Annotated in this window: 101 protein-coding genes (2 of these 101 only partly in view); 53 read left to right on the forward strand and 48 right to left on the reverse strand. The window is 67.6% G+C overall.

All coding sequences use genetic code 11. The features are described from left to right. The 5 genes from QM701_RS21005 to QM701_RS21025 form a co-directional block, all read left to right on the forward strand. Positions 1-2289: the 3' portion of a pilus assembly protein gene (locus QM701_RS21005; protein ID WP_415168941.1), read on the forward strand. 1479 nt of this gene lie to the left of the window's left edge; 2289 of the gene's 3768 nt are visible here — the last part of the coding sequence; its start codon lies beyond the left edge, outside the window; it ends in the stop codon at positions 2287-2289. Positions 2290-2309: 20 nt separating this feature from the next. Beyond that, complete coding sequence (locus QM701_RS21010; protein ID WP_415168942.1) at positions 2310-2765, forward strand: type IV pilin protein; 456 nt, start codon at positions 2310-2312, stop codon at positions 2763-2765. An 8-nt stretch (positions 2766-2773) separates the two neighbouring features. Continuing rightward, on the forward strand, positions 2774-3364 hold the full coding sequence (locus QM701_RS21015; RefSeq protein ID WP_415168943.1) for a GspH/FimT family pseudopilin: 591 nt from the start codon (positions 2774-2776) through the stop codon (positions 3362-3364). A 98-nt stretch (positions 3365-3462) separates the two neighbouring features. Next, entirely contained in the window at positions 3463-3867 is a 405-nt protein-coding gene (locus QM701_RS21020) for a type IV pilus modification PilV family protein (protein ID WP_415168944.1), read from the forward strand. Between the two features lie 16 nt (positions 3868-3883). Continuing rightward, positions 3884-5077 (forward strand): PilW family protein, encoded by a 1194-nt coding sequence (locus QM701_RS21025; protein ID WP_415168945.1) that lies wholly within the window; start codon positions 3884-3886, stop codon positions 5075-5077. A gap of 669 nt (positions 5078-5746) precedes the next feature. On the opposite strand, the gene QM701_RS21030 is transcribed toward QM701_RS21025, so the two are convergent. Further along, on the reverse strand, positions 5747-6349 hold the full coding sequence (locus tag QM701_RS21030) for a LysE/ArgO family amino acid transporter (RefSeq protein WP_415168946.1): 603 nt from the start codon (positions 6347-6349) through the stop codon (positions 5747-5749). A gap of 102 nt (positions 6350-6451) precedes the next feature. Between QM701_RS21030 and QM701_RS21035 the strand changes: the two genes are divergently transcribed. The 3 genes from QM701_RS21035 (at position 6452) to QM701_RS21045 (ending at position 8426) form a co-directional block, all read left to right on the forward strand. Then, entirely contained in the window at positions 6452-7357 is a 906-nt protein-coding gene (locus QM701_RS21035) for a LysR family transcriptional regulator ArgP (RefSeq protein ID WP_415168947.1), read from the forward strand. A 69-nt stretch (positions 7358-7426) separates the two neighbouring features. Beyond that, positions 7427-7933, forward strand: coding sequence for a DUF1993 domain-containing protein (locus QM701_RS21040; protein ID WP_415168948.1), 507 nt, complete (start codon positions 7427-7429; stop codon positions 7931-7933). Positions 7934-8072: 139 nt separating this feature from the next. Next, the gene (locus tag QM701_RS21045; RefSeq protein WP_415168949.1) at positions 8073-8426 is read left to right on the forward strand and encodes a hypothetical protein; all 354 of its coding nucleotides are present in this window, start codon (positions 8073-8075) and stop codon (positions 8424-8426) included. A gap of 101 nt (positions 8427-8527) precedes the next feature. Here the strand turns inward: QM701_RS21045 and QM701_RS21050 are convergent, their stop codons facing one another. The 5 genes from QM701_RS21050 to iolE form a co-directional block, all read right to left on the reverse strand. Further along, positions 8528-9517: a sugar ABC transporter substrate-binding protein gene (locus QM701_RS21050; RefSeq protein ID WP_415168950.1), complete on the reverse strand. Its 990-nt coding sequence runs from the start codon at positions 9515-9517 to the stop codon at positions 8528-8530. 32 nt (positions 9518-9549) lie between these two features. Next, on the reverse strand, positions 9550-10548 hold the full coding sequence (locus tag QM701_RS21055) for a Gfo/Idh/MocA family protein (RefSeq protein WP_415168951.1): 999 nt from the start codon (positions 10546-10548) through the stop codon (positions 9550-9552). A 25-nt stretch (positions 10549-10573) separates the two neighbouring features. Further along, complete coding sequence (locus QM701_RS21060; RefSeq protein ID WP_415168952.1) at positions 10574-11608, reverse strand: ABC transporter permease; 1035 nt, start codon at positions 11606-11608, stop codon at positions 10574-10576. Beyond that, the gene (locus tag QM701_RS21065; protein ID WP_415168953.1) at positions 11583-13121 is read right to left on the reverse strand and encodes a sugar ABC transporter ATP-binding protein; all 1539 of its coding nucleotides are present in this window, start codon (positions 13119-13121) and stop codon (positions 11583-11585) included. The genes QM701_RS21060 and QM701_RS21065 overlap by 26 nt, the downstream gene beginning before the upstream one ends. A 63-nt stretch (positions 13122-13184) precedes the next feature. Next, positions 13185-14081 carry a myo-inosose-2 dehydratase gene (gene iolE / locus QM701_RS21070; protein WP_415168954.1) on the reverse strand — a complete coding sequence of 299 codons (897 nt, stop codon included), beginning with the start codon at positions 14079-14081 and terminating at the stop codon, positions 13185-13187. Between the two features lie 461 nt (positions 14082-14542). On the opposite strand from iolE, the gene QM701_RS21075 reads away from it, so the two are divergent. From QM701_RS21075 to QM701_RS21110, 8 genes are all read left to right on the forward strand, one after another. Beyond that, a complete protein-coding gene (locus tag QM701_RS21075) occupies positions 14543-15433 on the forward strand; it encodes an ABC transporter substrate-binding protein (protein WP_415168955.1) in 891 nt (296 codons plus the stop codon). Positions 15434-15531: 98 nt separating this feature from the next. Continuing rightward, positions 15532-16635 (forward strand): ABC transporter ATP-binding protein, encoded by a 1104-nt coding sequence (locus tag QM701_RS21080; RefSeq protein ID WP_415168956.1) that lies wholly within the window; start codon positions 15532-15534, stop codon positions 16633-16635. After that, the gene (locus QM701_RS21085) at positions 16632-18287 is read left to right on the forward strand and encodes an ABC transporter permease (protein ID WP_415168957.1); all 1656 of its coding nucleotides are present in this window, start codon (positions 16632-16634) and stop codon (positions 18285-18287) included. The genes QM701_RS21080 and QM701_RS21085 overlap by 4 nt, the downstream gene beginning before the upstream one ends. Before the next feature lie 17 nt (positions 18288-18304). Further along, complete coding sequence (locus QM701_RS21090) at positions 18305-19135, forward strand: HAD family hydrolase (RefSeq protein ID WP_415168958.1); 831 nt, start codon at positions 18305-18307, stop codon at positions 19133-19135. Positions 19136-19304: 169 nt separating this feature from the next. Next, a complete protein-coding gene (locus QM701_RS21095; RefSeq protein WP_415168959.1) occupies positions 19305-20345 on the forward strand; it encodes an ABC transporter substrate-binding protein in 1041 nt (346 codons plus the stop codon). 17 nt (positions 20346-20362) lie between these two features. Further along, positions 20363-22576, forward strand: coding sequence for an ABC transporter permease (locus tag QM701_RS21100; protein WP_415168960.1), 2214 nt, complete (start codon positions 20363-20365; stop codon positions 22574-22576). Between the two features lie 55 nt (positions 22577-22631). Next, entirely contained in the window at positions 22632-23729 is a 1098-nt protein-coding gene (locus QM701_RS21105) for an ABC transporter ATP-binding protein (protein ID WP_415168961.1), read from the forward strand. Positions 23730-23912: 183 nt separating this feature from the next. Continuing rightward, on the forward strand, positions 23913-24788 hold the full coding sequence (locus QM701_RS21110) for a LysR family transcriptional regulator (RefSeq protein WP_415168962.1): 876 nt from the start codon (positions 23913-23915) through the stop codon (positions 24786-24788). Positions 24789-24804: 16 nt separating this feature from the next. Here the strand turns inward: QM701_RS21110 and QM701_RS21115 are convergent, their stop codons facing one another. The 6 genes from QM701_RS21115 to QM701_RS21140 all read right to left on the reverse strand — a co-directional run bounded on the left by QM701_RS21115 (position 24805) and on the right by QM701_RS21140 (position 31381). Next, positions 24805-27237 carry a putative bifunctional diguanylate cyclase/phosphodiesterase gene (locus QM701_RS21115; RefSeq protein ID WP_415168963.1) on the reverse strand — a complete coding sequence of 811 codons (2433 nt, stop codon included), beginning with the start codon at positions 27235-27237 and terminating at the stop codon, positions 24805-24807. Positions 27238-27261: 24 nt separating this feature from the next. Beyond that, positions 27262-27705, reverse strand: a complete 444-nt coding sequence (locus QM701_RS21120) for a hypothetical protein (RefSeq protein WP_415168964.1) — start codon at positions 27703-27705, stop codon at positions 27262-27264. Between the two features lie 4 nt (positions 27706-27709). Next, the gene (locus tag QM701_RS21125) at positions 27710-28969 is read right to left on the reverse strand and encodes a hypothetical protein (protein ID WP_415168965.1); all 1260 of its coding nucleotides are present in this window, start codon (positions 28967-28969) and stop codon (positions 27710-27712) included. A 275-nt stretch (positions 28970-29244) separates the two neighbouring features. Next, positions 29245-30321, reverse strand: coding sequence for a molybdenum ABC transporter ATP-binding protein (modC, locus tag QM701_RS21130; protein WP_415168966.1), 1077 nt, complete (start codon positions 30319-30321; stop codon positions 29245-29247). Continuing rightward, positions 30318-30986 (reverse strand): molybdate ABC transporter permease subunit, encoded by a 669-nt coding sequence (gene modB, locus QM701_RS21135; RefSeq protein WP_415168967.1) that lies wholly within the window; start codon positions 30984-30986, stop codon positions 30318-30320. Before modB ends, modC begins: the two co-directional genes overlap by 4 nt. Positions 30987-31051: 65 nt before the next feature. Continuing rightward, entirely contained in the window at positions 31052-31381 is a 330-nt protein-coding gene (locus QM701_RS21140; RefSeq protein ID WP_415168968.1) for a hypothetical protein, read from the reverse strand. A 216-nt stretch (positions 31382-31597) separates the two neighbouring features. Here QM701_RS21140 and QM701_RS21145 point away from each other — a divergent pair, with 216 nt between their 5' ends. Then, positions 31598-31792, forward strand: a complete 195-nt coding sequence (locus QM701_RS21145) for a hypothetical protein (RefSeq protein ID WP_415168969.1) — start codon at positions 31598-31600, stop codon at positions 31790-31792. Between the two features lie 88 nt (positions 31793-31880). On the opposite strand, the gene QM701_RS21150 is transcribed toward QM701_RS21145, so the two are convergent. The 4 genes from QM701_RS21150 to QM701_RS21165 are packed head-to-tail and all read right to left on the reverse strand — an operon-like array spanning position 31881 to position 35552. After that, positions 31881-33008, reverse strand: a complete 1128-nt coding sequence (locus tag QM701_RS21150) for a sodium ion-translocating decarboxylase subunit beta (RefSeq protein ID WP_415168158.1) — start codon at positions 33006-33008, stop codon at positions 31881-31883. 3 nt (positions 33009-33011) lie between these two features. Then, on the reverse strand, positions 33012-33512 hold the full coding sequence (locus QM701_RS21155; RefSeq protein WP_415168970.1) for a biotin/lipoyl-containing protein: 501 nt from the start codon (positions 33510-33512) through the stop codon (positions 33012-33014). 14 nt (positions 33513-33526) lie between these two features. Beyond that, the gene (locus QM701_RS21160) at positions 33527-33937 is read right to left on the reverse strand and encodes an OadG family transporter subunit (protein WP_415168156.1); all 411 of its coding nucleotides are present in this window, start codon (positions 33935-33937) and stop codon (positions 33527-33529) included. A gap of 55 nt (positions 33938-33992) precedes the next feature. Further along, positions 33993-35552: an acyl-CoA carboxylase subunit beta gene (locus tag QM701_RS21165; RefSeq protein ID WP_415168971.1), complete on the reverse strand. Its 1560-nt coding sequence runs from the start codon at positions 35550-35552 to the stop codon at positions 33993-33995. A gap of 359 nt (positions 35553-35911) precedes the next feature. On the opposite strand from QM701_RS21165, the gene QM701_RS21170 reads away from it, so the two are divergent. From QM701_RS21170 to QM701_RS21220, 11 genes are all read left to right on the forward strand, one after another. Beyond that, positions 35912-36322 carry a DUF423 domain-containing protein gene (locus tag QM701_RS21170; RefSeq protein ID WP_415168972.1) on the forward strand — a complete coding sequence of 137 codons (411 nt, stop codon included), beginning with the start codon at positions 35912-35914 and terminating at the stop codon, positions 36320-36322. Positions 36323-36359: 37 nt separating this feature from the next. Further along, on the forward strand, positions 36360-39743 hold the full coding sequence (locus QM701_RS21175) for a DUF748 domain-containing protein (protein WP_415168973.1): 3384 nt from the start codon (positions 36360-36362) through the stop codon (positions 39741-39743). A 7-nt stretch (positions 39744-39750) separates the two neighbouring features. Continuing rightward, on the forward strand, positions 39751-41127 hold the full coding sequence (gene rmuC, locus QM701_RS21180; protein WP_415168974.1) for a DNA recombination protein RmuC: 1377 nt from the start codon (positions 39751-39753) through the stop codon (positions 41125-41127). A 24-nt stretch (positions 41128-41151) separates the two neighbouring features. Then, on the forward strand, positions 41152-41799 hold the full coding sequence (locus tag QM701_RS21185) for a response regulator transcription factor (RefSeq protein ID WP_415168975.1): 648 nt from the start codon (positions 41152-41154) through the stop codon (positions 41797-41799). 59 nt (positions 41800-41858) lie between these two features. Beyond that, the gene (locus QM701_RS21190; RefSeq protein WP_415168976.1) at positions 41859-45053 is read left to right on the forward strand and encodes a response regulator; all 3195 of its coding nucleotides are present in this window, start codon (positions 41859-41861) and stop codon (positions 45051-45053) included. A gap of 172 nt (positions 45054-45225) precedes the next feature. Continuing rightward, positions 45226-46239: a TRAP transporter substrate-binding protein gene (locus tag QM701_RS21195; RefSeq protein ID WP_415168977.1), complete on the forward strand. Its 1014-nt coding sequence runs from the start codon at positions 45226-45228 to the stop codon at positions 46237-46239. A 173-nt stretch (positions 46240-46412) separates the two neighbouring features. Further along, on the forward strand, positions 46413-46961 hold the full coding sequence (locus QM701_RS21200) for a TRAP transporter small permease (RefSeq protein WP_415168978.1): 549 nt from the start codon (positions 46413-46415) through the stop codon (positions 46959-46961). Between the two features lie 16 nt (positions 46962-46977). Then, the gene (locus QM701_RS21205) at positions 46978-48255 is read left to right on the forward strand and encodes a TRAP transporter large permease subunit (protein WP_415168979.1); all 1278 of its coding nucleotides are present in this window, start codon (positions 46978-46980) and stop codon (positions 48253-48255) included. 31 nt (positions 48256-48286) lie between these two features. Continuing rightward, positions 48287-49285: a TRAP transporter substrate-binding protein gene (locus QM701_RS21210; RefSeq protein ID WP_415168980.1), complete on the forward strand. Its 999-nt coding sequence runs from the start codon at positions 48287-48289 to the stop codon at positions 49283-49285. 193 nt (positions 49286-49478) lie between these two features. After that, positions 49479-50951, forward strand: a complete 1473-nt coding sequence (gnd, locus tag QM701_RS21215) for a decarboxylating NADP(+)-dependent phosphogluconate dehydrogenase (RefSeq protein WP_415168981.1) — start codon at positions 49479-49481, stop codon at positions 50949-50951. A gap of 75 nt (positions 50952-51026) precedes the next feature. After that, positions 51027-51992, forward strand: a complete 966-nt coding sequence (locus QM701_RS21220; RefSeq protein ID WP_415168982.1) for a phosphoglycerate dehydrogenase — start codon at positions 51027-51029, stop codon at positions 51990-51992. A gap of 15 nt (positions 51993-52007) precedes the next feature. On the opposite strand, the gene nhaR is transcribed toward QM701_RS21220, so the two are convergent. Both nhaR and QM701_RS21230 read right to left on the reverse strand, forming a co-directional pair. Next, positions 52008-52928 carry a transcriptional activator NhaR gene (gene nhaR, locus QM701_RS21225; protein WP_415168983.1) on the reverse strand — a complete coding sequence of 307 codons (921 nt, stop codon included), beginning with the start codon at positions 52926-52928 and terminating at the stop codon, positions 52008-52010. A gap of 622 nt (positions 52929-53550) precedes the next feature. Next, the gene (locus tag QM701_RS21230) at positions 53551-54345 is read right to left on the reverse strand and encodes an outer membrane protein assembly factor BamD (RefSeq protein ID WP_415168984.1); all 795 of its coding nucleotides are present in this window, start codon (positions 54343-54345) and stop codon (positions 53551-53553) included. A 103-nt stretch (positions 54346-54448) separates the two neighbouring features. On the opposite strand from QM701_RS21230, the gene rluD reads away from it, so the two are divergent. Both rluD and pgeF read left to right on the forward strand, forming a co-directional pair. Beyond that, positions 54449-55462, forward strand: coding sequence for a 23S rRNA pseudouridine(1911/1915/1917) synthase RluD (rluD, locus tag QM701_RS21235; RefSeq protein ID WP_415168985.1), 1014 nt, complete (start codon positions 54449-54451; stop codon positions 55460-55462). After that, positions 55446-56207, forward strand: coding sequence for a peptidoglycan editing factor PgeF (gene pgeF, locus QM701_RS21240; RefSeq protein ID WP_415168986.1), 762 nt, complete (start codon positions 55446-55448; stop codon positions 56205-56207). The genes rluD and pgeF overlap by 17 nt, the downstream gene beginning before the upstream one ends. On the opposite strand, the gene QM701_RS21245 is transcribed toward pgeF, so the two are convergent. Further along, entirely contained in the window at positions 56194-56997 is an 804-nt protein-coding gene (locus QM701_RS21245; RefSeq protein WP_415168987.1) for a helix-turn-helix transcriptional regulator, read from the reverse strand. The two genes, pgeF and QM701_RS21245, sit on opposite strands and share 14 nt — an antisense overlap. Positions 56998-57130: 133 nt before the next feature. On the opposite strand from QM701_RS21245, the gene leuC reads away from it, so the two are divergent. Together leuC and leuD are read left to right on the forward strand one after the other, a co-directional pair. Then, on the forward strand, positions 57131-58549 hold the full coding sequence (gene leuC / locus QM701_RS21250; protein ID WP_415168988.1) for a 3-isopropylmalate dehydratase large subunit: 1419 nt from the start codon (positions 57131-57133) through the stop codon (positions 58547-58549). Between the two features lie 14 nt (positions 58550-58563). After that, complete coding sequence (gene leuD, locus QM701_RS21255) at positions 58564-59205, forward strand: 3-isopropylmalate dehydratase small subunit (protein WP_415168989.1); 642 nt, start codon at positions 58564-58566, stop codon at positions 59203-59205. 101 nt (positions 59206-59306) lie between these two features. Here leuD and QM701_RS21260 read toward each other — a convergent pair whose 3' ends face one another. The 7 genes from QM701_RS21260 to QM701_RS21290 form a co-directional block, all read right to left on the reverse strand. Beyond that, positions 59307-60353: a VWA domain-containing protein gene (locus tag QM701_RS21260; RefSeq protein ID WP_415168990.1), complete on the reverse strand. Its 1047-nt coding sequence runs from the start codon at positions 60351-60353 to the stop codon at positions 59307-59309. Beyond that, positions 60350-61318, reverse strand: coding sequence for a DUF58 domain-containing protein (locus QM701_RS21265; RefSeq protein WP_415168991.1), 969 nt, complete (start codon positions 61316-61318; stop codon positions 60350-60352). The genes QM701_RS21260 and QM701_RS21265 overlap by 4 nt, the downstream gene beginning before the upstream one ends. After that, positions 61302-62270, reverse strand: coding sequence for an AAA family ATPase (locus QM701_RS21270; protein ID WP_415169445.1), 969 nt, complete (start codon positions 62268-62270; stop codon positions 61302-61304). The genes QM701_RS21265 and QM701_RS21270 overlap by 17 nt, the downstream gene beginning before the upstream one ends. A gap of 63 nt (positions 62271-62333) precedes the next feature. Next, positions 62334-63308 (reverse strand): S1C family serine protease, encoded by a 975-nt coding sequence (locus tag QM701_RS21275; RefSeq protein WP_415168992.1) that lies wholly within the window; start codon positions 63306-63308, stop codon positions 62334-62336. Between the two features lie 207 nt (positions 63309-63515). After that, complete coding sequence (locus QM701_RS21280) at positions 63516-64340, reverse strand: THxN family PEP-CTERM protein (protein ID WP_415168993.1); 825 nt, start codon at positions 64338-64340, stop codon at positions 63516-63518. A gap of 132 nt (positions 64341-64472) precedes the next feature. Continuing rightward, positions 64473-65267, reverse strand: a complete 795-nt coding sequence (locus tag QM701_RS21285; protein ID WP_415168994.1) for a zinc-dependent peptidase — start codon at positions 65265-65267, stop codon at positions 64473-64475. Positions 65268-65274: 7 nt separating this feature from the next. Beyond that, positions 65275-66168 (reverse strand): DMT family transporter, encoded by an 894-nt coding sequence (locus QM701_RS21290; protein ID WP_415168995.1) that lies wholly within the window; start codon positions 66166-66168, stop codon positions 65275-65277. A gap of 78 nt (positions 66169-66246) precedes the next feature. Here QM701_RS21290 and QM701_RS21295 point away from each other — a divergent pair, with 78 nt between their 5' ends. Continuing rightward, positions 66247-68475, forward strand: a complete 2229-nt coding sequence (locus QM701_RS21295) for a RelA/SpoT family protein (protein ID WP_415168996.1) — start codon at positions 66247-66249, stop codon at positions 68473-68475. Between the two features lie 19 nt (positions 68476-68494). Here the strand turns inward: QM701_RS21295 and ppgK are convergent, their stop codons facing one another. Next, complete coding sequence (gene ppgK, locus QM701_RS21300; protein ID WP_415168997.1) at positions 68495-69247, reverse strand: polyphosphate--glucose phosphotransferase; 753 nt, start codon at positions 69245-69247, stop codon at positions 68495-68497. A gap of 95 nt (positions 69248-69342) precedes the next feature. On the opposite strand from ppgK, the gene QM701_RS21305 reads away from it, so the two are divergent. Next, positions 69343-69909, forward strand: coding sequence for a flavin reductase family protein (locus QM701_RS21305; RefSeq protein ID WP_415168998.1), 567 nt, complete (start codon positions 69343-69345; stop codon positions 69907-69909). Positions 69910-70025: 116 nt separating this feature from the next. On the opposite strand, the gene hutW is transcribed toward QM701_RS21305, so the two are convergent. The 3 genes from hutW to hutX are packed head-to-tail and all read right to left on the reverse strand — an operon-like array spanning position 70026 to position 72566. Next, positions 70026-71381, reverse strand: coding sequence for a heme anaerobic degradation radical SAM methyltransferase ChuW/HutW (gene hutW, locus QM701_RS21310; protein ID WP_415168999.1), 1356 nt, complete (start codon positions 71379-71381; stop codon positions 70026-70028). A 1-nt stretch (position 71382) separates the two neighbouring features. Then, positions 71383-72033, reverse strand: a complete 651-nt coding sequence (locus tag QM701_RS21315) for an NAD(P)-dependent oxidoreductase (protein WP_415169000.1) — start codon at positions 72031-72033, stop codon at positions 71383-71385. Beyond that, positions 72033-72566 carry a heme utilization cystosolic carrier protein HutX gene (hutX, locus tag QM701_RS21320; protein WP_415169001.1) on the reverse strand — a complete coding sequence of 178 codons (534 nt, stop codon included), beginning with the start codon at positions 72564-72566 and terminating at the stop codon, positions 72033-72035. Before hutX ends, QM701_RS21315 begins: the two co-directional genes overlap by 1 nt. Before the next feature lie 242 nt (positions 72567-72808). Here hutX and QM701_RS21325 point away from each other — a divergent pair, with 242 nt between their 5' ends. The 6 genes from QM701_RS21325 to QM701_RS21350 are packed head-to-tail and all read left to right on the forward strand — an operon-like array spanning position 72809 to position 79865. Then, positions 72809-73630: an energy transducer TonB gene (locus QM701_RS21325; RefSeq protein ID WP_415169002.1), complete on the forward strand. Its 822-nt coding sequence runs from the start codon at positions 72809-72811 to the stop codon at positions 73628-73630. A 36-nt stretch (positions 73631-73666) separates the two neighbouring features. Further along, the gene (locus QM701_RS21330) at positions 73667-74422 is read left to right on the forward strand and encodes a MotA/TolQ/ExbB proton channel family protein (RefSeq protein ID WP_415169003.1); all 756 of its coding nucleotides are present in this window, start codon (positions 73667-73669) and stop codon (positions 74420-74422) included. A 2-nt stretch (positions 74423-74424) separates the two neighbouring features. Beyond that, positions 74425-74841, forward strand: coding sequence for an ExbD/TolR family protein (locus QM701_RS21335; protein ID WP_415169004.1), 417 nt, complete (start codon positions 74425-74427; stop codon positions 74839-74841). Positions 74842-74890: 49 nt separating this feature from the next. Beyond that, on the forward strand, positions 74891-77161 hold the full coding sequence (locus QM701_RS21340) for a TonB-dependent hemoglobin/transferrin/lactoferrin family receptor (protein ID WP_415169005.1): 2271 nt from the start codon (positions 74891-74893) through the stop codon (positions 77159-77161). A 35-nt stretch (positions 77162-77196) separates the two neighbouring features. Beyond that, positions 77197-78090: a ChaN family lipoprotein gene (locus QM701_RS21345; RefSeq protein WP_415169006.1), complete on the forward strand. Its 894-nt coding sequence runs from the start codon at positions 77197-77199 to the stop codon at positions 78088-78090. After that, the gene (locus QM701_RS21350; protein ID WP_415169007.1) at positions 78087-79865 is read left to right on the forward strand and encodes an ABC transporter ATP-binding protein/permease; all 1779 of its coding nucleotides are present in this window, start codon (positions 78087-78089) and stop codon (positions 79863-79865) included. Before QM701_RS21345 ends, QM701_RS21350 begins: the two co-directional genes overlap by 4 nt. 21 nt (positions 79866-79886) lie before the next feature. On the opposite strand, the gene QM701_RS21355 is transcribed toward QM701_RS21350, so the two are convergent. Continuing rightward, positions 79887-80783, reverse strand: coding sequence for a fructosamine kinase family protein (locus tag QM701_RS21355; protein ID WP_415169008.1), 897 nt, complete (start codon positions 80781-80783; stop codon positions 79887-79889). Positions 80784-80868: 85 nt separating this feature from the next. On the opposite strand from QM701_RS21355, the gene QM701_RS21360 reads away from it, so the two are divergent. Further along, on the forward strand, positions 80869-83451 hold the full coding sequence (locus tag QM701_RS21360; protein WP_415169009.1) for an ABC transporter substrate-binding protein: 2583 nt from the start codon (positions 80869-80871) through the stop codon (positions 83449-83451). Between the two features lie 27 nt (positions 83452-83478). On the opposite strand, the gene ppk1 is transcribed toward QM701_RS21360, so the two are convergent. Further along, on the reverse strand, positions 83479-85584 hold the full coding sequence (gene ppk1, locus QM701_RS21365) for a polyphosphate kinase 1 (RefSeq protein WP_415169010.1): 2106 nt from the start codon (positions 85582-85584) through the stop codon (positions 83479-83481). A gap of 194 nt (positions 85585-85778) precedes the next feature. Between ppk1 and ppx the strand changes: the two genes are divergently transcribed. From ppx to QM701_RS21390, 5 genes are all read left to right on the forward strand, one after another. Then, a complete protein-coding gene (gene ppx, locus QM701_RS21370) occupies positions 85779-87287 on the forward strand; it encodes an exopolyphosphatase (protein WP_415169011.1) in 1509 nt (502 codons plus the stop codon). Positions 87288-87291: 4 nt separating this feature from the next. Next, on the forward strand, positions 87292-88410 hold the full coding sequence (locus QM701_RS21375; RefSeq protein ID WP_415169012.1) for an ABC transporter permease: 1119 nt from the start codon (positions 87292-87294) through the stop codon (positions 88408-88410). 4 nt (positions 88411-88414) lie between these two features. After that, positions 88415-89200 carry an ABC transporter ATP-binding protein gene (locus QM701_RS21380; protein WP_415169013.1) on the forward strand — a complete coding sequence of 262 codons (786 nt, stop codon included), beginning with the start codon at positions 88415-88417 and terminating at the stop codon, positions 89198-89200. A 9-nt stretch (positions 89201-89209) separates the two neighbouring features. After that, positions 89210-90148, forward strand: coding sequence for an MlaD family protein (locus tag QM701_RS21385; protein ID WP_415169014.1), 939 nt, complete (start codon positions 89210-89212; stop codon positions 90146-90148). Positions 90149-90325: 177 nt separating this feature from the next. After that, positions 90326-90781 carry a hypothetical protein gene (locus tag QM701_RS21390; protein WP_415169015.1) on the forward strand — a complete coding sequence of 152 codons (456 nt, stop codon included), beginning with the start codon at positions 90326-90328 and terminating at the stop codon, positions 90779-90781. A gap of 44 nt (positions 90782-90825) precedes the next feature. On the opposite strand, the gene QM701_RS21395 is transcribed toward QM701_RS21390, so the two are convergent. The 4 genes from QM701_RS21395 to QM701_RS21410 all read right to left on the reverse strand — a co-directional run bounded on the left by QM701_RS21395 (position 90826) and on the right by QM701_RS21410 (position 94943). Next, complete coding sequence (locus tag QM701_RS21395; protein ID WP_415169016.1) at positions 90826-92322, reverse strand: tripartite tricarboxylate transporter permease; 1497 nt, start codon at positions 92320-92322, stop codon at positions 90826-90828. Between the two features lie 29 nt (positions 92323-92351). Continuing rightward, on the reverse strand, positions 92352-92876 hold the full coding sequence (locus QM701_RS21400; protein WP_415169017.1) for a tripartite tricarboxylate transporter TctB family protein: 525 nt from the start codon (positions 92874-92876) through the stop codon (positions 92352-92354). Positions 92877-92940: 64 nt separating this feature from the next. Further along, positions 92941-93906: a Bug family tripartite tricarboxylate transporter substrate binding protein gene (locus QM701_RS21405; RefSeq protein ID WP_415169018.1), complete on the reverse strand. Its 966-nt coding sequence runs from the start codon at positions 93904-93906 to the stop codon at positions 92941-92943. A 233-nt stretch (positions 93907-94139) separates the two neighbouring features. Beyond that, positions 94140-94943 carry an IclR family transcriptional regulator gene (locus QM701_RS21410; protein ID WP_415169019.1) on the reverse strand — a complete coding sequence of 268 codons (804 nt, stop codon included), beginning with the start codon at positions 94941-94943 and terminating at the stop codon, positions 94140-94142. Between the two features lie 212 nt (positions 94944-95155). On the opposite strand from QM701_RS21410, the gene QM701_RS21415 reads away from it, so the two are divergent. Continuing rightward, positions 95156-95932 carry an SDR family NAD(P)-dependent oxidoreductase gene (locus QM701_RS21415; protein ID WP_415169020.1) on the forward strand — a complete coding sequence of 259 codons (777 nt, stop codon included), beginning with the start codon at positions 95156-95158 and terminating at the stop codon, positions 95930-95932. 189 nt (positions 95933-96121) lie between these two features. On the opposite strand, the gene QM701_RS21420 is transcribed toward QM701_RS21415, so the two are convergent. Beyond that, entirely contained in the window at positions 96122-96370 is a 249-nt protein-coding gene (locus QM701_RS21420) for a hypothetical protein (protein ID WP_415169021.1), read from the reverse strand. 8 nt (positions 96371-96378) lie between these two features. Here QM701_RS21420 and QM701_RS21425 point away from each other — a divergent pair, with 8 nt between their 5' ends. Then, the gene (locus QM701_RS21425) at positions 96379-96738 is read left to right on the forward strand and encodes a YbaN family protein (RefSeq protein WP_415169022.1); all 360 of its coding nucleotides are present in this window, start codon (positions 96379-96381) and stop codon (positions 96736-96738) included. Between the two features lie 21 nt (positions 96739-96759). On the opposite strand, the gene QM701_RS21430 is transcribed toward QM701_RS21425, so the two are convergent. From QM701_RS21430 to ycaO, 6 genes are all read right to left on the reverse strand, one after another. Next, on the reverse strand, positions 96760-98025 hold the full coding sequence (locus tag QM701_RS21430) for an NnrS family protein (protein ID WP_415169023.1): 1266 nt from the start codon (positions 98023-98025) through the stop codon (positions 96760-96762). Then, the gene (locus QM701_RS21435; RefSeq protein WP_415169024.1) at positions 98022-98717 is read right to left on the reverse strand and encodes an ABC transporter ATP-binding protein; all 696 of its coding nucleotides are present in this window, start codon (positions 98715-98717) and stop codon (positions 98022-98024) included. The genes QM701_RS21430 and QM701_RS21435 overlap by 4 nt, the downstream gene beginning before the upstream one ends. Positions 98718-98755: 38 nt before the next feature. After that, positions 98756-99580 (reverse strand): ABC transporter permease, encoded by an 825-nt coding sequence (locus QM701_RS21440; protein WP_415169025.1) that lies wholly within the window; start codon positions 99578-99580, stop codon positions 98756-98758. Then, the gene (locus tag QM701_RS21445; RefSeq protein WP_415169026.1) at positions 99577-100581 is read right to left on the reverse strand and encodes an ABC transporter substrate-binding protein; all 1005 of its coding nucleotides are present in this window, start codon (positions 100579-100581) and stop codon (positions 99577-99579) included. Before QM701_RS21445 ends, QM701_RS21440 begins: the two co-directional genes overlap by 4 nt. Next, positions 100581-102644 carry a TonB-dependent receptor gene (locus QM701_RS21450; protein WP_415169446.1) on the reverse strand — a complete coding sequence of 688 codons (2064 nt, stop codon included), beginning with the start codon at positions 102642-102644 and terminating at the stop codon, positions 100581-100583. The genes QM701_RS21445 and QM701_RS21450 overlap by 1 nt, the downstream gene beginning before the upstream one ends. A gap of 271 nt (positions 102645-102915) precedes the next feature. Continuing rightward, positions 102916-104658 (reverse strand): 30S ribosomal protein S12 methylthiotransferase accessory factor YcaO, encoded by a 1743-nt coding sequence (gene ycaO, locus QM701_RS21455; protein WP_415169027.1) that lies wholly within the window; start codon positions 104656-104658, stop codon positions 102916-102918. A gap of 236 nt (positions 104659-104894) precedes the next feature. Between ycaO and QM701_RS21460 the strand changes: the two genes are divergently transcribed. The 4 genes from QM701_RS21460 to QM701_RS21475 are packed head-to-tail and all read left to right on the forward strand — an operon-like array spanning position 104895 to position 109778. Then, complete coding sequence (locus QM701_RS21460) at positions 104895-106196, forward strand: hypothetical protein (protein WP_415169028.1); 1302 nt, start codon at positions 104895-104897, stop codon at positions 106194-106196. Between the two features lie 14 nt (positions 106197-106210). Beyond that, positions 106211-106648 (forward strand): hypothetical protein, encoded by a 438-nt coding sequence (locus QM701_RS21465; RefSeq protein WP_415169029.1) that lies wholly within the window; start codon positions 106211-106213, stop codon positions 106646-106648. A gap of 55 nt (positions 106649-106703) precedes the next feature. Beyond that, positions 106704-108434, forward strand: a complete 1731-nt coding sequence (locus tag QM701_RS21470; protein WP_415169030.1) for an ABC transporter permease — start codon at positions 106704-106706, stop codon at positions 108432-108434. A 12-nt stretch (positions 108435-108446) separates the two neighbouring features. Further along, on the forward strand, positions 108447-109778 hold the full coding sequence (locus QM701_RS21475) for a nitrate/sulfonate/bicarbonate ABC transporter ATP-binding protein (protein ID WP_415169031.1): 1332 nt from the start codon (positions 108447-108449) through the stop codon (positions 109776-109778). 10 nt (positions 109779-109788) lie between these two features. Here QM701_RS21475 and QM701_RS21480 read toward each other — a convergent pair whose 3' ends face one another. The 3 genes from QM701_RS21480 to QM701_RS21490 are packed head-to-tail and all read right to left on the reverse strand — an operon-like array spanning position 109789 to position 112002. After that, positions 109789-110667 carry a DMT family transporter gene (locus QM701_RS21480; RefSeq protein WP_415169032.1) on the reverse strand — a complete coding sequence of 293 codons (879 nt, stop codon included), beginning with the start codon at positions 110665-110667 and terminating at the stop codon, positions 109789-109791. A gap of 37 nt (positions 110668-110704) precedes the next feature. Further along, positions 110705-111562 carry an SPFH domain-containing protein gene (locus QM701_RS21485; protein WP_415169033.1) on the reverse strand — a complete coding sequence of 286 codons (858 nt, stop codon included), beginning with the start codon at positions 111560-111562 and terminating at the stop codon, positions 110705-110707. Beyond that, positions 111559-112002, reverse strand: a complete 444-nt coding sequence (locus QM701_RS21490) for an NfeD family protein (RefSeq protein ID WP_415169034.1) — start codon at positions 112000-112002, stop codon at positions 111559-111561. The genes QM701_RS21485 and QM701_RS21490 overlap by 4 nt, the downstream gene beginning before the upstream one ends. Positions 112003-112121: 119 nt before the next feature. On the opposite strand from QM701_RS21490, the gene QM701_RS21495 reads away from it, so the two are divergent. Continuing rightward, complete coding sequence (locus QM701_RS21495; RefSeq protein ID WP_415169035.1) at positions 112122-113156, forward strand: AAA family ATPase; 1035 nt, start codon at positions 112122-112124, stop codon at positions 113154-113156. 79 nt (positions 113157-113235) lie between these two features. Here QM701_RS21495 and QM701_RS21500 read toward each other — a convergent pair whose 3' ends face one another. Together QM701_RS21500 and QM701_RS21505 are read right to left on the reverse strand one after the other, a co-directional pair. Then, positions 113236-113679, reverse strand: a complete 444-nt coding sequence (locus QM701_RS21500) for a universal stress protein (RefSeq protein WP_415169036.1) — start codon at positions 113677-113679, stop codon at positions 113236-113238. A 175-nt stretch (positions 113680-113854) separates the two neighbouring features. Further along, positions 113855-114004: the 3' end of a universal stress protein gene (locus QM701_RS21505; RefSeq protein WP_415169037.1), read on the reverse strand. The gene runs 303 nt beyond the window's last position; 150 of the gene's 453 nt are visible here — the last part of the coding sequence; its start codon lies beyond the right edge, outside the window; its stop codon occupies positions 113855-113857.

The raw sequence follows: 114004 nt of genomic DNA on the forward strand, positions 1-114004 counted from the left end.
CTCGGCCTCGGGGCGTACGGGCGCATGATCTACTCCGCCTCGTACGAGAGTGATACCGCGGGCGACTATTTCAACGTCTACAAGGGCACGGTCAATTCCGCGGACGGCTCGCCCTGTTCATGGGTATCCTCCGGCGGCACCTGCAACTGGCCCACGCCCGCGTCCAACGCGGAAGAGAACATCGACGATCTGTGGCATGCCGCGGTCAACGGCAGGGGCACCTACTACAGCGCCACCGATCCGGGCGCGCTGTCCAAGGGGCTGTCGGGCGCGCTGTCCGGCGTGAGCGCCCGCGTCGGTTCCGCGGCGTCCGCCACGACCAGCAATCCGAATGTCACGACCGGCGACGACTACGTGTTCAGCACCACCTTCGTCAGCCAGTCCTGGTACGGCGAACTCGTCCGCCAGACCATCGATCTCTCCACCGGGACCGTCGCCACCATCAAATCGGACCCCTGCACATCCTCGGAGTGCGACTGGTCGGCGAAATGGCTGCTGGACGCCAGGACCGCCGCGGCCACCGATTCGCGCACGATCTACACCTACGATCCGGCGAACGCCTACGGGAGCAACAGGCTCAAGTCCTTCGCCTGGGGCAACCTGACCAGCGCGGAACAGGCCCACTTCGGCACTTCGGCGGTCTCCTCGCTCAGCCAGTACGCGGACCTGTCGACAGCCAACAAGACGGCCGCCGCCGGCGAGAACCTGGTCAATTACCTGCGCGGCCGGCGCGGCTACGAAGGCACGCTGTACCGCGCGCGCGACCACATCCTCGGCGACATCGTCTCGTCCGAGACCGTGTACGTGAAAAAGCCGCAGTTCAGCTACACCGACTCGGGCTATGGCGATTTCAAGTCGAACAACGCCTCGCGCACGGCGATGGTCTACGTCGGCGCCAACGACGGCATGCTGCACGCCTTCAATGCCTCGACCGGGCAGGAGGCGTGGGCCTACATTCCGTCCCTGGTGCTGCCCAATCTCCACAAGCTGGCGGACACGAACTACGCGAACAACCACGCTTTCTTCGTCGATGGGACCGTCGTCATCGGCGACGTCTGCGTTTCCGGTTGCACCGGTTCCTCGCCCGAGTGGCGTACCATCCTGGTCGGCGGGCTCAACGGCGGCGGCCGCGGCTATTACGCGCTGGACGTTACCGATCCGGCGTCCCCGAAGGCGCTCTGGGAGTTCACCCACGATACGGGCAAGGGCGAGGGCTATACGACCGACGCCGACCTCGGCTACAGCTACGGCAACCCGATCATCACCAAGAACGGCGACGGCACCTGGGTCGTGCTGCTGGCGTCGGGATACAACAACGTCAATCCCGGGACCGGCGGCGGCTACCTGTTCGTCCTGCAGGCCTATACCGGGGCGATGCTGTCCGCCGTGTCGGGGACGACCTCGGCCGGCAAGCTGGCGACCGGGGCCGGCAGCACCTCGACGGTCAGCGGCGCCTGCAGCACGGCGCCGTGCCCGAGCGGCCTCACCCGGATCAACGCCTGGGCCGACGACACGTCGACCGACAACACCGCGCTGCGCGTCTATGGCGGCGACCTGTTCGGCAACCTGTGGCGCTTCGACATCAACGATAGCCTCGGCGCTGCCGGATATGACGCACAGCATCTGGCGACCCTGGCCGATGCTTCCGGCAACCGCCAGCCGGTCATGGCCAAGCCCGAGCTGGGGCTGGTGGACAATCTTTATGCGGGCGTTTTCGTCGGCACCGGCAAATACCTCGGGACGACCGACGTCACCGACACTTCGACGCAGAGTTTCTACGCCATCAAGGACACCCTCGCCACCGACGACTGGGGCGTAGTGCGCGGACGCACGGATATCGTCAAGCAGACGGTGAGTTCGGGAACGGATTCCTCCGGCGCGTCGATCCGCACGGTGACCAAGAATGCGGTCGATTGGGCGTCGAACATCGGCTGGTTCCTGGATCTGCCGGACAGCGGGGAGCGGGCGAACACCGATCCGACGCTGGCACTCGGCACCCTGGTGTTCACGACCAACATTCCCAACTCGAGCGCCTGCACCATCGGCGGCGAGAGCTGGATCTACTACCTCGACTACACCAGCGGATCGTACGTCGGCGAGACGACTTACGTCGGCCAGAAACTGGGCAACGAACTGTCCACGCGCGCCGAACTGGTCATTCTGCCTTCAGGCAGCGTCGTATCGCTGACGCGCCTGTCCGGCGGTTCGACGGTGACCTCCTCGGTGCCGGTCTCGTCGGGGTCCGGCAGCGTACGCCGGATTCTCTGGCGCGAACTGATCAACGATTGAAGATACGGTCGGGAGCGACGATGAAAACCGCATGGCATTCGGGGCCGCCGCGCGCGGATGAAAAAGGATTCACCCTGATCGAGGTAATGATCGTGGTGGCCATCATCGCCATCCTGGCCGCCGTCGCGCTCCCGAGCTACGGGCGCTACGTGGCGCGCGGCAAGCTCGTGGAGGCGTTCTCCGAACTGTCCGCGTACCGCGTGCGCATGGAGCAATGGTTCCAGGACAGCCGCACCTACCTGGATTCCGACGGGACGGCATGCGGCGCGACCGCCGCGAGCGGCAAGTATTTTGCCTACGCCTGCGTCGCCACGGCGTCGACCTTCACCTTGACCGCGACGGGCAGCGATACGTCGCTGAGCGGGCTGGTGTTCACCGTCGACCAGGACAACGTGCACAAGACGGTCAGCGTTCCCGCGGGCTGGAGCCTGCCATCCGGAAACTGCTGGGTGAACGCCCAGTCGGGCAGTTGCTAGGACGGCCGATGAAGCCGCGCGGATTCACCCTGGTCGAGATCGCCGTGACGCTGACCGTCCTGGCGGTCCTGCTGACGCTGGCGGTGCCCGGCTTCGGCCAGTGGCTGCGCAACCAGCGCGTGCGCGCAGGCGCCGAATCGATCCTGGCCGGGCTGCAGCTGGCCAAGGCGGAGGCGATCAAGCGCAACACGACGGTACGTTTTTCGATGGTCAGCAGCCTGGCCTCCGGATGCGCGCTGATCGCCACGTCGAGCGACGTCGGCCAGTGGAACTGGATCATCAGCACGGTCGATCCGGTCGCCAACTCGTGCCCCGAGCCCGGCGCGTCAACCGGCGTGATCCAGTCCCGGCCCGGCGCCGAGGCCGCGGGGTCCGGCACCGCCGTGACGATCAACGCCACGCGGGCCACGGTGAGCTTCGACGGCCTGGCGCGGGGAACGGCCGACGCGACCTTCCTGGTCTCCGCCGGCGGCAGCGGCCAGTGCGCCAAGGACGCCGCCGGCGTGCGCTGCCTGAACGTCGTCGTCACCGCGCCGGGCGGCGAGATACGCCTGTGCGACCCGGCGGTGACCTCCGGGGGCGATCCGAGAAAATGCTGAGTCCGAACATCGCCGGCCGACGGCCGGGTTCCAGGCCGCCAAACCGGCGCGGCCGCCGGTCTGGCGGTACCGCGCCGCGATCGGGGGAACGCGGCGTCGTGCTGATCGAGGCCATGGTGGCGATTCTCGTCTTTTCCCTCGGCGTGCTCGGGCTCGTCGGCCTGCAGGCGACCTCCCTGCAGCACATCAGCGACGCCAAGTACCGCATCGACGCCGCCAACCTGACCGAGCAGCTGATCAGCCAGATGTGGTCGGAAAACCATGCGACGGCCACCCTGGCGGCCAAGTACGCTTCAGCCAATGGCAAGTCGGCCGCCGGCTATGCGGCGTGGGCCGCGCGGGTGACGAGCGCGCTGCCCGGAGCTTCCGGCCATGCGCCCTCGGTGGCGGTCGAGGCGGACGGTGCGGATGCCAGCCGGTCAACGGTGACCGTCGTCGTGTATTGGCAGCCGCCCGGCAGCGCAAAAACCCACAACTACACGGCCGTCAGCCGGATTCGCTGAGGCCGGGGAGCCAACAATGCCGCGCCGATCCGCCACACCCGCCGGCCAGTCCGGATTCTCCCTGACCGAGCTGCTGGTCGGCATGCTGGTGGCCTTGATCGCCACGGTGATCATGCTCAATCTGTTCGCCAACGCCGAGACGGCCAGGCGCAACGTCAGCGGTGGCGGCGACGCGCAGAGCAACGGCGCGATCGCGCTGTTCTCGCTGTCGCGCGAGTTGCGTTTCGCCGGCTACGGCATGACCGGCGACGACTTCCTGGGCTGCAAGCTGCATACCTACAACACGGCGCGCAACCCGGCGAGCCTGGCCATCGACCGGCTGGCGCCGGTGACCATTTTCCCGTCCGGAACGGCGGCGACCGTGTCGTCCGGCACGGTCCTGCCCGCCGGCGACAGCGGCACCGACATCCTGCTGGTCGTCGGCGGCAATGCCAACACGGCCGCCGAGGCGGTCGGCTTCAACGACCTGGCGGACAACGAGAACTACGCCGGCTATGTGGTCAAGAACCGGGTGGGGTTCCAGGTGGGCGATCTGGTCATCGCCGCCGAGTCGGGCAAGGATTGCGCGCTGATGCAGGTATCCGCGCTGCCGGGCGATACGACCGTGTGCAACCAGACCGTTGCCGGGAATGCGAGCGTGGTCAAGGTTGCCACCGACTCGTTCCTGAATCCGTATGCGGGCTGCGCGGCGGCCACCTCGCCGTACAACCCGGCCACGGCGCCGGTGGCCTACTCGTCGTCGGATTATTCGGCAGTCCTCGGCAACCTGGGCAATGCGCCGAAGATCATGGCCTACGCGGTACGCGACCACAGCCTCACCTACTGCAACCTGCTGACGACCGATTGCACCGCGTCCGGCAACTGGTCCAGGCTCGCGGCCCATATCGTGGGCTTCAAGGCCTCGTACGGATGGGACACCACGACGGCGGCCGACGGTTATGTCGATAGCTACAGCGGCACGGCGCCGAGCGAACTGGCCGGCAAAACCGAGCAGTGCCTCATCGCGCGGGTCGCCGCCGTGCGCATCGGGCTGCTGGCCCGCAACGGCAACCCCGACAAGGCGGCCGTCACCGCCGCCGCGCCGACCTGGCAAGGCGGTACTTTCCCCATGGACGGTCTCGCCGACTGGCAGTACTACCGCTACAAGGTCGTCGAATCCGTGGTGCCGCTGCGCAACATGGTCTGGAAGGGCGCATTGTCCGGGTGTTGAAGTTGGCAGGCGGGAAACGCCCGTCCGGGCTTGGGGTTGCCTTTGCCGTTTCGCTGTGCGCGCACGCGGGCGTCCTGGCCTGGACGCATCGCCCGGTGCCGTGGCCTGCCGCCGGCGACGGCGCCGCTGCTTCCGTGGCGGCTTCCCTGGTTGTCTCGTTCGCGCCGGCGCCCGTTGCGGCCGGCGCCGATCCGCGGGCGCGGGGCGTGGCGCCGCCTCCGGCCGTGGGCCGGCCGGCCACGGCGGAAGCGCGGCGTTCGTCGCCTCCGCCGGGTGTCACGTCGCGCCGGGACGAGGGGCGGGCGGCCCCCCGAGCAGGAGGCGCCGCGCCCGATTCGTTGCCTTACCCCTGGCGGGGCATCGATCTGGACGGCGCGGTCGAATGTCCCTGCGGGCGCATCCGTTTCGATCTGTGGGTCACGCGGCACGGCCGGCTGCGGAATGTGCGCGTAGAACGAATCGTCGTTCCCGCCGCCCGAAACGGCGGCCATCGCGGCGATCGTCCGTCGCACGCCGTTCCGGCCGGCCTTTCAGGGCGGCAGGGCCGTCGATGCGGCGGTTCCTTTCGAACTGGTCCTGTCAGGAGCCGGCGGATGCCGGGACGCGGGCGAGGCGCGTTGACGGCGACTGCAAGAGTGCGTGGAAGAAATCATGCTTCGCCGCGCCGCGTCAGCCGCGCAGCAGGCCGTAGGCCAGGGCGCCCATGATCACGGCGACGGCGCCGTCCAGCACGCGCCACGCCAGCGGCCGGGCGAACAGCGGTTGCAGCCGGCCGGCGCCGTAGGCCAGCAGGAAAAACCACGACAGGCTGGCCAGCGCCGCGCCGCCGCCGAATTGCCAGCGGCCCGAGGCGCCGTGCCGGCTGGCCAGGGCGCCGAGCAGGACGACGGTGTCGAGGTAAACGTGCGGGTTGAGGAAGGTCAGCGCGAGGCAGAGCGCGACCGCGTTTGCGTAGGGCAGCACGGCGCCGTTCCCGGCGTGCAGCGAATGGCCGTGCCACGCGCGCCGCGCGGCGAGGCCGCCGTAGACGGCGAGGAACAGCGCGCCGCCGTAGCGGGTGGCGGCGATCAGCTCGGGAAAACCGGCGAGGGCGGCGCCGACGCCCTGGATGCCGATGACGATCAGCAGCGCGTCGGCGCCGGCGCAGATCGCAGCGACGGTCAGGCGGTACTGGCGCAGCAGTCCCTGGCGGAGCACGAAGACGTTCTGCGCGCCGATCGCGACGATTAGCGACAGGCCGGTCAGGAATCCGGCGAGTACGGGGGCGTTCATGGAGTTTTTTTGGTGGCCGGTCAGGCATGGGCGTTCAGGATAACCGCCGCGCTTTCGATAGATAATCTAAAGTATGTAAATACCCTTCAGATTTTCTAAACGATGAAGATCGACAATGCCCAACTGGCGGCATTCGCCGCCGTGCTCGCCGAAGGCAGCTTCGAAGGCGCGGCGCGCCGCCTGCACGTGACCACCTCGGCGGTCAGCCAGCGCATCCGCCTGCTGGAAGAACGGCTGGGCCAGATCCTGCTCCAGCGTGGCACGCCGTGCCAGGCCACCGCCGCCGGCCGGCATCTCGCCCGCTTCGCGGGGCAGGTCGCGCTGCTGGAAAACGACGTGCTGCGCGACATGGGCCTGGGCGGCGAGGGCGAGGCGCCGGCGGTCCGCCTGCCGGTGGTGGTCAATGCCGATTCGCTGGAAACCTGGTTCCTGTCGGTGTTCGACGATCTGTCCGGCGACGGCGGCGTGGTCCTCGACGTCCGCGTCGAGGATCAGGATCACTCGGCACGCCTGCTGCGCGAAGGGACGGTGATGGCGGCGGTGAGTTCGAGTCCGGCGCTGGTCCAGGGATGCCGGGTGGAAGCGCTGGGCGTGATGCGCTATCTGGCGCTGGCCTCGCCGGAGTACGTGCGGCGGTATCTGGCCGGGCGCCCGCTCGACGCGGCGCTGGCGGCGGCGCCGATGCTGGTGTTCAACGCCAAGGACGCCCTGCAGGCCCGCTTCCTGGCGCTGTGCGCGGGGGTGGCGGCGGAACCGCCGACGCATTTCCTGCCCTCCGTGCATGGCTTCCTCGAAGCCGCCCGGCGCGGCATCGGCTGGGGTATGGTGCCGGCGCTCCTGGCGCGCGACGCGCTCACCGTGGGCCGTGTCGTCGAGATCGTGCCCGGCGGATGCCTCGACGTGCCGCTCTACTGGCATTGCTGGCGGCTCGATTCACCGATCCTGAAAACCCTGACGCAGGCCGTCCGGCGGGCCGCGGCAGTGGCGCTGCTGGCGGACGCCGCCTGAGCGCGCCGGAGCTGGATCGGCACCGGCGGCGGTGCCACAATGAGCCTTTCTTTTCAGAGGAGGAAAACCATGACCCTTTCCATGTACCAGTCCAGCGTCCCCGTTTTCGTGCGCCTGCTCAAGAACCTGAGCGCGATTCTCGACAAGGGGCGGGCGCACGCGGAAGCGCACAAGATCGCCGCCGACGTGCTGCCCGCGTCGCGGCTGATCGCCGACATGTTTCCGCTGAGCCGGCAGGTGCAGATCGCCTGCGATCATGCCAAGGGCGCCGTCGCCCGCCTAGCGGGCGTTGACGTGCCGAAACACGAGGACGACGAGCAGACGATCGAAGAGCTGCAGGCGCGCATCGCCAAGACCATTTCCTTCGTCGAAACGTTCACGGCGGCGCAGATCGACGGCAGCGAGGAGCGCGACATTGTCTACCCGACCAGCAGCCGCGGCGATCTGAAGTTCAAGGGCGTGGACTACCTGCTGGGGTTCGCGCTGCCGAATTTCTATTTCCACGTGGTGACGGCCTACGACATCCTGCGCGCGAACGGCGTGGATATCGGCAAGCGCGATTTTCTCGCCGGCTGACGCGCGGGCGGGCGGCTGCGGCATCCAGGAACTCGCCGCCGGGATCGGGGTCGAGAAGATGCCGTCGCCGGCCTGCCGGCTGTGGTCCGATGGCCGGTATTTCCGGTGTTCATGCGGTTCCCGTCACGAGGAGGGAAAAATGGATGACACAGGCAGCTTCGATATTGCGGCGCTCCGGGAGCGGATGCTGGCCAATCTCGGCGGGAAGGCCGATGCCTACCCGCACCGGATCGAACAGCGTTTTCCGCGCATTCTGGCCAGGCTGGTCGAGCTGTGGGGCCGGCCCGAGGCGGAGGCCTACCTGAACGGCCTGCTGGTGGCCGACCGCGCCGACCGGCAGGGCTTCCCCGACGACGTGGCGAGCGAACTGTTCCGCCTGTCGATGCTCCACGGCGCGTTGCAATCCGGGGAAATGCAGGAACGGGGCGGCTGGTCGAGCAGCGCGGTGGACAGCGAGGCGGACGGCTTCTTCAGCCGGCGCTCCAGCCGCTGACCCCGGCTCACGCAGGCGCGATGGGCGCCTGAAAGCCGCCCGAGGACGCCGTTCGCCGCCCGTCGCGGCGGCTACGGCCGTCCCGGTCTTTCGACATTTTCCTACTGGGCGGAAAGCTCTTTCTCGAACTCGCCGACGTTGGCCTTATCGACCATTTTCGTGGGCGTGTTGATCTCGCTTTCCACCAGCGCGCCCGCGGCGATCCGGGTCAGCGCCTCGACGGCCAGATAGCCCATCTGGACCGGCTGCTGGGCGAGGGTCGCGCCCAGCTTGCCGTCCTTGATCGATTTCACCGCGTCGGGCGAACCGTCGAAGCCGATCACGAACACGTCGTTCCGCCGCTTCTTCCCTTCGACCGCCTGATAGGCGCCCAGGGCCATTTCGTCGTTCGTCGCGTAAATCAGCTTGACGTTCGGCGACGACTCCAGAATGTTCTCGGCGACATTGACCGCCTTGCCCCGCTCCGAGTCGGCGGGCTGCTCGGTCACTACGGCAAAGCCGCTGCGGACGACCACGTCGCGCATGCCGTTGGCGCGGGCGTCATGGGCCGGGATGCCGGCCAGCCCGCGGATGATCGCGATTTCCGTGGGCTTGAAATGCTCGACCACGTATTTCCCGACTTCCTGGCCGGCCTGGTATTCGGACGTGCCGATGAACGAAGCGCGCAGGCTGCGATTCTGCGGGTCCAGATCCATGTCGATCAGGACGACCTTGATGTTCTTGTCCCGGGCCTTGCGCAGGACGGGGAGAATCGCCTTGGTGTCGGCCGGCGCGATGATCAGGGCGTGGGCGCCGGCGGTGATCTGGTCCTCGATCATCGAAATCTGGCCGGTGACGTCGGATTCGCTCGTCGTCGCCGTGATCGAGACGTCGGCGTCGAACGCCTTGCCGCCTTTCCTGATGCCCGACTCGACCATGTGCCAGTAATCGCTGTTCAGCGCGGTCAGAACGGCGGAAATGGACGTCCGCGGCGCCTTCGCGGCGCCGTCCTGCGTTTTCGCGCCGGTGCCTTCGCCCGAGCCGCAGGCGGCGACGGCGGCGAGCAAGGCGGCGGCCGTCGCCATGTACAACGGTTTTTTGCCGATTCCCATGTTCGTTCCCTCCAGGATTGATGGTTGGCGCGTTACGCGGGCGCGACGTCGATGAATGCGCCCTGGCTTGTCGCGCTCTTCTGGCACGCCTCGACCAGTTCGACGGCGCGCAGGCCGATGCGGGCGTCGTGGATCGCCTTGCCGCCCGAGGCGAGGGCGTCGTACATGTGCGTGTGCATGGCGACGTAGCCCCACTTCTCCTCGAACGCCAGCTTGGCATACGTCTTCCCGTCGATGGCGCGCGACAAGCCGGGGCAGTGGCGATACTCGTCGAGCTCCTCCGTGATCACCGCCTGGTGATCGCCGACGACTTGCACGCGCTCGAACGGGAAGATCCATGAGGCATGGCCGCAGCTGGAGATGACCCCGCTGCCGCTGTCCCTGAATTGCATGTGAATGGTGAAGTTGTCGTTGACCGGATAGCAGCACGACCGGGACAGGGCGGAAATGCTGGCGATCGGCCCGAGCAGGAACTCGGCCATGTCCAGGAAGTGGATCGTCGTGTCGTAGAGGAAACCGCCCAGTTGCGCGAAATTCGCCGCCCAGAGGCTGCCTTCGCCGCCCATGTCGCCGTCGTTCTGGATCATGTTGATGCTCTGCGGCGAAAAGTACTTGCCGCGTACCGCCTCCTTCGCCGCCAGGTATACCGGCGCGAAGCGCCGGTTGTGCCCGACGAAGAGCCGCCTGTCGTTCACCTGTGCCGCCTCGATCATGAGCCGGGCATCTGCGGCGCTGGTGGCCAGCGGCTTTTCGCAGAACACGTCGAGTTTCAGGTTGAGGAGTTCGATCGCCACCCTGGCGTGGTGGTTGTTGGGCACGCAGACGAAGGCCAGGTTGACGTTCTTCCCCGCCAGCTCGCCGATCGACCGCAGCGCGGTCGCGCGGTGGAGGTCGGCGCACTTCTGCGCCTTGGCGAGGTCCGCATCAACGACGTAGTTGACGCTGGCCGCGCCGCTTTGCTGCGCGATCTTACCGTGGATGCCGCCCATCACGCCCGAACCGACGATGGCGACCGAGATTTTCTTTGGCATTTCGTTGTTCCTTTCCGGTGAATGATCAGGCGGCTGCCTGGTTCGGCGCCGGGGCGCGCCGCTTGATCCGCTTGAAGTCCCCGTTCCTGACCACGTCGAGAAACACGGCGAGGATGATGACCGCTCCCAGGATGACGGTTTGCCAGTCCGGCGTGATCCTCAGCAGGTTGAGTCCGTTGCGCAGGACGGCGATGAGGATGACGCCGGTGAAAGTGCCGGCGATGGTGCCCCGGCCGCCGAAGAAGGAGGCGCCGCCGATGATCACGGCGGCGATCGCGTCGCTTTCCCAGACGACGCCGGCCATCGGGTAGACGGCATCGACGCGGCCCGCCAGGATCAGGCCGGCGAAGCCGCACATCAGGCCGCTCAGGCCGTACACCGCGCACAGGGTGAAGTCCACGTTGACGCCCGCCAGGCGCGCGGTTTCGCGGTTGCCGCCCACCGCGTAGATCCGGCGCCCGAGCGGCGAGTGCCCGAGGAAGATGCCGAAGACGACGTACAGGACGATGACGAACAGCAGACTGACCGGGACGATGCCGACGTGCGCGGAGCCCATCCACTTGACCGCGTCGGGCATGCCGGAGATCGGCGTGCCGGCGGTCAGGATGAGGCACAGGCCCCGGTAGATGTTCTGCGTGCCCATGGTCGAGATGAACGGATGCGGCAGCTTCAGTTTGGTCAGGGCCAGGCCGTTGATCTGGCCCAGCGCGCCGCCCGTGGCGACGCAGATGAGGATGCAGGCCAGCGGCGGCAGGCCGGCCTGGAGGGCGATGCCCATGGCGACCATCGAGAGCGCCATGGTCGATCCGACGGATAGGTCGATGCCGCCGGTCAGGATGGCGAGCAGCATGCCGATGGCGACCAGCGAGCTGCTCGCCGCCTGGCGGATGATGTTGATGAAATTGTCGACCGTCAGGAACGACGGCGTGCGGATGCTCAGGAAGACGCACAGCGCGAGCAGGGCGATCAGCGGCCCGGCTTTCGACAGCAGGTCCCGGATTCTGTCGGCGGCCTGCGGGCCGGCGACGGCCGCGTCAGGCGTCGGGGCGATCGTTGCCATTGGTTTTTCCTCCCGTTCCCAGGACCATCAGTCTTTCGTGGGTCAGTTCTTCCTTGTTGTCGACGAGCCCGGTCACCCGGCCCTCGTACATCACCAGCACCCGGTCGCTCATGCCGATGATTTCCTGCATCTCCGACGACACCATGACGATGGCCGCGCCCTCGGCGGCGAGATCGTTCATGATCGAATAGATCTCGGTCTTGGCCCCGACGTTGACGCCTTTCGTCGGCTCGTCGAAGATGTAGACGCGCGCGTTGGCCATCACCCATTTCTCGATGACGATTTTTTGCTGATTGCCGCCGCTGAAATGCATCGCGCTCTTGTGCACGTGCAGCGGGCGCAGGTTCATTTTCCGGCCGAAATCGAGGGTTTTCTGGCGGCGTTTCCGTTCGCGCAGGAGAAACGCGGCGTTGCTGAATTTATCCACGGTCGGCAGGGTCGCGTTCTCGACGACGTCGTGGAAGAGCACCAGGCCTTCCTCCTTCCTGTTTTCGGTCACCAGCACGATGCCCGCGGCGATGGCGTCCGCCGGGCTGCCGATGTCCAAGGGCCGGCCGTCGAGCGCGACGTTCCCGGCAAGCGCCGGGTCGGCCCCGAAAATGGCGCGCATGACCTCCGTCCGCCCGGCGCCGACCAGACCGAAAACGCCGAGGATTTCGCCGCTGCGCACCGCGAAGGAGACGTCCTCGAAGCCGCCGCCGGACAGGCGGTCGACGGCGAAGACCTCGCCGCTGATCCTCGCCCGCGACGGCGGATATTTGTCCTCCAGCGTCCTGCCCACCATCATTTTTATGATCAGGTCCTCGTCCACCTCGGACATCGGCAGGGTCTGCCCGATTTTCCGGCCGTCCTTCAGCACGGTCACCACGTCGCCGACCTTCTGCGCCTCGTCCAGCTTGTGCGTGATGAAGAGGATGGAAATTCCTTCCTGCTTCAGATCGAGCATCAATTCGAGCAGCCGGTCGATTTCCTTGCGGCTCAGCGAGGCCGTCGGCTCGTCCATGATGATCAGCCGGGCGTTGCGCTGCAGGGCCTTGGCGATTTCGACCAGCTGCTTCTGCCCCATGCCGAGGCGCTCGCAGAGCGCGCGCGGGTCGACCGGGCAGCCGACCCGGGCCAGGCAGTTCCTGGCCTCCGCGTACTGCCTCCGCCAGTCGATGAAGCCGTGCCGGGCGATCTCCCTGCCGACGAACATGTTCTCGACCACGCTCAGGCACGGGATGTTGCTGAGTTCCTGGAAAATGACGGAGATGCCCCGGTCGTACGCTTCGGCGATCGTCTCGGTGGCGATCGGCCGGCCGTCCCAGCGGATCTCGCCGCGTTCGGGCTTCACCACGCCGATGATGCTTTTTATGAGCGTCGATTTGCCGGCGCCGTTTTCGCCGAGCAGGATGTGGATTTCGCCCTTGCCGAGGCGGAAGTCGACGCCGTCGAGGGCGACCACGCCGGGGAATTCCTTCCTGACGCCGATGAGTTCCAGCAGCGGCACGTCGGACGAACCGTTGTTTGCCATCGAGCCTCCGAATCGGGGCCGGCGCGCCTCCGGGAGAACGCCCGGCGCGCGGCGGCGAAGTCCTCAGGCGCCCAGGATTTCGGCGAGGTGGTTTCTGGCCAGCTGCGCGAAGTACAGCGCCGGCGGCGAGGGGAGGTATTGTTCGGCCTCGACGATGACCCAGCCGTCGTAGTCGTTCTTTTTCAACAGCTTGAAGATCGGCTTGAAATCGATGCCGCCGTCGCCGGGGACGGTGAATATGCCGCACTTCACCGCCGAGTTGAAATCGAGCTGGTAGTCGCGGTAGACGTCATGCACGATCTTGCGCACGTTCTTCAGGTGCACGTAGCCGATGCGGTCGGCGAATTCCTCGAAGAACCGGGGAATGTCCACGTCGCACAGATGCAGGTGGCCGGTGTCGGCGAGGATCGAGACGTTTTCGGGGGCGGTGTTCTCGCACAGACGCCGCGTTTCCGCATGCGTCTCGACGGCGGTGCCGGTGTGGACGTGATACACCAGACGCAGGCCCAGGTCGTTGCAATAGGCGCCGGCCTCGTCGAGGCCCGCGCAGAACGATTTCCATTCGGCGTCGTTCAGCTTGGCGACGCCTTTCCTGCCGCGATATTCCCGCGGGTCCCAGCACGAGGAGTTCGTGCCTTCGGCGGCGACGATGAGGCCGGCGCCCGATTCCTTGAGGAAATGCGCCTTTTCCTCGAAGGCGCGCATGTACTCGTCCCGCAGCTCCGGGCAGGCGAACATGGTGTCGCACCAGCCGGAGGTCAGTTGGAGTCCCCGCCGGGCGAGTTCGCCCCTCAGCACGCCGGGCGCCCGGGGAAATTTCCGGCCGAGTTCGATGCCGGCATAGCCGGCCTGCGCGGCTTCGTCGACGATGTTCTCGAACGTGTAGTGGTCGCCCAGGTCCGGCATGTCGTCATTGCACCAGTTGATCGGATGCACGCCGACTTTTATTTTTCCCGCCATGATCATTCCCTTCCCTCGATGAAGAACCGACGTTGATGGTCGCCGGGAAACGGCCTCCAAAAACCGCCTCGCCCAAGGCGCGACGGATCGTTCCCGAAGCGGCGGCCATCCCCCGCAGTGCCGGCCGAACGCATGAAAATATGGTTTTTTTGATGCGTATGAACAGAAATTAATTTCTATTTGTCGGCCGGCAAAGAATGTTCTGTCCAGCCGTGAAACGAAATAGGAGTCTTCTGAAAGCTGATAGCCGGTATCACGATATCTGATTGGACGTCCCGTTGCGGACCTCCTACCATCCGCTTGCGTCATTCATAACGCACCAATCAACAGCCGGAGGGAAGGAACCATGAAAGGAATTGCAAAGACTGTATTGGCCGCGGTCCTCGCCGTCGGCCTCGCCGGAGCGTCGCAGGCGCAGACGGCGTCGAAGAAGCTGGTCGTCTGACTGCCCGCATCCGCTGGTGTTCATCGAGCCGATCGTCAAGAAGTTCGAAGCCACCACGGGCATCCAGACCGAAGTCGTCGCCGCCGGCACCGGCGAACTCCTCAAGCGCATCGAGGCCGAGTCGTCCAATCCGCTCGGCGATGTGATGTGGGGCGGCACGCTGTCGGTGCTCGATCCGTCGAAGAAGTTCTTCGAGGCCTACCGTTCGCCGGAAGCGTCCGCCCTGGTTGACGAGGCCAAGGTCGCCGACGACAAGATGACCGGCTTCACGCTGGTGCCCAGCGTGATCATGGTCAACACCAAGCTGATCGGCAACATCAAGGTCGAGGGCTACCAGGACCTGCTCAACCCGGCGCTGAAAGGCAAGATCGCCTTCGCCGATCCGTCCAAGTCGTCCTCGTCGTTCGAGCACATCGTCAACATGCTCTACGCCATGGGCAAGGGCGATCCGGAGAAGGGCTGGGGCTACGTGCAGGATCTGGCCAAGAACCTCGGCGGCAAGCTGCTGTCCGGGTCGTCGGCGGTCTACAAGGGCGTGGCCGACGGCGAGTACACGGTCGGCCTGACCTTCGAGGAAGGCGCGGCGACCTACGTCAAGTCCAAGGCGCCGGTGAAGATCGTCTACATGAGTGAGGGCGTCATCTCCAAGGCCGACGGCACGGCGATCATCAAGGGCGCCAAGAACCTGGAGAACGCCAAGAAGTTCATCGACTTCGTGTCCAGCAAGGAGACGCAGACGATGATCGCCGCGGATCTCAACCGCCGTTCGGTGCGCAAGGACGTGCCGCCCGGAGAGGGCCTGCTGCCGTTGTCCAAGATCAAGCTGATCCAGGACAACACCGAGGTGGTGAACAAGAGCAAGCGCCAGTGGCTCGAAAAGTTCAAGGACATCTACACCAGTCTTTGAGACAGGCAGACGATGGCGGCGGGTGAGGGCCGCCGCCGTCCGTACCAGCACGCCGGGTGGGGCGCCGCCTCGCCCGGACAGAACACAGGGGTCAATCCGTGAGCGTGTCCATCCATGTACAGAACGTGGTCAAGCAGTACGGCCCGGTAACGATCATTCCCGACCTGTCGGTCGATATCGACAACGGCGAGTTCTTCACGCTGCTCGGCCCGTCCGGCTGCGGCAAGACGACGCTGCTGCGGATGATCGCCGGGTTCAACAGCATCGAGGCCGGCACCATCCGCTTCGACGAGCAGATCATCAACGCGATCCCGGCGCACAAGCGCAACATCGGGATGGTGTTCCAGAACTACGCGATCTTTCCGCACCTGACGGTACGCAAGAACGTCGAATACGGCCTGCAGTTCCGCGACCTGCCCAGGGACGAGTGCGCGCGGCGGGTCAACGAGATCCTCAAGACCGTGCGCATCGAGGAGTACCAGGACCGGCTGCCCGAACGTCTGTCCGGTGGCCAGCAGCAGCGCGTGGCGCTGGCGCGGGCCATCGTCGTGCATCCGAGCGTGCTGCTGATGGACGAGCCGCTGTCGAACCTCGACGCCAAGCTGCGCGTGGAGATGCGCGGCGCCATCCGCGATATCCAGAAAAAGGTCGGCATCACCACGGTGTACGTGACGCACGACCAGGAAGAGGCGCTGTGCATCTCGGACCGCATCGCCGTCATGCGCGAGGGCGTGATCCAGCAGATCGACGCGCCGCAGGCCATCTACGCGCGGCCGGCGAACACCTTCGTGGCCACCTTCATCGGCCATTCCAACCTGTTCCGGACCACGCTGGCGGGGCAGGAACTGCGCTTCTCGCCGGACTACGCGGTGGACATGGGCGGGCGGGTGCGCGCCGGCGCGGCGGACCTGGCGGCCGTCACCGGCGTGCGGCCGGAGGAGTTCGTGCTGGCGCCGGCCGGCCGGGGCTTGTCCGCGCGCGTGGTCAAGACCACCTTCCTGGGGCGCTACGTCAATTACGAGCTCGAATTCACCGGCGCGGCGCTGCTGCCCGACCAGGCGTCGATCGAGTTCTCGCAGGACATCGGCACCGCCCGCACGGTGTTCCAGCCCGGCGACGCGCTGGGCCTCGAAGTCAATCCCGAGAAAATCAACGTCTTCGCCGAGGACGGCCGCAGCCTGATGCAGGGAGTGGGATCATGAAAGCGGCGCGCACTCCGCGCGACTTCTGGTTCTGGACGACGCTGTGCATCGCCGGGCTGTTCGCCATTTTCCTGGTCTACCCGCTGTTCTCGCTGTTCGCCAGCAGCTTCGTCGATCCGGACGGCGGCGGCTTCACGCTGGCGCACTACGCCCAGTTCTTCAAGAAGCGGTACTACTACCGCGCCCTGCTCAACAGCATGAGCGTGACCGCCTGCGTCACCGTGCTGGCCGTGCTGATCGGCGCGCCGATGGCCTACCTCACCTCGGCGTTCAACATCCGGGGCAAGCGCTTCATCGACGTGCTGATCATCGTCTCGATGCTTTCGCCGCCGTTCATCGGCGCCTACTCGTGGATTCTCCTCGGCGGGCGCAGCGGGGTGATCACCACCTTCCTGAACGACTACCTGGGCATCGGCATGCCGACCATCTACGGCTTCGGCGGCATCCTGCTGGTGCTCACGCTCAAGCTCTATCCGTTCATCTACCTGTACGTCTCCGGCGCGCTGAAGAGCATCGACGTGTCGCTGAGCGAGGCCGCCGAGAGCCTGGGTTGCGACCCGCTGCGCAAGGTGTTCACCATCGTCCTGCCGCTGATCACGCCGACCGTGCTGGCCGGCGCGCTGCTGGTGTTCATGAACGCGCTGGCCGACTTCGGCACGCCGATGCTGATCGGCGAGGGCTTCGTGGTGATGCCGGTGCTGATCTACTCGGAATTCGTCAGCGAGATGGGCGGCCAAGCCAACTTCGCGGCGGCGCTGGCGGCGATCATGGTGGTGCTCACCTGCCTGATCTTTCTCGGCCAGAAGTACGTGGTCAACCGCAAGTCGTTCACCATGAGCGCGCTGCGGCCGATGAAGCCGACCACCCTGGCGCCGCTGCCCAGCGCGCTGGCGCACGGCTTCGTCTACGTCCTGGTGTTCCTGTCGATCGTGCCGCAGCTGACCGTGGTGTATACCTCGTTCATGAAGGTCAACGGCGTGGTCTTCGTGCCGGGCTTCTCGCTCGACAGCTACCGCATCATCTTCGACAAGCTCGGCACCGCGATCACCAACACCTACCTGTTCGGACTGGCGGCCATCGCCGTCATCGTGCTGCTCGGCATGTTCATCGCCTACCTGTCGACGCGGCGGAAGAACCTGGTCACCTCGATCATCGACACCTTCACCATGTTCCCGTACATCATTCCCGGCTCGGTGCTCGGGATCACGCTGCTGCTCGCCTTCAACAAGCCGCCGCTGGTCCTCTCCGGCACGGCGACGATCATCATCCTGGCCTTCGTGGTGCGCCGCCTGCCGTACACGCTGCGTTCGAGCGCGGCGATCCTGTACCAGATCAGCCCGAGCGTCGAGGAAGCCTCGATCAGCCTGGGCTGCTCGCCGATGAAGACCTTTTTCAAGGTGACGGCGATCATGATGCTGCCCGGCGTGATGGCCGGCGCGATCCTGAGCTGGATCACGGTGATCAACGAGCTGAGCGCCTCGGTGATCCTGTACACCGGCGGCACGCGCACCATGTCGGTGTCGATCTATACCGAGGTCATCCGGGCCAGCTACGGCACGGCGGCGGCGCTGTCGTCGATCCTGACGCTGACCACCATCGTCTCGCTGATGATCTTCTTCAAGATCACCGGCAGCAAGGATCTGGCGCTATGACGGCGAATGGAGAAGGCATGGCGGGTTTCGCCGGCTGCGTGCTGGTCTCGGACCTCGACGGCACGCTGATCGGCGCGGGGCATCGCGTCTCGGACGAGAACGTCGCCGCGATCCGGGCGTTCGTCGCCGCCGGCGGCCGCTTCCTCGGCGCGACCGGGCGCACCGAGCTCAACGTCGGTCCCTACACGACGGGGATTCCGCTGTCGTCGCCGTGGATTCTGTACAACGGCGCGGCGATCTACGACTGGGCCAGCCGCCGCTTCCTGTACAAGGCGCCGCTCGACCGCCAGCTCGCCGAGGCGTTCACGCGCCGGGCGATGGCGCACCGGCCGGCGGTCAACATCCAGGTGTACTGCGGCGGGCCGTTCTGCCAGGTCAACCCCGGCGCGCCGTCGGACATCACCGCCGTGCGCGAGGGACAGGCCTTCGAGAACAAGCCGATGGAGGCGATCGCCGACGACTGGCTGAAGGTGCTGTTCTGCTCCGATGCGCCGGACGAGCTCGACGCCGTCGAGGCGCTGTTCGAAGCCGACCCGCTGCGCGCCCGGGCGCACAAGATGCGTTCCGGCCCGCGTTATTTCGAGCTCACCGCCACCGGCGTCAACAAGGGTTCGGCGTTGGCCCGGCTGCGCACGCTGCTCGAACCGGCGCCGACCTGCGTGGTGGCGATCGGCGATTACATCAACGACATCGAGATGCTCCAGGAGGCGGACATCGCGGCGGCGCCGGAGAGCGCCCTCGATGCGGTCAAGCGGCACGCCAGCATCGTCACCGCCTGCCACACGCGCAGCGCCATCGCCGATCTGCTGCGCCGGCTCGGCGGATCGGAACGGTGCGGCGGGGGCTAGAGTGAGTTCGCCGGATGATCGCATGAATGCTGTGCTCATCAATTCCTCCCCCTTCAAGGGGGAGGTTGGGAGGGGGATGGGGTGTTCTGGGACCGGCGGATTACGCCGGTTTGCCCGTCATCCAAACCCCATCCCCACCCCGGCCCTCCCCTTGAAGGGGAGGGAGAGGATGCGCTGTGCCGCGCGCGGCGGCCTGCTGGTGCTGGCCGCCGCCTTGCTGTTCGTCGGCGGCGACGCGGCGGCGCAGGCGCGGCGGCTCAACGTGGTCTGCTCGGTGCAGATCGAATGGTGCGAACTGATCAGCCGGGCCTACCAGAACGCCACCGGCGTGCGCATGGCGGTGATCCATCGCAGCAGCATCGACGCGCTTTCCATGCTGCTGGCCGAGCGACAGAAGCCGCGCACCGACGTCTGGTTCGGCGGCACCGGCGATCCGCACCTGCAGGCGGCCGAGCAGGGGCTGACCCTGGAATATCGCTCGCCGGTCTTCGACGACCTGCAGCCGTGGGCGCAGGCGCAGGCGCGCCGGGGTGCCTACCGCACCGTCGGGCTGTATACCGGCGTGCTCGGCATCGCCTACAGCCCGGAGCAGCTGCGCCGCCTCGGCGGGCCGCCGCCGCGCTGCTGGCGCGATCTGCTGCAGCCGCGCTTCGAGCGGCAGGTGATGATGGGCAACCCGACCTCGTCCGGCACCGGCTACCTGATCCTCTCCGCGCTGACCCAGCTGTTCGGCGAGGACGCGGCGATCGGCTATATGAAGGGCCTGCACCGCAACATCGCGCAGTATTCGCACGGCGGGCGGGGCAGCATCGAGAACATGGTGCGCGGCGAGGTGGCCGTGGCGATCGGCTTCCTGCACGATGCGATCACCGCCCGCGAGCGCGGCGCCCGGCTGGAGTTCGTGCTGCCCTGCGAGGGCACGCCGGCGGAGATCGGTTCGCTGTCGCTGATCGCCGGCGCGGCGAATCCGCACGAGGCCGTGCAGTTCTACGAGTGGGCGCTGAGTCCCGAGGCGCAGCTGCTGGCGCGCCAGGCCAGCGCCTTCCAGTGGCCGTCCAACCGCCAGGTGCCGGTCGATCCGCGCATGCCGCCGGCTGAGGATCTGGAGAAAGTCATCGCCTACGATCATCTCCGCTTCGGCTCCAGCGAGGTGAGAAAGCGCCTGCTGACGCGCTGGATCAACGAAGTCAACGTGCCGGACAACGAGTGACGCGGGGCGGACGCGACATGACGACAAGCACCGGCGCCCCCCGCTTCGTCCGCTTCGCCGGCACGGCCGCGCTGTGCGGCGCCGGCGCGGCGCGGGCCGCCGCCGGGCTGCATCAGGCGACAGTCGACAGCGTGCCGGAGATGCTCGCCGCGTTCGGCGTGCTGCGCGGCATCGGCGAGGCGGCGGTGGCCGCCGGCTTCGTGCTCTGGCTGGTGCCGCTGCTGCTGCGCGGGAAGGCGGCGGGGCTGGCGTCGCTGCGCGTGGCCGGGGCGCTGTGCTGGGTGTTCGGCGCCGCGTCCACGCTGTTCGGCGCGTTGCCCGACCTGTGGCGGGCGTCGCTGGCCGACGTCGGGGTGTACGCCGTGCCGGCGGGCCTCTTCCTGCTGTCGCTGCTGGCCCTGTCGCTGGCGCTCGGCGCGGCGGACGAGGACGGCGACGCCCGCTGGGGCGCGGCCCGGGCGAAACCGGGCTTCGCTTTGGCGACGAGCGGCTGGCTGGCCTTCCTGATCGTGTTCGTCGCGGTGCCGATCGCCTGCGCCTGGAGCCTGGCCTGGAGCCGCGGCGCGGGCGGCGCGCCGGGCATCGGCAGCCTGCTCGGTTCGCGCTACTGGAGCCTCGGCTGTGTGACGGGGCGGGGCGCCTGCGGCTCCGCCGTCAATTCGATCGCGCTGGGCATCGCCGTGTCGGCGATCGCCGGCCTGCTCGGCAGCGCCCTGGCGCTCTACGTGCACCGCGCCGGTCCGGCGGTCCGGCGGGGCGTGGCCGTGCTGGCCTGCCTGCCGATGATCACGCCGCCGTTCCTGGTCGGCTTCGGGCTGGCGCAGGTGTTCGGCAAGGCCGGCATCGCCAGTGTGGCCTTCGAGGCGATCTTCGGCACGGCCGCCTCGCGCTGGTTCTTCGGCGGCTGGGGCGTCCTCATCGCGCAGGTGCTGGTGTTCTTCCCACTGGCCTATTTCATGGTGCTCAACGCGCTCGACGCGCTCGGCCGCGCGCAGATCGACGCGGCCAAGTTCCTCGGCGCCTCGGACGGCGGCGTGCTGCGCACCGTGGCGCTGCCGGCGCTGCGCGATCCGCTGGCCGTGGCGGTGCTGGTGATCTTCGTCGAAACCCTGTCCGACGTGGGCAATCCGCTGCTCATCGGCGGCCGGCTGCGGGTGTTGTCCACGGAACTGTTCTACGGCAGCAGCGGCGAACTGGCCGCCGGGGAGATGGCCGGCGCGCCGGCGCTGCTGATCGTCGCCATCGCCCTCGGCATGACCCTGCTCAAGGGCTATCTGGCTTCCCGCGCCGGACCGGCCGGCGCGCTGCCGGCCGACGTGGCAGGCGGCCGCTGCGAGCTGCCGGCGGCGCTGCGCTGGACCTGCGGCGGCATGCTCGGCGCGACGATCGTCCTGCTCGTCCTGGTCTACGCCATGATCGGCATCGGCGCGTTCTCGGAAGGCGGCAAGGTCGGCGCGCCGCTCACGCTCGACAATTTCGCGCGCGGCTTCGGCATCGAAACGGGCGACGGCGGCCTGCGCTTCACCGGCTCGGGCTGGGAATCGTTCGCCGCGAGCCTGCTGTGCGCCTTCCTCGTCGCGCCCGTGGGCAGCGCCGTGGGCATGCTCATGGTGTGGATTCTCGGCCGCGTCGGCGCGCCGGCGGCGCGGCTGGTCGACGGCGTTTCGTCGTGCCTGCTGTCGATCCCCAGCGTGGTGATCGGCGCCGGCTTCATGCTGGCCTTCGGCGGGCTCGGGCTGTCCAACGCCGGCGCCTGGGCGATGATCCTGCTCGCCATGCTGATCCGCAACCTGGCCGCCTGCCTGCGTTTCGGCAGCGTCGCGCTGCGCCGGGTCGAGCGGGCGCAGCTGGAAATGTCCGGCCTGTTCGGCGCCGGCTCGCTGACCACCTTCCGCCGCGTGGTGGCGCCCGCGCTGCGCCCGGTGTTCCTGGTCTGCGCGGCCTACGGCTTCGTGCGCTCGATGACCATGCTGGGTTCGGTCCTGCTGCTGTCCTCGGCGGAAAACCAGGTGGCGACCACCTACATGATCGACCGCATCGGCATCGGCGAATTCGGCGTGGGCATGGCCTACGGCGTGGTGCTGGCCGGCGGCATCGCCGGCGTGCTGGGCGCCGGCGCGCTGCTCGTCTCGCGCTCGGTGCGCCGGAGCGCGCCGGGCGGCTGGCGGGCGGCGCTGAGCGACCTCAAGGCGGCGGTGGTCATCGCGCAGAAGGGAGGAGTGAGGGGATGATCCGAGGCGATTGGTCCGCCGCGCGGCGCGGCCGCATTTTTCCGGGAGCGCTGCGATGCTGGTGCTGAAACGTTCGTCGATCGAGGCCCGCGGTGTGTCGCTGTCGTACGGGCAGAAACGCATTCTGTCCGAGGTCGACCTGCGCATCGGCTCGGGCGAGTTCTTCTGCCTGCTCGGACCGTCCGGCGCCGGCAAGACCTCCTTCCTGCGCGTGGTCGCCGGGCTGGAGACGCCGGACGCCGGCGAACTGCTGATCGACGGCGAGCCGGTGACCGCCAAGCCGCCGCAGAAGCGCGGCGTCGGCATGGTCTTCCAGGGGCTCGGCCTGTGGCCGCACATGACGGTGGCCGACACCGTGGCCTACGGCCTGGTGCGGCGCAGGCTGCCGGCGGCGCAGGCGCGCGCCAAGGTCGACTTCATGCTCGGGCTGGTCGGGCTCGCCGATTACGCCGGCAAGTACCCCGGCGAGCTGTCCGGCGGGCAGCAGCAGAAGGTGGCGCTGGCGCGCGCGCTGGTGGTCGAGCCGCGCATCCTGCTGCTCGACCAGCCGATGTCGGCGATCGACCCGGCGTTCCGCGCGCACCTGTGGAACGACATCCAGAGCCTGCAGCGGGAGCTGGGCATCACCACCATCATGGTCACGCACGATCCCGAGGAGGCGCTGGCCGTGGCCGACCGCATCGCGGTGATCCGCGACGGGCGGGTGCAGCAGATCGGCTCGCCGTCGGCGCTCTACGACTATCCGTCGGATGCGTTCGTGGCCGGTTCGGTCGGCACCGCCAACCTGATCTCCGGGCAGGTGAGCGAAGACGAGGGCGGCGGCCTGCGCTTCGACTCGCCGGCCACCGGGCCGGTGCCGCTGTTCGAGCGCCTGCACGCGCCGGCGGCGGGCGCGGCGTGCGCCTGCTTCCGCCCGGCGGCGGTGCGTCTCGCCCCCTATGACAGCGCCGTGCGCGGCGGCGATTGCGTGTGGATGCCCGGGCGCATCCTGCGCAGCGAATTCCGCGGCGGCCATTTGCGCTACAGTGTCGGCGTCGAGGGCGAAACCGTGGTGTGCGACCAGCCGCACCGCAAGGCCGCCCTGCCGATGCCAGCGGGGAGCGAGGTTCTCCTGGGAGTGGAAATCAGCCAGATCCGGTTCATCAATGTGTGAGCGCGCGCGTTCCTGCCAAAGCCATCGCCGCTCCCCTCTCCCTCCCCTTCAAGGGGAGGGCCGGGGTGGGGATGGGGTAGGGGGCTGCGCCAATTCCGCGCCCTCTCCGCGCCGGCAACCCCATCCCCCACCCATCCTCCCCCTTGAAGGGGGAGGGGCCGGGGTGGATCAGGCGGGAGGCGCGTGGACATCCTGAAAATCCGCTCCTTCGTCACCGTGGCCCGGCTGGGCAACGTCACGCGCGCCTCGGAAACCCTGCACGTGACGCAGCCGGCGGTAACGGGCCACATCAAGGCGATGGAGCAGGAGCTCGGCGTCGCGCTGTTCCAGCGCTCGCCCGGCCGCATCGAGCTGACCCGCGCCGGCGCCGCGCTGCTGCCGGACGCCGAGAAGGTGCTCGCCGATTTCAACGCGCTGCTCAGCCACGCCAAGAGCATCAAGGGCGAGGTGACCGGCTGCCTCAATTTCGCGCTGGTCGACGACGTGGAATTCCTGCGCATCGGGAATTTCATCCGCGGCCTGCGCGCGGCGTTTCCGCTGCTGCAGCTGAAGACCACGCAGTGTTCGTCCGAGGAGGTGATCGAGCGCGTGCTGTCGTCGCGCTGCGACGCGGGCTTCTGCATCGTCGATCCGCTGCCGCCGGAGCTGTCGGCGGTGCGCCTGCGCACCGTCAACTACGTGGTGCTGGCGCCGGCCGCGCTGGCCGCGGCGGCGGGCAAGGCGGGCTGGCGCGACCTGGCGGCGCTGCCGTGGATTTCGCCGCCGCCGGGCAGCCACGTGCGCGCCATCCAGGACGCGATGTTCGCGCAGCAGGGCGTGACGCCGAACGTGGCCATCGAGTGCGACCACCTGTCGGCGATCGAGGGCATGGCGCGCTCCGGCCTCGGGCTGGCGCTGATCCGCGAGGACGTGGCCACCTCGCTGGCGGCGGGCGGCGACCATTTCATCTGGCCGCACGTCAATCTCGCCAGCCAGCTGGTGTTCGTCTTCCGCGTCGGCGAGGAGTCGAACCCGGCGACGATCGGCATGATCTCGGTTTTGGAAAAGTGCTGGGAGTAGGGCGCCGCGTCCGCCGCTACGCCAGATGCGTGACCTGTCCGCTGTTCCAGCGCGCGATGAACGCGCCGAATTCGGCCGAGGGCAGCGGCCGGCTGATCAGATAGCCCTGGACCTCGTGGCATCCCAGGCTTTGCAGGATCTCCATCTGCTTCCGGCTTTCCACGCCCTCGGCGATCACCGCCAGCTGCAAGGTCTTGCCCAGCTGGATGATGGCGCGGACGATGCCCAGGTCGCCCGAATCCTCGAGGTCGCGCACGAACGACTGGTCGATCTTCAGCTTCTCCACCTTGAACTGCTTGAGGTAGCTCAGGCTCGAATAGCCCGTGCCGAAATCGTCGATGGACAGCTTGATGCCCAGCGTCCTCAGTTTCTCGATGGTGTCGAGCGAGTGGGCGACGTCGTCGAGCAGGCCGGATTCGGTGAATTCGAGTTCGAGGTATTCGGGCGGGAAGTCGCACCGGTCGAGCGTGCGCCGCACGGTGCTGAACAGGTCGCTGTGATTGAACTGCTGGGCGGACACGTTGACCGCGATGACGAACGGCGGCAGCCCGGCATCGAACCAGCGCTTCCCCTGGCGGCACGCTTGTTCGAGCACCCATTCGCCCAGGGGCGCGATCAGGCCCGATTCCTCGGCCAGCGAGATGAAGCGCAGCGGCGGCACGGCGCCCAGTTCCGGGTGCGTCCAGCGGCATAGCACCTCGGCGCCGATCAGCGCGCCGGTGGCGAGGTTGACCTGCGGCTGGAAGACGACGTGCAGCTCCTCGTTGTGCAGGGCGTTGCTCAGGCAGGCCCGCAGCTTGAGCTTGTCCAGCACGTTGACGTTCATTTCCTCGCTGAATATCCGCCACGCATTCTTGCCGGAGTTCTTCGCGGCGTACATGGCCGAGTCGGCATTCTTCAGCAGGGTGTCGAAATCCTGTCCATGCAGCGGGAAGCAGGCGATGCCGACGCTGGCGGAAATGCCGATCGGATGGCCGGCGATGTCGAACGGCGACGACAGGTCCGCGAGAATGCCGGCGGTGATCCTTTCCAGGGCCTCCGTGTCCCGGATGCCGGGCAGGATGATCATGAACTCGTCGCCGCCCTGGCGCGAGATGGTGTCCGTTTCCCGCACGTGGCCCTTCAGCCGCTCGACCACCGACAGCAACAGCTGGTCGCCGACCAGGTGGCCGAAGGTGTCGTTGACGTACTTGAAGCTGTCCAGGTCGATGTACAGCATGGCGATGCCGCTCCTGTCGCGCGCGGCGGCGGCCTGGGCCTGCGCGAAGCGGTCGCGGGTCAGGACGCGGTTGGGCAGGCGGGTCAGCGGATCGTGGTGGGCGAGGAATTCGATGCGCTCCTCGGCCATCTTGCGCTCGGAGATGTCGGAGAAAATGGCGATGTGGTTGATGATTTCGCCCGCGTCGTTGCGCACCAGACTGATGCTGAACCATTTGGGCTTGATCTCGCCGTCCTTGCAGCGGTTCCACAGCTCGCCCCGCCAGCGGCCGACCGTCACCAGCTCCTGCCACATCCTTTCGTAGAACGCCCGGTCGTGGCGGCCCGAAGCCAGGTAGCCGGGATTCTTGCCGAGCACGTCGTCCTCGCTGTAGCCGGTGATCTGGGTGAACGCGCGATTCACCGCGACGATGCGGTTGTGGCGGTCGGTGATGGTGATGCCTTCGAGGCTGTGCTCGAACATCGTTGCGTACAGCCTGAGCTTCTCGTTGAGCACGCGCTGGAAATGGAGTTCGTGTTCCTGCGCGAGGGAGGTCCTCAGCCGGGACACCAGGTCGTTCATGTCCGTCACCAGGCGGCCGAGTTCATCGGACTCGTGCCCGCGCGGGGTGGTCAGCGTGTCGGCCGAGCCGGCTTCGAGCGTGTGCAGGCGGTCCGAGATATCCTTGACCGGACGCACGACGATGAAGGAGACGACTACGGCGATGACCCCGACGATCCCGGTGGCCAGGAGAAAGAGGATCAGCGCCACGTGGCGGACGTTGTCGGCCACGTCGTCGCGGATCACGTCCCAGTCCGGCTCCAGCCGTATCTCGCCGATCTTCTCTTCCGGGTCGAAGGGCGAGTACAGCGCCTGCAGGATGGCCGGCTTGTCTTCGCCGGCGGCCGGGTGCCTGCCGCGGCGCTCGCCGGCCGCCAGCGGCACGCCGTAGGCGGCGATGCTGATGCGATGGACGGAACTGTGCTTGGTGAATGCCTCCACCGTTTCCTGGGCCAGCGTCGCGTCCCTGGCGAAGCAGGCGATGCTGGCCATGGCGCTCATCGATTCGATCAGTTCATGCAGCTGTTCCCGCGATTGCTGCTCGACGTGGCGCTGCGTGATGACCAGCGTGATCAGGATGAAGAAGGCGGAAACCAGCACCGCCGCCGCGCCGACCACGAGCAGGGTGTTGCGCAGCAGGCTGCGGCCCTTGCCGGCCTGCCTGGTGATCGCCCTGATGAGTCGCATCATCCCGAACCTCCGTATCCGATGCCGTCAGGGGAGGGTGAACACGATCCGCACGCGCCCGGCCTCGACGTGGCGGCGGTCGACGTAGCCGATGGCATTGCGGCTGGTGGCCACGGCCTGGATGACTTCCTGAGTGTCGCCGGCCTGCACCGGCGGCGAGGTGCTGCCCGCGAAAACCAGGCGCGACCAGTACGCCGCCATCTGGTTCAGGTCCCTGTTGACCAGGCCGCGGTAGAACAGCTCCTTGTCCGGGTTGCCGGTGGGCAGGTCGAACGGCCTGGCGCGCAGCCCGTTGGGAAATTCGCGGTGATTGCCCAGAAAGATGTTGATCACCTGCGAGCGGGTCAGCTGGTCAACGCCGCTTTGCGGGTTGACGATGACCACCAGTTCGCCGCGCGCCGGCCACGGCAGGCCGAGCAGCGCGGCGCAGAGAAGCGTTCCGGCCCAGGCGTGAAGGAGGCGTTTGCGCATGATGTCAGAACACGAAATCGAGCGACAAACTGAATACCTTGGCCTGGCCGTCACCGCCGGACGTGCCGTCCTCGAACAGGAGCGTCGAGGACTTGCTGCCGTGGATGAAATCGACCTGGGCCTTGAGGTCCATGTTGCGCGCGCAGTCCCAGCGCACGCCCAGCGTCCCGGTGTGGCGGTGCAGGTGCGACGACGCCATGGCCTGCGCGATGGCCGCGTTGATCGGCGCGAACGCCGGATTCGGCAGCCCGCTGTCGAGCGTCTTCCTGGAAGACTTCACCCGGGTGTAGCCGGCGAACGGCGTGACGTCGCCGAAGCGCCGCGCGACGAGCACGGTCGCCGCGTGCAGGCCTTCCATCAGCGTCGATTCCTGGATGATGCGATTGAGCGCGGCCTGGACTTGCCAGTGGCCGTCGTCGTAGGTCATGCCGAACGAATGGTAGCGGACGGCGGCATCCTTGAAGGTCAGGGCGTCCGCGGCCGCAGTGGCGCCGAGCTGGACCAGGGTGCGGCGCAGGGGCTCCGCTCCCGGCACGTTTTCCGACAGCCGGGCATGCGCGTAGATGTAGCGCAGTTGCCAATGGCCCCAGTCGTAGCCGAGCGTGCCGCGCAGCAGGCGGGAGCCGTCGAGATCGTAGGGCGGGATGTCGCCGCTGGCCTTGCCGGCGAGCGCCTCCAGGCGCAGCGTGCCTTCCCCCAGCGGCCAGCGCAGCCGCGCATCCACGCCGTCGGACGAGCCGAACGGAATGAGGCCGTAGAAATCGATGGGCGGACGCACCGGCAGGTAGGAATACCCTACCTGGCGCGAATCGGCCTGCATGAGGAATTCGGTCCCCACGCGCCCGAAACGCAGGGCGAGGCGCGGCGTGACGTCGTATTTCAGGAAGGCCCACGTCAACTTCGGGGTGTACGACCCGTCGTCGCGTAGGAAGGTCACGCCCTGGACCACGGCTTCCAGCGCGTCGTCGAAACGGTAGCCCGCCTGCAGGCCGAGCAGCGAATCGTTGCGCGCGGACCACGTGTCCGAAATTCCCTTGGGTTGGGAAATGTCGCGCAAAGGCCGGTCGGCGCCGCCCGTGGTGCGCGCGACGCCCAGGGTGCCGAATCCGCCGTATGAAAACCGCGCGGCATCCAGATCGTCGCTGTTGTCGGCCCGGGAGATTCCGCCACCCAGCATGACCACGAACAGGAGCCGCCCGCACCAGCGCGGGAGTCCCGTGCCGGGTCTGCGGGCGGCGAAGCGGGTCGATGACGATGTATGCATGCGCGGCTGGCCAGGGCGAAACCTTGTCACCGTAACGGAAGAAGTGCCTGGATTTTGAGGGCTTCAAACGCGGAGGAAAGGAAATAATTCCTCCCGCACCGGCCCGGAGGCATCGGACGGCTGGCCATCGTTGTCGGGAACGGCAGGAAAACGGTTGCACATCAAGCACATACGCTTGCTGCCAAGCGTCGCGGGCGCATTCTGCCGGAATGTAAAAAAGCATATTCCCGATATGTCATCGTCGCGGCGGAGCGATTGGCGCGGCACGGCCCGCGTCATCCGATCAAGGCCACCGCCTTGATCCGTGCCCAGATGTCCATGCCTTCCCGCACGCCGAGCGCCGCGACGGAGCGCTTGGTCAGGCGGGCGATCAGCGGCGAGCGGCCGACGTCCAGCCGGACCAGCGCCATCGCCGGATGAGTGTCGTCGGCCACGGCGACGACCTTCGCCGGCAGCGCGTTGAGGATGCTGCTGTCCTCGCCCTTGCTGTGCGCCAGGCTCACGTCGCGGGCGAGCACGCGCACGCGCACGCGATGGCCGATCGGCTGGCCGTTGTCGCGCACCCACAGGCTGCCGCCGGGAAAATCCACGCGCACCAGGTGCCACGCCGCGTCGCGTTCGGCGATGGCGGCGTCGATCACCGCGCCGGCGTCCTCGCCGAGCTGGATCGGCAGGTCGAGCCGGGCGAGCGTCTCGCCCAGCGGTCCGGCGGCCAGCGCCCGGCCGCCCTGCAGCACGACCAGATGGTCGGCCAGCCGGGCGACCTCGTCGGGCGCGTGGCTGACGTACAGGATGGGGATTTCCAGCTCGTCGTGCAGCTTTTCCAGATAGGGCAGGATTTCCTGCTTGCGCTGATGGTCGAGCGCCGCCAGCGGCTCATCCATCAGCAGCAGGCGCGGGCTGGTAAGCAGGGCGCGGGCCACGGCCACGCGGCTTTTCTCGCCGCCGGACAGCTTTTCCGGAAGGCGGTCGAGTAGGGCGCCGATGCCCAGCAGCTCGATCGCCGCGTCGGGCGACACGCGCCGCTCCGCCGCGGCGACCCGGCGGCGCCCGTAGCCGAGGTTGTCGCGCACCGAAAGATGGGGAAACAGCGCGGCGTCCTGGAACACGTAGCCGAGCGGGCGGCGGTGCGTCGGCAGGAAGACGCGCTGAGCGTCGTCCTGCCAGATTTCGCCGTTGACCTCCAGGCGGCCGCGCGCGGCGCGTTCGAGCCCGGCGATCGCGCGCAGGCAGGTGGTCTTGCCCGACCCGGAATGGCCGAACAGCGCCGTGATGCCTTGTCCCGGCAGGTCGAGATCGACGTCGAGCGCGAAGCCGGGCCAGGTTAGTGCGAAACGCGCGCGGATGCTCATGCCGGCCGCTCCCGCCGGGCGATGTTGAGCGCCAGCAGCACGACGAAGGAGAAGAGCAGCATGCCGCCGGCCAGCCAGTGCGCGTTGGCGTATTCCATCGCCTCGACGTGGTTGTAGATGGCCATCGACAGCACCTGCGTCCGGCCGGGGATGTTGCCGCCGATCATCAGCACCACGCCGAACTCGCCGACGGTATGGGCGAAGCCGAGGATGGCAGCGGTGACGAAGCCGGGCCGGGCCAGCGGCAGCGCGACGCTGAAGAAGGCGTCGAGCGGCGAGGCGCGCAGCGTGGCAGCGGCCTCGAGCGGCCGGGTGCCGATGGCGTCGAACGCCTGCTGCAGCGGCTGCACGACGAACGGCACCGAGTACACCATCGACGCGACGACCAGGCCGGGAAAGGTAAACGGCAGCAGCCCCAAGCCGAGCGCCTGGGTCAGCTGCCCGAGCGGCCCCTGTGGACCGAGCGTCACCAGCAGGTAGAAGCCGAGCACGGTCGGCGGCAGGATCAGCGGCAGCGTGACCAGCGCGCCGACGACGCCTTTGAACGGACTGCGGCTGCGCGCCAGCCACCAGGCGATCGGCGTGCCGACGATCAGCAGCAACACGGTGGTCAGCGTGGCCAGTTTGACGGTCAGCCAGACGGCGTCGAGGTCGGATGGATGCATGCGGCGGCGCGGGAAGGCGGGAAACTGGGAATCATAACCGAACCCGCCCGCAAAACCATTTCCGTCTAAGGGTGTTGCGGGTCCGCGGGAGGCGGCCAGCATTCCGCCGGATCGTGGCGCAGGCGATGGATGAAACAGGCGATCGCCTCATCCTGCCGGGAAAGCGCGAAGAACTGGCGGCCGACCGGCGACCAGTCGTCGCAGCATCCCAGCGGCTCGTAATCCTTGAAGACGACCCGGTAGCCCGCCTCGCCTGCCGTGGCGTCACTCACGCCTATTTCCAGGATGGCGCGGGAGCGATAGAGAACATTCACCTTGCCCGTGGCGGCCAGGTAGCGCTCGACGTCCTGCGGAGTCAGATCGCCGGTTTCGGTTTCCTTCAGTCGGGTAATCATTTTGCGGATGCTTTCTCGTGGGAACCGTGCTTTTTGCTTCGCGCCATGACGGCCGGCGGAGCGATTGTCGCCCCAGGCCCGGGCGGAGGGCAAGGCGGCGCGCCGGGTTGCAGCGGCGTCGGCAAAAACCGGATGCAAGCGGCGGGACTTTCCACTAGATTGCATGGACGACGTGATGCCGGCGTCGAACGGGCAACGGACAAAGGGAGAACGTGCATGGACGCATTGCGCAAGCTCGGTTGGGTCGGCGGTCTGGCTGGGGTGGCGCTCTGCCTCGCCAGCGTGGTGGCGCGCCTGGCGGGCGCCTACTGGATCGGCGGCTTCCAGACGGGAACGCTGCTGCAGGCGGGAATCGCGGCCATGGTTTTCGGCTGCTTCTGTTTCCTCGCCGCGCTGACGCACGGGCGATAACCGGGGCGGGCAGGCAAAAAAAAGTCCCCGCAAAGCGGGGACTTTTGGGCAGCGCCGGCGAGGCGTTGAAGCCTGCCAAGGGGTAGGTTTAGCCCCCGGCGCCCATGAGGGCGAGGACGACGCCGCCGGCGACGACGGAGGCGACTTGTCCGGCGGCGTTGGCGCCCATGGCGTGCATGAGCAGGAAGTTATCGAAGTTTTCCTGCTGGGCGACGCGCTGGCAGACGCGGGCGGCCATCGGGAAGGCGCTGATGCCGGCCGCCCCGATGATCGGATTCACCTTGCCGCCGGTGACCACGTTGAGCGCCTTGGCGAACAGCACCCCGGCCGCGCAGTCCACCCCGAAGGCCAGGAGGCCGAGGATCAGGATGAACAGCGTCTGGGTCTTCAGGAAGTCCGTGCCGACCATCGTCGAGCCGATCGCCAGCCCCAGGAACAGCGTCACCATGTTGGCGATCTCGTTCGAGGAGGCCTTGGTCAGCCGTTCGACCGCGCCGGATTCCTTCATCAGGTTGCCCAGCATCAGCATGCCGATCAAGGGCGTGGCGAACGGCACCAGCGTGCCGACCATCACCGTGACGATGATCGGGAACATGATGCGCGTGCGCTGGCTGATCTTGCGCGAGCTGTACGGCATGCGGATCGCCCGTTCTTCCTTGGACGTCAGCGCGAAGATCACCGGCGGCATGATGATCGGCACCAGCGACATGTAGCTGTACGCCGCCACCGTGATGGGCCCGAGCATGTGCGGGGCGAGAATCCCCGACACGTAGATCGAGGTCGGCCCGTCGATCGCGCCGATGATCCCGATCGAGGCCGCTTCGTTCTGCGTGAAGCCGAGCAGGAGCGCCAGGATCAGCGTCATGAAGATGCCGAACTGCCCCGCCGCGCCGAGCAGCACGAACTTGGGGTTCTCCAGGAGCGGCCCGAAGTCGGTCAAGGCGCCGATGCCGACGAAGATGAGCAGCGGGTACAGCTCGTTCTCGACCCCCACTTCGTACAGGATCTTGAGCATCCCGTGCTCGTCCATCAGCGGCGACAGCGGCAGGTTGGCCAACAGGCAGCCGGCGCCGATCGGCAGCAGCAGGAGCGGCTCGTAGTCCTTGACGATGGCGAGGTAGAACAGCACGAAGGAAACCAGGATCATCACCACCGACTGCCAGGTGACGCCGTTGATCCCCTTCATCAACAGGCCGATCGTTTCTTGATCGATCATGGCTCACTCCTCCTTGAACTTGAGGAGCGGCGTGCCATGGTCCACGGACTGTCCGGCGGCCACATAGACGTCGGCAATGGTGCCGGCCTGCGCGGCGCCGATCATGTTGTGCATCTTCATCGCGTCGAGAATGGCCACCTGCTGGCCGCGGGTGACCACGTCGCCGGCCTTGACGTTGACTTCGAGGATCACGCCGGGCATCGGCGCGGTCTGGGTGCCCTTGCCGCCGCCGCCCGCCGGCTTGCGGGCCGGGGCCGGGGCGGCGGACGCCGCTGCCGGGGCGCTGGCCGCCGCCGGGGCGGCCGCCGGCCGCGGCGCGGCAGCCTTGCGCGGCGCCGCCGCCGGCGCGGCATTGGGCGTCAGCCCCGGCGCGATGACGGCGCCGTTGAGGCTTTCGTCGCCGGTCAGGCTGACCTGGTAGGTGTCGTCCCCGACCACGACTTCGAAGTTGTCGGCGTCGATTTCCTGCACGTTGACGACGAATTCACGGTCACTGATGTTCAAGGTATAGCGTCGCATTATCTTCCTCTTGGCTGCCAGTTGTTGGTTTGCCGCGCACGGCCCGTGGCCAGCCAGCGGCTGGCGAAGATCTGGCTCCCCGGCCAGACGGTGCGCACCAGCGGCGCCGCCTGGCGCCGCATGCTCTTGCGGTGGGTGTGGGTGGCCACCAGGATCGCCGCCACCAGGTCGGCCGGCATACCGTTCACCGTCGGCCGTTCGGGCGTCTGCGCCCCCACGGCGTCGTCGGCGATCGCGGCGATGCGTTCGGCTTCGACCGTGGCTTCCTGCGGGCTGATCTCTTCTTCCGGCTCGTCTTCCTTGTCCAGCTTCAAGACGATCGTCAGCAGCAGCCAGAGCAGGGCCAGCAGGGCAAACACCAGCCCCATGCCGAGCACCGTCATTTCCAAGCCCCATCCTAGGTGTTCCATGGCAACCTCGTCTCTGTCGTTTTGGGTTGATCAATCATGTCCGGTCCCTTTCTACTCAGACCGGCGACAGGCCGTGTTTCTTGGACGGGTTCTGCTGCACCTTGGTGCGCAGGATTTCCAGCGCACGCGCGAGCCGCGGCCGCGTTTCGCGCGGTTCGATGACTTCGTCGATCTGGCCGACGTCGGCCGCCCGGTAGGGGTTGAAGAAGCGTTCGCGGTATTCGGCGAGCAGTTCCTGTTCGCGCGCCTTGGGGTCCGCCGCTTTCTTGATCTCGTCGCGGAACAGGATGTTCACCGCGCCTTCGGCGCCCATCACGGCGATCTGGCCGGTCGGCCAGGCGAAGGTGACGTCGGTGCGCATCTGCCGCGAGCTCATGGCGACGTAGGCGCCGCCCATGGCTTTCCGCGTGACGAGGGAGACCTTCGGCACGGTGGCTTCGCAGTAGGCGTAGATGATCTTGGCGCCGTGCCGGATGACCCCGCCGTATTCCTGGCCGGTGCCGGGCAAAAAGCCCGGGCAGTCGATGAAGGTGACGATGGGCACGTTGAAGGCGTCGCACAGCCTAATGAAGCGGGCGATCTTGTCGGAGGCGTCGATGTTGAGCGCGCCGGACATGTAGCAGGGCTGGTTGGCGACGATGCCGACCGAGTAGCCGTCCATGCGCGCGAAGCCGATGACGGCGTTGGCGGCGTAGTTGGGCTGGATTTCGAGGAAGCTTTCGACGTCGAAGATGGCGTTGATCGCGTCGCGGATGTCGTACGGGGTGTTGTCGCCGTCCGGGATCAGGCCGTTGAGCGTCTCGTCCATGCGCCCGACCGGGTCTTCGGAGATGAGCTGCGGCGGTTCTTCGTTGTTGTTCTGCGGCAGGTAGGCGAGCAGCGCCTTGACCAGCGCGATGCCGTCTTCCTCGGTGTCGGCGTCGAGGTGGGCGACGCCGCTCTTGCCGGTGTGCACTTCGGCGCCGCCGAGTTCTTCGACGGTGACCTGTTCGCCGGTCACCGCCTTGATCACTTCGGGGCCGGTGAGGAACATGTAGCCCTGTCCAGCCATGATGATGAAGTCGGTGAGCGCCGGGGAGTACACGGCACCGCCCGCGCAGGGGCCGAGGATCAGGGAGATCTGCGGCACCACGCCGGAGGCGAGCACGTTGCGCACGAACACTTCGCCGTAGGCGGCGAGGCTCCGTACGCCTTCCTGGATGCGCGCGCCGCCCGAGTCGCCAAGGCCGATCACCGGGATGCCGGCTTCGAGCGCCATGTCCTGGATGCGGCAGATCTTCTGCGACTGCACGTGCGAGAACGAGCCGCCCATCACCGTGAAGTCCTGCGAGAACACCGCCACCCGCCGGCCGTTGATCTTGCCGAACCCGGTGACCACGCCGTCCCCCGGGAAGCGCTGCTTGTCCAGCCCGAAGGTGCTGAATTCGTGCGTCGCCAACGCCCCGAACTCCTGGAACGACCCGTCGTCCAGCAGCAGCCCCAGCCGCTCCCGCGCCGTCAGCTTCCCGCGCTCGTGCTGCTGGTCAATCCGCTTCTGCCCTCCACCCAGTACCGCGCGCGAACGCAGCTCACGCAATACCTCCAGGCTTCTCTCTGTCTTCCCTTCTGTCGTCATCTTTACTCCCAGTAAAAATCAGGTTCCCGCGCGCGATATCGTTCAGCGATATGAAGTTGCAAAAACCCGAACAAAAAAACTAGGATTGCCGAAACGGGTGGGGCCATGCGCGCCGCCCGTTGTCCACGCGGCAAATCAAAGTCTGCCATTCTAATTCAACCGCGACCCGGATGTAAGTGATTTATGCTCAAGATGTTGTCTGTTCGCTGCAAGAACCCGTGTTTTCGCAACACGATGACGATAGGAAGAGATGCCTCCGCGTTTTCGGCGTGCACTTGCGGAGGTGCTGGCCCGGAGGTGGAAACGATGGAAGAAATGGCGGCGGCATCGATTGTGCGTGAACGACGGAGGCGGGGGCCGTGACGGACTCCGGCGAACGGCGCGCCGCGCCTGCCGGCAGGGCGATGCGGGCGGTCGCCGGAGTCTGCGGCTTCGCCGCGGTCGCCCTCGGCGCGTTCGGGGCGCATGCCCTGAAACCAACCTTGACGGCGTTGGCGACGGCCGAAACCTGGCATACCGCCTCGCTTTACCATCTGGTGCATGCGGCGGTGCTGGCGTGCATCGCGCTGGCGCGGCCGGCGGCGCGGGCGAGTTTCTGGCTGCTCGCCGCGGGCACCGTCGTGTTCTGCGGTTCGTTGTATGCCTTCGCGCTGACTGGGTTCAAGAGCCTGGCCATGCTCGCCCCGGTCGGCGGCGCCGGCCTGCTGGCGGGGTGGCTCTGCCTGGCCTGCCACGGGCGCGGCAAGGTCGATGAGGATGCCCGATCGTGATAAATTCGGCATCCCTGTGTGACTGCGGCTGGGTGCCATGAAAGTCGACAAAGCGGAAATTCAACGGGCGCTCCGATCGCCCAAAACCCGCCGGTACGGGCTGTGGATCGTCGCGGCTTTCGTGCTGTTCGGGGTACTGGGCTTTTTTGCCTTTCCTCCCCTCGTCAGGCACGTCGCGGTCAATCAGTTGAGCGAGGCGCTGCACCGGCCGGTGGCCATCCGCAGCATCGGCATCAATCCGTACGCGCTGTCGCTCACGGTGGAAGGGCTGGAGATCAAGGAGCGCGAGGGCGATGCGACCTTCGCCGGCTTCGACGGCCTGTACCTCAACCTGCAGGCCAGTTCGCTGTTCCGCTGGGGGCCGGTGATCAAGGAAATCCGGCTGACCAATCCGAGGTTCCACGTCGTGCGCCTGCCGGAGGGCCGCTACAACTTTTCGGACCTGGTTGACGAGTTCATGGCCAAGCCGAAGGAGGAGGGGCCGACGCCGGCCTTTTCGCTGAACAACATCCAGATTTCCGGGGGGACGCTCGAACTCGACGACCGCGTGGTCGGCGAAAAGCACGTCGTCGGCGACATCGCGCTGACCCTGCCTTTCGTCTCCAGCATGGCGTATGCCACGGATATCTTCGTCGAGCCGAGCTTCTCGGCGAACATCGACGGCGCGCCCGTCGAGCTCAAGGGCAAGGCCAAGCCGTTCGCCGAATCGCGGGAGAGCGAATTCCAGCTGGCGCTCGATGACGTGCAGTTGCCGAAGTACTTCGATTATGTGCCGGTGAAGCTGCCGGTGAAGCTGGCGTCCGGGGCGCTGGACACGGACCTGGCCATCACCTTCCACCAGGCGCCGGGGGAAACGCCCAAGCTGGTGGTGTCGGGCACGTTGGCGGTCAAGGACCTGCGCGTGGCCGAGGCGGCGGGGCCGGACCTGCTGGCGTTCAAGCGGCTCGACGTGGCCGTCGGTTCGGCGGATCTGCTGGCGGGCCGCTTCGTGGTCGACAAGGTGGCGCTCGCAGCGCCGGTGATCGGCGCCCGGGCCGGCCGCGACGGCACGTTCAACTGGCTGGAAGTGCTGCCGAAGAACGCGGCGGCCGGCAAGCCCGCCGGCTCCTCTCCGGCCTCGCCGATCGAGTGGTCGCTCGGCGAGGCCGCGGTGACCGGCGGCGTGCTGAACTGGCTCGACGAATCCCATCCCAGGGCCTTCCGGGCCACGATCGGCGCCATCGAGGCGCGTCTGCGGAACCTCGGCAGCGGCGGGAAGGCGGCGGATTTCGAGGCCGCGTGGAAGATCGACGGCGAGGAGTGGCTGCAGGTGGACCGCTTCGCCGTCACCCAAGGCACGCTCGATCTGGCCAAGCACCGGATACGGATCGGCGAAGTCCGGCTCAAGGGGTCGCGCTCGCTGATCCGGCGCACCGCCGGGGGCGAGATCGAGTGGATCAAGCCGCCGGCCCAGCGGCTGGCGGAGGCGGCGCACCAGGAAACCGCCGCGGACGCGGCGACGCGCTGGACGGTGGAACTGGCGAAGTACGTCGGCGAGGACGTGGACATCCGTCTGGAGGACGAAGCGGTCAAGCCCAAGGCCGTGCAGACCGTCGAAGGGCTGAAGTTCGAGCTGTCCGATCTGTCGAACGAGCCGGGGCAGGCGGCGGCGCTGAAGGCGGCGTTCAGGCTCAACCGCAAGGGCGAGATCGCGCTCGACGGCAAATTCAAGCACTCGCCGCTCGACGCCGAGGTGAACGTCAACGCCAAGACCGTCGAACTGCTGCCGTTGCAGCCCTACTTTTCCGAAAGGCTCAACGTCGATATCACGCGCGGCCAGGTGACCGTCGGCGGCAACGTGCAGCTGCGCCAGTCCGGCCAGACAGGCGGCGTCTCGGGCGGCTTCGCGGGACAGGCGACGGTCGGCGACTTCCAGGCGGTTGACAAGCTCAATTCGGCCGATTTCCTGCGCTGGAAGTCGCTGCATCTCGGCAAGGTCGATGTGCGCCTCGGGCCCGAGGCGGTGTCGATCGGCGAAGTGGCGCTGTCCGATTTCTTCGCGCGCGTCATCGTCAATCCGGAAGGCAAGCTCAATCTGCTGCAGATCGTGCGCAAGGACGGGACGGACGGCGCGCAGGCGGTGGTGCCCGACGCGGCGGCCAAGGCGCCCGCCGCATCCGGCGTGGCATCGTCCGGCGGCAAGGCGAGCGCGCCGGTGGCCAGCGCGGAGCGCGCGCCGGCGCTGCCGGTCAAGATCGGCAAGATCACGCTGCAGGGTGGCAACGTCCGCTTCACCGACAACTTCATTAAGCCCAACTACACGGCCAACCTGCGCGAGATCGGCGGCAGCGTCACCGGCCTGTCGTCCGAGGCGGGCACCCAGGCGGACGTGGAGCTGCGCGGCAGCTACGACAACGTGGCGCCGCTCAACCTCACGGCCCGGGTCAATCCCCTGGCGGCCAAGCCCTCGCTGGACCTGCAGGCTGACGTGAAGGGCGTCGAGCTGACCTCGCTGTCGGCGTATTCCGGGAAGTACGCCGGCTACGCCATCGAGAAGGGCAAGCTGTCCGTCTTCGTCAAGTACAAGATAGAAAACGATCTGCTGGAGGCCGAGAACCGCGTCTTCCTGGACCAGCTGACCTTCGGCGACGCGGTGGACAGCCCCGACGCGACCAAGCTGCCGGTGCGCCTGGCCGTCTCGCTGCTCAAGAACCGCAACGGCGAGATCGACATCAACCTGCCGATCTCGGGTTCGCTCAACGACCCGCAGTTCAGCGTCGGCGGCTTGATCGTCAAGGTGATCGTCAATCTGCTCGCCAAGGCCGTCACCTCGCCGTTCGCGCTGATCGGCTCGATGTTCGGCGGCGGCGAGGAGCTTTCGTACGTCGAGTTCGACGCGGGCCGCGCCGCGCTCACGCCGGACGCCGTCAAGCGCCTGGAGAACCTGGCCAAGGCGCTGATCGACCGGCCCGCGCTCAAGTTCGAGATCGAAGGCCGGGCCGATCCGGAGCAGGACGTCGAAGGCCTGAAGCGCGCGCGCATCGACCGCAAGGTCCGCGCGCTGAAGCGCGAGGAGATGACCAAACGCAACGTGGAGAGCGGTGCCGCCGAGGCGGTGGAGGTTTCGGACAAGGAATATGCCGGCCTGCTGGAACGGGTTTACAAGGCCGAGAACTTCCCGAAGCCGCGCAACATGATCGGCCTGGTGAAGAGCCTGCCGGTGGAGGAGATGGAAAAGCTCATCCTGGCCAACTCGGCGGTCGACGAGGACGACCTGAAGGACCTCGGCGACCGGCGCGCCCGCTCGGTCCGCGACTGGCTGGTGGCGCACGAGGTGCCGGCCGAGCGGATCTTCCTGGTGCCGAGCAAGGTCGGCGCGGCCGGGGCGGCGACGGACGGCGAGAAGAAATCGGGCCGCCGCGCCGACTTTTCGCTGAAGTGACGCTGGCATGACGGAAACGGGAGGCACGTTGGGGGACTATCTGCTGTACGGCGCATTGGCGGTCGGCGTCGCGGTGCTGCTGCTGCAAATCATCCTGCTGCGGCGTTGGGCGGGCCATGCCGCGGCGCTGGAGCCCGGTTTCCGTGCCCTGGAAAACAGCCTGGAACGCGGCCTGGAGCGGACCGAGCGCGAACTGCGCGAGGAAATGGCGCGCGGCCGCCAGGAGGCCGCCGGCTCGGCGCGCGGCGACCGCGAGGAACACGCGCAGGCGCTGGACCGGCTGGCCAAGGCGCTGGCGGGCCAGGTCGGGCAGTTGTCCGCGCTGCAGGGCCAGCAGCTCGAAGCCTTCGCGCAGCAGCTGGCGCGCCTGACCCAGAGCAACGAGCAGCGTTTCGAGCAATTGCGCCAGTCGGTCGAGGCGCGCCTGTCCGCCATCCAGGCCGACAACGCCGGTAAGCTGGAGGAAATGCGCCGCACCGTCGACGAGAAGCTGCACGCCACGCTCGAACAGCGGCTGGGCGATTCCTTCCGGCTGGTCAGCGAGCGCCTGGAACTGGTGCACAAGGGGCTCGGCGAGATGCAGACGCTGGCCGCCGGCGTCGGCGACCTCAAGAAGGTGCTGACCAACGTCAAGACGCGTGGCACCTGGGGCGAAGTGCAGCTCGCCGCGCTGCTGGAGCAGGTGCTGACCGCCGAGCAGTACGGCGCCAACGTGGTCACGCGCCCGGGCAGCGGCGAGCGCGTCGAGTTCGCCATCCGCCTGCCGGGGCAGGGCGGCGCGGCGCACGAGCAGCCGGTCTGGCTGCCGATCGACGCCAAGTTCCCGGTGGAGGACTACCAGCGGCTGGTCGACGCGCAGGAGCGCGCCGATCCGGTTGCCGTGGAGGGCGCGGCCAAGGCGCTGGAAATGCGGCTGCGCGACGAGGCGCGCAAGATCCGCGACAAGTACGTCGAGCCGCCGCACACCACCGATTTCGCCATCCTTTACCTGCCGACCGAAGGCCTGTACGCCGAGGCACTGCGCCGTCCGGGGCTGGCCGAGGCGCTGCAGCGCGACTGCCGGATCAGCCTGGCCGGGCCGACGACGCTGGCGGCGCTGCTCAACAGCCTGCAGATGGGCTTCCGCACGCTGGCCATCGAGAAGCGTTCGTCCGAGGTGTGGGCCGTGCTCGGCGCGGTGAAGACCGAGTTCGGCAAGTTCGGCGACGCGCTCGAATCGACGCGCAAGAAGCTGGAACTGGCGACCAGGAGCATCGAGTCCGCCGGCGTGCGCACCCGGCAGATCGAGCGCCGGCTCAAGGGCGTCGAGGCGCTGCCGCCGGCCGAGGCGCAGGCCCGGCTCGGCGCGCTGGAGTCGCTCGATGCAGCCGGCGACGAGGCCTGAACGCGCCGGCCCGGAGGCATGCCGATGAACCCGCACGGCGACGATCCGCAGCCCGGCAGGCAAGGCGTGGCGATGCCGCCGTTCGGGGCCGTCGTCCATGTCATCGACGACGATGACATCGCGCTGTGGATGTTCCGGGAACTGCTGCAGGGCATCGGCGCGGAGATCCGCACCTTCAGCTCGGCGCGCGAGTTTCTCGCCGGCTACCGTCCGGGTCCCTGCGAATGCCTGGTCTGCGACCTGCGGATGCCGGAGATCGGCGGGCTCGACGTGCAGCAGCGCCTGCTCGACACGGGCAGCCACCTGCCGATCATCCTGGTTTCTGGCTACGCCGACGTGCCGCAGGCGGTGGAGGCGATCAAGAAGGGCGCGTTCGATTTCCTCGAAAAGCCGGTTGACGGCGCCCTGCTGATCGCCAAGGTGCGCAACGCGCTGGAGCGCAGCCGGCAGCTGCATGCCGAACACCTGGCGCGGATCACGCGCGAGGCCCGGCTGGCCCTGCTGACCGGCAAGGAGCGGCTGATCGCCGAACTCGTCGCGGCGGGCAAGTCCAGCCCCCGGATCGCGCAGGAGCTCGACATCAGCGTGCGCACCGTGGAAAACCACCGGGCCCGGCTGATGGAAAAGCTGCACGTCGATTCCGTGGCCGAACTGGTCCGGCTCTTCCTCTGAGAGGGCGCGCCGATGCCTGAACCGTCCGGCATGCGGCGGCCCCGGTGGCGGGCCGTGCCGTGAAACTGTCGCACTGGGATTTCCGCCCCCGCATCCTGCTCGCCTGCCTGGCGGTGATCGTGCTCATCGCCGCGGGGACGGCGGTGCTGCGCGCCATCGAGAAGGAATACCGGCGCAGCATCGCCGACCACCTGATCAGCAACCTGGAAAGCATGGCGCGCGGCATCGCGCTGATGCAGCAGGACTCGGTCGCGCGGGCGCGCAAGATCGCCGACGAGCCGCGCCACAAGGAACTGGTCGGGCGGCTACTCGCTAATCCGGACGACGCCTCGATCCACGATGCCTTCCAGGCCTGGATCACGCCGCTGTACCAAAGCCGCGGCTTCGACGACTACTCGCTGATTTCGGCGGACGGCAAGCGGGTGGTCACGGCCGGCACGCGGCCCTACATCGGCCAACTGCCGCTGCCGACCACGCGCGAAACGCTGCTGCGCGCCGAGCTGCTGCTGGGCGGCGCGGTGACACCCCCAATCTCCGCGTCGCGCCCGTTCGTCACGCTGATGGTGGAAAACCCGTCGGCCTACGCCTATCAGTTCGCGTGCGCGCCGGTCGACCGGGACGGGCGCCGCCTGGGCTTCCTCTGCCTGCACGAGAATCCGCTGCTGCGCCTGTACCGCTTGCTGCGCGACGGCCGGCCGGGGATGACCGGCGAGGCCTACGTCGTCGACCAGGAGGGGCACATCCTCTCGCCGATCCGTTTCGAAAGGAATCTGGTCGCGCCCGAGGGGGCCGAGCCGGGCTGGAGCCTCTTCCAACTCCAGGCCAGGGTCATGCCGAGGCGGGAAGGCACTGGACTGGCCGACCCCGCGCTGGTGAGCACGGAGCCGCTGACGCGGGTGGTCGCGCGCCTGCTCGAATTCGACTCGCTTGAGACCGGGCTGATGGAAGGCTACGCTGACTATCGCGGGCGCCGGGTGGTCGGCGCCGGGCGCTGGCTGCAGGACGCGGCGCTCGGCCTGATCGTCGAAGAAGACATGGGCGAGGCCTTCCGGTCGCTCCATTTCGCGCGCCACGCGCTGATCTCGCTGATCGCCCTGGGTACGCTCCTGATCGTCGCGCTGACTTTCCTCGACTGGCGCTCGCGCCGCTCGCTGGCGCGCAGCGAGCAGCAGATGGCCGCGTTCCGCGACCACCTGCCGGCGGGGATGAGCATGAAGAGCGTCGACGGCCGCTACCTGATGGCCAACCCGGTGTTCGAAGCCAGCTTTCATTTCCCGCCCGGCCACGTGCTCGGGAAAACCGATGCCGAACTGTTCTCGCCGCCGGAAGCGCGGGACCTCGAAGCGGAACACGACGCGGTGGTGCGCACCGGCCGGCCGAGCCTGCGCAACTACGCCACGCGCGAGGTTGACGGCCGGGAAAAAATCTACAACACCGTGCGCTTCCCGGTGCGGGAGGAAAAGGATGGCGCCATCGTCGCCGTGGGCGCCGTGGCGCTCGACATCTCCGAGCTGATCCGCACCCAGCGCGATCTCGAGGAACTGACCCAGACGCTGGAGAACAAGGTCGCCGAGCGCACCGAGCAGCTGGCCGCAGCGCGCGACATGGCCGAGACGGCCAGCCGCGCCAAGGCCGACTTCCTGGCCAACATGAGCCACGAGATCCGCACCCCGCTCAACGCCATCATCGGCATGAGCCACCTGGCGGTCCACGCCAACGCCGACGCGCGCGTCGGGCACTACCTCGGGCGCATCCGCTCGTCCGGCGAGCACCTGCTGGGCATCGTCAACGACATCCTCGACCTGTCCAAGATCGAGGCGGGCAAGCTGGCCATCGCCGCCGTCGAGTTCCGGCTCGAAGCGCTGCTGGACCACGTCGTCTCTCAGGTTTCCGGGCAGGCCGGCGCGAAGGGGCTGGCGCTGCGCACCGACATCGCCCCGGCGTTGCCGCGCCGTCTGGTCGGCGATGCCAAGCGCATCAGTCAGGTGCTGATCAACTTCGCCAACAACGCCGTGAAATTCACCGAGCGCGGCGAGATCGTCCTGCGGGCGGTCGAGCGCGGGCGCGACGGTGAACGGGTCCGGCTGCGCTGCGAGGTCGAGGACACCGGCATCGGCATCGCCGAGGACAAGCTGCCGCTGCTGTTCCTCCCCTTCCAGCAGCTCGACAGCTCGATGTCCCGGCAGTTCGAAGGCTCCGGGCTGGGCCTGGCGATCAGCCGGAATCTCGCCGAATTGATGGACGGCACGGTCGGCGTCGGCTCGCGTCCGGGGCAGGGCAGCGTGTTCTGGCTGGAACTCGCCCTGCCGCTCGGCGCCGTCGCGGACGACGGCGGCGCGTTCGCCGCCCCGTTCGAACGGTCCGGCCGCCCGCGGCACGGGGACGAGCCGGCCGCCATGGCAGCCGGATGGAGCCTGCACGGCCATTCCATCCTGCTGGTCGAGGACAATCCGATCAACCAGGAAGTCGTGCAGGGGCTGCTGGAGATGGTCGGCGCGCAGGTCACCGTCGCCGGCGACGGCGCGCAGGGCGTGCGGATGCTCGAAACCCGCGCCTTCGACCTGGTGCTGATGGACATCCACACGCCGAACATGGACGGTTTCGAAGCCACCGCGCAGATCAGGAAGAATCCCCGCTTCGCGCAGCTGCCGATCGTGGCGCTGACCGCCAACGCCCTGGCCGGCGACCTCGAACGCTGCCTGGCGGCGGGCATGGACGCCTACGTCGCCAAGCCCATCCAGCCCGAGCGCCTGTTCGCCGCGCTGGCCCGCTATTGCCGCCGGAACGCCGCGCCGGCGCCCGAATCGCCGGCCGCCGCGCCGGGAGGAGACGGCAAAAACGGCGGCGGCGCGGGAGAGGACGAACTGCTGGCCCGGGTCGCCAGCATTCCGGGCATCGACGCCGAAACGGCGATTTCCCGCCTGCTCGGCCGCCGGGACCTTTACGCGCAACTGGTCCGCCGCGTCGCGGGCGAGCGCTCGGGCATGCTCCCCACGCTCGAAAACGCATTGCGCGAGGGCGATCGCCGCACCATGGCCGAAACCATCCATTCCGCCAAGTCCGTCCTCGGCATGCTGGGCGCCAACGCCCTGCAGCAGCGCTGCGTCGAACTGCAGCAGCGCTTTCGCGAAGGCTCGGAAACGGATGCCGACATGGCCGGCTTCATCTGCGAACTGGCCGCGCTGCTGCAGCGGCTGGGCGACGCGGTGGAGAGGCGGACAATCACGGAGGGCACGGAGAAGAATCGTTTTTAACCACGGTTTTTTTTGCTTTTCTCCGGCCTCTCCAGAGTGAATCGAATCGCTTTTTCACCGGCCTGAGTAGTTTTACTCCCCCGTTTTTTTGCCCCTCGCCAGGTGATGTGTCAGTCTTCCGCGCACGCCGAATCCGGTGGAATCATTATTCGATCAAAGAGGAGGAGCAACCGTGAAAAAGATACTGTCCCCCGTGGCCCTGGCCGTTGCCGTGCTGTTCGCCGCCGCGCCGGCGTCCGCCGCCGACATCAAGGAACGCAACGTCAAGTTCCCGATCGTGAACGCGATCGACCACCCGCAGGGGCTGGGCGCGCAGAAGCTGGTCGAGGTCGTCGACAAGAAGAGCGGCGGCAAGATCAAGATCAAGGTCTTCCCGAACGGCACGCTCGGCGGCGAGCAGCAGGTGGCCGCGGCGATGCAGGGCGGCACGGTGGAAATCTCGATGATGTCGCCGGCGCAGCTGGTCGGCACGATCAAGGAATTCGTCGTGCTCGACTTTCCGTTCTCGTTCGCCAACACCGTGCAGGCCGACGCCGTGCTCGACGGTCCGTTCGGCAAGAAGCTGATGGACTACATGCCGGCCAAGGGCTGGGTGGGCCTGGGCTTCATGGAGCAGGGCTATCGCAGCATCAGCAACAGCAAGCGCCCGATCAACAAGCTCGAGGACATCAAGGGCCTGAAGATCCGTACCATCCTCAACCCGCTGTACGTCGACATGCTCAACACGCTGGGCGCCAACGCCGTGCCGATGCCGTTCCCCGAACTGTATTCGGCCATGGAGACGAAGACGGTTGACGGCCAGGAGAACCCGGAAACGACGGTCGACGCGAGCAAGTTCTACGAAGTGCAGAAGTACTTCAGCGCCACGCGCCACATCTACAACCCGCAGATGCTGATGGTCGGCAAGAAGTTCTGGGATTCGCTGTCGAATGACGAGAAGAAGATCTTCGAAGAGGCCGCCGTCGAGGCGCGCGACGTGCAGCGCAAGGCCGCGCGGGCGATGACCGAGAAGTCGCGCAAGGTGATGACCGAGCACGGCATGCAGCTGAACGAGGTCGCCCCGGCCGAGCTGGCGCGCATGCGCGATGCCGTCAAGCCGGTGACCGACAAGTACGCCGCGCAGCTTGATCCGGAACTGGTCAAGGCGTTCTACGCCGAACTCGAAAAAACCAAGAACCTGAAGTAATCCCTGGCTGAACGGACAGCGGGGCGGCCGTGCGCCGCTCCGCTTTCCGTGTCGCTATCGCCGCAGCGGGGGGCGCCGCCTGAGCCGGCCGGCCATGCGGCGGGTGCGCGTTCGCCGGCAGGTCCGGCGATGCGCGGGATAGAGGTCTGATCCACGCATTCCACGGAGCAGTCATGAAGTCGTTTGACAAATTCATTAGCCATGCCATGGACATGGTCATCGTCGTGGCCATGACCCTGATGGTCATCATGGTGTTCGGCAACGTCGTTCTCCGCTACATATTCAATTCGGGCATCACCGTGTCCGAAGAACTGGCCCGCTTCTGTTTCCTGTGGCTGATTTTCGTCGGCTCGGTCATCGCCATGCGCGAGCGGGCCCACCTTGGCGTCGATTCACTGCTCGCCCGCCTGCCGCGCGGCGGCAAGATCCTCTTCGTCCTGCTCAGCAACGCGCTGATGCTCTGGGTCTGCTACCTGTTTCTGGTCGGCAGCTGGCGCCAGACGGTGGTCGGCTGGGGCACGCTCAAGCCGGCGACCGGCATCCCGATGGCCTTCCACTACGGCACCGGCCTGTTCATGAGCATCGGCATCGGCATCATCATCATTGGCAACACCTGGCGCGTCCTGACCGGCAAGGCCAGCGACGCCGAATTGATCCAGACCGTCGAGTCCGAAGAACTCGAAGGCGACGGCAAGGGCGCGGACCCGCGCACCGGACACTGAGCGAGGGGAAACAGACATGGTAGTTACCGTATTTCTGGCCTCGCTGCTCGGGGCCATGGCGCTGGGCATGCCGATCGCCTTTGCCCTGATGGTCTGCGGCGTGGCGCTGATGCTGCACATGGACATGTTCGACGCGCAGCTGATCGCCCAGAACACCATCGACGGCGCCGACAATTTCGTGCTGATGGCGGTGCCGTTCTTCATGCTGGCCGGCGAACTGATGAACGCCGGCGGCCTGTCGCGGCGCATCGTCAATCTGGCCATGGCGCTGGTCGGACACATTCGCGGCGGCCTCGGCTACGTCGCCGTCCTGGCCTCGGTGATCATGGCCAGCCTGTCCGGATCGGCCGCCGCCGACACGGCGGCGATCGGCGTGCTGCTCATCCCGATGATGCGCCAGGCCGGCTACAGCATACCGCGCTCGGCCGGCCTGATCGCCTCCGGCGGCATCATCGCGCCGGTGCTGCCGCCGAGCATCGCCCTGATCATGTACGGCGTCATCGCCCAGGTGTCGATCACCAAGCTGTTCATGGCCGGCATCGTGCCGGGCGTCATGATGGGCATCAGCATCCTGCTGGCCTGGCTCTGGGTGATCCGCAAGGACGACTTGCAGGCGAGTCCGCGCGCGAGCCTGGCCGAAGTCAAGAAGGCGCTGGTCGACGGCGTATGGGCGCTGATGATGCCGCTGATCATCATCGTCGGCCTGAAGATGGGCGTGTTCACGCCGACCGAAGCCGCCGTCGTCGCCGCCGTCTATGCGCTCTTCGTCGGCATGGTGGTCTACAAGGAAATCAAGTTCTCCGATCTCTACGGCCTGATGCTCAATGCCGGCAAGATCACCGCGGTGGTCATGCTGCTGGCCGGCGCGGCGATGGTTTCCGCCTGGCTGATCACCGTGGCCGACCTGCCGGGCCAACTGGCGGAGATGCTGGAACCGTTCATGGACAATCAGATCCTGCTGATGGTCGTCATCATGATTCTGATCGTCGTCATCGGCACGGCCATGGACATGACGCCGACGATCCTGATCCTCACGCCGGTGCTGATTCCCGTCATCAGGCAGGCCGGCATCGATCCGGTCTACTTCGGCGTCATCTTCGTGATGAACAATGCCATCGGCCTGATCACGCCGCCGGTCGGGACCACGCTCAACGTCATCTGCGGCGTGGCCAAGGTCAAGATGGACGAGGTCATCGTCGGCGTCGTCCCTTTCATGGTCGCCGAACTGGTCGTGCTGGCCCTGCTGACCCTTTTCCCGTCGCTGGTGCTGGTGCCCCTGCGGTGGTTTTTCTAAGCAGCAGTCTCAAACATTCAAGGAGGGTCGCATGAAATCGATGTTGGCAGGATTGGCGTCCGTGCTCGCGCTGGCGACGTGCTTCACGGCGCACGCCGCGGCGAAGGAGAAAAAGACCACGCTGCGCCTGGGCTTCGAGGTCTCGCTCGACAGCGCGCAGGGCGTCGGCGCCAAGGAAATGGCGCGCGTGGCGAGCGACATGTCCAAGGGGCGGATTCAGATCGAGCTGTTCCCCGACCAGCAGCTGGGCACCGGGCCGCAGATGATCGAAATGGTCAGGAAAGGGGAGCTGGACGTGTTCCAGGGCGGCGCCGGCATGTTCTCGTCCATGGAAGGGCGGCTCAACGTGTTCGACATCCCCTACCTGTTCGATTCGGTCGAGCAAGCCTACAAGGTGCTCGACAGCAAGTTCGGCCGGGAAATGCTGGCGACGCTCGAACCGCACGGGCTGAAGGGGCTGTCGTTCTGGGAGAACGGCATCCGCTCGACGACCAACAACGTCCGCCCGATCACCAAGCCGGAGGATCTGGTCGGGCTCAAGATGCGCGTGATGCCGGCCAACCCAGTGCACGTGACGCTGTGGAAGCACCTGGGGACCGAGCCCACGCCGCTGCCATTCGGGGAAATCTACGGCAAGCTCAAGAGCGGGGAGATCGACGGCCAGGAACACCCGATCGCCCCGATCTACTCGGGCAAGTTCTATGAAGTGCAGAAATACCTGTCCCTGACCAAGCACATGTACGGCCCGCTGATCCAGGTGATGAACCTGAAGAAGTTCAAGGCGCTGCCGAAGGCGGACCAGGACATCCTGCTGAAGGCGTCGTATGCGGGCGCGGTGGCGATGCGCAAGTTCTCGAACGACAACGCCGCCAAGTTCCTTGAGGAGATGAAGCAGAAAGGCGTCGCGGTCAACGAGGTCGATCCGAAGCCGTTCCGCGAGAAGATGCGGCCGGTCATCGAGCAGCAGTTCGTCGAGAAGAACGGCGATGCGTGGCTCAAGAAGATCAACGCCTCGCTGGGCAAGAAGTAGGCAGTCGTGCGCCGGCCGGGGCGGCGGCAGTCCGCCCGCCGGCGTCTTCGGGACCTCGGCGACGTGCTCCCGGCGGCGGCGCGCCGCAAGGCGCGAAAGGCCACCGGTTGCTTCGCTCCGGCGGGGTTTCGGCGGCAGCGGCCCGGATTAGAATAGCGGGTCCGAAAACCCCGGATCACTCATGGAGAATGCGATGGACCCTCGAGCAGACATAGCCCTGATCGGCCTGGCCGTGATGGGGCAGAACCTGATTCTGAACATGGACGATCACGGCTTCACGGTGGTCGCGTACAACCGCTCGACCGACAAGGTGGACCAGTTCCTGGCCAACGAAGCCAAGGGGACCAAGGTGCTCGGCGCGCACTCCATCGCCGAGATGGTGGCCCAGCTCAAGAAGCCGCGGCGGGTGATGATGCTGGTCAAGGCCGGTAAGCCGGTTGACGACTTCATCGAGCAGCTCATTCCGCACCTGGAAGCGGGCGACATCATCATCGACGGCGGCAACTCGCTGTTCGACGACACCAACCGCCGGCAGAAGTACGTCGAAAGCAAGGGCCTGCTGTACATCGGCACCGGCGTGTCCGGTGGCGAGGAAGGCGCCCGCCACGGCCCGAGCATCATGCCCGGCGGCTCGCCGGCGGCGTGGCCGTTCGTCAAAGACATCTTCCAGGCCGTCTCGGCCAAGGTCGAAGGCAACGTCCCGTGCTGCGAATGGGTCGGCGAGATGGGTGCCGGGCACTACGTCAAGATGGTGCACAACGGCATCGAATACGGCGACATGCAGCTCATCTGCGAAGCCTACAACATCATGAAGACCGGGCTCGGCCTGAGCGCCGGCGAGATGCATGCAGTGTTCAAGGACTGGAACGCCGGCGAGCTCGACAGCTACCTCATCGAAATCACCCGCGACATCCTGGCCAAGCAGGATGAAGACGGCCAGCCGCTGGTGGACAAGATCCTCGACACCGCCGGCCAGAAAGGCACCGGCAAATGGACGGTGATCAACTCGCAGGAGCTCGGCATCCCGATCACCCTGATGGCCGAAGCCGTCTATGCGCGCTGCGTCTCGGCGTTGAAGGAAGAGCGCGTGCAGGCCGCGGCCAAGCTTACTGGCCCGGCGCCGGCCTTGACCGAGATCGCCGCCGACCCGGTGAAGAAGCAGGCCTTCATCGCCGCCATCAAGAGCGCGCTGTACGCCTCCAAGATCGTCAGCTACGCGCAGGGCTACATGCTGATGCGGGCGGCGGCCAAGGAATACGGCTGGCACCTCAACTACGGCGGGATCGCGCTGATGTGGCGGGGCGGGTGCATCATCCGCTCGCGCTTCCTGGGCCAGATCAAAGCCGCGTTCGACCGGAATGCGGAGTTGTCCAACCTGCTGCTCGACGACTATTTCATGGGCGAGATCGACAAGGCGCAGGCGGGGTGGCGGGAAGTGGTGGCGACGGCGGCGCTGAAAGGCATCCCGGTGCCGGCATTCAGCACGGCGCTGGCGTTCTTCGACCAGTACCGCAGCGCGGTGCTGCCGGCGAACCTGCTGCAGGCACAGCGGGACTACTTCGGGGCGCACACCTACGAACGGATCGACCGGCCGCGCGGCGAGTTCTTCCACACCAACTGGACCGGCAAGGGCGGCACCACCGCCTCCGGCACGTATAACGTCTAGCAGGCCCCGGCGGGGCGGCCGGTTCGCCCCGCCGGCCGGATTTCCCCGCGCGGCGAACCGAAACGGAGCGAACCCATGAAAGTGCTGCTGACCACCACCAGCTTCCAGGACACGCCGGGCGCGCATCACGCGCTGCTCGAACGCAGCGGTTTCGACGTCGTGCGTGCGCGCGGGCCGCTGAGCGAGGCCCAGATGGTCGCGCTGATCGGGCAGCACGGCGGCTTCGATGCCTTCCTCAACGGCGACGACCGCATCAGCGCGCGGGTGATCGACGCCGCCGGGCCGCGGCTGCGGGTGATCGCCAAGTACGGCATCGGCCTCGATTCGATCGACGTCGCGCACGCCACGGCCAAGCGCATTCCCGTGCTGTTCACGCCGGGCGTGAACCACACCACGGTCGCCGAGCATGCGTTCGGGCTGATGATCGGCCTGGCCAAGGAATTCTGGGTGCATGCCAGCGCCGTCAAGAGCGGCAAATGGGTCCGGCACACCGGCCACGAGCTGATGGGCAAGACGCTCGGCGTGCTCGGGCTGGGGCGCATCGGGCAGGAAGTGGTACGGCGCGCCAGGGCGTTCGGCATGCGCTGCGTGGCATTCGACGTGTACTGGCCGGAGGCGTTCGCGGCGGAATACGGCGTCGAGCGCGTGGCGACGGCCGAGGGCGTGCTGCCGCTGGCCGACGTGGTCACGCTGCATATGAACCTGACCGACGCCAACCGCGGCCTGATCAACGCGCGCACGCTGGCCACCATGAAGCGCGGCGCCTACCTCATCAACACGGCGCGCGGCGGGCTGGTGGTCGAGGACGACGTGGCGGAGGCCTGCCGTAGCGGCCAGCTGGCCGGCTACGGCACGGACGTGGTCGACGAGGAGCCGATGCGGCCCGGCCATCCGTTCCAGAGCATCGATTCGATCCTGGTCACGCCGCACATCGGCAGCCGCACCTTCGAGAGCGTCGAGCGGCAGGCGCTGCGCGCGGTGACCAACCTCGTCGAATACCTCGGCGGCGGCAGCGACTACCTCCAGGCGAACGCCTTCTGAGCGCGTCCGCCACGCTCAGAGCGCGGCCTTGGCCTCGTTGTTGAAGATCACTTCCCGCGCGGACTTGCTGATCTCGACGATCGCCGGATTGGTCAGCTTGCGTTCGGTGGTGATCGCATAGACCTGCTCGATGACCGTGTCGATGCGGCCGATCTGCACCACCTTGTACTGCTCGCAGATGCTGTCGGCGATCGCGGAAGGACCGACGAACAGCCCGGCGCCGGCGCTGCCGAAGGCCTTGACCAGGGCGCTGTCGTCGAACTCGCCGACGATGTGGGGGTTGAGATTCTGCGCGTCGAACCACTGGTTCAGCTTCGGCCGGATGGCGGCGTCGGCGCCCGGCAGCAGGAAGCGCGCATTGTCCAGGCAGCCGGGGAAATCGCCGGCAAGCCCGTCCACGTAGGCGGGCGAGCCGAACACGCACAGCCCGCTCTCGCCCAGCAGGTGGCTGTAGCCGCGCACGTTCAGGTTGGCCGGCATCGGCCGGTCGGCGATGATCATGTCCAGCCGGTGCACGGCGAGGTTGCCCAGCAGCGAGGCCAGCAGGCCCTCGTGGCAGATCAGGCGGATGCCGTCTTCGAGCTCGAGCGCCGGTTCGATCAGCCGGTAGGCCATCGATTTGGAGACCGAGTCGGCGATGCCGAGGCGCAGGGGAATGATGTTGCGGCCCCGGTTGCTGCTCAGTTCCTCGACGATCTGGTCGCCGATGGTGAAGATCTGCTCCGCCATGCCGAGAATCCGCCGGCCCGCGTCGGTCAGTTCAAGATTGCGCCCGGAGCGGAAAAAGAGGTCGATGCCGAGCCGCGTTTCGAACTCCGTCAGTTGCCCGCTGATCGACTGCGGCGTCAGGTGCAGCTCTTCGGAGGCGCGCGCGATGCTGCCCGTCTTGGCGACCATCCAGAAGTAGCGCAAGTGCTTGTAGTTGAGCTCGGCCATGCTTTCCCCTCCTGGCGTGATCGTGGTCTTGCGCGCGGCTGCCTGGGCGTCCGTCGCCGACCTCCATTCTTCGATTTTTGCGAAGTATAGCCGCATTGCCTTCGCCGCACCGCCTTTGCCGGCGCTTGTAAGAATTCGTAACGCTTCCCGCCGCGGGTCGACCCTGCGGGGGGCGGCGCGTTACTGTTCTTGTATCCGTTTCGACCGAGGAGGGCGCTGATGAAACAACTTTGCGCTGTGGGGGCCGTGCTGGCGGCCGCCCTTCTTTCCGGCTGCGTCGTGGCTCCCTACCCGTCGGCCGACCCGTATTACGGCGAACCCGTCATGGTGGCGCCGCCGCTGGGCGTCGCATATCCCGGACCGCCGCCGGTCGCCGGCCAAGTCTGGATCGGCGGGTATTGGAACTGGTACGGCAGCCGACGCGTGTGGGTACCGGGGCGCTGGGACGCGCCGCATCGCGGCCCGGCGTGGGGCGGGCCGCGCTGGGATCGGGACGGACCCGGCTGGCGGCCGCGCGGCGGCGGTTGGGGCGGCGGTTGGGGCGGCGGCCGCCCGGGCGGTCCGCGCGGTCCGCGCTAGACGGCTTGCCGGTCGGCGCGCCGCGCCGGCGACCGGCGCGGGATTACCAGAGTTTCCACCACGGCTCCGGACGATCCAGGCCGCGCGTGTAATAAACGCTGTTCGGGAAATTCTTGCGCATGACGCGCTCGGCGTCGTCGCGCAGGTCGTTCATGCCCAGCTGGTCGTAGGCCTTGACGATGATGAACAGGGCTTCTTCGGTGGCGGGCACGTCCGGATACGATTTCACCGCGAACTGGGCGCGGTTGATGGCCGCCACGTAGGCGCCGCGCTTCATGTAATAGCGGGCGACGTGCACTTCGAGCTGGGCCAGCGCATTGACCAGGTAGGTCATGCGCAGCGAGGCGTCCGGCGTGTACTTGCTGTCCGGAAAGCGGTTGGTCAGTTCGCGGAAGGCGTCGAACGATTCGCGCGCGCCCTTGGGATCGCGCTCGGTCATGTCCTGCTGGCTGACGTAGCCCATCAGGCCCAGGTCTTCGTTGAAGTTGATCAGCCCGCGCAGGTAGTACACGTAGTCGACGTTCGGATGGTTCGGGTGCAGCTTGATGAAGCGTTCGCAGGCGGCGAGGGCGGATTCCTTCTCGCCGGACTTCCAGTAGGCGTAGGCCAGGTCGATCTGCGCCTGCTGGGCGAAGCGGCCGTAGGGGAAGCGCGATTCGAGTTTTTCGTAGTACTTGATGGCGCTGTCGTAGCTGTTTTCGTTGAGCGCCTGCTTCGCTTCGGTATACAGCTTGTTGGCCGACCAGCCCAGGGTCTCGTCCTTGACCTCGGGCAGCAGCCCGCAGCCGGCGAGGAGCGTGGCGAGAAAAAGGGCTGCGATTACCGCTAAACTACGCATGATGAACGTTCCAGATAAAAAGACCGGCGTCGGCCGAAGCGTTGTGCGAGAGCAAGGCGAAGAGCGCGCCGATTATAGCGCAAACGTTCCCCGGGCTTTGCGCGTGCCGGCCGATGACGGCGGTGTGCGGCTCGACCTGGGGCTGGCGAAGCTCTGGCCGCAGCATTCGCGCAGCCGGCTGCAGGGCTGGGTGCGCGACGGACGGGTGCGCATCGACGGCGACGTCGTCCGCGAGCCGAAACACAAGCTGTGGGGCGGCGAACTCGTCGAACTGGACGAGGCGCCGGACGAGCGGGCGCTGTCCGCGCGGCCGGAGGCGATCGCCCTGGACGTGGTGTACGAGGACGCGGCGATCATCGTCATCGACAAGCCGGCCGGCCTGGTCGTGCATCCGGGCAGCGGCAACTGGAGCGGCACGCTGCAGAACGCCCTGCTGCACCACGACCCGGCGCTGGAGCGGGTGCCGCGCGCCGGCATCGTGCACCGGCTCGACAAGGACACCAGCGGGCTGATGGTCGTCGCCCGCACGCTCCCCGCGCAGACCGATCTCGTGCGCCAGCTGCAGGCGCGCACCGTCAAGCGCTACTACTACGCGCTGGCGCGCGGCGTCATCGAACGCGGCGGCACGGTCGACGCGCCGATCGGGCGCCATCCCACGCAGCGCACGAAGATGGCGGTGGTCGGCAGCGGCAAGCCGGCGCGCACGCATTACCGCGTGGTCGAACGCTTCGTCGATTGCACGCTGGTCGAATGCGCGCTGGAGACCGGGCGGACGCACCAGATCCGCGTGCATCTCGCCTCGATCGGGCATCCGCTGGTCGGCGATCCGGTCTACGGCGGCGGCGCCAGCCGGGTGCCGGCCGGGCCGGCGTTCCACCGTCAGGCGCTGCACGCGCGGCGGCTGGGGCTGGTGCACCCGGTGACGGGAAAATCGATGCTGTGGAAATCCGAGCTGCCGGAGGACCTGGACGAACTGGTCGCCACCGCCCGCATGCTGGCTTTCGAGGCCCGCGCGGCGGCGGAGGACGAGGACTGGGACGAGGAGTTCGCCGACGGCCCCGAGATCATCTACGCCTACGGCGACGACGGCGAAGACGACGATGACGATCTTGACTAGCGCGCGGTGGATCGTCCCCGACTGGCCGGCGCCGGCGCGGGTCGGCAGCCTGTCCACGACCCGATTCGGCGGTGTCAGCGGCGGCGCCTTCGCCAGCCTCAATCTCGGCGCCCACGTCGGCGACGACCCGGCGGCGGTGGCCGCCAACCGGGACGCCGTCGGCCGGCGGACCGGCGCGCGGCCGGTATGGCTGAATCAGGTGCACGGCGTGCGGGCGGTCGACGCGGCGGAGATGGACGGTGGCCATCCCCCCGAAGCCGACGCCGCGTTTGCGCGCCGTCCGGGCGTGGCCTGCGCGGTGATGACGGCGGACTGCCTGCCCGTCCTCTTCTGCGACGATGCCGGCACGGTCGTCGCCGCCGCGCACGCGGGCTGGCGCGGGCTGCTCGACGGAGTGCTGGAGGCGACGGTCGCGGCCATGGGCGTGCCCGGCGAAACGCTGATGGCCTGGCTCGGCCCGGCCATCGGTGCGGCGGCCTTCGAGGTCGGCGGCGAGGTGCGCGAGGCTTTCGTGCGCCGCGCTCCGCAGGCCGCCGCGGCGTTCCGGCCCGCGCCCGGCGGCAAGTGGCTGGCCGACATCTACCTGCTCGCCCGGCAGCGCCTGGCCGGGCAGGGCGTCATGCGCGTCTCCGGCGGCGGGCTGTGCACGGTCAGCGACGGCGAGCGCTTCTTTTCCTACCGGCGCGACGGGCAGACCGGGCGCATGGCGTCGCTGGTCTGGCTGCGCGCGGCTACGCCGGCCTGAGCATCACGAATTTCAGGTGCTCGTGCTCGTCCGGCCGCAGCGTGGACTGCTGGTAGCGGATTTCCCCGCGCCGCGGATGCTGGAAGCGGCGTTCGCCGCCCTGGCGTTCCAGCACGTCGTGCTGTTTCCAGAAACGGGCGAAATCGGCGCTCGCCGCGGCGAGGTCGTCGACCAGGCGGATCAGCGCCGGGTCGTCCAGGCTGTTGCGGCAGTCGGCGCGGAACTCGGCGGCGATGCGGCGGGCGCGCACTTCCCAGTCGACCAGGAAAGTGCGCGCGCGCGCTTCGAGGAAGACGAAGCGCAAGAGGTTCGGCGGCGGCTCGCCACTGTCGCGCGGCACGTCGAGCCAGCCGGTGAACAGCTCGGCGGCCGCGGCGTTCCAGCCGAGCATGTCCCAGTAGCGCCCCATCAGGTAGGCCGGCACGCCGACGTCGTCCAGCAGTTCGATCAGCGGCGGCGGCACGTCGTCGCTTTCGGACAGGTTGCCGAGCGGGTCGCGGCGGTCGGCGATCTCGAACAGGTAGGCGCGCTCGCCGCGCGTCAGGCGCAGGCTGCCGGCCAGCCGGTCGAGCGCCTCGGCCGAGATGTTCACCTCGCGTCCCTGTTCGATCCAGGTGTACCACGTCGTGCTGATGCCGACGAGCTGGGCCATCTCCTCGCGGCGCAGGCCGGCGGTACGCCGGCGGACGCCCGCCGGGAAGCCGAAATCGGCCGGCTGGCTGCGGCTGCGGATGGCGTTCAGGAAGGCCGCGAGCTCCTTGCGGCGGGCGCTGGCCGGGTCGTTTTTCATGGGGCTTTTCCCGCAACGTGTTAGTTTGGATACCAGTATAAATACTCGTCTTGTCAGGGTATAGCGCGGCGATTAAGATCGCGCCACTCGCCACATTCCTTCCCGGACGGGCGTTTTCGCAAGGAGAGCATAGATGGCCGGCAAGACCCTTTACGACAAGCTGTGGGACAGCCACGTGGTCCGCCAGGAAGCGGACGGCACCTGTCTCCTCTACATCGACCGCCACCTCGTGCACGAGGTGACCAGCCCGCAGGCGTTCGAAGGCCTGCGCCTGGCCGGCCGGCAGGCCTGGCGCAGCGACACGGTAGTGGCGGTGACCGACCACAACACGCCGACCGACCACTGGGACAAGGGCATCGAGGACCCGGTGTCGCGCCTGCAGGTGGAGACGCTGGACGCCAACATCCAGGAATTCGGCGCGCAGATCTACTTCCCGTTCAAGCACGCCAACCAGGGCATCATCCACGTGATCGCGCCGGAGAACGGCGCCACGCTGCCGGGCATGACGGTGGTTTGCGGCGACAGCCACACGGCGACGCACGGCGCCTTCGGCGCGCTGGCGCACGGCATCGGCACCTCCGAGGTCGAGCACGTGCTGGCCACGCAGACGCTGGTGCAGAAGAAGTCGAAGTCGATGCTGATCCGGGTCGACGGCCAACTCGGCGCCGGCGTCACGGCCAAGGATCTGGCGCTGGCGATCATCGGCCGCATCGGCACCGCCGGCGGCACGGGCTACTGCGTCGAGTTCGGCGGCACCGCCGTCGCGAGCCTGTCGATGGAAGGGCGCATGACGCTGTGCAACCTGGCGATCGAAGGCGGCGCGCGCGCCGGGCTGGTGGCGGTCGACGACACCACCATCCGCTACCTCGACGGCCGCCCGTTCGCGCCCAAGGGCGAGGCCTGGACGCAGGCCGTCGCGTACTGGAAGACGCTGAAGTCGGACCCCGACGCGGTCTTCGACACGGTGATCGAGCTCGACGCCGCGCAGATCCGGCCGCAGGTCACCTGGGGCACTTCGCCCGAACAGGTCACGTCGGTCGACGGCAAGGTGCCGAACCCGGCGCGGGAAAGCGATCCGGTGCGCCGCGCCGGCATCGAGCGCGCGCTCAAGTACATGGGGCTCGAAGCCGACATGCCGATCACCGAGATCAGGATCGACAAGGTCTTCATCGGCTCCTGCACCAACTCGCGCATCGAGGACCTGCGCGCCGCGGCGGCGGTGGTCAAGGGCCGGCAGGTGGCCGGCAACGTCAAGCTGGCGCTGGTCGTGCCGGGCTCGGGCATCGTCAAGCGCCAGGCCGAGGCCGAGGGGCTGGACCGGATCTTCACCGCGGCCGGCTTCGAGTGGCGCCAGCCGGGCTGTTCGATGTGCCTGGCGATGAACGCCGACCGCCTGTCGCCGGGCGAGCGCTGCGCCTCGACCTCCAACCGCAACTTCGAGGGCCGCCAGGGACCCGGCGGGCGCACCCACCTGGTCAGCCCGGCGATGGCCGCCGCGGCCGCCATCGCCGGCCATTTCGTGGACGTCCGCAGCGACGCCTGTCACGCCTGAGAGGAGAACAGCGCATGAAACCCTTCACCCGACTCAACGGTCTCGTCTGCCCGCTCGATCGTGCCAACGTCGATACCGACGCGATCATCCCCAAGCAGTTCCTCAAGTCGATCAAGCGCAGCGGCTTCGGCCCTTATCTCTTCGACGAATGGCGCTACACCAACTACGGCGAGCCCGGCATGGACTGCACGAACCGTCCGAAGAACCCGGACTTCGTGCTCAACCAGCCGCGCTACCAGGGCGCCGAAATCCTGCTCGCGCGCGACAACTTCGGCTGCGGTTCGAGCCGCGAGCATGCGCCGTGGGCGATCGAGAACTACGGCTTCCGCGTGATGATCGCGCCGTCGTTCGCCGACATCTTCTTTTCGAACAGCTTCAAGAACGGGCTGCTGCCGATCGTCGCGCCGGCGGAGATCGTCGATCGCCTGTTCGCGGAGTGCGCGGCAAGCGAGGGCTACAAGCTGGATGTCGATCTCGCCTCGCAGACGGTGACGACGCCGTCGGGCTTTTCGTTCGGCTTCGACATCACCCCGCACCGCAAGCACTGCCTGCTCAACGGCCTGGACGACATCGGCCTGACCCTGGAGCACGCCGGCGAAATCCGCGCCTTCGAAGCCCGCCACAAGGCGGCGCAGCCCTGGCTGTTCGGGGTTTAAAAAAGCAAATAATTAACCACGGCGGACACGGCGGGCACAGCGAAAAGGCAATTCTTTGTTTTTCGCCGTGCCCGCCGTGTCGCCGTGGCCAATCAGCCTTTCTACACCACCCGCCCGTGCCACCACAGCGACAGCCCCGCCGCGAGGATGGCGAAGAACGCGGCGGCGGCGGCGAACAGGGCGGTAATCTCGGTCTGCTTCTTCTCCAGGGCGATCTTCGCGGTCAGCGATTCGTACACCTTCTTCAGGTCCGTCGCCGTGCCGGCGTAGAAATATTCGCCGCGGGTGATCTCGGCGACGCGCTTCAGGCTGTCCTCGTCGAGGCGGACGCGCATTGACCAGCCTTCGAAGCTGATCGTCTCGCCCTCCTTGGTGCCGAAGCCGACGGTGTAGACGCGCACGCCGCGCTCGGCGGCCATCTTCGCCGCGTCCACGGCGTCCGGGCCGGTCGTGCGCTGGCCGTCGCTGAGCAGGATGATTGCGGCGGAACGGTTCGAGCCGGGCGGCACTGGCGTGAATTCCTCCTTCGGCTTCTTCGCCGCGCCGATCGGCGCGTTGGCGTCGTTCTGGTTGGGGCGTCCGTAAAGCAGTTGGCCGATGTCGATGCCGGCCTCGGGGAACAGCGTGGCCAGCGCGACGATCAGGCCGCTGCCGGTGGCCGTTCCGCGCTGCAGCTGGAAGCGGTCGATGGCGGCCGACAAGTCCTCGCGCGAAGTCGTCGGCGCCTGGACCACCGAGGCCGTGGCGGCGAAGGCCACGATGCCGACCTTGGTGCTCGGCGGCAGGTCGGTGAGGAAGGCCTTGGCTGCGGCCTGCGAGGCCTCGAGGCGGCTGGGCTGCACGTCGGCGGCGCGCATGCTGCCGGAGACGTCCATCGCCAGGATCACGGTTTCCTGCTGCGTGGGCAGGGTGACGGTGGCGAGCGGGCGGGCGGCGGCCAGCAGCATCAGCGTGACGGCCAGCAGCAGGAGCGCGGGCGGCACGTGGCGGCGCAGGCGCTGGCCTACGCCGAGCGCTTCGCGCACCAGGCCGAGGCTGGCGTAGCGCGCGGCGGCCCGCTTCTTGCGGCGCAGTATCCACACGTACAGGATGACCAGCAGGGGCACGGCGAGCAGTGCCCAGAGCATCGGCGGCCATTGGAACATCATGGCCGGCCGCCTTCCGCCGCCGTGCGGGCGCGCGGCTCGATGTGCGCCGCCAGGCGCCCGGAGGTGCCGCCGCCGGTGCTGGCGCGGCTGCGCAGTTCGCGCAGTTCGGCGAAGCGCAGCAGGGCGTCGAGCAGGTCGCCCTCGGTCGACAGCTCCAGCGCGTCGACGCCGGCATCGGCGAGGCTCCCGCGCAGTTCTTCCCCGCGCCGCGCGGCGAGTTCGGCGAAGCGCTTGCGGAAGGCTTTGTCGTGGGTGTCGACGAACAACTGCTCGCCGCTCTCGGCGTCCTCCAGGAAGAGCAGGCCGACGTCGGGGAGCTCGCGCTCCAGCGGGTCGGAGAGGTGCACGGCGATGACTTCGTGGCGCAGCGCGAGGCGGGCCAGCGCCGCGTCCCAGCCGGGCGCGCTGATGAAGTCGGAGACGACGAAGACCAGCGCCCGCCGGGGGATGGCGCGCCCGGCGTGGTCGAGCAGGTCGGCGAGCCGCGTCGGCGCGGGCCGGCCGGCCGGCCGCGAGAGCAGGACATGCAGCAGGTGCAGCACGTGGCGCCGCCCGCTGCGCGCCGGCACGACGGTGTCCACCGCGCTGCCGTAGCACAACGCGCCGACGCGGTTGCCGTGGCGCGTGAGCAGCCGCGCCAGGACGCCGACGAATTCGGCCGACACCGCCTGTTTCTTGATCCGCGCGCCGAAATCGAGCGAGGCCGAGAGGTCGAGCAGGAACCACGCGGTCAGGTCGCGATCCTCGTTGAACACGCGCACGTAGGGCGTCTGCATGCGCGCGGTGACGTTCCAGTCGATATGCCGCACGTCGTCGTGGAACTGGTACTCGCGCAGGTCGGCGAGGTCGATGCCCGGCCCGCGGAAGAAGCAGCGGTAGTCGCCGTGCAGCAGTCCGTCGAGCCGCCGGATCACCGTCCATTCGAGGCGCTGCAGCAGCGCTTCGGCGTCAGCCGGCGGCGGCATGGCCGGGCTCCAGGGCTTTTTGCGGCGCCGGGATGTGCTGCATCAGCTTGGCGATCAGCGCGTCCGCGTTCATGCCCTCGGCCAGCGCCTGGTACGAGAGCACCAGGCGGTGGCGCAGCACGTCGGGCACCAGCTCGCTCATGTCCTCCGGCAGCGCGTAGTCGCGCCCGCGCAGGAAGGCCAGGGCGCGCGCGCCCTCGACGAGGTTGATGGTGGCGCGCGGGCTGGCGCCGAAGGTGATCCACGGCTCGAATTCCGGCAGGCCGTAGCGGGCCGGGTCGCGCGTGGCGCAGACCAGGCGCACCGCGTACTGGATCAGCGCCGGTTCGACGAAGCTCTTGCGGCATTCGGCCTGCAGCGCCGCCAGCTGGTCGGGCGTGGCGATGGCGCCGATCACCGGCGCCTCGCCGGTCACCCGTTCGGCGATGACGAATTCCTCCTCCGGCGTCGGGTAGCCGACCAGCACCTTCATCATGAAGCGGTCGACCTGCGCTTCCGGCAGCGGGTAGGTGCCCTCGGTCTCGATCGGGTTCTGCGTGGCCATCACCAGGAAGGGCGCGGGCAGCACGTGCGTCTCCCCGGCGATGGTCACCTGCCGCTCCTGCATGACTTCGAGCAGCGCGCTCTGCACCTTGGCCGGCGCGCGGTTGATTTCGTCGGCGAGCAGCAGGTGGGTGAACACCGGGCCGAGCGTGGTGGTGAATTCGCTGGTCTTCTGGTTGTAGATGCGGTTGCCGATCAGGTCGGCCGGCACCAGGTCGGGCGTGAACTGGATGCGCCGGAAGCCGCCGGAGAGCGTGGCAGCCAGCGTCTTGACCGTCAGCGTCTTGGCCAGGCCGGGAACGCCTTCGACCAGCAGGTGCCCCTGCGCGAGCATGGCCACCATCACCCGTTCGAGGAAGGTGTCCTGGCCGACGATCAGCTTCTTCACCTCGTACAGCAGGCGTTCCATCAGCGGGGCGGTGGCGGCGGGGGCCAGGTTGCGCGTATCCATGGCGGTTGCTTTCCGGAGAGGTCAGAAGGGCGGCACGCCGACGGCCGAGGCCGCGTTTTCGATCGGCACCGCGAAGGCCAGGCCGACGAAGAAGCGTTGCCGCATCGGATTGAGGATGGCGGTGACGATGCCGAGCACTTCGCCCTGCATGTTGACCAGCGGCCCGCCCGAATTGCCCGGATTGGCCGCGGCATCGAACTGGATCAGGTTGCCCAGCGCGCGCCGGCCGTCGGACGAGACGAACTCGCGCCCCAGCCCGGAGACCACGCCGGTGGACGCCGACGGACCGAAGCCGAACGGGAAGCCGACCGCCAGCACCGCATCGCCCGGGCGCAGGTCGCCGGTGGTGACCAGCGTGGCGGGCCGCAGGTCGTCCGGCAGTTTCTGCGCCTGCAGCACGGCCAGGTCGTTGGCCGGGTCGGCGCCGACGACCGTGGCGTCGGATTCGGTGCCGTCGGCGAAGACGATGCGCACGTGGCTGGTGCCGGAGACGACGTGCAGATTGGTCAGGATGCGGCCCTGGTCGGTGATCACCACGCCGGTGCCGACCGATTGCCGTTCGCTGGACGGCTTGTCCTGCGGTTTGTCCTTCTCCGGCGTCTCCTCGGCCGGACCGTTCCGCTTGGGCAGCAGGCCGATGCCTTCCGGGTGGTCGAAGCCGTCGACGCGCACGACCGAGGGCAGGATGGTTTCGTAGGCGCGGGCGGCGGCTGCGGGCAGCGGCTCCTTTTCCAGGCTGGTGCGCACGGCCCGGTCGATGTCCGCCTGGGTGAGAGTGGGCTGTTCCGGGACGAAATGGCGCTCGACGGCGAGCGTGCCGAGGACGGCGAGCAGCACGACCGCCAGCAGCGTGGCGCCGCGCCGGCGCGTCAAGGCGCGGCGGAAAAAGCCGCCGGAGCGGCGTCCGGCTCGCCCGGGCGCCGGGGCGTCCGGCACGGCGGCATCGACCGCCTGGCGCGGCCTGGGGGCACTGCTGTACAACGCGATTCGCGGCATGGTGTCCTCGCTATCGAAGAGTCCACGAAGCTGCGTCGATGGTCTGTGGCGGAATCCAGCGACTCCCGCTTGGGCAACGGCAGCCCGGCGCAAGTTTCACCACGACCGAGGATAAATTGCTGCGCCGGTTTGGCGGCGAGCAGGAAAGACGGCGCAAAAAAGCCCGCTGCGCGCGCAGCGGGCTTTTCGAGAACGGCCGATCCGGTATTACGCCGGGCGGCGGCGCAGGAACGAGAGGCCGGCCAGGCCGAGACCGAGCAGCGCCAGGATTCCGGGTTCCGGAACCTGCAGCGGCGTGGTCGAGATCGTGAAGCCGAACTGCAGCGTCGTCGATTGGCCCTCGATCGTGGTGAAGCCGATGCAGCCCGAGGCCTGTCCAGCCGCCGCGCACGCCGAGTTGCTGAGCACGGACAACACCCCGCCCGTCACCGGGAAGATGTTCACGTAGTAGGTGCTCAGGCCGGTGCCGTCATCGTAGTCGAAGGACTGGTTGAGCAGGCCGCTGGTCAACACGAAGATGTCGTTGCACGGATTGCCGGGAGGGCTGGTCGCGGCGCACGTTCCTGACGTGTTCGGCGTTTCGGTGAAGGCGATGGTGAATGGGATGATCTGGTCCGGCAGCGCCGGATTGTCCGGAATCACCGGGTCGAGCGTCACCGTGTTGGTCAGGATGGCCGAGACCAGCGAGGTGCTGCCGCTCTGGATGACGTTGTTGTTGTGCGTGAGCGACGTGCTGAATCCCAGGTAAGGAGCGGTCTGCGGCGGGGTGCTGCCGAGGTAGGTGTCGATGTTGCCGGTCGCCGGGGAGCCGCCGACTACCAGTGAACTTTGCTGACCGCCCGGGTTACTGGGGATGCCCCAGGACAAACTCAGCGTCGGGAGCGTTGACGTCGCCCCGCCGCTACCCGTGTAGCTCGCCGCCGTGAACAGGCTCGCCACGCTGTAGTCCCAGTTGGTCACAATGGCGCTCGCCGGCGCTGACGCCAAGGCCAGGGAGGTTGCGATGCCGGCCAGCTTGAAAAGAGTCTTCATGATGCCTCCTCCTGAAAGTGGTGCATGGGAAGTGAGGCATGCATCGTGCCATCTCGCCTAACGCTTTGTTTTTGATGATTTATATGTTGTATTGCGGTTGTGTCGTCCATCTTTTGTAAAGATTCTCGACAGTCACCGGTTTTCGCGGGCCAGCGGGTCCTGCCGGTAAAACCGGCTGAACAGTCCGTACAGTTCCGGATAATCGCGGCGCAGGACGGCGGGGGTTTCGAAGAAGGTTTCGCTCAGCACGGCGAAGAATTCGCCGGGATTCTCCGAGGCGTAGGGGTCGATCTCCAGTCTGTCGCTGATCCCCCTGGCCTCGGCCGCGTCGACCCGGTCGCAGAAGTCGTCGTACGCGGCGAACAGCGTGTTTTCCCACTCCTGGCGGGAAATGTCGGCCGGCAGCGGCGGCACGCCGTCGGCGTCGCCGTTGAGCATGTCCAGCTTGTGGGCGAATTCGTGGATCACCACGTTGTAGCCGTCGCCGGCCATCTGCGCGTCGCGCCAGGAAACCAGCAGCGGGCCGCCCGCCCAGGCTTCGCCGGAAGCGACGTCGTCGTATTCGTGCACCACGCCGAATTCGTCCTCGACGGTGCGCGGGATGACGAACTCGTCGGGGTAGACGACGATGCCGACCCAGTCGCGGTAACACCCCAGCCCGAGATTGAGGATCGGCAGGCAGCCCTGCACGGCGATCGAGGCGCACATGGCGTCGGTGAGTTCGAGCCCGCCCGCCGCCGTGAACTCCTTCTCGGCCAGGAAGCTTTCGGCGAGTTCCCTGAGCCGGGCCAACTCCCCGGCATCCAGTCCGGCGAGGAACGGCAGGCCGGCGACCGTATCCTGCCACAGCGCGTCGGGCAGGCCGGCGCGGCGCGGTGCCTGGCCCAGCCAGCCGCGCACCCAACCGAGCAGCCTGCCGATCGCCATCGCGGTTTCAGGCGGCCCTGCCGGCCGTCGTCAGGTAAATGCCGAGGAAGATCAGGCCGATGCCGACGCCGTGGAAGAGGCGCGGGATTTCACCGAGGAACAGCGTCGCCAGCACGGTGCCGAAGACCGGCATCAGGTGGATGAACAGGCTGGCCTTGCTGGCGCCGACCTCGCCGACCGCGCGGTTGTAGAAGACGTAGCCGACGAAGCTCGGCAGCGTGCCGATGTAGACGATGCCGAGCGTCAACCCGCCCGACAGCACCACCTGCCGGCCCTGCGCCATTTCCCAGGCGTAGGCCGGCGCCAGCGCCAGCAGGCCGACCAGGGTGAACGCGGCGAGCAGCAGCATGGGGTGCACGCCGGTCGGCCGCCATTGCAGGCCGATGGTGTACAGCGCCCAGACGAAGACGGCGCCGAGCATCCACAGGTCGCCGACGTTCGGCGTGAGCGCCAGCAGGGTGGCCAGTTCGCCGCGCGAGACGATGGCCGTGACGCCGGCCAGCGAGGTCAGCACGCCGAGCCACTCGATGCCGCGCAGGCGCTTGTCGAGGAAGGCCCACGACAGGGCGATGGTGGCCACCGGGATGAACGAATTGAGCAGCGAGGCGTTGGTCGCGCCGGTGTATTGCAGGGCGATGTAGGCCAGCGTGTTGTAGCCGCCGACGCCCAGCAGGCCGAGCAACAGCACGGCCTTCCAGCCTTTCCGCAACTGCGGCCATTGCGCGCGCAGATGCGGCAGCGCCAGCGGCAGGGTGAGCGCCAGGGCGATGGCCCAGCGCCAGAAGGCCAGCGCGAACGGCGGGACTTCGCCGCGGATGGCCCGGCCGACGACCATGTTGCCCGACCAGAACAGCGTCGTCAGGATGAGCAGGAGATAGGGATGGTGAAAGCGGGCGAACATGGGGCGTCCGGCGAAAAGCCTCCATTATGCGCGAAGGCGCGCGGCGGGTGGCGGCGGCGCAGGGTTTATAATCGCTCCATGGTTTCCGTCGTCCATTCCGTCGCCGCCCAGAGCGGCATCGAACATACCCTGCAGACCCTGTGCGCCGGCCTGTCCGCCGAAGAATCCGAGCGCGTCCGCCAGGCGGTCGAATTCGCCCAGTCGGTGTACGGCGACCGCGCGCTGGGCAGCGGCGAGGGCGTCTGGCATCACGCGCAGGGCATGGCGCTGATCCTGGTCGGGCTGCGGCTCGACGCCGACTGCCGGCTGGCCGCGCTGCTCTTCGCCGTGCCGACCTACGACGAGCACGGCCTGGAACACATCGAGAAGCGCTTCGGCCCGGCGGCGGCGCACCTGGTGGGCGGCATTTCGCGGCTCAACCGCATGCGCCCGATCACGCGCGGCTTCGTCGCGCATGCGCCCGAGAGCGGCGAGCAGACCCCCGACGAGATGAAGGCGCAGATCGAAATCCTGCGCAAGATGTTCCTGGCCGTGGTCGAGGACATCCGGGTCGTGCTGCTGCGGCTCGCCTCGCGCACGCAGACCCTGCGCCACTACGCCGACGCGCCGGACGACCTGCGCGTGCAGGTGGCGCGCGAGACGCTCGAACTGTATTCACCGCTGGCCAACCGCCTGGGCGTCTGGGAACTGAAGTGGGAACTGGAGGACCTGTCGTTCCGCTTCCTCTACCCGGACATCTACAAGAAGATCGCCCGGCAGCTCGACGAGAAGCGCGCCGAGCGCGAGCAGTTCATCGCCGACGCGGTGCGGCGCCTGCGCGGCGAGCTCGAAGCGGTGGGCATCGCCGACGCCGAGGTGTACGGCCGGCCCAAGCACATCTACAGCATCTGGAACAAGATGCGCAAGAAGGGCGTCGAGTTCTCCGAGGTCTACGACGTGCGCGCGCTGCGCGTGATCGTCAGCGGCATCAAGGACTGCTACACCGCGCTGGGCATCGTGCACAACGTGTGGATGCCGATTCCCAAGGAGTTCGACGACTACATCTCGAACCCCAAGGGCAACAACTACCGTTCGCTGCACACCGCGGTCAGCTGTCCGGACGGGCGCGCGCTCGAAGTGCAGATCCGCACGCGCGAGATGCACAAGCACGCCGAGCTCGGCGTCGCCGCCCACTGGCGCTACAAGGAAGGCGTGCGGACCGCGGCGGACGGCAGCTACGACGAGAAGATCGCCTGGCTGCGCCAGCTGCTGGTGTGGAAGAACGAAGTCTCGGATTCGTCCGACTGGGTGAAGCATTACAAGGAAGCCGCGCTCGACGAGACGATCTACGTGATGACCCCGCAGGGCCGCGTGGTGGACCTGCCGCGCGGCGCCACCCCGATCGATTTCGCCTACCGGGTGCACACCGATCTCGGCCACCGCTGCCGGGGCGCCAAGGTGGACGGCGCGCTGGTCACGCTCAACACCCAGCTGGAAACCGGGCAGTGCGTCGAGATCATCGCCGCCAAGCAGGGCGGGCCGTCGCGCGACTGGCTCAACGCCTCGCTCGGCTACCTGTTCACGCACCGCGCGCGCGCCAAGGTGCGCCAGTGGTTCTCCAGCATGGCGCTGGAGCAATCGGTCGCCGACGGGCGGGCCATCGTCACGCGCGAACTGCAGCGCATGGGCGAAACCGGGCTCAAGCTCGACGACCTCGCCGCGCGGCTCGGCTTCGCCAAGAGCGACGACATGTTCATCGCCGTGGCGCGGGCCGAACTGAGCCTGCGCCAGATCCAGACGGCGGTGCGCGGCACCGACGCGCAGGCCGAGGAGGAAAAGCAGGCGGCCGAGCCGCCCGTGCGCAAGCGCAAGGGCAGCGACGACGGCGAGAAAGGCATCCTGATCGTCGGCGTGGACAAGCTGCTGACCCAGCTGGCCGGCTGCTGCAAGCCCGCGCCGCCGGACCCGATCGTCGGCTTCGTCACGCGCGGCAAGGGCGTCTCCATCCACCGCGCCGACTGCCCCAATTTCGCCAACATGGAGGCGATGCAGCCCGAGCGCGTGATCGAGGTGGCCTGGGGCGGGGAAAGCGAAGGCGTCTTCGCGGTCGACATCGTGGTCAACGCCCTCGACCGGCAGGGCCTGCTGCGCGACGTCTCGGAAGTGCTGACCAAGGAAAAGATCAACGTGATCGCCGTCAGCACCCTGTCCAAGCAGGGCACCGCGCACATGCGCTTCACCGGCGAGGTGCGCAACCTGGCCCAGCTCAAGCACACCCTGGCGGCGCTGCACGAGGTCTCGGGCGTGGTCGGCGCCCGCCGCGCCTGAGTCCGGCGCCGGGCGGGCGTCAGCCGGACCGGCGGATGCGCGATTCGGCGAACAGCGCCGCGCCGACGACGCCGGCCTGGTTGAGGAATTTCGCGGCCACCACCGGCGTGCGCACGCTGATCATCGGCGCGAACTTCTCCAGCTTCTTGCTCACCCCGCCGCCCAGCACCATCAGGTCGGGCCAATGCAGGCGTTCCAGGGTTTCCAGGCAGTGATCGAGGCGCTTGCCCCATTCCTTCCACTTGAGCTTTTTGGCCACGCGCACCGCCTCCGAGGCGTAGCGTTCCGCCTCGCGGCCGTTGTCGAGCAGGACGTGGCCCAGCTCGGCGTTCGGCAGCAGATGGCCGTCGGTGAACAGGGCCGTGCCCAGCCCGGTGCCGATGGTGACGATCAGGACCACGCCCGGCACGCCCTGGCCGGCCCCGAAATGCATCTCCGCCAGCCCGGCGGCATCCGCGTCGTTGGCCGCGTAAACCTCGCAGCCGGTCTGCTCCGAAAAGTAGTCGGCCACCGGCAGGCCGATGAACGATTTGTCGATGTTGGCGGCAGTGCGGGCGATCCCGTGCTGGATGGCGGCGGGGAAACCCAGCCCGACCGGGCCTTTCCAGTCCATCTGCCGGACCAAGCCCTGCAGCGCCTTGCCCACCGACTGCGGCGTCGCCGGGCGCGGCGTTTCGATGCGGATTCGTTCGGTCAGCAGGGAACCGTCGGCGGTTTCCACCAGGGCGGCCTTGATTCCGCTGCCGCCGACATCGATGCCCAGAATCTGCATGACGATTTTTTCCTTGATTGAACGAAGGCAACGATCGTAGCCTATTCGTTTGGGTCTGCCAATGAACGGAATTTGCGGAAGGAGTCGGATTTCATATGCGCGACAGAATACGGCCCGTCGACCTGGCCAAATCGTACCTGCTGCTCAATCACGGACCGGTCACCCTGGTCAGCACCGCCTTCCACGGCCGGCGGAACGTCATGGCGGCGTCCTGGGCGATGCCGCTCGACTTCGATCCGCCCAAGGTGCTCGCGGTCATCGACGGCAGCACCTTCACCCGCGAGCTGATCGAGGCTTCGGGCGAGTTCGCCCTCAACGTGCCGTTCCGCCGGATCGCCGACAAGGTGCTGGCCGCCGGCAGCGTGTCGGGCCGCGACGGCGACAAGTTCGCCCATGCCGGCCTGACGACCTTCCCCGCCGAACGGATCGGCGCGCCGCTCGTCTGCGATTGCGCGGCCTGGCTGGAATGCCGGGTGATCCCGGAGGCGCACAACCAGCGGCGCTACGACCTGTTCATCGCCGAAGTCGTGGCGGCCTGGGCCGATCCGGCGGTCTTCTCGGAAAACCGCTGGCATTTCCCGGACGCCGCCAGGAAGACCATTCACTATCAGGCGGGCGGCGCGTTCTTCGAGACGGGCAGGCATGTCGAATGCGGCGGGTGAATCGGGTTTGACTGCGCAGGGACGGAAAAAACGAAATTCAACCAACCACGGCGACACGGCGGGCACGGCGAAAAGGCAATTCCCTGTCTTTCGCCGTGCCCGCCGTGTCGCCGTGGTTAATCGCTTTTTGTCGCCCCAACGAAATCCAGCAGGAGGGTCTTCATGTGCGCCGACCAGAAGTTGCCGGCGCAGGTCAGCCGCAGGCCGTGCTCGTCCTCCTCGCCGGACAGCAGGCCGGCCCGGCGCCATTGCGCCAGCAGCTTTTCGCCCTGCTGCCGGTGGCTTTCCGGCCAGCTTTCCAGGCGCGGCAGGCGCAGCGACTCGGTGGCCGTCGTTAGCGCGTGGGCGAAGCTGTCCGGGGCGTCGCGCCGGGGCGAGGGCGCGATCCGGCCGAGCGGCTTTTCGCCGCGCGCAACCTTTTCCGCATACGTTTCCAGCATGCCCGCGTTGCCCAGGCTGACGGCGCCCAGCCGCCCGCCCGCGCCGGAGCCGAAAGGCAGCATGTCCGCCCCGCCGAGGGCCAGCCGGTTGTAGATGCACCGCTCCTTGGCGTCCCGGCGCCAGTGCTTCGGCGAGAAGTGCTCATGGCCGTGCGCGAGCAGCGCCGCGTAGGCGGCGCCGAACATCTCGGCCCGTTCGCGCAGGCTCGGCGGCGCCGGCATTTTTCCGAGCCGCACCGCCTTGTCGAGCGGACTGTCGGGAAACATGTTGAGCTTGTAGAGGTCCAGGCCGTGGATGCCGGTTTCCTCGCTCAGGAAGCGCACGTCCTCGACCAGCAGTTCCTTCGTCTGGCCGGGGAATCCGTAGATCAGGTCGGCGACCACCGTCGCGCCGCTGGCGCAGAGCGCGTCGAGGTTTTCGCGTATCTCGTTCCGGTCGGCGATGCGCCCCAGCCGGCGGCGCAACTTGGTGTCCGTCGTCTGCACGCCCAGGGAGAAGCGGTTGGCTCCCGCGTTGACCCAGGCCTTCGCCTTGTCCCCGGTGAAGCCGCGGACGCGGCCTTCGACGGTGATCTCGGCGTCCGCCTCGACGGGAAAGGCGGCGCGCAGCTGCCGGATCAGCCGCGCCATGTCCGCCGCCTCCAGATCGCTGGGCGTGCCGCCGCCGAAGTAGATGGCCCGCACCGGGCGCAGGTGGATCACGCCGCGCAGCACGCGCGCGGTGGCCTCGATCTCCTGCGCCAGCAGGGCGGCATATTCGGCGCTGAAGGTCTTGCTGGTCCGGTTCTTGTAGAACGGGCAGAACGCGCAGTGGTGATGGCAGAACGGCACGTGGACGTAGAGCGCGAGCGGCCGCTCCGTCGTTTCCAGGTAGGCCTGCGCCGCGAAGTCCTCGAATGGTCCGCCGTCCCACGGCGGCGGCGTCCGCATGCGCATGCCGCCGGCGGACGGCCCGGAAGCGCGCTCCTCGAAGGCGCCGGTCAGCGGATCGCCGCCGACGCGCGCAAGAAAGGGTTCGATGTCGGGCGGCACGTCAGTTCTCGACTTTCGTTCTGCGCTGGATGGTGACGGCGCGGTGCAGCCAGCGCTCGCTGTCGAGCACGGCCAGGGTGGCCGCCGCGACGTCCGCCCGCGACAGATAGGCGCCGTGCAGCCGGTCCGCTCTCTCGGACAGGATGAAATCGCCGGCGGCGGGGTCGTTGCTCAATCCGCCCGGACGCACGATGCTCCAGGGCAGGCGGGTGTCCTTGAGGAAATTCTCGGCCTCGGTCTTGGCGAGCAGGGCTTCGCCCAGGAAAATCCGGGTGCTGGCCGGCACGTCGGCATATTGCTCGCCGCTGCCCATGGAGGTCATCAGGACGAAGCGTTCCACGCCGGCCTTGCCTTCCAGCGCGCGGATGACGTTGATGTTGCCTTCCGCATCCACCCGGCGCCCCTGCGGATTCCTGCCGCCCAGCACGCTGACGATTCGCCGCGGCGCGGTTTCCCGGATCGCCTTTTCGCAATCGGCGAGATTGAAGGCGTCCCCTTCGACGACCGTGACGCCGAGCGCCAGGAGCGGGGAGGTCGCGCTGCCCGGCCGCGCCATGGCGGCGACGCGCTCGCCCCGGGCGCGGGCCTGTTCGGCCAGCCGGAGTCCGGTGTTGCGCGTCGCCCCGAACAGGAGCAGATCGTGCCGCTCCATCACGCGGCCTCCGTCGTGACGGCGCCGGCCAGCGCGCGCAGGGCCCGCAGCTGGTGGGGCAGGATCTTCCTGTCCGCGTCGCGCCCCAGGTAGATCTTGAACATGGTGCCGCCGTCGCGGTTCATGAACTGGAGGCTGGCCGTCGTCGACGTCCCCATGAACGGGCGCTCCACCACGTAGATGCTGCCGCAGCGGTTCGGCCGCAGGTGGCCGTGCAGGCCGGCGCTCCCGTCGAGGTTGTAGAAGCCGTGCGCCAGCGTCCCCTTCGGGAAGGGGCCGGAGATTTCCATGATCACGTCCGCCGTATGGACGATCGTCGTCACCTCGCCCCAGGTGGCGACCTCGCCCAGGACGTCCACGAAGCGGCCGCCGTCCAGGCGCGTCCACAGCGATTCCGGCAGGCATTCGATGATCTCGGCCATGCTCAGGCCGCTGTTTTCCGCGAGTCCTTCCAGGATCATTCCCGGATTCTTCGCCAGCTTGCCCTTCAGCAAGTCCAGTTCGTGCGATGTGTCCGGCATGGTGTGCGTCATGTGATTTCCCCTTTTCGTCGAGATTGGATTGAGCGATGTTTTCATTGGGGTTTATGCAATCCAGGCACGAAAATCCCCGTCCCTGAAATGCCTTTATTCTAGATGATAAGAATTACCAGTTGCAATATGAATTGGTAATTATTATTATCGAATACCCTGATTGGATTCTAGATGAATTCATTAAGTATAAGTACCAGTGCATAAGAAAACTCCTAATTCCGTTCCCGAAAGAAGCAATGGCCGTGCACGATTCACACCACGTCACCGAACACACGGGCTGCCTGCGGCCCGGCGTGGCGCGTGCGCTGGCGGCCGCCGTGGCGGCGGTTCATGTCCTCCTGATCGCCGTCGTTCTGCGCGGGGATATGCGCATCGTTCCGAGCGAATTGGCGGGCAGGGCCGGAGCGGGGACGGTCTTTGCCTCCCTCGTGCCGAACGCTCCCGCTGTGACGGCGGCGGCCGGCGCGCCGATCTCCGCGAGCGATGCCGGAAAACCGCGCGTGGAAGCGGGCAAGACCGCCCGCCCGATCAAACCTCGGACGCCGGAAGCCGGCCGCATGGTGGCCGCCGAACGCACGCCGGAGACGACTGCGGAGCAGGCTTCCGCGCCGGATGCCGGCGAGCCGGGCGAGGGCGCGCCGTCGCGGGAACCGTCCGCCGAGGGCGACGGCCATGCCTCCGGCAGCGCCGCGCCGGCCTCGTCGTCCGGAGCGGCGGGCGGTGCCCGGGACCCGTCCGCGGGCCGGGACGGAGGCGGGCGAGAGGCGGCGGAATCCTCCGTGGCCCTCGCGTCGCTCAAATTCAAACGGGCGCAGAAGCCGGACTACCCGGAGCAGTCGCGCAGCCGCAACGAATCGGGCGTGGTGGCGGTGCTCGTCGTCGTCGATGCGGAGGGCCGGGTCGGGGAAGCCCGGATAAAGCAGTCCTGCGGGCACGCGCTGCTCGATGACGCCGCGCTCAAGGCCGCCCGGCGCAGCCGCTTCCATCCCTACGTGGAGGACGGCGTGCACAAGACGGTCGTCACCGTCATTCCCTACCACTTCAACCTGCACGCGGCGCGATAGCCGGAGACCACTTTTATTTCGACAAGGGAGACACGCATGGAAACTTCGCAGACCGCCATGGGATTCGGGCACTTCATCGCGCAGAGCGACGTGGTGGGCAAGGGCCTGCTGCTGGTCCTGATCGCCATGTCGATCGCCTCATGGACGCTGATCGTCGTCAAGGGCATCGCCAGCTGGCGGCGCGGCCGCCACGGCAGGGAATTCCTGAGCTTTTTCTGGGATGCGCCGTCGCTGGACGCGGTCAGCCGCGAAATCCAGACCCGTGGCGCACGCTGCCCGTTTTCGCTGCTCACGCTGCATGCCCAGCACGCGCGGGAGCATTACGCGAGCTACGGCGCGGCCAAGCTTTCGGAGGCGGGGACGCAGCAGGAATTCCTGATCCGCACGATGAACAAGGTCATCGACGAAACCTCGGCGCGGCTGGAGAACGGCCTGTCCGTGCTGGCCACCGTCAGCTCGACGGCGCCCTTCATCGGGCTGTTCGGCACGGTCTGGGGCATCTACCACGCGCTGATCGCCATCAGCGTCAACGGCAGCGGCACGCTGGACAAGGTGGCCGGGCCGGTCGGCGAGGCGCTGATCATGACCGGCATCGGGCTGGCCGTCGCGATCCCGGCGGTGATCGGCTACAACTGGCTGGTGCGTGGCAACAACGTCACGCTCGCGCAGCTGGACGCCTTCGCCCACGAACTGCTGACCTTCCTGTTGACCGGGAAAATCTGCTCCCCCGCCATGCCCGGCGAGCAGAAGGCCGAACGCCCGCGCCTCGCGCATGCCGTCAATCGGAGCTGAGCATGGCCTCCGCCAATTTCTGCAGCGGCGGCCGGCGCGCTTCGCTGGCCGAAATCAACATGGTGCCGCTGATCGACGTGATGCTGGTGCTGCTGGTGATCTTCATCGTCACCGCGCCGCTGCTCTCCCATTCGGTCCGGCTCGAACTGCCCCAGGCCAGCGCGCAGCCGACGCCGGCGCTGCCCGGCCGGATCGAATTCGCCATCCAGGCCGGCGGCGACCTGTTCTGGAACGGCGAGCCCGTCGACCGCGACGCCGCGCGCCGGCGCTTCGCGGAGGCCAGCCGCAGGACGCCGCAACCCGAGCTGCATATTTTCGCCGACCAGCGCGTCGAGTACCTGTTCGTCGCCAGGACGCTGGCCGACGCCAGCCAGGCCGGCCTGTCGCGGATCGGTTTCATCAGCACGCCGGGCGAATGATTTTTCAACGCGGTGCGGACACCGCTCCGCACCCCTTCAGGAGACGATGATGTTCAGCAAGCAAGCAATTCCCTTCCGGGCGGCGAAGATACCGCTGCTCGTTTCCGGTCTGGCGATGTGCCTCGGCGCGCCGGCCGGAGCGCAAACCGGCGAAAAGGCGGATATCGGGAAATACACGCAGGTGCGCGACATGAACGCGGTGACGGTCACCGCGACGCGCCGCGAGGAAAAGGTCCTGGACGTGCCGGCGACGGTCAGCGTCATCACCCGCGAGGACATGGACGACCATCTGGCGGTCAACATCCAGGAACTGGTGCGCCATCAGGCCGGCATCCAGGTCAACCGCCAGGTTTCCGGCACGGACCCGTATGCCAACCTGTCCGGCTACGTCATCCGCGGCGTCGGCGGCAACCGCGTGCAGCTCCAGGTTGACGGCGCGCGCGTGATCGAGCGGGCGATGGACGGCAACCGCGATTTCGTCGACCTCTCGATGATGAAGAGCGTGGAAATCATGCGCGGTCCGGGATCGGTGCTGTGGGGCGCGGACGCGCTGGGCGGCATCGTCTCCTACCAGACGCTGGACCCGGACGACCTGCTGCGCGGGCGCCCGTTCGGCGGCAGCGCCAACGCCGGGTACGACAGCCTCAACCATGCCTTCTCGCGCACGGGGATGGTCGCCGGGCAGTTCTCGCCGACGGTGCAGGGGCTGTTCGGCTACACCTACCGCACGTATTCGGAAACCGAGCTGGGCAAGGCCCGCGCGGACGGCGGCCGCTGGGGCTGCACGCGCCTGGTGGTCGGCTGCGACGAACTGAACCCGCTCGACGGACGGACCAGCAACGCGCTGGCCAAGCTGGTCTGGCGGCCGAACGCGCTGCATGAAGTCAAGCTGACCGGGGAATCGTTCGAGTCCGAAGCCGACATTATGCAGACCTACGACAAGGGTATCGCCACGGCGACGCTGCTCAACGGGGACTTCCCGCGCAACCAGCAGCAGACGCGGCAGCGCGTCGCGCTGGAGCACAACTGGAACGTCGACGCCGCCTGGCTGGACAACCTGAAATGGCGGCTCTCGTATTCGCCGCAGAAGCGCGCGCTGGACACCACGCGCTACCAGACCAACCTGCCCCCCAGGACGCCGCGCACGACCTACGAAAAGACCGACTACGAGGAAAAATTCCTGCAGGCGGACGTGCAGCTGAACTCCGCGTTCGACTGGGGCGACAGCCAGCACGTCCTGACCTACGGCTTCCAGGGCGACACGACCGACACCAGCTACTGGCGGCGGACCACGGTCGACAACAACGGCAGCGTCACCACCACCTACGGCGGCGGCTCCAATTTCGCCAATTCCGAGACGGTCCGCGCCGACGTCTATCTGCAGGACGAGATCAAGCTGCTCGGCGACCGGCTGAGCGTGACGCCCGGCCTGCGCTACGCGACCTACAGCATCGATCCGGACTACGACAGGAACTACAAGGTCGTCCCCGGCAAGGAGCCGAAGGAGCGGGAGGCCAAAAAGTGGATTCCGCAGCTCGGCCTGCTGTTCAGGCTGACCGAGCAGTACGCCCTGTACGGCCGCTACGCGGAAGGTTTCAAGATGCCCACCGCGCAGGACCTGTTCACCTCGGTGCCGAACGCCATGGGGATGTACAACCTGGTACCCAACCCCGATCTGGAACCCGAGGAGGTGGTTTCCTACGAAGCCGGCGTGCGCGGGAAATTCGATTCCGGCTGGTTCTCGTTCGGCGCGTTCTACAGCGACTACACCGACTTCATCAAGAGCATGCAGCGCGTGCCCGGCACGGTGAACGAATACACCTCGCGCAACGTCTCCAAGGTCAAGCTGTGGGGCCTGGAAGCCTCCGGGGAATGGCAGTTCGCCAGGAAGTGGAGCCTGAACGCCAACGCCAGCTACCAGCACGGCAAGGAAAAGGGCCTCGGCAGCCAGGACTACGTGCCGTTCAACGGCGCCTCGCCGCTGAACGCGGTGATCGGCGTGAAATGGACCGAGCCGGCGCTGCGGCTGAGTTCGCAGCTGGTCGGCACCTTCTCCAAGGGCGTCACGCGGACCACCGAGGACGACGATTTCAAGCCGAGCGGCTACGGCATCTTCGACGCCTATCTCAACTGGCAGATCGACAAGACCTTCCGCCTCAGCGCCTCGGTGCTCAACCTCTTCGACCGGCGCTACTTCGCCTACACCGCCACCTTGCTCAACGACCGGCCCGCCTCGGCCGCGGAGTCCCGCACCAACCCGCTGGAGCTCTACACCCAGCCGGGACGCACGTTCGGCATCAACCTGTCCGCCAGCTTCTGAGGTCCACGGCGAACATGGCGGACCACAAGAGAATCGTGACGCATCCGCGCGCCACCTGGCTGTCGCCCGCAACCGGAGAACGGCTCGCGGCGGGCGACCTCATGCGGCGCCTGGCCGGGCAGGACACGGTCCTGCTCGGCGAGAGGCACGACAGCGCCGAAATCCACCGCTGGCAGCTGCACGTCGCGGCGGCGCTGCACCTGCTGCGCCCGGACATGCGGGTCGGCTTCGAGATGTTCCCCCGGCGCCTGCAGCCCGTCCTCGACGAATGGGTCGACGGCCGGCTGGACACCGAGGCCTTCATCGAGAGATCCGGCTGGTACGACGTCTGGGGGTTTCCCGCCGAAATCTACCTGCCGCTGTTCCACTTCTGCCGCCAGCAGAAGGTGCGCATGCTGGCGCTGAACTGCGAGCGCGCGCTGGTGAGCCGCGTCGGCAAGGAAGGCTGGGACGCCGTTCCAGAGGAGGAGCGCGACGGGCTGACGCCCGCCGCGCCGGCCGGCGCGGCCTATGCCGACTATCTGGCGGCCGTGGCCCGGCGCTTCTCCGGGCAGGGCGGCATGCCCGCCGGCCACGGCGCCGGCGACCTGGAGCGCTTCGTCCGCGCGCAGCAGACCTGGGACCGCGCCTTCGCCTGCAACATCGCCCGGGCGCTGGACGCGGCCGGCGGGGAGCGCCCGCCGCTCGTCGTCGGGATCATCGGCCGGGGCCACCTGGAGTACGGGTACGGCACGCCGTACCAGCTGAGCGACCTCGGCATCGCGAAAAACGGCGTCCTGCTCACCTCCGACCGGGACGAGCAGGACCTGGACGCGATCCGGGGAATCGGCGACGCCATTTTCCGCATCGACACCCCGGAACCTCCGGCGGAACGCCATGCGCGTGGCGCGTCCCGGACCTCCCCGACGGAAAGGCTCGCCCCGGCATGAACCTCACCCTGCAACGCATCCGGCGTCTGGCCGCCCTGGCGATCAAGGGAAAGGGCGGCAAGCTGGGGCTGGTTTACTGCGTCGTCGTCCTGCTGCTGGGGCTGGCGGAAATCCAGGTTTCCGTCAAGCTCATCGCCTGGAGCAAGGATTTCTACGACGCGCTGGAAAAGCTCGACGGCGGTGCCGCCCTGTGGCAGATCGGCGTCTTCGCCATGCTGACGGCGGCCAGCGCGGGCCTCTATCTCGTCGGCAACTATATCCGGCAGCTGGTGAAGATCCGCTGGCGCACCACCTTGACCAACGCCTCGCTCGACCGCTGGATGAAGAACAAGGCGTACTGGCACCTCGATACGGCGGAGTCCTCCGCGCTGGACAACCCGGACCAGCGCATCTCGGAAGACTGCCGCATCTTCGTCGAACGTCTGGTCGGCGGCACCGCGGTGATGGGCAGCAGCGGGAGCGTCCTCGATTTCATCATCGGACTGATCGGCCTGACCACCTACGCGATGCTCCTGTGGAACCTGTCGAGTTTCCCGCTGAGCGTCGAGCTGTTCGGCCGGTCTTTCGAAATCGCGCATTACATGGCCTGGGCGGCGCCCATCTACGTGTTCGTGTCCAGCGGCCTGACGCACTGGCTGGGCGCGCCCCTGATGAAGCTGAACGCCATGTATCAGCACCGGGAAGCCGACCTGCGTTTCGCGCTGACCCACTTCCGGGAGTCGAAGGACGCCATCGCGCTGAGCGGCGGCGAAGCGGCCGAACGCCGGGCCATCGACCGCCGCTACCAGCGCATCCTGGAAAACTGGCGCCAGCGCATCCGGCAGGAGCTGATCCTCGGCTGCTTCACGCAGCCCTACATGCTGACGGTGCTGCGCATTCCGCTGTTCCTGGCCTTTCCCGCCTACCTGGCGGGGCACGTCGCGCTCGGCGGGCTGATGCAGCTCAGCTCCTCGTTCCAGAAGGTCGTCACCTCGCTGTCCTGGTTCATCTTCTACTACAAATACCTGGCCGAGCTGGCGGCCACCAGCAATCGCCTCGGCCATTTCCTCGCCGAGGCGGAAGCGGCCGCCGACCAGCCGCCGGCGATCGCAGCCCGGCCCTCGCCGGACGGGGCGCTGCACGTCCGCGACCTGACCCTGCGCGATCCGCGCGGCGCGGCGCTGCTCCACCTGCCTGAACTGCGCGTCGAACCCGGCGAAGCGGTCTGGATCGACGGTCCCTCGGGCATCGGCAAATCGACGCTGATCAAGGCCGTATGCGGGCTGTGGCGGCATTGTTCCGGGCACATCGGGATGCCGCCGGGAAAAATGCTCTTCCTGTCGCAGCACGCCTACCTGCCGCTGGGCAGTCTGGCGGCGGCGGTCACCTATCCCGACGAGCCGGACGACGTCGCCTCGGTCAAGGCGCTGTTCGCCCGCGTCGGGCTGTCGTGCCCGCGGCACGAGCAGGAACTGGACCGGGCGGAGGAGATGGCCAAGGACTACAAGCTGTCCGGCGGCGAGCAGCAGCGGCTGATCGTCGCCCGCATCCTGGCGGCCAGGCCCGACTGGGTGTTCCTCGACGAAGCGACCAGCGCGCTCGACGCCGATGCCGAACGGCAGCTCTTCGGCGTGCTGCGCGAGGCCCTGCCCGCCACCGGCTTCATCGTCATCGCCCACCGGGAGCCGCGCGGACTGGGGGACTACCGGCACGTCGATCTGCGGGATGCCGCGTATTCCTCCGGGCGGCGGGATAGCCGCCAGGGCGAACGGGAAATGGCCCTGGAGCCGGTCTGAAAAAGCCCTGACCGGCAAGAATCAACCGATTTCGGCGAGCAGCGCGTCGATCATGTGTTCGGCCTGGCGGCCGTAGCCGCCGCCGAACAGGTTGAAGTGGCTGAGCACGTGGTAGAGGTTGTACAGCGTCCGGCGCCGCGGATAGCCGTCCGCCAGCGGCCAGGCCTCGCGGTAGGCGGCATGGAACGTGGGCGGAAAGCCGCCGAACAGCTCGGTCATGGCGAGGTCGGCCTCGCGGTCGCCGAAGTAGACCGCCGGGTCGAAGAGGACGAGTTTCCCGGCGGCGTCCACGGCGGCATTGCCGCCCCACAGGTCGCCGTGCAGCAGGCTCGGCGCGGGGCGGTGGCCATCGAGCAGGGCCGGCAGCCGTTCGGCCAGGCGCTCGCCCCGATCGATCAGCGCGGCCGCGCCGCCTCGTTGGCGGGCGAGCGCGAGCTGTGGCCGCAGGCGCTCTTCGGCGAAGAAGACGGCCCAGTCCGCATGCAGGCGGTTGCGCTGCGGCGTGCTGCCGATGAAGTTGTCGCGCTCCCAGCCGAATTTCCCTCCGGCGATCCCGTGCAGCGCCGCGAGCGCGCGCCCGGCGGACGCGGCCGCCGGGCCGTGCGGCAGCGGGTGCATGTCGATGTATTCGAGGACCAGATAGGCGGACTCGCCGGCCACGCCGCAGCCCGCCACGCGCGGCACGCGCACGGCCGCGCAGCCGGCGAGGGCGCGCAGCCCGTCGGCTTCCGCCTCGAACATGCCGAGCAGCCCGGCGCGGTTCAGCTTGACGAACCATTTTCCGTCCGCCGTTTCGGCGATGCAGGCGCGCGATATCGAGCCGCCTCCGGCGGCCTGCAGGCGGACGATCTCGTCCGCCCCTCCGGTGGCGCGGCGGATGGCTTCGTGCAGCTCATCGATGGGCAGGTCGTGGTGCATGGTCATGCCTCCATTGATTTGTTTCCGGTCAACGGCCATAGTGTGAGGCAGGGCGTCTTGGCGGCTTCTTCATCAGCGCGGCAAGGTGAAGCGGGGGTTCCACATCGTGTACCAGCGTGCGGGTTTCGCCGAAGATACGGCATCGGGGTGCTGCCGGCCGCTCCTGTTTTTCCTCCTGCTTCTGAGCGTCGTTTCCCGGGCCGCGTTCGCCGCGAGCGACGATGATATCCCGCAGAAGGCGCTGGAAATCGTCAAGCTGCAGTTGCGCTGGAAACACCAGTTCCAGTTCGCCGGCTACTACGCCGCGCTGGAGAAGGGCTTTTATCGCGAGGCCGGCCTCGACGTGCGCCTGCGCGAAGGCGAGCCGGGCAAGGAGCCGATCGACGAGGTGCTGGCCGGGCGGGCGGAATACTGCACGGCCAACAGCGAGGCCCTGCAGGCGCGCCTGCAAGGCAAGCCGCTGGTGGCGCTGGCGGCCATCTTCCAGCATTCGCCGCTGGTGCTGCTGGCGCTCGCCGATTCGGGCATCCGCACGCCGCACGACCTGGTCGGCCGGAGAGTGATGCTGGCGCGCGGCCGGCACGATACGGAGTTCCTCGCCATGTTCCTGCGCGAGGGCATCCGGCCGGAGAACCTCGACATCGTTTTCTCGACTGCCCGGATCGACGATCTCATCGCCGGCCGGATCGACGCGATCAATGCCTACCTGAGCAACGAGCCGTTCCTGTTCCGGCAGCTCGGCGTGGACGTGGTGGCGATCAATCCGGGCAATTACGGGATCGATTACTACGGCGACGTGCTGGTCACCTCCGAGGCCGAGATCGAGGCCAATCCCGAGCGCGCGCGGGCGATGCGCGAGGCCAGCCTGAAGGGCTGGCGGTACGCCATGGATCACCCGGACGAGATCATCGATCTGCTGCTCGGGACGTACCGGGTGCCCAAGAGCCGCGAGCATCTGGAATTCGAGGCCAGGGCCGTGCGCTCGCTGATCCTGCCCGACCTGGTGGAAATCGGGCACATGAATCCTGGCCGCTGGCGCGGCGTGGCGGAGGTGCTGAAAACGAGCGGCATGGTCGACGGCGACGCCCGCCTGGAGGGCTTCATCTACGATCCGGAGCCGCACATCTGGCAGGCGCGCATGCGCCAGACCGTGATGTCGCTGGGCGGCGTCATCGCGGCGATCCTGCTGGTGATCCTGTACATGTGCGTGACGCAGCGGCGGCTGCGGCGGGAGATCGCCCTGCGGCGGGAGGTCGAGGACCGGCTGCGCAGCGTCAACGACCTGCTGCAGCGGACGGGCCGGCTGGCCAAGGTCGGCGGCTTCGAGAAGAACATCGTCAACAACACCACGATCCTGACCGAGGAGGCGGCGCGCATCCGCGGCGCGATTCCCGGCGTCGAGATTCCGGCCGACGAGATCATGGCGTACTACTCGCCGGAGGAGCGGCCGTTCCGGCTCGCCGAAAACGAGCGCGCCATCCGCGACGGCATTCCCTGGGAGCACGAATCCCTGCTCACCATGCCGTCCGGCAAGCAGGCCTGGATCTACAGCCGGGGCGAAGCGCTCTTCCGCGACGGCAAGGTGGTGAAGCTGGTCGGCGCGATGCAGGACATCACCGACCGCAAACTGGTCGAACTGGCGCTCATGCGGCGCACCCGCGAACTGGAAATGCACAACAGCATCCTGGGCCAGCTCCACGAGGGCGTGGCCTTCGCCGACGTGCTCGACTCGCTGGCCGCGCAGACCGGGAAGCTGCGTCCGGGGATGCGCTGCGCGGTGCTGCTGCTCGACGCCGCCAGCGGCCGCCTGCACGCCGTCGCCGCGCCCGGCCTGCCCGAATCGTTCGTTGCCGGGATCGAGGCGCTGCCGGCCGACGACGAGACGTGCCCGAGCAACCGGGCGCTGAAAAGCGGCCGGCGCGTGGTGGTGGAGGGCGGCGCCGGCGACGGCTGCGCCGCGTGCTGGGCGCAGCCGATCAAGGGACGCGAGAAGCGGGTGCTCGGCGTTTTCGACGCGCACTGGGAAGCGTCCGCCGCGCCGGGCGAGGACGACGTCCGTTTGCTGGAGAACTGCGCCAACCTGGCCGCGGTGGTGATCGAGCACCACCTGTCCGAGGAGAAGATCCGCAACCTGGCCTATTTCGACGTGCTCACGCAGCTGCCCAACCGGCGCATGCTGGTCGACCGCCTGCGCCAGGCCATGGCCAACGGCCGCCGCAGCGGCTGCCGCGGCGCGCTGATGTTCCTCGATCTGGACAACTTCAAGCCGCTCAACGACACCTTCGGGCACCACGTCGGCGACCTGCTGCTGATCCAGGTCGCGCAGCGCATCGTCGGTTGCGTGCGCGAGACGGACACGGTGGCCCGCTTCGGCGGCGACGAGTTCGTGATCATGCTGGCGGAGCTTGACGTTGACCGGAACGCCTCGGAAGTCCTGGCCCGCGGCGTGGCGGAGAAGATCCGCAGCATCCTGGCCGAGCCGTTCGTGCTGACCATCGGACGCAAGGGCGGCGAGCCGGCGGTCATCGAGCACCGCTGCACGGCGAGCATCGGCGTGGTCCTGTTCTTCGACCACGAATACGCGCTGGACGACATCATCCGCTGGTCCGACGAGGCGATGTACCAGGCCAAGGAGGCGGGGCGCAACCGCATTCATTTCCGCGAGTGAACGCGGCGCCAGGGCGGGAGGCGCCGCCTACGGCTTCAGCAGCTCGATCAGCTCTTCCTGGGCGCAGCGGGGCTTGCTGCGCGAGGCGCGGCGCAGGTGGTAGCCGCCGCTGGCGTCCATTTCCCAGGCCTGCCGGTTGTCGGCGAGATAGATCAGCAGGCCTTCGTTGATCACCCGGCGCTTCAGCTTCTTGTCGAGGATGGGGAAGGCGAGCTCGATGCGCCGGAAGAAGTTGCGCTCCATCCAGTCCGCGCTGGAGAGCAGGACCTTTTCCTCGCCGCCGGCGTAGAAGTAGAACACCCGGTGGTGTTCGAGGAAGCGGCCGATGATCGAGCGCACGCGGATCTTTTCCGACGGTCCCTTGATGCCCGGCCGCAGGGCGCACACGCCGCGCACGATCAGGTCGATGCGGACGCCGGCGCGCGAGGCTTCGTAGAGGGCGTCGATGATCTCGGGTTCGAGCAGCGAGTTCATCTTGGCGATGATGCGCGCGCGCTTGCCGGCCCGCGCCGCCGCGGCTTCCTCCCGGATCGCCGCGAGCGTGTTGGCGTGCAGGGTGAACGGCGCCTGCCACAGGTGCTTGAGCGGCTTGGCCAGCCCCAGGCCGGTCAGCTGCTTGAACACCTCGTTGACGTCGTCGCCGATCTCCTCGTCGCAGGTCAGCAGGCCGAAATCCGAGTACAGCCGGGCCGTCTTGGGGTGGTAGTTGCCGGTCCCGAGATGCACGTAGCGGCGCAGCACGCTGCCCGCGCGGCTTTCCTCGCGGCGCACGATCATCAGCATCTTGCAGTGGGTCTTGTAGGCCACCACGCCGTACACCACGTGCGCGCCGACCTGTTCGAGCTTGGTCGCCCAGCCGATGTTGGCTTCCTCGTCGAAGCGCGCCATCAGCTCGACGACGACGGTGACCTCCTTGCCGTTCTGCGCCGCGCGCAGCAGCGACTGCATCAGCACGGAATCGGTGCCGGTGCGGTACACGGTCATTTTGATGGCCACCACGTGCGGATCGGTCGTGGCCTGGTCGATCAGCTCGATGACCGGCGTGAAGCTCTGGTACGGGTGGTGCAGGAGGATGTCGCCGGCGCGGATCGATTCGAAGATCGAGCGCGTCTTCTTCAGGGTCTTGGGCGTGCCGGCCATGAACGGCGGGAACTTGAGATCGTTGCGCTGCACCAGGTCCGGGATCTGCATCAGCCGCACCAGGTTGGCCGGGCCGGCGACGGTGTACAGGTCGCCGCGGCCGAGGCCGAACTGCGCGAGCAGGAACTCGGTGGTGGCCGGCGAACAGTTGTCGGTCACCTCCAGGCGCACCGCGTCGCCGAAGTGGCGCTGCGGCAGTTCGCCCTGGATGGTCGCGCGCAGGTTCTTGACTTCCTCCTCGTCGACGAACAGGTTGCTGTTGCGCGTGACGCGGAACTGGTAGCAGCCGAGCACGTTCATGCCCGCGAACAGTTCACCGACGAACTCGTGCAGCACCGAGGAGAGGAAGACGAAGCCGTACTCGCAGTCGCACAGCTCCTTCGGCAGGCGGATGACGCGCGGCAGAACGCGCGGCGCCTGCACGATGGCCTTGCCGATGCTGCGCCCGAAGGCGTCCTTGCCTTCCAGCTCGACGGCGAAATTGAGGCTCTTGTTGAGCAGGCGCGGGAAGGGGTGCGACGGGTCCAGGCCGATCGGCGTGAGCACGGGCATGACTTCGCGCAGGAAATAATCCCTGATCCAGGCGAGCTGCGCTTCGCTCCATGCGCTGCGGCGCAGGAACACGATGCCCGTGGCGGCCAGCCTGGGCAGGATTTCGTTGTTGAACAGCGCGTACTGCTCCTCGACCATCGCGCGGGCTTCGCGGCTGATGTGCTCCAGCGCCTCCGACGCCGACAGCCCGTCCGGCGTGCGGGCCACGGAATGCAGCTTGACCTGCTCCTTCAGCCCGGCGACGCGAATCTCGAAAAACTCGTCGAGGTTGCTGCTGACGATGCACAGGAAGCGCAGGCGTTCGAGCAGCGGGGTCGCCGGATTCTTCGCCTGCGCCAGCACCCGCCGGTTGAAGGCGAGGATGCCCAGTTCGCGGTTGAGGTAGTTCGCGGCGGGGTAGCCGTTATCTTCAGGCGTTGCGGCATTTTTTCGCGTGGTCATGATGGCATTGGAGCAGGAATGGAAAATCGAGGCAAGCGGCGGACGGCCCGATTATGTGACCGTTTCATTGCAGGGATATTTCAGCAGCGCGGCCTTGTCCGGCCGGGATGACTCCGGCATTGTCGCGCATCGTCCGCCCGGCCGCGCGGTGATAAAATCCGGCGATGGATTTTTTCGGAGGGCGGCAAGCGAGCATGGGCTACGAACAGATAGCGGCGGTCGATCTGGGTTCCAACAGCTTTCGCCTGGAGGTGGGGCGGGTCGTCGACGACCAGATTTATTCGCTGGATTCCCTGAAGGAAACCGTCCGCCTGGCCTCCGGCCTGACCCGCGAGAAGCTGCTCGGCGACGAGGCGCAGGAGCGCGGGCTGGAGACGCTGGGTCGCTTCGCCGAACGCCTGCGCGGCTTCGCGCCGGAGACGGTGCGCGCGGTCGCCACCAACACGCTGCGCGTGGCCAAGAACGCCGGCCAGTTCATCGAGCGGGCCGAGGCGGTGCTCGGCTTCCCGATCGAAGTCATCGGCGGACGCGAGGAGGCGCGGCTGATCTACATCGGCGTCGCGCACGCCATTCCGCCGGGCCGCGGCAAGCGCCTGGTGGTGGACATCGGCGGCGGCTCGACCGAGTGCGTCATCGGCAGGAAGGTCGAGCCGCTGCTCATGGAATCGCTGTTCATGGGCTGCGTCAGCTACACGCTGCGCTTTTTCCCCGACGGCCGCATCGACAAGAAGCGTTTCGCCGAAGCCGAGATCGCCGCCGCGCGCGAGATCGAGGCCATCGTCAAGGACTACCGGGCGTTCGGCTGGAACGAGGCGGTCGCCTCGTCGGGCACCGCCAAGGCGGTCGCCGACATCCTCGAAATCAACGGGCTGAACCCGGACGGCGTCACGGGAATTTCCCGCGAGGGGCTGGAAAAACTCAAGGCGCAGCTGATCCGCGCCGGCTCGGCCGGAGCCATCAAGCTGAACGGCCTGCGCCCCGACCGCGAGCCGGTGTTCGCCGGCGGCGTGGCCATCCTTTCGGCCGTCTTTTCGGTGCTCGACCTGCCGCGCATGACCTACGCCGACGGCGCGCTGCGGCTCGGCGTGCTGTATGACCTGCTCGGGCGCTTCCACCAGTTGGACATGCGCGATTCCACGGTCCGCCAGTTCATGCGGCGCTACCAGGTTGACGCCAAGCAGGCGGCGCGCGTCGAGCGCACGGCGCTGCAGCTGCTCGGCCAGATGATCCCGCTCGACCAGCCGCAGCACGAGAACGAGGTGCGCACCCTGCGCTGGGCGGTGGCGCTGCACGAGATCGGCATTTCGATCGCGCACAGCGGCTTCCACAAGCACGGCGCCTACATCATCGGCAGCGCCGACATGCCGGGCTTTTCCAAGAAGGACCAGGAAAGGCTGTCGCTGCTCGTGCTCGGGCAGCGCGGCAAGCTGGAAAAACTGCCGCTGATCCCGTCCGCCGATCCGCTCTGGCGGCAGATCTTCTGCCTGCGGCTGGCGGCCCTGCTGCACCGCTCGCGCGACGATCATCCGCTGCCGCCGCTGCAGGTCAGGCAGTCGTCCTCGGGCTTCCAGATCGAGCTGCCCGCCCAGTGGCTGCAGAAAAACCCGCTGACCGCCGGCGCGCTGGCCGACGAGTCCGCCGCCTGGCAGCCGGTCGGCTGGCAGCTGCGGGTGCGGCGGCGTTCGGCGGCGGCCGGAGAGTAGATCGGTGGCCGACGCGGCGATCGCCCTGGACACGGTGGACGGCCGTCCGCACGTGGCGCTGTCAGGCGACTGGACGCTGACCGCGCTGCCGACGCCGGTGGCCGACCTGCGGGCGCGCCTGGACGAATGCGCGGCCGGCGATCCGGCCTGGGACCTTTCCGCGGTCGTGCGGCTGGACAGCGTGGGCGCGGTGATCCTCTGGCAAGCCTGGGGCCGCCGCTGGCCGGCGCGGCTGGAGGCGAGCGCGGAGCAGTGCGCCATCCTGGCGCGGGCGGCCGCGGTTTCGCCGCGCGAGGCGGTCCGCCGGCCGGCCTCGGCGCTGGACGGGCTGGCCGTGCTCGGGCGCGTGCTCCTGTCGGTCGGACGGAACGTGCGCGAATTCCTGACGCTGGTCGGGCAGCTGGCGCTCGACGTCGTCTATCTGTGCGGCCATCCGCGCGACATCCCGATGAAGGAATTTTCCGCCACGCTGTTCAAGAGCGGCGCGCAGGCGCTGCCGGTGACGGCGCTGGTCGGCTTCCTGATCGGCGTGGTGCTGTCCTACCTGTCGTCGCTGCAGCTGAAGACCTTCGGCGCGGACATCTTCATCGTCAACCTGATCGGCATCAGCGTCATCCGCGAGCTCGGGCCGGTCATCGTCGCCGTGCTGGTGGCCGGCCGCTCGGGCTCGGCGATGACCGCCCAGATCGGCGTGATGCGGGTCACCGAGGAAATCGACGCGCTGGCCACGATGGGCATCTCGCGCACCGTGCGCCTGGTGCTGCCGAAGGTCGCGGCGCTGGCCTGCGCCATGCCGCTGCTGGTGGTCTGGTGCGCCGGCGCCGGCATCATCGGCGGCATGGTCTCGGCCAACCTGGAAATGGATCTCGCCTACGGCTATTTCATCGACATGCTGCCCAAGGTGGTGCCGGCGGCCAACCTGTGGATCGGCCTGGGCAAGGGCTTCTGCTTCGGCCTGCTGATCGCGCTGATCGCCTGCCATTTCGGCCTCAAGGTGCGCCCGAACACCGAAAGCCTGTCCGCGCGCACGACCTCCTCGGTGGTCACGGCGATCACCGTGGTGATCATCGCCGACGCCGCCTTCGCGGTGCTGACCCGCCACGTCGGCATGCCGGGAAGCTGAGGCGATGACCGTCCCGGCCGACGAAAAGATCATCGAACTGCGCGGCGTGACCACGCGCTTCGGCAGGCACCTGATCCACGACGACATCAGCCTCGCCGTCGGGCGCGGGGAGATCCTCTGCCTGGTCGGCGGCTCCGGCAGCGGCAAGACCACGCTGCTGCGCGAGATCGTCGGCCTGCTCCAGCCCGCGCGCGGCACGGTGCGCCTGTTCGGCCGGCCGGTGCTCGACCGCGATCCGCGCGTGCGGCGCGAGGTGCGCCGGCGCTTCGGCATGCTGTTCCAGCAGGGCGCGCTGTTCTCGGCACTCAACGTGTTCGACAACATCGCCTTTCCGCTGCGCGAACTGCGCCTGCTCGACGAGAGCGTCATCCGCGACGTCGTCTTCATCAAGCTGGCCATGGTCGAGCTCGAACCGCGGCATGCGCTGCTGATGCCGGCCGAGCTGTCGGGCGGCATGGTCAAGCGGGTGGCCCTGGCGCGCGCGCTGGCGCTCGAACCCGAGCTGCTGGTGCTGGACGAGCCGACGGCGGGGCTGGACCCCGACCTGGCCGACAATTTCGTGCACCTGATCGGCACCCTGCAAAGACAGCTCGACTTCACCGTGGTGATGGTCACCCACGACCTCGACACCCTGGCCGGGCTGGCGACGCGGGTGGCGGTGCTGGCCGGGCGGCGTATCATTGCCGACTGTTCCCCAGCCGAAGTGCTCGACGTCGATCATCCCTTCGTGCAGAGCTTTTTCTGCTCCGAGCACGCCCGCGCGGTGATGCGCGGCAAGGGCCGGAATTAGGATTGCGCCATGGAAAACCGTTCGCACGCCCTGCTGGCCGGGCTCTTCCTGCTGTTTCTCGGCGCCTGCGCCGTCGCCGCCCTGTGGTGGTTCAGCGGGCGGCAGGAGGAAAGCAACCGCTACGTCGTCGAGACGCGGAACAACGTCACCGGGCTCAACGCGCAGGCGCAGGTGCGCTACCGCGGCATCCGCGTCGGCAAGGTCGAGTCGATCCGGCTCGATCCGGCCGATGCGCGCTCGACGCTGATCGGCATCTCCGTGCGCAAGGACATCCCGGTCACCCGCGGCACCGTCGCCAAGCTCGGCTACCAGGGCGTGACCGGCATCGCCCACATCCTGCTCGAAGACGACGGCCGCGACGCGACGCCGCTGGCGCCCGGCGCCGAAGGCGGCCGGCGCATCGCCATGCAGGATTCGCTGGTGCAGGAACTGGCCGACGTCGGCAGCGACGTCCTGCGCCAGACGCGCGAGCTGCTGGTCGGCATGAACGATCTCCTGCGTCCCGAGAACCGCCAGGCCGTCTCGCGCATGCTGGCCAACCTCGAAGCGAGTTCGCGGCATGCCCGCGAAGCCAGCGAACGGCTGCAGCGGGCGCTCGGTCCGGAAACCATGCGGCGCATCGATTCCGTGCTGGCCAACGCCGACCGCACGGTGGCGCAGGCGGCGCCGTTCTTCGCCGAGGCGCGCGGGCTGGTCGCCAGCCTGCAGGCGGCGAGCGGGAAATTCGAAGCGGCCCTGGGCGACGCCAACTCCGGCGGAGTCGGCGCGCTGGCCCCGCGCCTCAACGAACTGACGGTCGAGTTCGCCTCGACCGCGCACCAGCTGAACCGCGTCCTGCGCATGCTGGAGGAATCGCCGCAGAGCCTGATCTTCGGCCACCGGGCCGTCGTGCCCGGTCCGGGCGAACCCGGCTTCGTGGCGCCGTCGACCGGAGGAAACGTGCCATGAGGAAGAATCGCCCGCTCGCAGCCGCGCTCGCGGCCTGCGCGCTGCTCGCGCTGGGCGGCTGCGCGGGAACCGCCAGCAACAGAATGACGTCCGCCGTTCTACGATTTCGGCCAGCCCGCCCGCTCCGCCGCGGAAAACGCCGGCACGGACGGACTGTCCGGCCGGCTGGCGCTCGACGTGCGCGGCGCGCCGTGGCTGGACGGGACGGGGATCGACTACCGGCTGGCCTACGGCGATCCGCTCCGGCGCAGCCAGTACGCCGACAGCCGCTGGGCCGCGCCGACGGCCTTGCTGCTGGCCCAGCAGCTGCGGCGCCGGATCGGCTTCGCCGCCGTCGACAGCGTGGCCGCCGACTGCGTACTGCGCGTCGAACTGCAGGAGTTCTCGCAGGTTTTTTCCACGCCGCTCGCCAGCCAGGGCGTATTGCAGGGACAGGTCAGCCTGATCGACGGCAAACGCCGCCTGATCGCCGGCCAAGCCCTCAACATCGAGCGTCCCGCCCCGACCCCGGACGCCGCCGGCGGCGTGCAGGCGCTCGTCGCGGCCGGCGAGGAACTGGGAAAACAACTGGCCGACTGGCTGGGGCGCCTCGACCGCGACGGCGGACTGAAGACCTGCCGCCCGGCGCGCTGATGCCGCGGGCGGGAGGCCGTCCCCGCCACCGCCTCGCCACTACGTCAGGCTGCCCGCTGCCTTTTGTGCTTGATGATCCCGTTGATGATGGGTACGAGCAGCGTCACGAGGGCCAGCACGAGCAACACGACGGTGATCGGGCGCGTGTAAAGAAAGTCGAGGCTGCCGTTGGACATCGACAAGGCGCGGCGGTAGTTGCTTTCCGCGATCGGGCCCATGATCAGGGCCAGCACGACGGGGGATGCCGGATACCCCCACTTCTGCATGAAATAGCCGACGATTCCGGCGGCGAGCATGACGTAGACGTCGAAAAGGCTGTTGCCGATTGCATACGTTCCGACGACGCTCAGCACGAGGATAGAAACGGTCAGCACCGATTGCGGCATCTGGATGAGGCGGCCGATGATGCGCAATGACGCCAGGCCGAGGATCAGCATCATCAGGTAGCAGAACAGCATGCCGGCGAACACGGTGTAGAGCATCGCGCCATGTTCCTTGAACAGCAGGGGGCCGGGCTGCAGCCCCTGCAGAATGAGCGCCCCCATCATCACCGCCGTCACGGCGTCGCCGGGGATGCCGAGGGTCAGCATGGGCAGCAGGTCCCCGCCGGTGCAGCTGTTGGCCCCCGATTCGCAGGCCGCCACGGCCTTGAGTTCCCCTTTGCCGAAGTTCTCCGGCGTTTTCGAAAAACGCTTGGCTTCGTTGTACGCCACGTAGGCCGCGATGTCCGCGCCGGCCCCCGGAATGATCCCGACGATCACGCCCAGCCCGGAGGAACGCAGGATGGTCAGGGTGAGCCCCCGGAATACCGACCACGGCGGGATCACCCGGCCGATGGACGTCCTGATGCGCTCGGTGAGGTCGCTCTTCTCCATCGAGGAGAATGCTTCGGCGGCGGCGAAAAGACCGATCATGACGGGGATGAACTTGACGTCCATCAGTTCGTCCATGCCGCCGGTAAAACGCGGGAAGCCGCCCATCGGGTCCAGCCCGACCGTCGATACCAGCAGTCCCACCATGCCCGCGATCAGCCCCTTGATGAGCGATTCGCCGGCCACGCTGGCGATGATCGACAGGCCGAAACAGGCCAGCGCGAAACTTTCGGCCGCACTGAACTTGAGCGCCCAGCCGGCGAGAATGGGCGACAGGAAAATCAGCGTGAAAATGCTGATGGTGCCGCCGATGTACGAGGAGAACGTGGCCGTTCCCAAGGCCAGTCCGGACTGGCCCTTGAGCGTCAAGGCATAGCCGTCGATGGCCGTGGCCGCCGCTGCCGGCGTTCCCGGTATGCGCAGGAGAATGGCCGTGATCGAACCGGCGTAGACGCCGCCGAAATGGATTCCGGCCAGCAGCAGAAGGGCCGATACGGGCTCCATGCCGAAAGTGAATGGCAAGGTGATGGCCACGCCCATCGTGGCGGTCAGGCCGGGCAGCACGCCAACGAAGATGCCGAACGCCGTGCCAATGATGGCGAACAGGATGGCCTGCGGATGCGCCAGGAGATTGGCTGCGCCCTGCGCCAGTAAATCGAACACGTCCATGAAGTATCCTTCTGATTCCCTGGCGGTTGCTAGTCGAAGAGTTCGCCGGGCGGCAAAGCCACTCCCATCCCGACGTCAAATATCAGGTAGAGCGCGATCGTCACGCCCAAGGCGATGAGCACACTCGCCATTCGCGCGCGGAATTTGATGACGCGCAGCAGAACAAACATGTAAATGGGCGTGGATGCGAGGTAGCCGGTCCAGTGAATCAGGGCTACATAGAGAACCGTTAGCACGACTCCCAAAAATGGCACCAGATAGTTCGGCCGGGTGCTCGTGGCGGCAGCGTCCCCGGCGTCGATATCCTGGCCGGTATGCGTGAAATGATTGAAAATCTGCAGCAGGCACAAGACGATCAGAATGTAGGCGAAGGCGGTGGGGAAGGCTCCGGCGCCAATATCCGTGCCGACGGCGGTGGCCGGAAAGCCCCTGGATTCGATGATGGTGGCAATGCCGATGACGATGAGCAGCACGCCCACCACCACATCCGCATGGCGGCCCATCCGCGCCAGGAAACCGCCGTCTTCCCTGGCGGAAGTGTCCGTTGATGCCATGACGATTTTTCTCCCGGAGGAGCGGGCTGGCAACCTGCCGTTGCCAGCCCGCTTTTGGACGGCTTTATTTCTTCAGGCCGAGTTGCGGAATCAGGACGTTGAAGAACGCCTCATCCTTCTTCATGGCGGAGCCAAAGGTTTCCGCATCCATGTACGAGAAGGACATGTTCATCTTGGCCAGCGTTTGCTGGAACGCCGGATCTTCAGTCGCCTGCTTGGTGGCTTTCTTGAGCACGTCGATCGCTTCCTTGGGGGTCTTCTTGGGAGCGACGAGTCCGCGCCAGGTGCCGATGGAAAGATCGATTCCCTTCTCTTTCAGCGTGGGCACGTTTTCGAAGCCTTTGGCCCGCACGTCGCCCATGACGACCAGCGTCTTCAGCTTGCCTGCCTGGACCTGCGTGACGACCTCGGCCGGGCTCACGGCCAGGGCTTCGATATGTCCGCCGAGCAGCGACGCGACGGCGGGGGCGGCTCCTTCGAAAGGCACGTGATTGAAGCTCACGCCTGTCTTCTGTTCGAGGGCCGCGGCGGCCAGGTGCCAGATCGCGCCGGTGCCGGAGTTGCCAACGCGCACCTTTCCGGGGTTGGCCTTGGCGTAGGCCATGAATTCCTCGTAGGTCTTCCATGGCGCCTCGGCTTGCACCGTGATTGCCGCCGGTTCCGCATTCAGGCGGGCAATGGGGGTAAAGTCGTCAACCTCGAAGCGCCCCATGCCCAGGGCGGGCAGGGTCGTCATTTCAACCACGCCCATGGCGATCTTGTAGCCGTCCGGTTTGGCACGGGCGACTTCGGTAAGGCCCAGGGCGCCGCTGCCGCCCGGCTTGTTGACGACGCCGACCGATTTGGGAAGGATTTTATTGACGGCTTCCGCGTAGGCGCGAGCGAGCAGATCGGTTCCGCCGCCGGCGGCGTAGGAAACGATCAATTCGATTTGCTTGTTCGGATACTCCGCCGCGACGGATGCCGACGAAAAGGCCATGACGGACGCGCAGGCTACGGCAAGATGCGTATAGAAGCGCATGTGTTTCATGTATTATCCCTTCCCAAGGAAAATTCTCTCAAATAGCGAGATATCAAGACCAAAAGTGGAATCTGTCGTTTCTTTCGGAAACTGCTCGGTCCTTCCTCGCAACCCGTTGTGCCTCAATACAATAGCGCAGACTCCATGGCATTTTCAACAAGTCTTGAGTTGTCTCGCTAATCGAGACATTAAGTGCAATCAGCGGCATTGGCTGTCGTTGCCAAAAACAACGACGAGCACGTTTATTCCGGCGTCCAGCCAAGTTCCTTCGAGATCGCCTCGGCAGTATCGCGCACCAGGGGGCCAAGTCGGCGCATGCGCTCCTCCGGCATGTAAGGAACCGCGCTGGCGAGACTGACCGAAGCCACTACCTTGCCCGTAAGGTCGCGTATCGGCGCCCCGACGCAGCGGATGCCCATTTCGTTTTCCTCGAGGTCCATGACCCAGCCTTGGCGGAGGTATTCGTCCATCTGCAGGGCGTATTCGGTCCACTCGATGACGGCCGGGGCTCCCTGCGCGCGGCGCTCCCCCGTCGCGTAGTCGTAGATGGCGCGCCATTGGGCGCGTGGCAGGCCCAGCACCAGGGCCTTGCCTACGCCGGTCGTCGCCAGGGGCATGCGATTGCCCACGCGGGAGCGCATTTCCAGGGAGCCGCGCGTACCCGAAATCTTGTCGAGGTAGAAGACTTCCGTTCCCTCCATGACCCCCAGGTGCACCGTGTCGCCGGTGTGGCTGGCGAGCTGTTCGAGATGCGGTCGCGCGAGCGCCACCAGCGGGCGCTGTTCCAGGGCCTTGTTGCCCAGTTCGATGAGCTTTTGGCCCAGCAGGTAACCCTTGTACGGAATGTGATGCAGGTATCTCTGCTGGACAAGCGCGCCCAGCATGCGATGCGTGGTGCTGCGTGGCGTTCCCAGGTGCGCGGCAATGCTTTTGACATCGCTGATGCCGGCCGCCACGCACTCCAGCAAGGCCAGTCCGCGCAGGAGCGTCTGCGAACCGGTCGCGCTGTCGCCAGGATTTTTATCTTTCTTAGGATCAACTGACATGGTTCCCGCCCGGTGCGTCATGTGTGCGGCCAAGTGTAGATAGGCGGACTTGGAGTGTCAAATAATAAAAAAATAATGCATATAATGAGACAGTATGTCGAATTTTCATTGGATACTCTGCATTGATCAGAAAAATTAGAAGGATTAAGGGCAATTGTGGACTTCCAATATAAAATATTGAGACATTGACAATTCATCCCCAGGAGAGCGCCATGTTTGCTGATCTCAAGAATCGCCGTGTCCTGATCACCGGTTCCAGTCAGGGCATCGGGCTGGCCGCCGCCAAGGCCTTCGCGGCAGCCGGCTCGCGTATCGGTTTGAACGGGCGCCGACGCCCGGACGATATTGAAAGCACCCTCTCGGCAATGCGTTCGGCTGGCGGGGAAGCTGAATTCCTGGCGGCGGATCTGCGGCACAGCGATCAGTGCGAGGCTCTGGTCGATGCCTTCGTGCGGCGCTTCGGTGGCATCGACGTGCTGGTCAACAATGCCGGCGGCCTTGTCGGGCGCAAGCCGCTACCGGAAATCGACGATGACTTTTTCAACGAAGTCGTCGATCTCAACATCCGTTCGGCGGTGATGGTCACCAAGCACGCCCTGCCGCATCTGAAGGCTTCGGCCGCCGAGAGCGGGCAAACCGCGTCGGTGATCCTGGTCGGCTCGATCGCCGGCTACCTCGGCGGTGGTCCGGGCGCCTCCTTGTACGGTGCGGCCAAGGCGTGGATACACAACGTGCAGAAGAACTGGGTGACTTTTCATACCAAGGATGGCATTCGCTTCAACACCGTTTCACCGGGTACGTTCGACACGGCTTTTCACGCCGACAAGGACGCCGCCACGCGGGCAAAGATCAGCGCCGGAATCCCGATGGGACGTTTCGGACGGCCGGAAGAGGCCGCGCCCGCCTTCCTGTTCTTTGCCTCGCACCTGGCCAGCGGTTATGTCACCGGCCAGATTCTCGACGTGAATGGCGGTCAGTACATGCCGTAAGATGGGGGTCCCGTCACACAGGAATTCGATACCGGCGCGTCCGTTCCCATGACCGACCAGGCGCCATCTCGCTTACAACCCCGGCCGCGTCTTTTTCCGCATTGGGTCGCCGTCGGGTTTGTGGTTGTCGGCTTGGCCTCATTCTCAGGCCTTGGCTACATGTTGAGCGTAGCCTTCCAAAGGGTTGCCTCAGGTCGTGGCCTTGAAACCTACCAAACGTTTTGGCTTGTCGAGTTCAATTGGTTCGGCTTTCTCGTGTTTTGCGGAGCAGCCGTAATCGCGCTTGTCGTGGCTGCCTTCCTTCGGTTTCGCGAGCACATGCAGTGGAGGTCGCTCGAAAGGAAATACAGTGGCCCCAAAACGATGCAGAACCCTGCGGTCCACCGAACGCCGCGCGACAAAACCGCGCAGCGTCGGTGACTTCCACATCAGGCGCAATGAGAGGCATGGGACGTTATATCGCTTTGGTTTTAGCCTATTTCTTTCTGGTTCTCGCCTTCATCGGCGTGTTTTTGCCGGGCGTTCCAACAGTGCCCTTTCTTCTATTGGCCGCGTGGTTTTCCGCGAAGGGTTCCGAACGTCTGCACCGCTGGCTGTATGAGCATCCCCAATTTGGCAAGCTGTTGATCGACTGGGAAACTCAGAAAGCGATATCGCGGAAAAGCAAAGTGATCGCGGTACTGGCGTTGTCGGTGAGCTGGATCGTCATGTACCGGCATCTGAATAATGCCTGGGGTTTGGCAGGTATCACCCTGCTATTCATTGCAGTGGCGGCTTATTTAGTAAGCCGGCCCGAACCGCATTGATGCCTTCGCAAAAAAACCTGGTCAATGCGGCGAACCGTCGCATTGCGGCACATCGATATCGTCTTCGCTGACCTGCTGCGGTCCCTGGCAGCCGCTCAGCCCGTCCGGGCGCGGGCCGGCCAGATGGCGCCAGGAATACGCGAAATAGGCGCCCCAGGCGAGCAGCCACAGCGTGCCGGCGGCGTGGAGCAGGGGCAGGTAGGCGGCGGCGAAGGCGGGCAGGCCGGCCGCGCCGCGCAACAGGCCGGCGGCGAGCAGCAGGCTGGACGCCAGCGGCACCCAGACGCGACGGTCGAGCACGTGGCCGCTGTGCGTGCGGCCGGCGATGTGCATCACGATCAGGATGGCCAGCGCCATTGCGCCGATCAGCAGCACGTGGTGGCCGGCGTTGGTCCAGTAGCCGCCGGCGAGCAGGCCGAAGCCGATCAGCGCGTAGCCGAGCGCCATCGACCAATAGACCAGGTAGGGAATGAGCACCCAGCGCTGCAGCACGACGCGGCCGACGTGCCAGTCGTTGAGCAGGTTGAGCATCGCGGCGCTGGCGGCGAGCGCCAGCCAGCCGGTCACCGCGTTGCCGGGCAGCAGGAACTCGGCGGCGGTGTATACGCCGATGGCGAAGGTCGCCAGATTGCGGCGCGGCGGGCGGGCGAGGTAGGTGGCGGGGGCGCCGCCCTGGCGGTCGATCGCGTCGTTGACCATGCGCATCGAGATGCGCGACATGGCGATGACGATCAGGATCATCACCGGCCCGATGGCCAGCTGCACCCAGGCCAGCGCGTTGCCGTCGCGCCAGAGCGCGAGGTAGAAGCCGGCTTGCGCCGCGGCGAGCACCAGCAGCGCGAAGAAAAAGGACACGTGCCGCCGGGTCGGATCGCGCCACAGGGGACCGGCCACCAGACTGGTGAGCAGCAGCAGGAAGCCGAGGTCGCAGACGGCCGCCGGCAGGATGCCGACACTGCCGGCGACGAGGTAGAAGACGCGGCCGCCGAGCCAGAGGCCGAGCAGTTGCTGCACCGACCGGCGCGCCACCGGCGCGGTGCCCGTGAATTCGGCCACGGCGGTCAGCAGGAAGCCGGCGATCGACGCGGCGGCGAAGCCGAACAGCATTTCGTGCGCATGCCAGACGATCGGGCCGCCGGGCACGTCGGGCATGGGCAGCAGTCCCGCCAGCGAGCCGACCCACCAGGCGATGGCGAGCAGCGCGTGGACGGCGGTGCACAGGAAGAAGGGGCGGAACGGGCACAGCCACAGGCCGGCGGCCGTGGCCGGAAGGGGGAGGGATTTCACGGCGTCTCCAGGGGCGGCAGGGCGAAGGCGGCGCGGATGTCCGGCCAGCGGATGAATTCGGCGGTGCGGGCGAAGACCCAGGCCTCGCCGCGCTCGCCGGCCGGCGTGTCGACGCGGTGCTCGGCGACGATGCGGCCGGGGCTGCCGGTCATCACCAGGATGCGGTCGGCGAGGCGGACGGCTTCCATCAGGTCGTGCGTGATCATCAGCACGGCGCTGCCGTGCGCGGCGCGCTCGCGGGCAAGCAGCGCGTAGAGTTCGCTCTTCAGCCCGATGTCGAGCGCGGCGAAGGCCTCGTCGAGCAGCAGCAGGTCGGGCTGCACGGCGAAGGCGCGGGCCAGCGCGGCGCGGCTCTGCATGCCGCCGGACAATGCGCCCGGATACTTGTCGAGATCGTCGTCGGTCAGGCCCACGCTCAGCGCCAGCCGGTACGCCCGTTCGTCGCGCTCGGCGCGCGGCAGGCCGAGGGCCTTGAGGCCGAGCGCGATGTTGGCCAGCGTGCGCTTCCACGGCAGCAGGCGCGGTTCCTGGAACATCATCGCGGTGCGCGAGAAACCGTTGGCGACGCGGCCGTCCCACGGATCGAGCAGGCCGGCGGCGAGGTTGAGCAGGGTCGTCTTGCCGCAGCCGGACGGGCCGACCAGCGCCACCGTCTCGCCTGCGCGGACGGCGAGGTCGATGGCCTCGAGCACGCGCTGGTAGCCGAAGCGATGGTGCAGCGCGGAGATAGTCAGTTGCTTGATGATGCGAACTCCCTCCAGGATTCGACCCGGCGCTTGACCGGTTCGAGCACCAGGTATTCGATGGCCAGCAGCAGGCCGACCAGCGCGACGATCCAGGCCATCGACGCCGCCGTGTCGAGGTGGCTGCGCGACACGGCGAGCGCCGCGCCGATGCCGTCGTCGGTGGACAGCAGCTCGGCCATCACCACGACCTTCCAGGACATGCCGAGCGCCGAGATCCAGGCCGGGAAGAGGTAGGACACGACATGCGGCAGATAGACGTCGAAGAGCTTCATCGCCGGCGGCAGGCCGAACACCCGCGCCACGTCGCGCAGCTGGCCGTCGAGCGTGCGCGTGCCCAGCATGGCGCCGACGAAGATGACCGGGAAGCAGGCGATGAACACGGTGAACACCGGCGTGCCGTCGCCCGCGCCGAACCACAGCAGGGCGAGGATCAGCCAGGCGATCGGCGGCGTGCCGACGAGCACGGTGACGATCGGGCGCGACATCATCGAGGCGGTCATCGACACGCCGGCGGCCAGGCCGAGCAGGCTGCCGGCGCCGACCGAGAGCGCGAAGCCGAGCATCGCTCGCCGCGCCGTGACGGCGATTTCCGGCCAGGCCGTGCCGTTGTCGAGCAGGCCGCGCAGGCTGGCCAGGGCTTCCAGCGGCGTGGGCAGGATCAGCGAACCGAGCTGCTGCGCGGTCAGGTCCCAGGCGGCGAGGAACAGGCACAGGCTGGCCAGCGATCCCCAGCCACCCCACAGGTAGCCGCCGGTGGCGGCCAGCCAGTCGAGCAGCCGGCGCCGGAAGAAGGGACGCGGGGCGTTCATGGCGCGTAGAAGCGCTCGTCCGGCAGCTTGCCGCCGATCAGCGCGGGGTTCGCCTCGTGCAGGCGGGCGAAGAAGAATTCGAGTTCGGACCGCGCGGCGGCGATGGCGACCGGCTGCATGCGGCTGACCGCCAGCGAGTCGGCGACCGCTTCGGGACTGAGCAGGTCGATGCGCCTGGCGACCATCTCGCCGCATTGCAGCGCGTTTTTCCGGCACCAGTCGAGCGAGCGCGCGTAGGCGGCGAGGACCGCCTCCTGCAGGGGCCGGTCGGCCGCCGCCTTGCCGAGGGCGGCGATGCCGGCCTGCGGAATGCGCGCCTCGCGCTTGAACAGGCGGCCCCATTCCTGCTGCAGGTTGACGCTGCGATAGAGGTCGGGCGCGACCAGGCTCACCGGGAAGGATTTGGTCTTGCGCAGCGCCATCGAGATCGCCGGTTCGGCGAGCAGCGCGTGGTTGACGCGGCGGGTGATCAGCAGTTGCATCGCGTCGAGCGGCGAGGCGACGTAGCGCAGCTTGAAATCCTTCTTCGGGTCCAGCCCCTGCGCGCCAGCGACCAGGCCGAAAACGATGTCCGGCATGTCGGCGCGGAAGGGCATGGCGATCTCCTTGCCGCGGAAATCGGCCAGCGTCCTGGCCGCGCCGTCGCGCGACACCATCCACAGCATGCCCCAGGTCGAGACGTTGAGCAGGCGCAGGTTGACGCCGCGGTTGTACAGATTGGCGGCGACGTTGGTCGGCATGGCGACGAAATCGGCCTGCCCGCCGAGCGCGATCACGCGCAACTGGTCCGGGTCCTTCCACACGCGGAACTCGACCTTGTCGGCGATCTCGTTCAGCGCGCCGCTCTCGACCATGTGGATCAACGGCGTCGACACCGACGCCGGTGGGCCGGCCAGCACCAGCAGCGGCCGCTTGCCGGCCGCCGCCGCCGATCCGGCCAAGCCGAGCCCGGCGAACAGGACGAGTGCGGCGGTGAAAGCAGCGGCGAGCGGACGGCGCATCAGAAACTCCCGCGCCAGGTGAGCTGGAAGCTGCGGCCCGGCGCCTTGATCTCGTAACCCGAGATGCCCTCGGTCAGGTGTTCGTGGTAAGCCTTGTCGGCGAGGTTCTTGACCGCCAGGCGCAGGCTCTGGTTCCGGGCGTACTGCCAAGTCGCGCCGAGGTCGGCGGTGACGAAGCCGGCCGTCTCGTTTTCGCTGCCGTTGGTGAATTGAGTGGCGACGCGGTCCTGGCGGTCCACCAGGCGCAGCGTGAAATCGGCCTTGACGCCGGGCAGCACGGTGCCGAGCCAGCCCAGCGAGATCTCGTCGGCCGGCATCTGGAACAGCGGTTCGTCGAGGTCGTCGTTCTCGCCGCGGAGGCGCGAATAGCCGGCGTTCAGCCAGTGGCCGGGCGCCACGCGCCAGCGCACCCTGGCCTCGATGCCCTTGATCGTCGCGCTGCCGAGGTTGACCGTTTTCTTGCAGTTGGCCGCGTTGGCCGCGCCGCAGGCGGCGACGGCCGCCGTGCCGCTCAGGATCTGGCCGGTGATGTAGTTGTCGATGCGGTTGTAGAAGGCTGCGACGGAATAGTCGAGCGTGCCGTCGCCGCCCTTGACGCCGAGTTCGAACTGGTCCGCCTTCTCGGCCTCGATCTCCGGGCTGCCGGCGTAGTAGTAGCCGTCGCCGCGCAGGCCGGACTCGTAGCGCTCGCGCATGCCCGGCGCGCGGAAGGCGCGGGCGTAGCTGGCGTACGGGCGCAGCAGCGGCGCGACCTCGTAGATCGCGCCGAGGCTGCCGGAAACGGCGTTGTCCTTGCCGTCCAGGCCGGTGGTGCGGCGCTGCGGCGAGTTCGAGTTCATGCTGTCCGCGTCGCCCTCGACCCGGTCGTAGCGCAGCCCGGCCAGCACGTTCAGGCGGCCGAAGCGCATGTCGTCCTGCGCGTAGACGCCGACCGCGCGGATCTCGGCGTCCTGGAAGGGATTGTTGGCGCTCAGCGTGGTGAACGGCGCCGCCGTGGCCATGCGCCGGTCCGGGTCGCCGGTCATCCGCCAGGCGTTGACGCCGAACGACAGCAGGTGCTGCGGATGCGCCAGCCAGTCGGCCTTGGCGTCGAAGCCGTCGGTGCGGAAGGTGACGTCGTTGACCACGATGTCGCGGCCGAGCTTGTTGGCGTAGCTGAAGATCGAACGCTCCATGTCCTGGCGGTAGACGCGCAGATCGACGTTCACCGGCGCCTCGCCGTCGCCCTGGCGACTGTAGCCCAGTTCGTAGAGGCGGCGCTCCTGCCGCGGCGAGTGCACGGTGGTGCTGCCGACCAGCGGGCTGGCGTGCGGGCGGGTCGAGCCGGGGTACCACACGTCCTCGTCCTTGTGCTGCTGCACGGAGACGCGCAGTTGCTGCTGCGCGTCGATGCGGAAGCGATACTGGCCGATGAAGGCCTTTGAATCGTAGCCGGTGCGGTCGACCTTGCCGTCGGGCGCGCGGTAGTCGTCGATGTCGGCGAGCGAGGCGCCGAGCATCAGCGCATGGTCGCCCTGGCTGGCGTTCATCACCGCCGTGCCGCGCAGCCCCTCGCTGGCGCTGTCGTAGCTGACGCCGGTCTCGACGCCGATGCCGGGCGTGAATTTCGCCTGCGGCAGCAGCACGTTGATCGCGCCGCCCAGCGCGCCCGTGCCGTAGAGCACCGAGGCGCCGCCCTTGACCACCTCGACGCGCTCGGCCATGCCCAGCGACATGAACGAGGCGATGGCGCCGGCCGGCTGCGCCGAGTTGAAGCGCATGCCGTCGACCAGCAGTACCACGCTTTCCTTGGCCAGGCCCCGGATCACCGGATTCTGTCCCTGCGCGCTGTCGTTGGACACCGCGATGCCGGGCTCGCCGCGCAGCGCCTCGCCGACGTTGGCCGCGCCGCGCCGGTCGATCTCGTCGCGGTCGAGGCCGACGGTGGCGATCGGCGTCTCCAGGTCGGCCGAGGCGTAGCCCTTGGCCGTGACGTTCGACTTCGGACAGCGTGGCTTCTTCGGCGGCGGTGGCGGCGCCGGCCAGGAAGGACAGGGCGGCGAGAGTGCAGGAACGGGACAGATTCATGAAGGGCTCCGTAATCGACGCGCACCGGCGCCGGGTCGGCCAGTCACGCGATGAATCGGAGCAATTATAGTTGTTGAGAATGATTATTGTTTGATCTGGATTAAATTCAAGCGAGCAGAGCACATCCGCTCCTCCCCCTTCAAGGGGGAGGTTGGGTGGGGGATGGGGTATTTTGGGCAGGAATCACATCGGCTTGGCCGTCATTCGAACCCCATCCCCACTCCGGCCCTCCCCTTGAAGGGGAGGGAGAGGAAGCCCCGCTTCGTTTCAGGCCTGGCGCGCGTCCTCGTACAGCCGGCGCACCTTGCCGTAGGCGTCGAGCAGGCGGCGATGTTGCTCGCAGCCTTCCAGCGCCAGGCCCGGCGCAGCGATGCCGAAGAAACGTTCGTCGCGCGTGAGCAGGGCCTTGGCGCGTTCCAGCGTGGCCGGCCCGAAGAGGCTTTCCAGCGCGCCGCGATAGGTCTCGAAGTCCGCGTTGTCGCTGAGGTAGAACAGGCTCTCGATGCAGTGGTAGACGCGCAGGCGCCCGGCGTCGATCTGTCCGAAATGCCGCACCCAGCCGCAGCCCTCGCGCGCCGCCTCTTCATCACCGACCGCCAGCGCGAGCAGGGCCTTCAGTTCGCCGACGCGCAGCTCTTCCCACAGCGATCCCGGATCGGGCGCCAGGCCGATCAGCGCGGCCACCGGGCGCTGGTCGTCGATGCCCGATTCGTTCAGCGCGTCGAGCAGGTGCTCGCACTCCTCGTCGTCGAGTTCGGGAAGGTACAGGATGGCCTCGCGGAGGTCGTTGCCGAAGCTGTTGTTCTCGTATTCCAGGTCGTCCACCGGGTAGATCTCGGACATGCCCGGCACGAGGATGCGGCACGCATACATGCCGAGCCGCCCGTAATCGGCGACGTAGATGTCGTAGCCTTCGTTGCGGATGAGGTCCACCAGGCAGGCGTAGTCCTCGCGGGTCGAGGCGCCGAAATTCCAGTCGACGAAGGGGAAATCGGGCGCGTTGCCGAGGAAGTTCCAGTGCACGACACCGCTCGAATCGACGAAGTGGATTTCCAGGTTCGGCGCGCTGGCGACTTCCTCCAGGTCGCAACCGGGTTCGGGGAAGCCGTCCAGCGCGTCGAGCGCGCGCCCCTGCAGCAGTTCGGTCAGCGCCCGTTCGAGCGCGATCTCGAAGCGCGGGTGGGCGCCGAAGCTGACGTAGCAGCCCTGGTCCCTGGGGTTGAGCAGCGCCACGCAGGCCACCGGGTAGCGTCCGCCGAGCGAGGCGTCCCGGATCAGGATGCCGAAGCCGGCCCGGCGCAGCTCGCCGACGTCCTCGGCGAGCCGGGGGTGGCGGGCGAGGAACTCGTCGGGGATTTCCGGCAGGCACAGCCCCTCGCGCAGCACGCGGAACTTGACGTGGCGCTCGACGATTTCCGACAGCGCCTGCGCGCGCGCTTCTTCGAGCGTGTTGCCGGCCGACATGCCGTTGCTGACGTACAGGTTGCCGACGATGCTCACCGGGAACCACACGGGTTCGCCGTCTTCGAGCCGGGCGAAGGGCAGGGCGCAGATGCCGCGCTCGCGGTTGCCGGAGTTGCGGTCCACCAGCGTCTCCGCCGGGATGCTGCCCTCCGGGTCGTAGAAGTCGCGCAGGGCAGGCGTCAGCAGCTCCGCCGGCCACCGTCCGTCGTCGCCGGGCGCGAACCAGCGTTCGTCTGGGTGATGCACGCAGCGCTCGGCGGCCAGGGCCTCGCCGAAATAGTAATGGCTCCAGAAATAGTGCGTCGACGCCCGTTCGAAGAACTCGCCGAGCGCGCTGGCCAGCGCGGCCAGCCGGCTGCCGCCCTTGCCGTTGGTGAACAGCAGCGGGCAGTCGCGATCGGCGACGTGCACCGACCACAGGCCGGGCACCGGATTGAGCCAGGAGCGCTCCTCGACGTGAAAGCCGATCTCGGCGAGCCGGGACTGCATGCGGGCGATCGATGATTCGAGCGAGGCGTCTTTACCGGGGATGAAATGTTCTGGCATGGGGATGGCGGGATGCGTGAAAAGTAAAGGATTGTAGCAATCCTGGGAAATCGGGCCCGACGCGGAGCGCATTGGTCGGGAGTGTGACTTATTACGTAGGCCGCGGGCGGCCGTTGTGATTGAATCCCGGCTTTCGAAAAGCAGGCTGCGCTGCGACAGGCGAGAATCCCGATGGTTCGGGCATGTCCTCGGCGGCGGCGCAACGATGCGGATTTCTTCCAGGACTGGAGTCGGACATGTATCGAACGGTTGAGGCGCGCCAATCCGTCGTTGACGCGGCGGGCCTCGGGGCCGGGCCGGGTTGGCGAGCGTCCCGGCTGCTCGCGGCGATGATCCCGCTGCTGCTCGGCGCGGCGATCTGCTGGCCGGGCCGCGCGCACGCCGCCGACCCGGTGCCCGCCATCGAGGAGGACGCCTTTTCCTTCCGCGGCTTCGGCACGCTCGGCGCGGCGCGTTCGAGCAACGGCGACGCGCACATCCTGCGCAGCATCCGGCAGCCGGAGGGAATCGGCGACGAATGGTCCGCCAAACAGGACTCGCTGCTGGGAGTGCAGGCGCAATACCGCTTCAACCACCAGGTCGACGCCCTGGTCCAGGCGGCGTCCTATTACCGGGAGGACGGCTCCTTCCGGCCGGACGTGACGGCGGCTTTCGTGAAATTCGACCTCGACCCGCGCTTTTCCGTGCGGCTGGGGCGGGTCGGGCTCGACCTGCTCATGCTGGCCGACACGCGCATGGTGGGGTATTCGTACATCCCGATCCGGCCGGCGAGCGAGTCCTACAACGTGCCGCTGAACTACCTCGACGGCGCCAGCGCGCGCTGGCGCGTCCCGCTCGGCGAGGGCGTCATGAGCGTCGAGGGGACGGCGGGCATCGCGCGGGAGGATCTTCCCCATTACGACTTCAGCGGCTCGAAAGGGGTCAAGGGGTCGATCGATTACCAGGTCGGCGCGTGGCAGTTCCGGTATTTCCACGCCCGGGCGCGGCTGGCGCACGAAAATGACACGCTGACGCCGCTGCGCGACGGCCTGGCCATGACGCCCGCCCGCAGACTGGCCGACAAGCTGAAGGTGGAAGGCACGACGAGCACCTATGAATCGCTGGGCGTCGGCTACGACAACGGCGACTGGCAGCTGCAGATGGTGTTCGACGCCATGCGCTACGAGAATCCCACGCTGCCGGACGGCAGCGCCTTCCATTGCCTGGTCGGCCGGCGCGTCGGCAACGTCACGCCCTATGCCGGTTACTCGCGGGCGAGAATCGATCCGAAAAAACTGGCGACCGGGCTGCCCGCCCTGCCGTGGTATCAGCCGCTCGACGCAGGACTGGCCAGGGCGATGGCGGTATCGGGCACGCGCATGGACAGCGAGACCTTCACCCTCGGCACCCGCTGGGATTTCCGGCGCAACATGGCGCTGAAGGCCCAGGTCGATTTCGTGCGCGGCGGCAAGAGCCTGTCGATGCTGGTGGAGGACACCGATCCCGACTGGAACGGCAGGACGACCATGGTCAGCCTGTCGCTGGATTTCGTCTTCTGAGACCCTGAATCGGCGTGATTCTCTCCAAGCCCGGCGTTTCGGCGCTCGTCCTCCTGGCGCTTCTGGCGCCGGCGTGTTCCGCGTGCGCGGAGCTGGCGGTCATCGTCAACCCGCGCATCGGCGTCGAGCAGCTCAGCAGATCGCAGGTGATCAACATCTTCCTGGCCAGCAACCGCGAGTTCCCCAACGGCGAACCGGCGGTGCCGATCGATCTGCCGCCCGGCACGCCGGAGAACGTCCAGTTCTATCGCGCCCTGGTCGACCGGGCCCCCGAACAGATGAGCGCCTATTGGTCCCGGCTGGTGTTTTCCGGGAAGGCGTCGCCGCCCTTGAAGGCCGGCGGCTGGAAGGAAGTGATCCAGGCGGTGGCCGCGAATCCCCGCGCCATCGGCTATGTCGACGCGGAGCACGTCGACCCGGCGCGCGTGAAGGCCGTCCTGGTGCTTCCCTGAAATCGGCGCGAACAGGCCTAAAATAGCCGCTTTCCCGCCGCCGGATGGCCCCGCGATGCCCGGAACCAAGCTTTTCTTCCCCCGCCAGGTCGTGGAGTCGGCCGACAACCGCTGGGACTGGATCATCCTGCCGCTGGTGCTGGCGCTGCTCGTCACCCTGGCCTACGGCGCGGGGCAGATGGCCCGTCCCTATCACGTCGGCGACGCGCTGCCGCTGACGCTCGAACCCGCGGCGCTGCCGTACTACCTCCTGCGCACGACGCTGCGCATGTTCATCGCGCTCGGCGTTTCCGTGCTCTTCGCCTGCGCCTTCGCCGCGCTGGCCGCCAAGTTCCGCACCGCCGAGAAAATCCTGATTCCGCTGCTCGACATCCTGCAGTCGATCCCGATCCTCGGCTTCCTGTCGATCACCGTGACCGGCTTCATTGCGCTCTTTCCCGGCAACCTGCTCGGCGTCGAGTGCGCGGCGATCTTCGCCATCTTCACCTCGCAGGCATGGAACATGGCCTTCAGCCTCTACCAGTCGCTGAAGACCGTGCCGGCCGAACTGGCCGAGGCGGCCAGCGTGTTCCAGCTGTCCGGCTGGCAGCGCTTCTGGCGGCTGGAAATGCCCTTCGCCATGCCCGCGCTGCTGTGGAACATGATGATGTCGATGTCGGGCGGCTGGTTCTTCGTGGTCGCCTCCGAGGCCATTTCGGTCTCCAACCAGAGCATCAAGCTGCCGGGCATCGGCTCCTACATCGCCCTGGCGATCGAGTCGCGCGACCTGCCGGCGATCGGCTGGGCGATCGCCGGCATGCTGGTCGGCGTGCTGCTCTACGACCAGCTCTTCTTCCGGCCGCTGCTGGCCTGGGCCAACAAGTTCCGCTTCGAGGAGACCGGCGAGGGCGACGGGCAGGCGTCCTGGCTGCTCACCTGGGCGCGGCGTTCGGCCTGGCTGTCGGCGCTCGCCCGCCTGGCCGTGCGCCTGCTGGAACGCTCCTTCGTCCTCTTCCGGCGCGACTTCGACGGCACGTCGATCCGGGCGCGGCCGGGCGCGCGTTCGGCCCGCGCCGAGCGCGCCTGGGACGCCGTCCTCGCCGCCCTGGTGCTGATCGCCGGCTGGCGGCTGATCGTCTTCATCCATTCGGAAGTCGGCTGGGCGGAGGCGGCGCACGTGTTCGGCCTGGGCTTCCTGACCCTGCTGCGGGTGCTGGTGCTCATCGTGCTGGCCGCCGTGGTCTGGGTGCCGGTCGGCATCTGGGTCGGCATGAATCCGCGCATCTCGTCGCGCGTGCAGGCGCTGGCCCAGTTCCTCGCCGCCTTTCCGGCCAACCTGATGTTCCCGATCGCCGTGGTGCTGATCGTGCGCTGGCGGCTCAATCCCGAAATCTGGCTGTCGCCGCTGATGATCTTCGGCACGCAGTGGTATCTGCTGTTCAACGTCATCGCCGGCGCGTCCGGCGTGCCGACCGAGCTGCGCTTCGCCGCGCGCAACCTGGACCTCAAGGGCTGGCTCAAATGGCGGCGCTACTACCTGCCGGCCATCTTCCCGAGCTTCGTCACCGGCGCCATCACCGCCAGCGGCGGTTCGTGGAACGCCAGCATCGTGTCCGAATACGTGACCTGGGGCGACACCACGCTGCAGGCGCACGGCCTGGGCAGCTACATCGCCGAGATGACCGCCGGCGGCGATTTCCCGCGCATCGCCCTGGGGATCGGCGTGATGTGCGTCTACGTCATGGGCCTGAACCACTTCGTCTGGCGCCGGCTGTACCGGCTGGCCGAAGACCGCATGCATTTCTGAGGAATGAAGGAAATGACTCCCGCCATCATCGAACTCAAGTCCGTCGGCAAGTCGTTCCGCGGCGCCGACGGCACCGCGCGCGCCGTGCTGCGGGACGTGGATTTCACGCTGCGCGAGGGTGAGATCGTCGCGTTGCTCGGGCAGTCGGGCTCCGGCAAGTCGACCCTGCTGCGCCTGATGGCCGGGCTGATCCCGGCGGACGGCGGCGAGGTGCGCTATCGCGGGCAGCCGCTGTTCGGGCCGGCGCGCGGCGTCAGCATGGTGTTCCAGTCGTTCGCCCTGTTTCCCTGGCTGACCGTCCGCCAGAACGTCGAGCTCGGCCTCGAAGCCCGGGCCGTCCCGGCCGCCGAGCGCGAACGGCGCGCCACGGCGGCCATCGACATGATCGGGCTGTCGGGCTTCGAGGGCGCGCTGCCGCGCGAGCTTTCGGGCGGCATGCGCCAGCGCGTCGGGATCGCGCGCGCCCTGGTCATGCAGCCCGACGTGCTGCTGATGGACGAGGCCTTTTCCGCGCTCGACGTGCTGACCGGCGAGCGCCTGCGCGAGGAAATCCTCGATCTCTGGAACGGCCGCGCCATTCCCACCAAGGCCATCCTGGTCGTCTCGCACAACATCGAGGAAGCCGTGATGATGGCCGACCGCGTGCTGATCTTCGCCAGCGACCCCGGCCGGGTGCGCGCCGAACTGGCGATCGGCCTGCCGCGGCCGCGCGACGCCGATTCGAGCGAAGTGCGCGTGCTGATCGACGAAGTCTACGCGCTGATGACCGCGCGCGTGCCGCAGGCGGCGGTCGAGGAGCCGGTGCACGCGCACCTCACGATGCGCCTGCCCGGAGCCGACGTCAGCCGCATGGAAGGCGTGCTCGAAATGCTGGCCGACGAGCCGTTCCAGGGACGCGCCGACCTGCCGCGGCTGGTCGAGGAATCCGACCTCAGCGACGAGGAGCTGCTGCCCGTCGCGCACGCGCTCGGCATGCTCGGGTTGGCCCGCGTCGAGCAGGGCGACATCGCCATCACGCCGATCGGCCGCCGTTTCGTGGAGGGCAGCAAGGTCCTGCGCCAGGAGATTTTCGGCCAGCAGCTGCTCGAACACGTGCCCCTGGCCGCGCACATCCGCAACAGCCTGGAGCAGGAGGATTCGGGCGAACTGCCCGAGGAGCCGTTCCTCGGCCTGCTGCACGAGAACATGGACGAAGCCGAGGCCGAGCGCGTGCTGAAGGTGGCGATCGAATGGGGGCGCTACGGCGAAGTGTTCGAATACGACTACACCACCGGCCTCATCCATCTGCCGGAAGGCGAAGAAGGCGGGGAGGCGGGCGCGCGGCCGCCGGCCGCCGCGCGCTGAGGCGGAGCCGTCAGGCGCGCCCGGCCTTGGAGGCGACGTAGGAGCCCAGCGAGACGAGCACGATGCCGCTGCCGAGCCAGAGGGTGAGCGGCTCGTCCAGCAGCGGCACGGCGAGGATGCCGATGACGATGGGGACGAGGGCGAGGAACGACGCCGTGCGTTCCGGACCGAGCAGTTCCAGCGACTTGAGGTAGGTCAGCATGGCCAGGATGGTCGCCGAGATGCCCTGGAAGGCGCCCTGGATGACCAGCATCGACACCGGCGCGGCAGCCAGCTCCTTGGGCAGCCACAACGCATAGACGGGCAGGTACACGGCGGCCGAGCCGTAGGCGATGGCCCGCGTCAGCGTCCACGGCGAATAGCCCCAGCGCGCCGCGAGCACGCCGTAGAAAGCCCAGCAGACCGAACTGAGGAAGATCAGCAGGTCGCCGAAGGCGTAGTCCGGCGACCATTCGGTGAGATACGGCATGGCGGCGCAGGCGATGCCCGCGCCGATCAGGCCCAGGCCGGCGGCGCGCACGCGGTTCGGCCGCGTGCCGGCCAGCAGCCAGGCCACCGCGCTGATCAGGAAGGGCTGCAGCCCGGACAGCAGGATGCCGCCGTGGGCGGCGGGCGCGTACTTGAAGCCGGAGTAGGCCAGCGGGCAGTAGATCAGGCTGCACAGGCAGGTCAGCAGCCACAGCCGGCGGTCGGCCCAGCAGCGCGGCGGCATGCTGCCGGCGAAGGGCAGCAGGACGGCGGCGGCGGTGATCAGCCGCAGGGCGAAAATGTCGTAGGGCGTGAGCACGCTTTTCCCGCCGAGCCGCGAGATCAGGGAAAACCCCGCCCACATCAGCAAGGTCGCGGCGGCGGCGAGGTAGCCCCGGATGAGTCGCTGCTTTTCGGTCACGCGGGGCTTTCTTCGGGACGGTTTTCCTGGGAATGCGTTACTTCTGCAGCTTCTGGAACAGCCCGCGCAGCGTGTTCTGCAGGTCGCCCGGCAGCAGCACCGTCTTGGCGTTCGGCGATTCGGCCATCCGGCCCAGGCTGGCGATGTACTTCTCGCCGAGCAGGTAGAGCATCGGCAGCTCGTTCTCGCCGAAGGCGGCGGTGACCTTGGCGATGGCCTGCGACGAGGCGTCGGCGAGCATGATCTGCGCTTCCGCGTCGCGCTTGGCCGATTCCAGGCGCGCCTCGGCGGAGAGGATCATCGATTGCTTTTCGCCCTCGGCCTTGGTCACCATCGCCTTCCGCTCGCGCTCGGCCGAAGCCTGCAGCTCCATGGCGCGCTGCATCGACTCGGACGGCTTGATGTCCTGGATCTCCACCGATTTCACGGTCAGGCCCCAGTCCAGCGCCTCGTCGGCGACGCCGGCCTTCAGGCGGGTCTTGATCATGTCGCGCGAGGACAGGGCGTGGTCGAGCTCCATCTCGCCGACGATCGAGCGCAGCGTGGTCATGATCATGTTGCGGATGGCCTCGGAGAAGTTCTCGACGCCGTACACCGCCTTGACCGGGTCGGTGACCTTGATGAAGGCGATGGCGTTGACCACGATCACGGCGTTGTCGCGGGTGATCACCTCCTGCTCCTGCACGTCGAGGATGATGTCCTTGGTGGTGACCTTGTAGGACACCGAGTCGAAATACGGAATGATGAAGCGCAGGCCGGGCAGCAGCGTCACGCGGTACTTGCCGAGGCGCTGCACGATCCATTCCTCGCCCTGCGGGACGATGCGCACGCCGCGCGCGACGGTGACGAAGACGAACGCCAGGATGACGACGGATGTGATGGTGGTGCCGATCATTTGCGGGTTGCCTCCACTTTGATGAAATTGCCTTCGACCGCCACCACGCGCACGCGCTCGCCGGCCGTCAGATGCTGTTCCGCGTAGCATTCCCAGACGTCGGCGCCGAGGATCGGCTTCTGGAAGCGCACCTGCCCGCGGGCGTGCGGCGGCAGGTCGCTGACCAGCACGCCGATCTCGCCGGCCACGCTGGCCGCCGAGGTGCCGACCGCGGTCCGCGTGCCCGGCCGCAGGTAGCGGAACCAGACGGCGACGAGCACGCCCGACAGGCCCGCCCAGATGAGCAGTTGCGTCGCCAGCGTCAGCCCGGGCGCGAGCAGCAGGAGCAGGCCGACGCCGACCGCGCCGAGGCCGAACCAGATGATGAAGAAGGCGGGAACCGCCAGTTCGGCGATCGACAGGCACAATCCCAGGACCACCCAGTGCCACCATTCGAGCATCGGTTCCCATCTCCCTTGTATGTCGTGCGCCGGATTTGCCGGATTTTATAGCATTGCCGCGGCATTTTCCCGCCGCCTGGCCTACCATGGCGTTTTGCCGTCATCGCTGGAGAACGATCTTGCTGCCGAAAGAAATCACGCCGAGGGCGATCGTCGACTACCTCGATCAATACGTCATCGGGCAGGACGAAGCCAAGCGCACGCTCGCCGTCGCCGTTTACGCCCATTACCGGAAGCTCTCCGCGCTGGGGCGGGGCGTCGAGACGATCGCCAAGAGCAACGTCCTGCTCATCGGCTCGTCGGGCACCGGCAAGACGCTGGCCTGCGAGACGCTCTCGCGCCTGCTGTCGGTGCCCTTCGTCACCGCCGACGCCACTTCGCTGGCGCAGACCCGCTACGTCAACGAGGAGATCGAGGCCATGCTCCAGCGCCTGGTCGACAAGGCCGGCGGCGATGTGGGGCAGGCCGGCCGCGGCATCGTCTTCATCGACGAGATCGACAAGCTGCGGGCCTCGACCGGCGAATCGCGTGCCACCTCGGGCGAGAGCGTCCAGCACGCGCTGCTCAAGATCATGGAAGGCGCGCCGGTCAAGCTCGGCGCCGACCGCTACGTTGACACCACGAACATCCTGTTCATCTGCGGCGGCGCCTTCGTCGGGCTGGAAAAGATCATGTCCCGCACGCACGGCTTCGGCTTCGTCGCCACCTCGGAGGCGGACAACCAGAGCATTCTCGACCGCCTCAACAACCGGGTGAAGCCGACCGACCTCTTCGAGTTCGGCCTGATTCCCGAGTTCACCGGCCGCCTGCCGGTGATCGCCCGCTTCGCCGACCTGACCCGGGACATGCTGGTGCGCATCATGAGCGTGCCGAAGAACGCGATCTACCACCAGTTCCGCGAGATATTCCGCGCGGAAGGCGTCGAACTGGTGGTGGCGCCGCGCGTGTTCGAGCAGATCGCGGAGATCGCCATCGAGTACAAGACCGGCGGGCGCAGCCTGCGCGGCATCTTCGAGGAACTGATGACGCCGGTGCTCTACGTCGTCCCCGACCATCCGCAGATCTGCCGCGTCGAGATCGACTCGCTGTTCGAAGCGCCCCGCTACTTCAAGCGGGGCGCCGGAGAGCCCGCCGCCGCGGCCCGGGCGAAGTGACCTGATCCACGTCCGTCATTCCGGCGCAAGCCGGAATCCAGGAAAACCGCGCCTTGGTAACGAACGAATCAGCGTTCCCCTAGCGGCAGACCAGCACCGGAATCTTCGAGTGCGTGAGCACCTTCATCGTCTCGCTGCCCAGCAGCAGCGCGCTGATGCCGCGCCGGCCGTGCGAGGCCATGAAGATCAGGTCGCAGCCCTTCTCCGTGGCCGTCTGGATGATGCCTTCATAGGGCGCGTCGCTGGTCATCGTGACGGTGGCGCAGGGGACGCCTTCCTGGCGGCAGGCGATGGCGACGAAATCAAGGATTCTCTGCGCCTCCTCGTCGGCCATCCGCTGGAAATTCTTCACAATCTCCGCGTCGATCGGAACGCCGTCGACGAAACGCTCCACCGGCGGCGACGCCTTGGCGTAGAAGGCGGTGATGCGCGCCCCCGCCTCCTTGGCGAACGCGATGGCCTTACCCACGGCCGCCTCGGACAACGGCGAACCGTCCGTCGGAACCAGAAGATGTTGGAACATGGCGACTCCTTTCCTTTATTCGCTCGTTCTCCCTGGAACGCCTGAGGCGCAATGACACGATGCAGCGTGAAATCCCCGGCGCGCGACGCCGGCGGAAGTCGCGCGCCGCCGTGCGGCCGGGCGGCGCGGCGAAGCCGGGGGCTTTTTCTTGTTGTGCCGGCGCCTGGCTCGCCGGTTAGCTCGGCGAGCGGTAGACCAGCACCGGGATCGTCGAGTGCGTCAGCACCTTCTGCGTCTCGCTGCCCAGCAGCAGGCTGGTGAACCCGCGCCGGCCGTGCGAGGCCATGAAGATCAGGTCGCAGCCGCTGTTCGTCGCGGCCTCGAT

This window comes from Propionivibrio sp., from assembly GCF_047602565.1.
In the GTDB taxonomy this organism is placed as follows: Bacteria; Pseudomonadota; Gammaproteobacteria; order Burkholderiales; family Rhodocyclaceae; genus Propionivibrio.

What these genes read in the sequence shown, in the direction of transcription:
- QM701_RS21045 (WP_415168949.1), top strand. Translation starts at nt 8,073, where the DNA reads ATGGATGACACAGGCAGCTTCGATATTGCGGCGCTCCGGGAGCGGATG.
- QM701_RS21425 (WP_415169022.1), top strand. Translation starts at nt 96,379, where the DNA reads ATGGGACGTTATATCGCTTTGGTTTTAGCCTATTTCTTTCTGGTTCTC.
- QM701_RS21090 (WP_415168958.1), top strand. Translation starts at nt 18,305, where the DNA reads ATGGCGGGTTTCGCCGGCTGCGTGCTGGTCTCGGACCTCGACGGCACG.
- QM701_RS21330 (WP_415169003.1), top strand. Translation starts at nt 73,667, where the DNA reads ATGGAAACTTCGCAGACCGCCATGGGATTCGGGCACTTCATCGCGCAG.
- QM701_RS21445 (WP_415169026.1), bottom strand. Translation starts at nt 100,581, where the DNA reads ATGCGCCGTCCGCTCGCCGCTGCTTTCACCGCCGCACTCGTCCTGTTC.
- modC (WP_415168966.1), bottom strand. Translation starts at nt 30,321, where the DNA reads ATGAGCATCCGCGCGCGTTTCGCACTAACCTGGCCCGGCTTCGCGCTC.
- iolE (WP_415168954.1), bottom strand. Translation starts at nt 14,081, where the DNA reads ATGGCGGGAAAAATAAAAGTCGGCGTGCATCCGATCAACTGGTGCAAT.
- QM701_RS21105 (WP_415168961.1), top strand. Translation starts at nt 22,632, where the DNA reads ATGCTGGTGCTGAAACGTTCGTCGATCGAGGCCCGCGGTGTGTCGCTG.
- QM701_RS21210 (WP_415168980.1), top strand. Translation starts at nt 48,287, where the DNA reads ATGAAATCGATGTTGGCAGGATTGGCGTCCGTGCTCGCGCTGGCGACG.
- QM701_RS21220 (WP_415168982.1), top strand. Translation starts at nt 51,027, where the DNA reads ATGAAAGTGCTGCTGACCACCACCAGCTTCCAGGACACGCCGGGCGCG.
- QM701_RS21185 (WP_415168975.1), top strand. Translation starts at nt 41,152, where the DNA reads ATGAACCCGCACGGCGACGATCCGCAGCCCGGCAGGCAAGGCGTGGCG.
- modB (WP_415168967.1), bottom strand. Translation starts at nt 30,986, where the DNA reads ATGCATCCATCCGACCTCGACGCCGTCTGGCTGACCGTCAAACTGGCC.
- QM701_RS21145 (WP_415168969.1), top strand. Translation starts at nt 31,598, where the DNA reads ATGGACGCATTGCGCAAGCTCGGTTGGGTCGGCGGTCTGGCTGGGGTG.
- ycaO (WP_415169027.1), bottom strand. Translation starts at nt 104,658, where the DNA reads ATGCCAGAACATTTCATCCCCGGTAAAGACGCCTCGCTCGAATCATCG.
- leuD (WP_415168989.1), top strand. Translation starts at nt 58,564, where the DNA reads ATGAAACCCTTCACCCGACTCAACGGTCTCGTCTGCCCGCTCGATCGT.
- QM701_RS21315 (WP_415169000.1), bottom strand. Translation starts at nt 72,033, where the DNA reads ATGGAGCGGCACGATCTGCTCCTGTTCGGGGCGACGCGCAACACCGGA.
- QM701_RS21260 (WP_415168990.1), bottom strand. Translation starts at nt 60,353, where the DNA reads ATGATGTTCCAATGGCCGCCGATGCTCTGGGCACTGCTCGCCGTGCCC.
- QM701_RS21205 (WP_415168979.1), top strand. Translation starts at nt 46,978, where the DNA reads ATGGTAGTTACCGTATTTCTGGCCTCGCTGCTCGGGGCCATGGCGCTG.
- QM701_RS21275 (WP_415168992.1), bottom strand. Translation starts at nt 63,308, where the DNA reads ATGCCGCGAATCGCGTTGTACAGCAGTGCCCCCAGGCCGCGCCAGGCG.
- QM701_RS21055 (WP_415168951.1), bottom strand. Translation starts at nt 10,548, where the DNA reads ATGCCAAAGAAAATCTCGGTCGCCATCGTCGGTTCGGGCGTGATGGGC.
- QM701_RS21200 (WP_415168978.1), top strand. Translation starts at nt 46,413, where the DNA reads ATGAAGTCGTTTGACAAATTCATTAGCCATGCCATGGACATGGTCATC.
- QM701_RS21355 (WP_415169008.1), bottom strand. Translation starts at nt 80,783, where the DNA reads ATGCACCACGACCTGCCCATCGATGAGCTGCACGAAGCCATCCGCCGC.
- QM701_RS21095 (WP_415168959.1), top strand. Translation starts at nt 19,305, where the DNA reads ATGCGCTGTGCCGCGCGCGGCGGCCTGCTGGTGCTGGCCGCCGCCTTG.
- QM701_RS21150 (WP_415168158.1), bottom strand. Translation starts at nt 33,008, where the DNA reads ATGATCGATCAAGAAACGATCGGCCTGTTGATGAAGGGGATCAACGGC.
- QM701_RS21060 (WP_415168952.1), bottom strand. Translation starts at nt 11,608, where the DNA reads ATGGCAACGATCGCCCCGACGCCTGACGCGGCCGTCGCCGGCCCGCAG.
- QM701_RS21485 (WP_415169033.1), bottom strand. Translation starts at nt 111,562, where the DNA reads ATGATCGGCACCACCATCACATCCGTCGTCATCCTGGCGTTCGTCTTC.
- QM701_RS21290 (WP_415168995.1), bottom strand. Translation starts at nt 66,168, where the DNA reads ATGTTCGCCCGCTTTCACCATCCCTATCTCCTGCTCATCCTGACGACG.
- leuC (WP_415168988.1), top strand. Translation starts at nt 57,131, where the DNA reads ATGGCCGGCAAGACCCTTTACGACAAGCTGTGGGACAGCCACGTGGTC.
- QM701_RS21085 (WP_415168957.1), top strand. Translation starts at nt 16,632, where the DNA reads ATGAAAGCGGCGCGCACTCCGCGCGACTTCTGGTTCTGGACGACGCTG.
- ppgK (WP_415168997.1), bottom strand. Translation starts at nt 69,247, where the DNA reads ATGCAGATTCTGGGCATCGATGTCGGCGGCAGCGGAATCAAGGCCGCC.
- QM701_RS21295 (WP_415168996.1), top strand. Translation starts at nt 66,247, where the DNA reads ATGGTTTCCGTCGTCCATTCCGTCGCCGCCCAGAGCGGCATCGAACAT.
- QM701_RS21100 (WP_415168960.1), top strand. Translation starts at nt 20,363, where the DNA reads ATGACGACAAGCACCGGCGCCCCCCGCTTCGTCCGCTTCGCCGGCACG.
- QM701_RS21010 (WP_415168942.1), top strand. Translation starts at nt 2,310, where the DNA reads ATGAAAACCGCATGGCATTCGGGGCCGCCGCGCGCGGATGAAAAAGGA.
- QM701_RS21475 (WP_415169031.1), top strand. Translation starts at nt 108,447, where the DNA reads ATGACTCCCGCCATCATCGAACTCAAGTCCGTCGGCAAGTCGTTCCGC.
- QM701_RS21335 (WP_415169004.1), top strand. Translation starts at nt 74,425, where the DNA reads ATGGCCTCCGCCAATTTCTGCAGCGGCGGCCGGCGCGCTTCGCTGGCC.
- ppk1 (WP_415169010.1), bottom strand. Translation starts at nt 85,584, where the DNA reads ATGACCACGCGAAAAAATGCCGCAACGCCTGAAGATAACGGCTACCCC.
- QM701_RS21400 (WP_415169017.1), bottom strand. Translation starts at nt 92,876, where the DNA reads ATGGCATCAACGGACACTTCCGCCAGGGAAGACGGCGGTTTCCTGGCG.
- QM701_RS21410 (WP_415169019.1), bottom strand. Translation starts at nt 94,943, where the DNA reads ATGTCAGTTGATCCTAAGAAAGATAAAAATCCTGGCGACAGCGCGACC.
- QM701_RS21305 (WP_415168998.1), top strand. Translation starts at nt 69,343, where the DNA reads ATGCGCGACAGAATACGGCCCGTCGACCTGGCCAAATCGTACCTGCTG.
- QM701_RS21035 (WP_415168947.1), top strand. Translation starts at nt 6,452, where the DNA reads ATGAAGATCGACAATGCCCAACTGGCGGCATTCGCCGCCGTGCTCGCC.
- QM701_RS21265 (WP_415168991.1), bottom strand. Translation starts at nt 61,318, where the DNA reads ATGCCGCCGCCGGCTGACGCCGAAGCGCTGCTGCAGCGCCTCGAATGG.
- QM701_RS21040 (WP_415168948.1), top strand. Translation starts at nt 7,427, where the DNA reads ATGACCCTTTCCATGTACCAGTCCAGCGTCCCCGTTTTCGTGCGCCTG.
- QM701_RS21380 (WP_415169013.1), top strand. Translation starts at nt 88,415, where the DNA reads ATGACCGTCCCGGCCGACGAAAAGATCATCGAACTGCGCGGCGTGACC.
- QM701_RS21050 (WP_415168950.1), bottom strand. Translation starts at nt 9,517, where the DNA reads ATGGGAATCGGCAAAAAACCGTTGTACATGGCGACGGCCGCCGCCTTG.
- QM701_RS21160 (WP_415168156.1), bottom strand. Translation starts at nt 33,937, where the DNA reads ATGGAACACCTAGGATGGGGCTTGGAAATGACGGTGCTCGGCATGGGG.
- QM701_RS21500 (WP_415169036.1), bottom strand. Translation starts at nt 113,679, where the DNA reads ATGTTCCAACATCTTCTGGTTCCGACGGACGGTTCGCCGTTGTCCGAG.
- QM701_RS21175 (WP_415168973.1), top strand. Translation starts at nt 36,360, where the DNA reads ATGAAAGTCGACAAAGCGGAAATTCAACGGGCGCTCCGATCGCCCAAA.
- QM701_RS21285 (WP_415168994.1), bottom strand. Translation starts at nt 65,267, where the DNA reads ATGGCGATCGGCAGGCTGCTCGGTTGGGTGCGCGGCTGGCTGGGCCAG.
- QM701_RS21165 (WP_415168971.1), bottom strand. Translation starts at nt 35,552, where the DNA reads ATGACGACAGAAGGGAAGACAGAGAGAAGCCTGGAGGTATTGCGTGAG.
- QM701_RS21030 (WP_415168946.1), bottom strand. Translation starts at nt 6,349, where the DNA reads ATGAACGCCCCCGTACTCGCCGGATTCCTGACCGGCCTGTCGCTAATC.
- nhaR (WP_415168983.1), bottom strand. Translation starts at nt 52,928, where the DNA reads ATGGCCGAGCTCAACTACAAGCACTTGCGCTACTTCTGGATGGTCGCC.
- QM701_RS21405 (WP_415169018.1), bottom strand. Translation starts at nt 93,906, where the DNA reads ATGAAACACATGCGCTTCTATACGCATCTTGCCGTAGCCTGCGCGTCC.
- QM701_RS21280 (WP_415168993.1), bottom strand. Translation starts at nt 64,340, where the DNA reads ATGAAGACTCTTTTCAAGCTGGCCGGCATCGCAACCTCCCTGGCCTTG.
- QM701_RS21350 (WP_415169007.1), top strand. Translation starts at nt 78,087, where the DNA reads ATGAACCTCACCCTGCAACGCATCCGGCGTCTGGCCGCCCTGGCGATC.
- QM701_RS21460 (WP_415169028.1), top strand. Translation starts at nt 104,895, where the DNA reads ATGTATCGAACGGTTGAGGCGCGCCAATCCGTCGTTGACGCGGCGGGC.
- QM701_RS21015 (WP_415168943.1), top strand. Translation starts at nt 2,774, where the DNA reads ATGAAGCCGCGCGGATTCACCCTGGTCGAGATCGCCGTGACGCTGACC.
- ppx (WP_415169011.1), top strand. Translation starts at nt 85,779, where the DNA reads ATGGGCTACGAACAGATAGCGGCGGTCGATCTGGGTTCCAACAGCTTT.
- QM701_RS21065 (WP_415168953.1), bottom strand. Translation starts at nt 13,121, where the DNA reads ATGGCAAACAACGGTTCGTCCGACGTGCCGCTGCTGGAACTCATCGGC.
- QM701_RS21230 (WP_415168984.1), bottom strand. Translation starts at nt 54,345, where the DNA reads ATGCGTAGTTTAGCGGTAATCGCAGCCCTTTTTCTCGCCACGCTCCTC.
- QM701_RS21115 (WP_415168963.1), bottom strand. Translation starts at nt 27,237, where the DNA reads ATGATGCGACTCATCAGGGCGATCACCAGGCAGGCCGGCAAGGGCCGC.
- QM701_RS21125 (WP_415168965.1), bottom strand. Translation starts at nt 28,969, where the DNA reads ATGCATACATCGTCATCGACCCGCTTCGCCGCCCGCAGACCCGGCACG.
- QM701_RS21340 (WP_415169005.1), top strand. Translation starts at nt 74,891, where the DNA reads ATGTTCAGCAAGCAAGCAATTCCCTTCCGGGCGGCGAAGATACCGCTG.
- rmuC (WP_415168974.1), top strand. Translation starts at nt 39,751, where the DNA reads ATGACGGAAACGGGAGGCACGTTGGGGGACTATCTGCTGTACGGCGCA.
- QM701_RS21490 (WP_415169034.1), bottom strand. Translation starts at nt 112,002, where the DNA reads ATGCTCGAATGGTGGCACTGGGTGGTCCTGGGATTGTGCCTGTCGATC.
- QM701_RS21385 (WP_415169014.1), top strand. Translation starts at nt 89,210, where the DNA reads ATGGAAAACCGTTCGCACGCCCTGCTGGCCGGGCTCTTCCTGCTGTTT.
- QM701_RS21470 (WP_415169030.1), top strand. Translation starts at nt 106,704, where the DNA reads ATGCCCGGAACCAAGCTTTTCTTCCCCCGCCAGGTCGTGGAGTCGGCC.
- QM701_RS21395 (WP_415169016.1), bottom strand. Translation starts at nt 92,322, where the DNA reads ATGGACGTGTTCGATTTACTGGCGCAGGGCGCAGCCAATCTCCTGGCG.
- QM701_RS21140 (WP_415168968.1), bottom strand. Translation starts at nt 31,381, where the DNA reads ATGATTACCCGACTGAAGGAAACCGAAACCGGCGATCTGACTCCGCAG.
- pgeF (WP_415168986.1), top strand. Translation starts at nt 55,446, where the DNA reads ATGACGATCTTGACTAGCGCGCGGTGGATCGTCCCCGACTGGCCGGCG.
- QM701_RS21245 (WP_415168987.1), bottom strand. Translation starts at nt 56,997, where the DNA reads ATGAAAAACGACCCGGCCAGCGCCCGCCGCAAGGAGCTCGCGGCCTTC.
- QM701_RS21440 (WP_415169025.1), bottom strand. Translation starts at nt 99,580, where the DNA reads ATGAACGCCCCGCGTCCCTTCTTCCGGCGCCGGCTGCTCGACTGGCTG.
- QM701_RS21120 (WP_415168964.1), bottom strand. Translation starts at nt 27,705, where the DNA reads ATGCGCAAACGCCTCCTTCACGCCTGGGCCGGAACGCTTCTCTGCGCC.
- QM701_RS21025 (WP_415168945.1), top strand. Translation starts at nt 3,884, where the DNA reads ATGCCGCGCCGATCCGCCACACCCGCCGGCCAGTCCGGATTCTCCCTG.
- QM701_RS21270 (WP_415169445.1), bottom strand. Translation starts at nt 62,270, where the DNA reads ATGGAACGCCTGCTGTACGAGGTGAAGAAGCTGATCGTCGGCCAGGAC.
- QM701_RS21415 (WP_415169020.1), top strand. Translation starts at nt 95,156, where the DNA reads ATGTTTGCTGATCTCAAGAATCGCCGTGTCCTGATCACCGGTTCCAGT.
- gnd (WP_415168981.1), top strand. Translation starts at nt 49,479, where the DNA reads ATGGACCCTCGAGCAGACATAGCCCTGATCGGCCTGGCCGTGATGGGG.
- hutX (WP_415169001.1), bottom strand. Translation starts at nt 72,566, where the DNA reads ATGACGCACACCATGCCGGACACATCGCACGAACTGGACTTGCTGAAG.